This is a genomic window from Bradyrhizobium sp. CCBAU 051011 (assembly GCF_009930815.1).
GTDB lineage: Bacteria > Pseudomonadota > Alphaproteobacteria > Rhizobiales > Xanthobacteraceae > Bradyrhizobium.
Window position 1 is genome coordinate 8,574,857 of record NZ_CP022222.1, and the last position, 109,381, is coordinate 8,684,237.

At 63.1% G+C, this 109,381-nt stretch carries 118 protein-coding genes (1 of these 118 only partly in view); 53 read left to right on the forward strand and 65 right to left on the reverse strand.

What is annotated here, in order from left to right:
• From ACH79_RS40285 to ACH79_RS40295, 3 genes are all read right to left on the reverse strand, one after another.
• Positions 1-191 carry the 5' portion of a DUF4194 domain-containing protein gene (locus ACH79_RS40285; RefSeq protein WP_057856385.1) on the reverse strand. Its footprint begins 451 nt before the window's first position, so 191 of the gene's 642 nt are visible here — the first part of the coding sequence; the start codon lies at positions 189-191; its stop codon lies off the left edge, out of view.
• Entirely contained in the window at positions 181-1,452 is a 1,272-nt protein-coding gene (locus tag ACH79_RS40290; protein ID WP_210255651.1) for a Wadjet anti-phage system protein JetA family protein, read from the reverse strand. Before ACH79_RS40290 ends, ACH79_RS40285 begins: the two co-directional genes overlap by 11 nt.
• A 975-nt stretch (positions 1,453-2,427) precedes the next feature.
• Positions 2,428-2,712: a hypothetical protein gene (locus ACH79_RS40295; RefSeq protein WP_161855704.1), complete on the reverse strand. Its 285-nt coding sequence runs from the start codon at positions 2,710-2,712 to the stop codon at positions 2,428-2,430.
• Positions 2,713-3,016: 304 nt separating this feature from the next.
• Between ACH79_RS40295 and ACH79_RS40300 the strand changes: the two genes are divergently transcribed.
• Entirely contained in the window at positions 3,017-4,366 is a 1,350-nt protein-coding gene (locus ACH79_RS40300) for an IS5 family transposase (RefSeq protein ID WP_161853446.1), read from the forward strand.
• A gap of 646 nt (positions 4,367-5,012) precedes the next feature.
• On the opposite strand, the gene ACH79_RS40305 is transcribed toward ACH79_RS40300, so the two are convergent.
• Entirely contained in the window at positions 5,013-5,192 is a 180-nt protein-coding gene (locus ACH79_RS40305; RefSeq protein ID WP_161855705.1) for a hypothetical protein, read from the reverse strand.
• A 1,288-nt stretch (positions 5,193-6,480) separates the two neighbouring features.
• On the opposite strand from ACH79_RS40305, the gene ACH79_RS40310 reads away from it, so the two are divergent.
• The gene (locus ACH79_RS40310; RefSeq protein ID WP_161855706.1) at positions 6,481-6,690 is read left to right on the forward strand and encodes a helix-turn-helix domain-containing protein; all 210 of its coding nucleotides are present in this window, start codon (positions 6,481-6,483) and stop codon (positions 6,688-6,690) included.
• A gap of 11 nt (positions 6,691-6,701) precedes the next feature.
• Here ACH79_RS40310 and ACH79_RS40315 read toward each other — a convergent pair whose 3' ends face one another.
• Positions 6,702-7,670 (reverse strand): IS481 family transposase, encoded by a 969-nt coding sequence (locus ACH79_RS40315; protein ID WP_161855422.1) that lies wholly within the window; start codon positions 7,668-7,670, stop codon positions 6,702-6,704.
• A gap of 89 nt (positions 7,671-7,759) precedes the next feature.
• Positions 7,760-9,268, reverse strand: coding sequence for a site-specific integrase (locus ACH79_RS40320; protein ID WP_161855707.1), 1,509 nt, complete (start codon positions 9,266-9,268; stop codon positions 7,760-7,762).
• A gap of 157 nt (positions 9,269-9,425) precedes the next feature.
• Here ACH79_RS40320 and ACH79_RS40325 point away from each other — a divergent pair, with 157 nt between their 5' ends.
• Both ACH79_RS40325 and ACH79_RS40330 read left to right on the forward strand, forming a co-directional pair.
• A complete protein-coding gene (locus ACH79_RS40325; protein ID WP_161855708.1) occupies positions 9,426-9,647 on the forward strand; it encodes a hypothetical protein in 222 nt (73 codons plus the stop codon).
• A 40-nt stretch (positions 9,648-9,687) separates the two neighbouring features.
• A complete protein-coding gene (locus ACH79_RS40330) occupies positions 9,688-10,086 on the forward strand; it encodes a hypothetical protein (protein WP_161855709.1) in 399 nt (132 codons plus the stop codon).
• A 135-nt stretch (positions 10,087-10,221) separates the two neighbouring features.
• Here ACH79_RS40330 and ACH79_RS44925 read toward each other — a convergent pair whose 3' ends face one another.
• Positions 10,222-10,356, reverse strand: a complete 135-nt coding sequence (locus ACH79_RS44925; RefSeq protein WP_256380295.1) for a hypothetical protein — start codon at positions 10,354-10,356, stop codon at positions 10,222-10,224.
• Complete coding sequence (locus tag ACH79_RS40335; RefSeq protein WP_161855710.1) at positions 10,356-10,826, reverse strand: group III truncated hemoglobin; 471 nt, start codon at positions 10,824-10,826, stop codon at positions 10,356-10,358. The genes ACH79_RS44925 and ACH79_RS40335 overlap by 1 nt, the downstream gene beginning before the upstream one ends.
• A gap of 87 nt (positions 10,827-10,913) precedes the next feature.
• Here ACH79_RS40335 and ACH79_RS40340 point away from each other — a divergent pair, with 87 nt between their 5' ends.
• Positions 10,914-11,342: an Rrf2 family transcriptional regulator gene (locus ACH79_RS40340; protein ID WP_161855711.1), complete on the forward strand. Its 429-nt coding sequence runs from the start codon at positions 10,914-10,916 to the stop codon at positions 11,340-11,342.
• Positions 11,343-11,371: 29 nt separating this feature from the next.
• Complete coding sequence (locus tag ACH79_RS40345; RefSeq protein WP_161855712.1) at positions 11,372-11,662, forward strand: DUF6522 family protein; 291 nt, start codon at positions 11,372-11,374, stop codon at positions 11,660-11,662.
• Positions 11,663-11,665: 3 nt separating this feature from the next.
• On the opposite strand, the gene ACH79_RS40350 is transcribed toward ACH79_RS40345, so the two are convergent.
• Positions 11,666-12,355, reverse strand: coding sequence for an SET domain-containing protein (locus ACH79_RS40350; protein ID WP_161855713.1), 690 nt, complete (start codon positions 12,353-12,355; stop codon positions 11,666-11,668).
• Between the two features lie 154 nt (positions 12,356-12,509).
• Between ACH79_RS40350 and ACH79_RS40355 the strand changes: the two genes are divergently transcribed.
• Both ACH79_RS40355 and ACH79_RS40360 read left to right on the forward strand, forming a co-directional pair.
• Entirely contained in the window at positions 12,510-13,127 is a 618-nt protein-coding gene (locus ACH79_RS40355; protein WP_161855714.1) for a hypothetical protein, read from the forward strand.
• A gap of 112 nt (positions 13,128-13,239) precedes the next feature.
• Complete coding sequence (locus ACH79_RS40360; protein WP_161855715.1) at positions 13,240-13,587, forward strand: hypothetical protein; 348 nt, start codon at positions 13,240-13,242, stop codon at positions 13,585-13,587.
• 36 nt (positions 13,588-13,623) lie between these two features.
• Here ACH79_RS40360 and ACH79_RS40365 read toward each other — a convergent pair whose 3' ends face one another.
• Positions 13,624-14,112, reverse strand: coding sequence for a DUF4188 domain-containing protein (locus ACH79_RS40365; RefSeq protein WP_161855716.1), 489 nt, complete (start codon positions 14,110-14,112; stop codon positions 13,624-13,626).
• Between the two features lie 38 nt (positions 14,113-14,150).
• Positions 14,151-14,882 carry a TetR/AcrR family transcriptional regulator gene (locus tag ACH79_RS40370; RefSeq protein WP_161855717.1) on the reverse strand — a complete coding sequence of 244 codons (732 nt, stop codon included), beginning with the start codon at positions 14,880-14,882 and terminating at the stop codon, positions 14,151-14,153.
• A 112-nt stretch (positions 14,883-14,994) separates the two neighbouring features.
• On the opposite strand from ACH79_RS40370, the gene ACH79_RS40375 reads away from it, so the two are divergent.
• From ACH79_RS40375 to ACH79_RS40395, 5 genes are all read left to right on the forward strand, one after another.
• Positions 14,995-16,395 carry a carotenoid oxygenase family protein gene (locus ACH79_RS40375; protein WP_161855718.1) on the forward strand — a complete coding sequence of 467 codons (1,401 nt, stop codon included), beginning with the start codon at positions 14,995-14,997 and terminating at the stop codon, positions 16,393-16,395.
• Positions 16,396-16,559: 164 nt separating this feature from the next.
• Positions 16,560-16,967: an MAPEG family protein gene (locus tag ACH79_RS40380; protein ID WP_161855719.1), complete on the forward strand. Its 408-nt coding sequence runs from the start codon at positions 16,560-16,562 to the stop codon at positions 16,965-16,967.
• Between the two features lie 155 nt (positions 16,968-17,122).
• A complete protein-coding gene (locus ACH79_RS40385) occupies positions 17,123-17,701 on the forward strand; it encodes a hypothetical protein (protein ID WP_161855720.1) in 579 nt (192 codons plus the stop codon).
• A 43-nt stretch (positions 17,702-17,744) separates the two neighbouring features.
• Positions 17,745-18,302 carry an inner membrane-spanning protein YciB gene (locus ACH79_RS40390; protein WP_161855721.1) on the forward strand — a complete coding sequence of 186 codons (558 nt, stop codon included), beginning with the start codon at positions 17,745-17,747 and terminating at the stop codon, positions 18,300-18,302.
• A gap of 126 nt (positions 18,303-18,428) precedes the next feature.
• The gene (locus ACH79_RS40395; protein WP_025588796.1) at positions 18,429-18,725 is read left to right on the forward strand and encodes a hypothetical protein; all 297 of its coding nucleotides are present in this window, start codon (positions 18,429-18,431) and stop codon (positions 18,723-18,725) included.
• Positions 18,726-18,912: 187 nt separating this feature from the next.
• Here ACH79_RS40395 and ACH79_RS40400 read toward each other — a convergent pair whose 3' ends face one another.
• From ACH79_RS40400 to ACH79_RS40410, 3 genes are read right to left on the reverse strand one after another with little or no spacing between them, the layout of a single operon-like run.
• Positions 18,913-19,605 carry a DUF429 domain-containing protein gene (locus tag ACH79_RS40400; RefSeq protein ID WP_371419335.1) on the reverse strand — a complete coding sequence of 231 codons (693 nt, stop codon included), beginning with the start codon at positions 19,603-19,605 and terminating at the stop codon, positions 18,913-18,915.
• Positions 19,602-20,045, reverse strand: coding sequence for a MaoC family dehydratase (locus ACH79_RS40405; protein WP_161855722.1), 444 nt, complete (start codon positions 20,043-20,045; stop codon positions 19,602-19,604). The genes ACH79_RS40400 and ACH79_RS40405 overlap by 4 nt, the downstream gene beginning before the upstream one ends.
• Before the next feature lie 31 nt (positions 20,046-20,076).
• Positions 20,077-21,729, reverse strand: a complete 1,653-nt coding sequence (locus tag ACH79_RS40410) for a fumarate hydratase (protein WP_161855723.1) — start codon at positions 21,727-21,729, stop codon at positions 20,077-20,079.
• A gap of 215 nt (positions 21,730-21,944) precedes the next feature.
• Between ACH79_RS40410 and ACH79_RS40415 the strand changes: the two genes are divergently transcribed.
• The 5 genes from ACH79_RS40415 to ACH79_RS40435 all read left to right on the forward strand — a co-directional run bounded on the left by ACH79_RS40415 (position 21,945) and on the right by ACH79_RS40435 (position 24,673).
• A complete protein-coding gene (locus ACH79_RS40415; RefSeq protein ID WP_161855724.1) occupies positions 21,945-22,475 on the forward strand; it encodes a hypothetical protein in 531 nt (176 codons plus the stop codon).
• A 77-nt stretch (positions 22,476-22,552) separates the two neighbouring features.
• Complete coding sequence (locus ACH79_RS40420; RefSeq protein ID WP_161855725.1) at positions 22,553-23,029, forward strand: hypothetical protein; 477 nt, start codon at positions 22,553-22,555, stop codon at positions 23,027-23,029.
• A 153-nt stretch (positions 23,030-23,182) separates the two neighbouring features.
• Positions 23,183-23,368 carry a hypothetical protein gene (locus ACH79_RS40425; protein ID WP_161855726.1) on the forward strand — a complete coding sequence of 62 codons (186 nt, stop codon included), beginning with the start codon at positions 23,183-23,185 and terminating at the stop codon, positions 23,366-23,368.
• A gap of 233 nt (positions 23,369-23,601) precedes the next feature.
• Entirely contained in the window at positions 23,602-24,276 is a 675-nt protein-coding gene (locus tag ACH79_RS40430) for an isoprenylcysteine carboxylmethyltransferase family protein (RefSeq protein WP_161855727.1), read from the forward strand.
• A 37-nt stretch (positions 24,277-24,313) separates the two neighbouring features.
• Entirely contained in the window at positions 24,314-24,673 is a 360-nt protein-coding gene (locus tag ACH79_RS40435; RefSeq protein ID WP_161855728.1) for a GFA family protein, read from the forward strand.
• Between the two features lie 173 nt (positions 24,674-24,846).
• On the opposite strand, the gene ACH79_RS40440 is transcribed toward ACH79_RS40435, so the two are convergent.
• Positions 24,847-25,554 carry a glutathione S-transferase gene (locus tag ACH79_RS40440; RefSeq protein ID WP_161855729.1) on the reverse strand — a complete coding sequence of 236 codons (708 nt, stop codon included), beginning with the start codon at positions 25,552-25,554 and terminating at the stop codon, positions 24,847-24,849.
• A gap of 207 nt (positions 25,555-25,761) precedes the next feature.
• Here ACH79_RS40440 and ACH79_RS40445 point away from each other — a divergent pair, with 207 nt between their 5' ends.
• Positions 25,762-26,169: a DUF3606 domain-containing protein gene (locus tag ACH79_RS40445; protein WP_161855730.1), complete on the forward strand. Its 408-nt coding sequence runs from the start codon at positions 25,762-25,764 to the stop codon at positions 26,167-26,169.
• 12 nt (positions 26,170-26,181) lie between these two features.
• Here the strand turns inward: ACH79_RS40445 and ACH79_RS40450 are convergent, their stop codons facing one another.
• From ACH79_RS40450 to flgB, 10 genes are all read right to left on the reverse strand, one after another.
• Positions 26,182-26,550: a hypothetical protein gene (locus ACH79_RS40450; protein WP_161855731.1), complete on the reverse strand. Its 369-nt coding sequence runs from the start codon at positions 26,548-26,550 to the stop codon at positions 26,182-26,184.
• Between the two features lie 211 nt (positions 26,551-26,761).
• The gene (locus ACH79_RS40455; protein WP_161855732.1) at positions 26,762-27,445 is read right to left on the reverse strand and encodes a lectin; all 684 of its coding nucleotides are present in this window, start codon (positions 27,443-27,445) and stop codon (positions 26,762-26,764) included.
• A 143-nt stretch (positions 27,446-27,588) separates the two neighbouring features.
• Positions 27,589-28,578, reverse strand: coding sequence for a Tim44-like domain-containing protein (locus ACH79_RS40460; RefSeq protein WP_371419336.1), 990 nt, complete (start codon positions 28,576-28,578; stop codon positions 27,589-27,591).
• 168 nt (positions 28,579-28,746) lie between these two features.
• Positions 28,747-31,314 (reverse strand): cell cycle histidine kinase CckA, encoded by a 2,568-nt coding sequence (gene cckA / locus ACH79_RS40465; protein WP_161855734.1) that lies wholly within the window; start codon positions 31,312-31,314, stop codon positions 28,747-28,749.
• Positions 31,315-31,462: 148 nt separating this feature from the next.
• A complete protein-coding gene (gene flhB, locus ACH79_RS40470) occupies positions 31,463-32,536 on the reverse strand; it encodes a flagellar biosynthesis protein FlhB (protein ID WP_161855735.1) in 1,074 nt (357 codons plus the stop codon).
• 98 nt (positions 32,537-32,634) lie between these two features.
• On the reverse strand, positions 32,635-33,405 hold the full coding sequence (gene fliR, locus ACH79_RS40475; RefSeq protein WP_161855736.1) for a flagellar biosynthetic protein FliR: 771 nt from the start codon (positions 33,403-33,405) through the stop codon (positions 32,635-32,637).
• A gap of 14 nt (positions 33,406-33,419) precedes the next feature.
• The gene (gene fliQ / locus ACH79_RS40480; RefSeq protein WP_161855737.1) at positions 33,420-33,683 is read right to left on the reverse strand and encodes a flagellar biosynthesis protein FliQ; all 264 of its coding nucleotides are present in this window, start codon (positions 33,681-33,683) and stop codon (positions 33,420-33,422) included.
• A gap of 133 nt (positions 33,684-33,816) precedes the next feature.
• A complete protein-coding gene (gene fliE, locus ACH79_RS40485) occupies positions 33,817-34,128 on the reverse strand; it encodes a flagellar hook-basal body complex protein FliE (RefSeq protein ID WP_065754841.1) in 312 nt (103 codons plus the stop codon).
• A gap of 16 nt (positions 34,129-34,144) precedes the next feature.
• Complete coding sequence (gene flgC, locus ACH79_RS40490) at positions 34,145-34,570, reverse strand: flagellar basal body rod protein FlgC (protein WP_161855738.1); 426 nt, start codon at positions 34,568-34,570, stop codon at positions 34,145-34,147.
• A 26-nt stretch (positions 34,571-34,596) separates the two neighbouring features.
• Complete coding sequence (flgB, locus tag ACH79_RS40495) at positions 34,597-35,007, reverse strand: flagellar basal body rod protein FlgB (RefSeq protein ID WP_161855739.1); 411 nt, start codon at positions 35,005-35,007, stop codon at positions 34,597-34,599.
• 436 nt (positions 35,008-35,443) lie between these two features.
• On the opposite strand from flgB, the gene ACH79_RS40500 reads away from it, so the two are divergent.
• From ACH79_RS40500 to ACH79_RS40515, 4 genes are all read left to right on the forward strand, one after another.
• Positions 35,444-36,487, forward strand: coding sequence for a flagellar biosynthetic protein FliO (locus tag ACH79_RS40500; protein ID WP_161855740.1), 1,044 nt, complete (start codon positions 35,444-35,446; stop codon positions 36,485-36,487).
• Positions 36,484-37,239, forward strand: coding sequence for a flagellar type III secretion system pore protein FliP (fliP, locus tag ACH79_RS40505; protein ID WP_161855741.1), 756 nt, complete (start codon positions 36,484-36,486; stop codon positions 37,237-37,239). The genes ACH79_RS40500 and fliP overlap by 4 nt, the downstream gene beginning before the upstream one ends.
• 222 nt (positions 37,240-37,461) lie before the next feature.
• The gene (locus tag ACH79_RS40510) at positions 37,462-38,442 is read left to right on the forward strand and encodes a GGDEF domain-containing protein (RefSeq protein WP_161856819.1); all 981 of its coding nucleotides are present in this window, start codon (positions 37,462-37,464) and stop codon (positions 38,440-38,442) included.
• A gap of 124 nt (positions 38,443-38,566) precedes the next feature.
• The gene (locus ACH79_RS40515; protein WP_246738329.1) at positions 38,567-38,869 is read left to right on the forward strand and encodes a copper-binding protein; all 303 of its coding nucleotides are present in this window, start codon (positions 38,567-38,569) and stop codon (positions 38,867-38,869) included.
• Between the two features lie 130 nt (positions 38,870-38,999).
• Here ACH79_RS40515 and ACH79_RS40520 read toward each other — a convergent pair whose 3' ends face one another.
• Positions 39,000-39,200: a hypothetical protein gene (locus tag ACH79_RS40520; RefSeq protein WP_161855743.1), complete on the reverse strand. Its 201-nt coding sequence runs from the start codon at positions 39,198-39,200 to the stop codon at positions 39,000-39,002.
• Positions 39,201-39,821: 621 nt separating this feature from the next.
• Here ACH79_RS40520 and ACH79_RS40525 point away from each other — a divergent pair.
• Positions 39,822-41,216, forward strand: coding sequence for an FAD-binding oxidoreductase (locus ACH79_RS40525; protein WP_161855744.1), 1,395 nt, complete (start codon positions 39,822-39,824; stop codon positions 41,214-41,216).
• Between the two features lie 35 nt (positions 41,217-41,251).
• On the opposite strand, the gene ACH79_RS40530 is transcribed toward ACH79_RS40525, so the two are convergent.
• The 3 genes from ACH79_RS40530 to ACH79_RS40540 form a co-directional block, all read right to left on the reverse strand.
• The gene (locus ACH79_RS40530) at positions 41,252-41,488 is read right to left on the reverse strand and encodes a hypothetical protein (RefSeq protein ID WP_161855745.1); all 237 of its coding nucleotides are present in this window, start codon (positions 41,486-41,488) and stop codon (positions 41,252-41,254) included.
• Positions 41,489-41,630: 142 nt separating this feature from the next.
• Complete coding sequence (locus tag ACH79_RS40535; RefSeq protein ID WP_246738330.1) at positions 41,631-41,951, reverse strand: hypothetical protein; 321 nt, start codon at positions 41,949-41,951, stop codon at positions 41,631-41,633.
• 168 nt (positions 41,952-42,119) lie between these two features.
• Positions 42,120-45,917 carry a tetratricopeptide repeat protein gene (locus tag ACH79_RS40540; RefSeq protein ID WP_161855747.1) on the reverse strand — a complete coding sequence of 1,266 codons (3,798 nt, stop codon included), beginning with the start codon at positions 45,915-45,917 and terminating at the stop codon, positions 42,120-42,122.
• 361 nt (positions 45,918-46,278) lie between these two features.
• Here ACH79_RS40540 and ACH79_RS40545 point away from each other — a divergent pair, with 361 nt between their 5' ends.
• Together ACH79_RS40545 and ACH79_RS40550 are read left to right on the forward strand one after the other, a co-directional pair.
• Positions 46,279-46,500: a hypothetical protein gene (locus tag ACH79_RS40545; RefSeq protein WP_161855748.1), complete on the forward strand. Its 222-nt coding sequence runs from the start codon at positions 46,279-46,281 to the stop codon at positions 46,498-46,500.
• A 5-nt stretch (positions 46,501-46,505) separates the two neighbouring features.
• A complete protein-coding gene (locus tag ACH79_RS40550) occupies positions 46,506-46,949 on the forward strand; it encodes a hypothetical protein (protein WP_246738331.1) in 444 nt (147 codons plus the stop codon).
• Between the two features lie 45 nt (positions 46,950-46,994).
• On the opposite strand, the gene ACH79_RS40555 is transcribed toward ACH79_RS40550, so the two are convergent.
• From ACH79_RS40555 to fliL, 4 genes are read right to left on the reverse strand one after another with little or no spacing between them, the layout of a single operon-like run.
• Positions 46,995-47,777 (reverse strand): MotE family protein, encoded by a 783-nt coding sequence (locus tag ACH79_RS40555; protein ID WP_161855749.1) that lies wholly within the window; start codon positions 47,775-47,777, stop codon positions 46,995-46,997.
• The gene (locus ACH79_RS40560; RefSeq protein WP_161855750.1) at positions 47,774-48,214 is read right to left on the reverse strand and encodes a DUF6468 domain-containing protein; all 441 of its coding nucleotides are present in this window, start codon (positions 48,212-48,214) and stop codon (positions 47,774-47,776) included. Before ACH79_RS40560 ends, ACH79_RS40555 begins: the two co-directional genes overlap by 4 nt.
• Positions 48,211-49,413, reverse strand: coding sequence for a flagellar motor switch protein FliM (gene fliM, locus ACH79_RS40565; RefSeq protein WP_161855751.1), 1,203 nt, complete (start codon positions 49,411-49,413; stop codon positions 48,211-48,213). The genes ACH79_RS40560 and fliM overlap by 4 nt, the downstream gene beginning before the upstream one ends.
• 18 nt (positions 49,414-49,431) lie before the next feature.
• The gene (gene fliL / locus ACH79_RS40570; protein WP_161855752.1) at positions 49,432-49,923 is read right to left on the reverse strand and encodes a flagellar basal body-associated protein FliL; all 492 of its coding nucleotides are present in this window, start codon (positions 49,921-49,923) and stop codon (positions 49,432-49,434) included.
• A gap of 388 nt (positions 49,924-50,311) precedes the next feature.
• Here fliL and flgF point away from each other — a divergent pair, with 388 nt between their 5' ends.
• The 6 genes from flgF (at position 50,312) to ACH79_RS40600 (ending at position 54,728) form a co-directional block, all read left to right on the forward strand.
• Positions 50,312-51,076 carry a flagellar basal-body rod protein FlgF gene (gene flgF / locus ACH79_RS40575; RefSeq protein ID WP_161855753.1) on the forward strand — a complete coding sequence of 255 codons (765 nt, stop codon included), beginning with the start codon at positions 50,312-50,314 and terminating at the stop codon, positions 51,074-51,076.
• 18 nt (positions 51,077-51,094) lie between these two features.
• The gene (flgG, locus tag ACH79_RS40580; protein ID WP_161855754.1) at positions 51,095-51,883 is read left to right on the forward strand and encodes a flagellar basal-body rod protein FlgG; all 789 of its coding nucleotides are present in this window, start codon (positions 51,095-51,097) and stop codon (positions 51,881-51,883) included.
• 10 nt (positions 51,884-51,893) lie between these two features.
• Positions 51,894-52,973: a flagellar basal body P-ring formation chaperone FlgA gene (gene flgA / locus ACH79_RS40585; protein WP_161855755.1), complete on the forward strand. Its 1,080-nt coding sequence runs from the start codon at positions 51,894-51,896 to the stop codon at positions 52,971-52,973.
• Between the two features lie 5 nt (positions 52,974-52,978).
• Positions 52,979-53,731, forward strand: coding sequence for a flagellar basal body L-ring protein FlgH (gene flgH / locus ACH79_RS40590; RefSeq protein WP_161855756.1), 753 nt, complete (start codon positions 52,979-52,981; stop codon positions 53,729-53,731).
• 234 nt (positions 53,732-53,965) lie between these two features.
• The gene (locus ACH79_RS40595) at positions 53,966-54,421 is read left to right on the forward strand and encodes a YidB family protein (protein ID WP_161855757.1); all 456 of its coding nucleotides are present in this window, start codon (positions 53,966-53,968) and stop codon (positions 54,419-54,421) included.
• Between the two features lie 43 nt (positions 54,422-54,464).
• Positions 54,465-54,728, forward strand: a complete 264-nt coding sequence (locus ACH79_RS40600; protein ID WP_161855758.1) for a GlsB/YeaQ/YmgE family stress response membrane protein — start codon at positions 54,465-54,467, stop codon at positions 54,726-54,728.
• 158 nt (positions 54,729-54,886) lie between these two features.
• Here the strand turns inward: ACH79_RS40600 and ACH79_RS40605 are convergent, their stop codons facing one another.
• From ACH79_RS40605 to ACH79_RS40620, 4 genes are all read right to left on the reverse strand, one after another.
• Positions 54,887-56,410: a tripartite tricarboxylate transporter permease gene (locus ACH79_RS40605; RefSeq protein ID WP_161855759.1), complete on the reverse strand. Its 1,524-nt coding sequence runs from the start codon at positions 56,408-56,410 to the stop codon at positions 54,887-54,889.
• The gene (locus ACH79_RS40610; RefSeq protein WP_161855760.1) at positions 56,410-56,883 is read right to left on the reverse strand and encodes a tripartite tricarboxylate transporter TctB family protein; all 474 of its coding nucleotides are present in this window, start codon (positions 56,881-56,883) and stop codon (positions 56,410-56,412) included. The genes ACH79_RS40605 and ACH79_RS40610 overlap by 1 nt, the downstream gene beginning before the upstream one ends.
• Positions 56,880-57,845, reverse strand: a complete 966-nt coding sequence (locus tag ACH79_RS40615) for a tripartite tricarboxylate transporter substrate binding protein (protein ID WP_161855761.1) — start codon at positions 57,843-57,845, stop codon at positions 56,880-56,882. Before ACH79_RS40615 ends, ACH79_RS40610 begins: the two co-directional genes overlap by 4 nt.
• Positions 57,846-58,141: 296 nt before the next feature.
• Positions 58,142-58,399, reverse strand: a complete 258-nt coding sequence (locus ACH79_RS40620) for a DUF3551 domain-containing protein (protein WP_161855762.1) — start codon at positions 58,397-58,399, stop codon at positions 58,142-58,144.
• Between the two features lie 301 nt (positions 58,400-58,700).
• On the opposite strand from ACH79_RS40620, the gene ACH79_RS40625 reads away from it, so the two are divergent.
• The gene (locus tag ACH79_RS40625; protein WP_161855763.1) at positions 58,701-59,060 is read left to right on the forward strand and encodes a PRC-barrel domain-containing protein; all 360 of its coding nucleotides are present in this window, start codon (positions 58,701-58,703) and stop codon (positions 59,058-59,060) included.
• A gap of 104 nt (positions 59,061-59,164) precedes the next feature.
• On the opposite strand, the gene ACH79_RS40630 is transcribed toward ACH79_RS40625, so the two are convergent.
• Positions 59,165-59,509, reverse strand: a complete 345-nt coding sequence (locus ACH79_RS40630; RefSeq protein WP_161855764.1) for a hypothetical protein — start codon at positions 59,507-59,509, stop codon at positions 59,165-59,167.
• Between the two features lie 405 nt (positions 59,510-59,914).
• Here ACH79_RS40630 and ACH79_RS40635 point away from each other — a divergent pair, with 405 nt between their 5' ends.
• Positions 59,915-60,319: a ClpXP protease specificity-enhancing factor SspB gene (locus tag ACH79_RS40635; protein WP_161855765.1), complete on the forward strand. Its 405-nt coding sequence runs from the start codon at positions 59,915-59,917 to the stop codon at positions 60,317-60,319.
• A gap of 4 nt (positions 60,320-60,323) precedes the next feature.
• On the opposite strand, the gene ACH79_RS40640 is transcribed toward ACH79_RS40635, so the two are convergent.
• From ACH79_RS40640 to ACH79_RS40655, 4 genes are all read right to left on the reverse strand, one after another.
• Positions 60,324-61,136, reverse strand: a complete 813-nt coding sequence (locus ACH79_RS40640) for a hypothetical protein (RefSeq protein ID WP_161855766.1) — start codon at positions 61,134-61,136, stop codon at positions 60,324-60,326.
• Positions 61,137-61,143: 7 nt separating this feature from the next.
• Complete coding sequence (locus ACH79_RS40645) at positions 61,144-61,929, reverse strand: 2-keto-4-pentenoate hydratase (RefSeq protein WP_161855767.1); 786 nt, start codon at positions 61,927-61,929, stop codon at positions 61,144-61,146.
• Between the two features lie 63 nt (positions 61,930-61,992).
• Positions 61,993-62,358, reverse strand: a complete 366-nt coding sequence (dksA, locus tag ACH79_RS40650; RefSeq protein WP_092509290.1) for an RNA polymerase-binding protein DksA — start codon at positions 62,356-62,358, stop codon at positions 61,993-61,995.
• Between the two features lie 200 nt (positions 62,359-62,558).
• Positions 62,559-63,170 carry an NAD(P)-dependent oxidoreductase gene (locus tag ACH79_RS40655; protein ID WP_161855768.1) on the reverse strand — a complete coding sequence of 204 codons (612 nt, stop codon included), beginning with the start codon at positions 63,168-63,170 and terminating at the stop codon, positions 62,559-62,561.
• Positions 63,171-63,284: 114 nt separating this feature from the next.
• Here ACH79_RS40655 and ACH79_RS40660 point away from each other — a divergent pair, with 114 nt between their 5' ends.
• Entirely contained in the window at positions 63,285-63,674 is a 390-nt protein-coding gene (locus tag ACH79_RS40660) for a helix-turn-helix domain-containing protein (RefSeq protein WP_161855769.1), read from the forward strand.
• Between the two features lie 2 nt (positions 63,675-63,676).
• On the opposite strand, the gene ACH79_RS40665 is transcribed toward ACH79_RS40660, so the two are convergent.
• Positions 63,677-64,090: a flagellar assembly protein FliX gene (locus ACH79_RS40665; RefSeq protein ID WP_161855770.1), complete on the reverse strand. Its 414-nt coding sequence runs from the start codon at positions 64,088-64,090 to the stop codon at positions 63,677-63,679.
• 268 nt (positions 64,091-64,358) lie between these two features.
• Between ACH79_RS40665 and ACH79_RS40670 the strand changes: the two genes are divergently transcribed.
• The 4 genes from ACH79_RS40670 to ACH79_RS40685 all read left to right on the forward strand — a co-directional run bounded on the left by ACH79_RS40670 (position 64,359) and on the right by ACH79_RS40685 (position 66,898).
• Entirely contained in the window at positions 64,359-65,477 is a 1,119-nt protein-coding gene (locus ACH79_RS40670) for a flagellar basal body P-ring protein FlgI (protein ID WP_161855771.1), read from the forward strand.
• Positions 65,477-65,833, forward strand: coding sequence for a flagellar assembly peptidoglycan hydrolase FlgJ (gene flgJ, locus ACH79_RS40675; RefSeq protein WP_161855772.1), 357 nt, complete (start codon positions 65,477-65,479; stop codon positions 65,831-65,833). The genes ACH79_RS40670 and flgJ overlap by 1 nt, the downstream gene beginning before the upstream one ends.
• A gap of 18 nt (positions 65,834-65,851) precedes the next feature.
• Entirely contained in the window at positions 65,852-66,355 is a 504-nt protein-coding gene (locus ACH79_RS40680; protein WP_161855773.1) for a hypothetical protein, read from the forward strand.
• A 156-nt stretch (positions 66,356-66,511) separates the two neighbouring features.
• Positions 66,512-66,898, forward strand: a complete 387-nt coding sequence (locus ACH79_RS40685) for a hypothetical protein (RefSeq protein ID WP_161855774.1) — start codon at positions 66,512-66,514, stop codon at positions 66,896-66,898.
• An 18-nt stretch (positions 66,899-66,916) separates the two neighbouring features.
• On the opposite strand, the gene ACH79_RS40690 is transcribed toward ACH79_RS40685, so the two are convergent.
• Positions 66,917-67,282, reverse strand: coding sequence for a hypothetical protein (locus tag ACH79_RS40690; RefSeq protein ID WP_161855775.1), 366 nt, complete (start codon positions 67,280-67,282; stop codon positions 66,917-66,919).
• A gap of 12 nt (positions 67,283-67,294) precedes the next feature.
• Positions 67,295-67,660: a flagellar biosynthesis regulator FlaF gene (gene flaF / locus ACH79_RS40695; RefSeq protein ID WP_161855776.1), complete on the reverse strand. Its 366-nt coding sequence runs from the start codon at positions 67,658-67,660 to the stop codon at positions 67,295-67,297.
• A 109-nt stretch (positions 67,661-67,769) separates the two neighbouring features.
• Between flaF and ACH79_RS40700 the strand changes: the two genes are divergently transcribed.
• Positions 67,770-67,964, forward strand: a complete 195-nt coding sequence (locus ACH79_RS40700; protein ID WP_161855777.1) for a hypothetical protein — start codon at positions 67,770-67,772, stop codon at positions 67,962-67,964.
• Here the strand turns inward: ACH79_RS40700 and ACH79_RS40705 are convergent.
• Positions 67,961-69,955: a flagellin gene (locus ACH79_RS40705; protein WP_161855778.1), complete on the reverse strand. Its 1,995-nt coding sequence runs from the start codon at positions 69,953-69,955 to the stop codon at positions 67,961-67,963. The genes ACH79_RS40700 and ACH79_RS40705 overlap by 4 nt on opposite strands.
• A 312-nt stretch (positions 69,956-70,267) precedes the next feature.
• Here ACH79_RS40705 and flbT point away from each other — a divergent pair, with 312 nt between their 5' ends.
• Complete coding sequence (gene flbT, locus ACH79_RS40710; RefSeq protein ID WP_161855779.1) at positions 70,268-70,696, forward strand: flagellar biosynthesis repressor FlbT; 429 nt, start codon at positions 70,268-70,270, stop codon at positions 70,694-70,696.
• Between the two features lie 72 nt (positions 70,697-70,768).
• On the opposite strand, the gene ACH79_RS40715 is transcribed toward flbT, so the two are convergent.
• The 5 genes from ACH79_RS40715 to ACH79_RS40735 form a co-directional block, all read right to left on the reverse strand.
• Positions 70,769-72,646 carry a flagellar protein gene (locus ACH79_RS40715; protein WP_161855780.1) on the reverse strand — a complete coding sequence of 626 codons (1,878 nt, stop codon included), beginning with the start codon at positions 72,644-72,646 and terminating at the stop codon, positions 70,769-70,771.
• Positions 72,647-72,653: 7 nt separating this feature from the next.
• On the reverse strand, positions 72,654-74,534 hold the full coding sequence (gene flgK / locus ACH79_RS40720) for a flagellar hook-associated protein FlgK (RefSeq protein ID WP_161855781.1): 1,881 nt from the start codon (positions 74,532-74,534) through the stop codon (positions 72,654-72,656).
• A 47-nt stretch (positions 74,535-74,581) separates the two neighbouring features.
• Positions 74,582-76,393, reverse strand: coding sequence for a flagellar hook-basal body complex protein (locus tag ACH79_RS40725; protein ID WP_161855782.1), 1,812 nt, complete (start codon positions 76,391-76,393; stop codon positions 74,582-74,584).
• A gap of 177 nt (positions 76,394-76,570) precedes the next feature.
• Positions 76,571-77,071 (reverse strand): peptide-methionine (R)-S-oxide reductase MsrB, encoded by a 501-nt coding sequence (gene msrB, locus ACH79_RS40730; RefSeq protein ID WP_161855783.1) that lies wholly within the window; start codon positions 77,069-77,071, stop codon positions 76,571-76,573.
• Between the two features lie 63 nt (positions 77,072-77,134).
• Entirely contained in the window at positions 77,135-78,625 is a 1,491-nt protein-coding gene (locus ACH79_RS40735) for an FAD-binding oxidoreductase (RefSeq protein ID WP_161855784.1), read from the reverse strand.
• Between the two features lie 95 nt (positions 78,626-78,720).
• On the opposite strand from ACH79_RS40735, the gene ACH79_RS40740 reads away from it, so the two are divergent.
• Together ACH79_RS40740 and ACH79_RS40745 are read left to right on the forward strand one after the other, a co-directional pair.
• The gene (locus tag ACH79_RS40740) at positions 78,721-79,275 is read left to right on the forward strand and encodes a histidine phosphatase family protein (RefSeq protein ID WP_161855785.1); all 555 of its coding nucleotides are present in this window, start codon (positions 78,721-78,723) and stop codon (positions 79,273-79,275) included.
• Between the two features lie 157 nt (positions 79,276-79,432).
• The gene (locus ACH79_RS40745; protein WP_161855786.1) at positions 79,433-79,858 is read left to right on the forward strand and encodes a universal stress protein; all 426 of its coding nucleotides are present in this window, start codon (positions 79,433-79,435) and stop codon (positions 79,856-79,858) included.
• A gap of 36 nt (positions 79,859-79,894) precedes the next feature.
• On the opposite strand, the gene ACH79_RS40750 is transcribed toward ACH79_RS40745, so the two are convergent.
• Positions 79,895-80,131 carry a DUF1127 domain-containing protein gene (locus ACH79_RS40750; protein WP_161855787.1) on the reverse strand — a complete coding sequence of 79 codons (237 nt, stop codon included), beginning with the start codon at positions 80,129-80,131 and terminating at the stop codon, positions 79,895-79,897.
• A gap of 175 nt (positions 80,132-80,306) precedes the next feature.
• Between ACH79_RS40750 and ACH79_RS40755 the strand changes: the two genes are divergently transcribed.
• On the forward strand, positions 80,307-81,647 hold the full coding sequence (locus ACH79_RS40755) for a PLP-dependent aminotransferase family protein (RefSeq protein WP_161855788.1): 1,341 nt from the start codon (positions 80,307-80,309) through the stop codon (positions 81,645-81,647).
• A 2-nt stretch (positions 81,648-81,649) separates the two neighbouring features.
• On the opposite strand, the gene ACH79_RS40760 is transcribed toward ACH79_RS40755, so the two are convergent.
• Entirely contained in the window at positions 81,650-82,258 is a 609-nt protein-coding gene (locus tag ACH79_RS40760) for a YdcF family protein (RefSeq protein WP_161855789.1), read from the reverse strand.
• Between the two features lie 95 nt (positions 82,259-82,353).
• Positions 82,354-82,959, reverse strand: a complete 606-nt coding sequence (locus ACH79_RS40765; RefSeq protein ID WP_161855790.1) for a hypothetical protein — start codon at positions 82,957-82,959, stop codon at positions 82,354-82,356.
• A gap of 69 nt (positions 82,960-83,028) precedes the next feature.
• On the opposite strand from ACH79_RS40765, the gene ACH79_RS40770 reads away from it, so the two are divergent.
• Positions 83,029-83,463 (forward strand): hypothetical protein, encoded by a 435-nt coding sequence (locus ACH79_RS40770; RefSeq protein ID WP_057861867.1) that lies wholly within the window; start codon positions 83,029-83,031, stop codon positions 83,461-83,463.
• A gap of 20 nt (positions 83,464-83,483) precedes the next feature.
• Here ACH79_RS40770 and ACH79_RS40775 read toward each other — a convergent pair whose 3' ends face one another.
• Entirely contained in the window at positions 83,484-85,886 is a 2,403-nt protein-coding gene (locus ACH79_RS40775; protein WP_161855791.1) for an EAL domain-containing protein, read from the reverse strand.
• A 359-nt stretch (positions 85,887-86,245) separates the two neighbouring features.
• Entirely contained in the window at positions 86,246-86,752 is a 507-nt protein-coding gene (locus ACH79_RS40780; protein ID WP_161855792.1) for a ferritin-like domain-containing protein, read from the reverse strand.
• A gap of 398 nt (positions 86,753-87,150) precedes the next feature.
• Between ACH79_RS40780 and ACH79_RS40785 the strand changes: the two genes are divergently transcribed.
• Both ACH79_RS40785 and ACH79_RS40790 read left to right on the forward strand, forming a co-directional pair.
• A complete protein-coding gene (locus ACH79_RS40785; RefSeq protein ID WP_161855793.1) occupies positions 87,151-88,215 on the forward strand; it encodes a YbhN family protein in 1,065 nt (354 codons plus the stop codon).
• Positions 88,216-88,366: 151 nt separating this feature from the next.
• Positions 88,367-90,295 carry a hypothetical protein gene (locus ACH79_RS40790; protein ID WP_371419493.1) on the forward strand — a complete coding sequence of 643 codons (1,929 nt, stop codon included), beginning with the start codon at positions 88,367-88,369 and terminating at the stop codon, positions 90,293-90,295.
• A gap of 29 nt (positions 90,296-90,324) precedes the next feature.
• Here ACH79_RS40790 and ACH79_RS40795 read toward each other — a convergent pair whose 3' ends face one another.
• Positions 90,325-90,927 carry a DUF2147 domain-containing protein gene (locus ACH79_RS40795; protein ID WP_161855795.1) on the reverse strand — a complete coding sequence of 201 codons (603 nt, stop codon included), beginning with the start codon at positions 90,925-90,927 and terminating at the stop codon, positions 90,325-90,327.
• Between the two features lie 115 nt (positions 90,928-91,042).
• Positions 91,043-92,071: an NAD(P)/FAD-dependent oxidoreductase gene (locus ACH79_RS40800; RefSeq protein WP_161855796.1), complete on the reverse strand. Its 1,029-nt coding sequence runs from the start codon at positions 92,069-92,071 to the stop codon at positions 91,043-91,045.
• 157 nt (positions 92,072-92,228) lie between these two features.
• Here ACH79_RS40800 and ACH79_RS40805 point away from each other — a divergent pair, with 157 nt between their 5' ends.
• Positions 92,229-92,684, forward strand: a complete 456-nt coding sequence (locus tag ACH79_RS40805; RefSeq protein WP_161855797.1) for a thioesterase family protein — start codon at positions 92,229-92,231, stop codon at positions 92,682-92,684.
• Positions 92,681-93,817 (forward strand): S9 family peptidase, encoded by a 1,137-nt coding sequence (locus ACH79_RS40810; protein WP_161855798.1) that lies wholly within the window; start codon positions 92,681-92,683, stop codon positions 93,815-93,817. The genes ACH79_RS40805 and ACH79_RS40810 overlap by 4 nt, the downstream gene beginning before the upstream one ends.
• A gap of 14 nt (positions 93,818-93,831) precedes the next feature.
• Here ACH79_RS40810 and ACH79_RS40815 read toward each other — a convergent pair whose 3' ends face one another.
• Positions 93,832-94,152 (reverse strand): 2Fe-2S iron-sulfur cluster-binding protein, encoded by a 321-nt coding sequence (locus ACH79_RS40815; RefSeq protein ID WP_057835376.1) that lies wholly within the window; start codon positions 94,150-94,152, stop codon positions 93,832-93,834.
• Between the two features lie 131 nt (positions 94,153-94,283).
• On the reverse strand, positions 94,284-94,661 hold the full coding sequence (locus ACH79_RS40820; RefSeq protein WP_161855799.1) for an Hpt domain-containing protein: 378 nt from the start codon (positions 94,659-94,661) through the stop codon (positions 94,284-94,286).
• Positions 94,662-95,048: 387 nt separating this feature from the next.
• On the opposite strand from ACH79_RS40820, the gene ACH79_RS40825 reads away from it, so the two are divergent.
• Positions 95,049-100,385 (forward strand): negative regulator of septation ring formation, encoded by a 5,337-nt coding sequence (locus tag ACH79_RS40825; protein WP_161855800.1) that lies wholly within the window; start codon positions 95,049-95,051, stop codon positions 100,383-100,385.
• A 269-nt stretch (positions 100,386-100,654) separates the two neighbouring features.
• Here the strand turns inward: ACH79_RS40825 and ACH79_RS40830 are convergent, their stop codons facing one another.
• The 3 genes from ACH79_RS40830 to ACH79_RS40840 all read right to left on the reverse strand — a co-directional run bounded on the left by ACH79_RS40830 (position 100,655) and on the right by ACH79_RS40840 (position 103,561).
• Complete coding sequence (locus tag ACH79_RS40830) at positions 100,655-101,542, reverse strand: MlaD family protein (protein ID WP_161855801.1); 888 nt, start codon at positions 101,540-101,542, stop codon at positions 100,655-100,657.
• Between the two features lie 112 nt (positions 101,543-101,654).
• Positions 101,655-102,425: an ABC transporter ATP-binding protein gene (locus ACH79_RS40835; RefSeq protein WP_161855802.1), complete on the reverse strand. Its 771-nt coding sequence runs from the start codon at positions 102,423-102,425 to the stop codon at positions 101,655-101,657.
• A gap of 2 nt (positions 102,426-102,427) precedes the next feature.
• Entirely contained in the window at positions 102,428-103,561 is a 1,134-nt protein-coding gene (locus ACH79_RS40840) for an ABC transporter permease (RefSeq protein WP_161855803.1), read from the reverse strand.
• 144 nt (positions 103,562-103,705) lie between these two features.
• Between ACH79_RS40840 and dgcA the strand changes: the two genes are divergently transcribed.
• Positions 103,706-104,701 (forward strand): N-acetyl-D-Glu racemase DgcA, encoded by a 996-nt coding sequence (dgcA, locus tag ACH79_RS40845; RefSeq protein ID WP_161855804.1) that lies wholly within the window; start codon positions 103,706-103,708, stop codon positions 104,699-104,701.
• Here dgcA and ACH79_RS40850 read toward each other — a convergent pair.
• Positions 104,671-105,870, reverse strand: a complete 1,200-nt coding sequence (locus tag ACH79_RS40850) for an MFS transporter (protein WP_161855805.1) — start codon at positions 105,868-105,870, stop codon at positions 104,671-104,673. The two genes, dgcA and ACH79_RS40850, sit on opposite strands and share 31 nt — an antisense overlap.
• A 76-nt stretch (positions 105,871-105,946) precedes the next feature.
• Between ACH79_RS40850 and ACH79_RS40855 the strand changes: the two genes are divergently transcribed.
• Together ACH79_RS40855 and ACH79_RS40860 are read left to right on the forward strand one after the other, a co-directional pair.
• Complete coding sequence (locus ACH79_RS40855) at positions 105,947-107,326, forward strand: hypothetical protein (protein WP_161855806.1); 1,380 nt, start codon at positions 105,947-105,949, stop codon at positions 107,324-107,326.
• 140 nt (positions 107,327-107,466) lie between these two features.
• Complete coding sequence (locus ACH79_RS40860; RefSeq protein ID WP_161855807.1) at positions 107,467-108,405, forward strand: diacylglycerol kinase family protein; 939 nt, start codon at positions 107,467-107,469, stop codon at positions 108,403-108,405.
• A gap of 184 nt (positions 108,406-108,589) precedes the next feature.
• On the opposite strand, the gene ACH79_RS40865 is transcribed toward ACH79_RS40860, so the two are convergent.
• On the reverse strand, positions 108,590-109,153 hold the full coding sequence (locus ACH79_RS40865; protein WP_161855808.1) for an HdeD family acid-resistance protein: 564 nt from the start codon (positions 109,151-109,153) through the stop codon (positions 108,590-108,592).
• Positions 109,154-109,381: the final 228 nt, after the last annotated feature.

The window sequence follows — 109,381 nt, forward strand, 5'->3', positions numbered from 1 at the left end:
AACAGGTTCTCGAAGTAGCCCGTGTAGCGGCGGAGCAGCTCGTAGGAGGTCTTCACGCCCCAATCGTTCTCGTAGATGAACTGGGCGCGCCAGAGCGTCTGGGCGGCCTGACGCAGTTCCTTCTGCAACTGGTCGCCGTACTGCCCTTCGGAGTCCGCGTCGTCGATGATTTTGGAAAGATCACGCAGCATCGGCCGTGGTCCTCGTTCTATCGATCCGGAAGGCGGTCACGTCGATCCAGTCGTTGGTGGTGCGCCCCTCCTCGAGCGTGATCGTGAATTCGCCCAGCCGCACAGAGCGACCGACCGCAGCCAGATTCGGGATGGCCCGATAGGCGAAGAGATCGGGAATGCTCTCGATCTCGATCTCAGATGATGACACGGCGTCGCGGCCTTGCATGTGCCGGCGAGCGAACTCGAGCAGCTTCTGGTCGGACACGCGCACCATCCGGTCGAACTCGGTAGTGGCCTGGACGTAGGCGCGCAGATAAGGATCCTGTTTCGGGACCTTGAAGCGCGTCCGCTCGGGCGGCGCCTTCGGAGGAGGCGGCGTGTACAGCGCGAGCGACGTGATCGGCAGACCCACATCCGGCGACCTCAGGCGGATCTCCACCTCGTCGGTGCCGATTTTCGAGAGTTGCTCGATCAACCGGACGATCCGCTCGGCCGACCCCTCTCCCATGACATCCATGTAGTGGACGGTGGTGCGGATGCGGCGTTCGAGGCGATCGCGGAAGTCCTCGATCTTGTCCATGAAGGGACCGACGTCCTCGAACACGCTCTTGATCTTCTCGAGCTCCGCGATGACGCGTTCTTCGGCCGTCGCGACCGTGGCGCCCGGGGCCATGACGCCCTGCTCGATGTAGGCGCGCGCGATCTTGCCGATGCGCTCGGCGTCCGCGAGCATATCGCCCGCAAGCGATGCGATCGTGCGGCGATGACGGTAGGGGTTGTTAGACGTCTTGAGCTGCTTGTAGTCGGCGATCAGCAGCCCGTCGACAAAGTCCTGGAAGAAAGTGCGGAGGATGGCCGCTGCGTTCGGATTGCCCAGAATGCGGTCCTCAATCTCGCGCATGCCGGCGAGGATCCGGCGCATGCTGCGGGCGAACCGCAAGGCGGTGTCGTGCGCGTTGGCCAGACCTTGGGCCATGGTTTCCGGCTCGCGGTTCGCGGCCTCAAGGTTGTTTTTGACGTCGACAACGGCGCCGGCGACGCGCACCCGGCTGTTGCCGAAATCGGTGATCGCGCCCAGGACCATGAACGCGTCCGGATTCATGTCGACGTAGGTGCGCCACTTCTCGGTCTCTTCCGTGAGCCAACCGGTATCGCGCAGCCGATAATAGGCGAGGTAATGAGCTTGGCTCGTGGTCTGATCTTCTTCAGGGTCGCCCTCGGAAAGCTCGCCCGTCGATCTTATGGCAAACTCCGAGAGACCGATTTCGATCTGCTTCACGACCTCTTCCCTAAGCGGCGTCTCGAGGATCCGTGCCGAATAGAGCCTCTCGTAGAGACGCATCAGCAGGCGCGCGTAGACGTGCTTCTTCGGCCCCGACAGAGGCTTGAAGAGGGTCTCCGGAAGATAACCAAACAGCTTCATTTATCGGTCCTTCAGCCGATAGATTGAACCGTTACGCACCTCCAACCGCAAGGAAAAACATTAGAGTTTCAGGGCGTTCTCCTTGCTTTCCTCCGATTCAGAAACTCCCTCGCAGCCTGCTCCATGATATCCCAGGCTGCCCGATGCTCGTAGTTGGCCGCCTGCTTGATGTCTGCGATGACGTCCTTGCAATAAACGTAACCCGATCCCTGATGGGGGTTCGTTTGCCCCTTTTCGGCGCCCTCTTCCTTCCCACCATTGACCCATCCGCTGCGAGAAACCTTTCGTTAACCAGAAGGGGCCGCGCTGGCGCTCGCGCCCCTTCTTATTTCCTTTTATATAAGAAGGACGCGCTAAGCGCCTGACCGAGCTGACTTTCCTGATTTTAATGTTTTTGTTTCGTTCTCACGTTATCAAGTCGTATTCGAGGTCGGTCACATGTCGGGCGTCGTTGGAAATTGGAGGGTCGAGCTCATCGAACGCCACCGCGACCTCTTCCAGCCGCCGGCGCCCCTGAGCAAGGCTCGCGCGAGTGCGGGCCCGGGTGGCAGGATCTCATCGACCGTGCTGCGTCGAGATCCGGACGGCGGTCGAAGCCGACGGAGGCACCTTCCAGTTGACGCAGATCAAAGAGAAATACGGCTCGATCCGCGCTGCGACCGGCACGCCGAGGGCCGGCCCCTGCCGAGGTCCGTCCCGGCTTCGAGAACATCCACATCGTCCGGTACGGCATCGGCGATTAGCGACGGATCACCTGCCGCCGCTACGACCGGGAGAACGACGCGTTCGTGGACGTCGATCCCGCCTCCCCCTGAATCGAGGCGATTTCGTCTACGACCCGAAGCGGCACGAGTGCCCGCGCTGCGGCTCGCGCGAGGTGCAGTTCGCGCTCGGCGTCGAAGAAATGCCGGACCAGCTCGCCGATGAGATCATCGAAAGCCCGGCAATCACCAAGCCTACTGCACCGACCTGGGAAGAACGCTTGAGAAGGCCAGGGCTGCGGCTGCCGGAATGCACGTGCACGTTTTGGAGAACGAGACCGTCCGCGTCGGCGATGTCACGTTCGCGGGTAAGACGCTCTGGGCGGACGTCGGCCTCAACGGCGACGACGCGCATCGCGCGATGATGACCACCGGCGTCGGACGAACGACTTCAAGAAGATCCGGATTTCGAACTATGCGCCGCGCTTCCTGCCACGTCACGCCCTCACGAGGCGTTTCAAGTCTGGGGCGTTTCTGGAGGCCGTAATGCGTCGTGCGTGAAGAACTTCCAAGCCATTGAGCGGGAGTCGAATTTTCTGGCGAGAGGCGTTTTGAGATTGCAAGCTTTCGGGCTTTGGGGGCCCAAAAGCTTGCAATTTTGCTTTTGAGGATTCCGTCGAATCGCGGGTCATGATTCCTTCGGTGGACCGGAGGGAACGATGAAGCCAAAGGAACGACGCGACGGCGGCCAAGCCGATCTTCTGCGCTCGCGGCTGGACGCGATCATCGACTTGAACCATGCCCTGGTAAAGCTGGCGCGGACGATCGACTGGTCGTTCCTCGAAGAGCGGTTCGGCGCGGTCTACGAGGACAAGCCGGGCCGGCCGCCGCTGCCGACACGGCTGATGGCGGGCCTGGCCATCCTCAAGCACACCTACGACCTCTCCGACGAGGTGCTATGCGAGCGCTGGGTGGAGAATCCCTATTACCAGTTCTTCTGCGGCGAGGAGTTCTTCCAGCACCGCCTGGTGTTCGACCGCTCCTCGTTGACGCGCTGGCGCCAGCGTATGGGCGAGGAGAAGCTGCAAGCCCTGCTGCAGGAGAGCCTTGCGGTCGCCACCAAGACCGAGGCGATCAAGCCGTCCGACCTCAATCGGGTCATCGTCGACACCACGGTGCAGCCCAAGAACGTGATGTTCCCAACCGATGCGCGGCTCTTGAACCGGGCCCGCGAGATCCTGGTTCGGCTAGCCAAGGGCGCCGGCATCAAGCTGCGTCAGTCCTATGGGCGAGTCGGCAAGTTTGCCCTGATCAAGCACCAGCGCTATGCCCATGCCAAGCAGTTCAAGCGCGCCAATCGGGCCTTGAGGACGCTGCGAACCTATCTCGGCCGCGTCATCCGCGACATCGCCCGCAAGCTCGACGGCAACGTCGGCTTGTTCGATGGGGTCGCGCTCGACCGCATGCTGGCGCTGGCGCGATGCGTGCTCGACCAGAAGCAGCGCCAGCGGGGCCCCAAGGTCTACTCGCTGCACGCGCCGGAGGTGGAGTGCATCGGCAAGGGCAAGGCTCACCGGCCTTACGAGTTCGGGGTCAAGGTCTCCGTCGCCACCACGCTATCGCACGCCAAAGGCGGCCAGTTCGTCACCCATGTGAAGGCGCTGCCCGGCAACCCCTATGATGGTCACACGCTCAAGATCGTGATCCCGGAAATGGAGGTGCTGATCGGCAACATCATCGAGCGCCTCGTTCTCGACAAAGGCTATCGCGGCCACAATGCGCCACCCGACTACAAGTTCAGGGTGTTCATCTCAGGCCAGAAGCGGCGGGTGACGCCAAAGATCAAACGCGAGCTGCGCCGGCGTTCCGCCGTCGAGCCGGTCATCGGCCATCTCAAATCCGAGCATCGCATGGGGCGTAACTACCTGTGGCACCGCCAGGGCGATGCCGCCAATGCCGTTCTCGCCGCAGCGGGCTACAACTTCCGGCGTCTCATCCGCTGGCTCGAGCTCTTGTTGCGCCAGTTCCTCGCCCAGCTCACGGTCCGACTTCAATTCGTCCCGAGTTGAAATCCGGCGTTCTTCACGGCCGACTAATGCGCAAGCCGCGCGGCGGGACCGCTTGGTCGTCATCACGCACCAAGCGCCGGTGCGCCAGATGCCGCCCGCAGCGCGGCGTCCGGAGAGCGACCTCACCTTCGACCCCGCCTACCGCAGCGATCTAAGCCGACTGATAGTCTCTGCGCCTGACGACGGACGGGGCGCTCTGGCTCTACGGCCACACGCACGAGTCCTTCGACGCCACGATCGGCGAAACCCGGGTGGTGTCCAACGCGAAGGAATATGGGCTGTGGGCACCCTCCGAGCGCACCTGGACGCCCCCCTCAACGAACGCCTCACAAGGACGGCGAGATTCCGAATGCTCGGTAGTTTATCCATCTGATCCTGGCGGCGATCTAGAATGTCTATGGGGACCCGTGGCATTCCGAACCCAAGTCCAAGCCCATTCAAAGAAGCGATTCGCAATCGTTGGTTTCAAGGCTTGAATCGACACATATTTTTTTGGTTTTCAGACTCACGATTTTTTGGACTAGACCAAAAATCAAGATCTTAGCCGGCTCGCATTGATTGGTCCCGACATGACCGCCACCAATCGCTAAGACTCGGCGATGCGGGAAATGGGCGACAGGCCGCACACCGGCCCGTCGCCTATAGGTTAAGCGCGCGTTGATAATGAAACGCCTAGCTTTGCTGCCATCACAGTGGTGGCACCTGGAGTCCGCCTTAGCGCCTTTGCGATCCTGGCGACGCCTAACTTTGCTTTGGCCATCGTCTTCATTTTTCGAACATCGTCTTTTGTCCACGCGCGGCAAACTACTTTCTTTGCTTTTGCCATTCTTTCTCCGAATCGGATTGGGACAGAGCCGGGCTTCTATCATGACAGTCTGCGTAGACGACAATGAACAAGCTTCTATTGCGAGAATGTGAATGCGACTTCGCTGCCTGAGATCTGAATTACTGTTGTCGGGCGCAAAAACGAGCATGTACCTCTCATGTCAAGGGGGGACCTGCATGGGGCGAGCGATTATATATGGATAGAGCGCGCCTCGTTCGGGCGCTTGCGGAAGAGACAGACCCTTTGTTAAGAAACGGCTTCTGGGCCTTACGAACAATGACGACGGCATGCGAGCGCAGACACCGAGCGGTCACGTGAAAAAGAAGCCCGCGCAAAGTTCTAAATTCGAAAGCCGGGTCGCAAATTGGCCGACCCTTTTGCTCTGTAGCGTTTTTTTTCGGGGCATCGAGCGGCGGGTCGAATATTCCTACCCGCAAAATGGGCGACTCGACCTGCCTCAACAAAAGGCAAGACTTCCGGCGGCATGTATCCAGATTCTCGATTTTCAGCGCTGCGCTCCCAGTCACCGTTCATGTCGATCGTTAAATAAGCCAATTTGCGACGCGGCATAGTTTGTTCTTACCTGCACTCTCTTGCCGTCTAGCCCGAACGCGTCATAACCGTTAGTGCTGCGCCCGGCGGGCCATCTGGTCCCTTACGATCAGCCTTACATGTGACCAATCCAAATAGCACTCGGCGGGACAATTACGGCACCTCTAGCAACTTGGAGCACTGGCTTCCCAAACACGACCGTTGACGAATTCTGCCCATTAATCACAACGCGCAATTTTTGACCATCTCTCCGCATCACATCGTCACTTCACGTGATCCGATAGCAGCCAGCTAGGGCAACCGTCGGCCTGTCCAGTCCATCATGGCCAAAATTGCGCGAGCTAAAGCAACGAAGGCGACGGCTTGATGCGCGTTCAGCAAACTTGGCCACACCCAAAAATGAAGTCACCGGAAAATGATCGCTGTGTTCTTCTCCCGATCTCACCGGCTCTCAATGATCCTCGGCTCTTTCAGATGTCCCGTAATACTCGAAACTTTCTTAGCTTTCACTGGAGAGAGGAGCGAACGCCGTGATTGAATGGATCGACGCCGAGCTTTCTTCCCTGCCACTCGTTTTATAGTGCGGTGACCAACCTGGTCTCGAGAACCATACTTACAAAGGCGGACGTCAGGCGCGCGCTGTTCCGAACGTGCGGACGTTAGCAGCACCAGACCGCCGATGTTGATTCAATTGCGGGCGGGGAGAAGAATGAACAACCGAGCACGGGAGCGATCGATGGCGATTACGGATGAGCCCCGTCAAAAAAGGAACCTGATTCCGTTGAAAAAGGCGTTGGAGCGGGGTGGTTTTGGCCGGACCAAGGCTTACGAGCTCATCAGGAAGGGAAAGATCATCGCCTACAAGATGGAGGGCCAGACCATGGTCGATGCCGATTCCATCGACGCCTATCATATGACCCTCCCTCGCATTCAGCCGAGGACGTGAAGAAAGGCGCTCTAGCTGTGGAGCCTCAACAGGTTGTTCCTGGTCAGAGCGAGTCTGCTGATCGGCGGCATCGAACCGATACTGCCATGCGGCCGGTGCCAATTGTAGCGGTGAAGCCATTTGGGCAGCTCGGCGGCTCGTTCTTTTGAGGTGTTGTACGCGCGGGCATAGGCCCACTCGCGCAGGCTGGTCTGAATGAAGCGCTCGGCCTTGCCGTTGGTCTTCGGCGTATATGGCTTGGTGCGGATGTGCTTGAGGCCGAGCCGCTTGCAGACTTTGCGGAAGGCAACGGATTTGTAGCAAGATCCGTTGTCGGTCATCACCCGCTCGACCTTGACGCCCAGGCTTGCGTAGTAGGCGATTGCGGCCCTGAGGAAGGCGACGGCGCAGCCCTGTCGCTCGCTCTTCATGACCTTGCTAAAGGCGATCCGGGAAGCATCATCGATACAGACGTGGACATATTCCCAGCCCGGCCCTTCGCCGCGGGCACGCTGGCTGCTCTGACCGGTGCGATCGCCGGTAATGCGATGGCCTACCCGGTTGAACTTGCCGAGCTTTTTGATGTCGAGGTGGATCAGCTCACCGGGATGTTCACGTTCATAGCGCCGCACCGGTTCGGCCGGTTCCAAGTTGCGCAATCGGTTCAACCCCAATCGTCGCAGGATGCGACTGACCGTCGCCGGAGAGATGCCGACCTCGGCCGCGATCTGCTTGCCGACGTAACGTTGACGGCGCAGCGCCTCGACTAAAGCGCATGTGGCAGGCAGGGTCTGGCTTGGCAATGAATGGGGGCGTGAGGAGCGATCACGCAACCCATCAACACCTCCCGCGCGGAAGCGCTTGACCCATTTGGCGACCGTCTTCGCTGTGACGTTGAACTGGAGCGCGGCTGCGGCCTTCGTCAGCCCGCCCTCGATCACGCTCCGTACCATCGCCTCTCGACCTTTCGGCGTCAGAGGCGCATTCTTATGGGTGTCCATTCGGTTCTCCGGGGATTGGCTAAAGCTTCGACAACTTCAGCTTCCTCGTTCAGGACCGGATGGACAACCTCCTGAGAGCTCACATCTAGCTAGTTGGCGCAGCTTTCAAGGATTGCCTTGATCGGCACAATCTTTTTTGGATAGGCAAAGCTATCGATCCGGTCAGCCCAATGCTGCATCAGCTTGGTGCGCGAGCCGATCAGGGCCAGCGGTCCATGCCGTTTGTAGATCGCCTTTACCGAGTCACTTTCGAGATGCGCAAGTTGCAACTCGATGACGTCGCCATCCCATGCCTTGGCTTCCTTGATCTCCTCATGGTGACAAAGGGTCGAGAACGTAGTGCGGAAGCCATGGGCGCAATGTTCGGTTTTGGTGTCGATGCCGAGCGCGCGCAGCCGAGAACAGAGCGTTCTACCGGACAAGGGTGCATCTTCGGCACAAGCGAACACGTATCGCCGATTGCCGGTGATTTTCCGCACGCGTCGCAGGATAGCGACGGCTTGTCGCGACAGGGGCACGACATGATCCCAGCCGGTCTTCATCTTAGCAGCAGGGATAGTCCATCGTTCGCTATCCCAGTCGACTTCTGACCACTCCATGTTGTTGATCATGCCGGGGCGCGGGATCGTAAGTGCATCGAGCCGAAGGGCATCACCGACGACATCGCTAAATCTGGCCTTCGCCCATGTCGGCATGATCAGCCTGAACAGGCGAATGACATCCTGCGGATCAGTGACGCCGGGCCGCGGCGTCGAGACGTTGACAATAAGCTGCTTCTTGCAGGCACGAAACGGATTGTAGCCATCCCCTTCGAGGTCAGCGTAGTCACAAACTTGCGAACCGATACTGTGAACTCGGTCACGAGTCTCTAGTCTGCCTTCAGCCTGCATCGTCCGAAAGAAAGCGAGGACGTCGGGGCGCTTGATGTCTTTTCGATAGAGCTTGCCGAAACGACCCTTCAAATAACCAGCCCACCTTTCGAGCAGCGCGATGGTTTCAGGACTGCGAACTGTGACAAGTCTGCCGCGTTTGATCTTCTCGATCTTCTTCTCTGCGAGCCATTCATCGATCCACACGCCGAGAGGGCGTTCGGTCGCCTGACGATGTCTTTCGAATTGCTTTTCGACGGAGGGATCGACTGGTGGGTTTTTGGCGAGCAGCGCCTTTGCCGCGTCGCGCTTCTGACGTGCAGTGGCGAGTGAGAAGGTGCCGTCGTTGCCATCGCCGTAAGCCCCAATGGAGTAGGTCTTCTGTCGGCCGTGAAAGCGATAGGCCATCTGCCAGAGCTTGGAGGCGGCTTTGCCCGGCCTGTTCAGGTCCGGCTTGATGAAGAGATAGAGACCGCCGCCTGTCACGTCAGAAATCTTGGTGGCCGTCCAAGCGCCGTTCTCGAGTTTCGGTTTGGCGGCGCGACAGTCGACGTCGGTCCTGATCTGCTCGGGGTTCGCGTGCTCGCCAACCTGACTGCGTGCCACCTGCTTCGATTCCCGCGTGTTGGAAGACCGGAAGTGTGCCGCGACGTCTGTTCTTCCGATACCAACAAAAATACCAACAAAGTCGGCGGCTGGGCGCGAATGAGAACAAACAGTGACGAACATGAATGTACGCAGAACCCCCTATTTTTCAAGCGTTTCTGAGCGTGTGCGAACACCATCGAACATCTTAGGACGTCTCCGAACAGTCAGCGTTCTTACGTCCGAGGTAATCGAAACGGGTCACGGGCTGGATCATCTTAGGCGGCACAGGAGATGACCCATGCTGATGCTTTCGCTGTTCCGCCTCGCCACCGCCGCGATCCCCTGGGTGGTCAATCTGGCCACCTGGCTCGTGGCGCGCTCGCTCAACATGCCGCAACCGGTCGTGCACGACGCCGGCGTGTTCATGTTCGTGCGGGTGCAGACGATCGAGAACAGGGTCGGCAAGGCGCTCTGCCCTGGCAGGCTGATGCGTCAATTCCGGTCGCTGCTGCGGCGCTGATCCTGTTTCGCCCAAAGTCCCCAAGCAAAGGAGAATTGTCATGATCCATCCGTCCAACTTCCTGAGCCGTGCCCTCCTCGCCGACGCCATTTTCAGCGGCGTCGCCGCGGTCGCGCTGACGCTCGGCGCCGGCGCGCTCGCGCCGTTCCTCAATCTGCCGGAAATCCTGTTACGCGAGACCGGCCTGTTCCTGATCGCCTACACGGCGCTGGTCGGCTGGCTGGCCTCACGGTCAACGGTGATGAAGGCGCTGGTGCTGTTCGTGATCGTAGGTAACGCTGCGTGGACGCTGGGCAGCATCGCGCTGCTGTTCTCCGGCGCGGTCTCGCCGAACCTGCTCGGTCAGGTCTTCATCGTTGCGCAGGCGATTGCCACCGGCGTGTTCGCCGAGTTGCAGTATATCGGACTGCGCAAGAGTGATGAGACGGTGGCCGCATAAGCCTTAGCCCGTCATTGCGAGCGAAGCGAAGCAATCCATGTCACGGCATAGCGGACAGATGGATTGCTTCGTCGCTTCAGCGCAAAATTGCTCTGCAATTTTGTCGCGAGCCCCTCGCAATGACGAGGACAGACCTCAGCTCAATACCAACGCCGCAATCATTCCCGCAAACGTCAGCACCAGCCCGATCACCAGCATCGGCACCAGGCTGCTGCCCGAATATGGGTCGGCCTGCTCCTTGTTGGTCACGACATGTGCACGATAAGCCATCACACTGCTCCTGCCTGGTTACGCCGAAATCTTTCCCCGTTGCCGAGCATGACGCCCTGGGCCCCGGCGATGCCGAGTTCGAGGCTCGCCGCAATCCGCCGCGCGCGTTCCACGAAATGCGCTTCCGCCGCGGGCGGACAGATCTCGCGGGCGGTGGCCTCGAACAGGCCGAGCCAGCGGTCGAAATGCGCCGCGTCGACCGGCAGCGGCAGATGCTTGGCCATCGGCGTGCCGTGATAGCGCCCCGTCATCAGCGCGACCGACGACCAGAACGCGCACATCTGGGCCAGATGCGGCTCCCAATCCCGGATGCGGGCCTCGAAGATCGGCCCGAGCACCGCGTCCTCGCGGACCTTGGCGTAAAAGCCGCGCACCAGCCGCTCGATCATCGCCTCGTCGATGCCCGTCCGCTCCATGATTTCGGCCGTCAGCCGCTCACGCCGCTCCGGCCTCGCCACGATCGCTTCCATTTCCGCGCCCGCCCTTAAATAGGTATTTCAAATGCCTATTTAGACGGGTATAGATGATTTGCAAGCAGATCTTTCGAGAGGGCTCCCATGCGCCTGACGTCGTTCACGGATTTTGCGTTGCGCGCCCTGATGCGGCTGGCGGGCGAACCCGGCCGCTCCTTTGCCACCAACGAGATCGCGGCCGAGTTCGGCATCTCCCGCAATCATCTGGCCAAGGTGGTGCGCGACCTCGCCGACAGCGGTTTCATCTCGACCCAGCGCGGCGTCGGTGGCGGCTTCATGCTGGCCCGCCCGGCGCAAACGATCACGATCGGCGAAGTAGTGCGGGCCCTCGAAGGGCCGCCGCTGGTCGAATGTTTTCGCGAGGATGGCGGCAATTGCGCATTGAAACCGCGCTGCCGGCTGAAGGCGAAGCTGGCGGCTGCCCGCGAGGCCTTCATGCGCGAACTCGACTCCACGACATTGGCGGAATGCGCCTACCCCGCGGCGGCCAAGCGGAGCCCGGTCCACGCATGACGGCTGCCACCAAGAGTCAGGTGTAACAGATGAAACCGATCGCGTTCGAAAATGGCACTATCCAGATCGACGCCGCCATCGTCGCCGAAGGCCTGGGCCTGGCGCCATCCCTGCTGCAGGAAGAGATGCGCGCGGGCAGGATCACGAGCCTTGCCGAGCGCGGGGTCGATGCCGATCTCGGCCGGCACCGCCTGACCTTCTTCGCCGAGCACCGCCGCTTTCGCGTCGTGGTCGACGAAACAGGCGCGATCGTTCAACGCTCGGCGGTCGACTTCGGCAATGCGTCGCTGCCGAAAGCGGTGCGCAAGCGCGGCGGATGAGGTCTAGGCCTGGAGGGCCGACGCCGGTGCGGAGACCGGTTGTTTCCGGCCGGCCGGTTTCCTGCCGGCGACCCTGGCGCGGCCGGTGCCGTTCAGATGCTTCCCGTTCAGTGACTTGCCATTCAGCGAGTGGCCATTGAGCTTCTTGCTCGCCTTCGCCTTCAATTTTTCCTTCAGCTTGGCTTGTTCCTTCACCAGCTTCTCGGCCTTCTTCAGCGCCTTGCGCTCCGCCTTGGCCTTCAGGCGGGCTTTCTCGGCTCGTGCCTCGGCACGCTTTTTCGCGCGCTTCTTTTCGCAAGCCGCGCATTTGCAGCCGATCGGCTTCAGGTAGGCTTTGAAATAATCGGTGCCGTAGTCGTAGTTGATTTCCTCGCCCGGCTCGATGTTCTTGATGGCGCGGATGAACACCTTGCGCTTGCGCGGCTTGACGTCGGATTCGGCGTTCGGCCGGCAGGAATGGTTGATATAGCGGGCGATGTTCTTGCGCACGGAGCCATCGATGGTCCAGCGGTCGTTCAGCTCGAACAGATATTTGTTCTCGATCGCGTCTTCGTCTTTCTTCTTCGAATCCAGAAGCGGCCCGAAATAGCGGATGATCTTGCTGCCCTTCTTGATCGGCTTGGTGGCGAAAAGGCCAAGACCAGTGCGGGAGCGGCCGACGCGATAGGGCTTATGCGATGGTATGGAAGGCATGACGACTGAGTGACGGTACGCTCGGAAAAGCAGGAAATGCGAAGCCGACCTTCTAGGACGATTCCGCGGCAAAGTCAGGTGTTTCGTACCTTTGCCATGAACCGTCCCCAGATTGCGCACGTCTGATCACGGAAGTTCCATGCGAGAAGTGCAGATGAAACGCGTTTCCCCCCGGCAGCTCATCGTGCCGGTCGCCGCCGTCCTATTCACATTCTGGCTGATTTCACCGGCCAACGCCCAAACATTCAGCAGCAGCTACACGTCGACCGCGCCAAACGACTGCCGCACGATCGGCAAACCCGGCAAATCTGACGACAGCACGACGCAGGTGTGCCCCGGCCAATCGGGGCTGGTGGTGCTGATCAGCGAGGGCGACCTGCGCCAAACCGTCTCGGTTGGGCCGACCCGCGAGGCCGCTGCCAAGGAACCCGCCGCGGAGACCTGGTTCGGTCCGTTCAATTCCACCGCCCACACCGTCGAATGGCGGGCCCTCGATGGCAAGCCTTTCGCCATCATCCAGCGCTGGCTGATCGCCGACATCGACAACCCCGACAAGACCGGCAACCCGACCAGCAAGCCGATGCTCGCCGTAACCCGGCTGCCGCCGGGGCCGGTCTGCCATGTCGCCTATATCGACGGCCAGGCCAACCGCAATGCCAACGAGCTCGCCCGCCAGGCCGCGGACGAATTCGCCCGCGATTTCAAATGCGGCAAGGACGAGGTGAAAGTAGTCGGCGAAAAAGGCGCGGCCGTGGGCCTTGCGAAGCGCTGATCAAGCCGGCTACCCGGCCTGTTTTCGCCGCATTAACGTCAAAGCTTAAGGTTTGAGTGCTTATTGCTTATCAAACCATATTTTTCACGGCGCACCTGGGGCAGCGATGCACATGAAACTCCTGGCTCTCCTCCTCCTTGGCTCCGCCCTCTCGGGCTGCTGCGCTTCCGGCACCGGCTGCTCGACGCCGACGGCCACCGGCGCGCCAATCGCCTGGGACGGCTTGGGTGAAGCGCCGACCGCAGATGGCGAACAAGCCGGAGCAGCCAAGCCGAAGCGCAGAACAGCAGCGCGCAATCGCGAAATCATCCTCGGCCCGCTGAACGAAAGCCCGCAGAGAGAAACCTCAGCCAGGCCGGGTGTCAAAGCGGCCTACGAAGAGTGGACCCGCCTGCCCAACGAAGACCCCGAAGCCGACGCGAAGTTGAAGCGGCAGATCAAGATCTGCCAAAACTGCTGAGCGGCATGTTGCGCTAGCGGCCACCGCCTTCGGAATTCACCCGGCAATTTCCGGCTGACCTAGCCGGCCTCTTGCGGATTTCATCCGGCCCTGCGCCGGCTGCAGCGAGCCCGCGACACCAAGGCCGTAAGGCGGCATGTTGTTGTAGACGTTCTCATAGGCGCCGTCTTTCACGAGATAGCTTTCGTGCCAGATCCCGACATCTCCGTTGCTGCCGACGGCACGGTTGAACGCCTGCCAGGCCGGAAGATGCAAGGCATTCGCGCCGGTCGCATAATTGTGCAAATGCTCGAAGCTGCGCCAATACTGCACCACCAGAATATTGGGCAGGCCGAAATGCGTCCTCGCATGAAGCAGCCCAAGCTCGGGCTGCTCGGCCAATTCAGCGAGCATCTTCGGCATCTGCCGGGCCACGGGCGCCCATTTCCATACTTTCCAGGGCCTGTTGATGCGCATGCCGATCAGGAAGACGACAAAATCTCCCTCGATCCGAGCCGTCATGCGTTGCGGGATCACGTTGCTCATGGCTGTCCCCGTTCTCGCGTAAAGCTCCCACGCCTGCGCTAGACTGTCGGCGGTCGCGGCACCGTCGAGCGCAGCATGGCGTCGAGGAGCTGGTCGACGCCGGTGCCCTCGGGCAGCCGGTGCAGGATGTCCTTGAGCCGGCCGTCGAGCAGCAGCGTGGTGAAGCCGTGCACCAGCGACCATGCCCGCGCAATTGCCGCGGCTTGGTCCAGCGACAACGCCTCCAACGCCTCGCCGGTGAGTTTCTCGTTGCGGCTGAGGCTCACCGCCGTCGCCAGTCCTCTGAACGAGGCCGTCGCCGCCTCGTGCAGCGAGGGCCGTGTCATATCGAGCCGTTCGGTACGGAACATCAGCCCGTACATGCCGGGACGCGCCTGCGCATAGGCGACGTAAGCCTTGGCGCGCGCCATCGCCTTCATGAGCGGGAGCGTTTCGGTGTTGCCAGCCGCGACCATGGCCTCATTGAACCTGCGGAAGCCGATGGCGGCAAGTTCGCTCAGGAGCCCGGTAAGATCGCCGAAATGATGGGTTGGCGCCGCATGCGACACGCCGGCCTCGCGCGCCACGGCCCGCAGCGTAAGCCCCGGCAAGCCATCGCGCTCCAGCACCCGCTCTGCCGCGGCCAGCAGTGCGTCATGCAGGTCGCCGTGATGATAAGGGGTTTCGCCTGCCGGCCGACGCCGGCGACCGGCTGGCCTTTCGGCTGCTCTTGCGGGCCTGCGCTTGGCGACGGGACGGTTCGTTCGGGTCTCTCGCGATGTTCTTGCCATGCGAATCCTTATAACCGCAATTTTTACACTGTAAAGATTTTGCTTGACGGCGTCTCGCAACATCCCTACTGGTATCTTTACGATGTAAAGATCAGAACCGGAGGAGACGTGAATGCTCGACCAGGTGACGACCGAGATGACCCGGCCCAATCTCGCGCCGATTCCCATGGAATGCGACGCGCCGCATCTCAAGGTATCAGGCGAATTGCCGCGCGAGCTCAACGGCACGCTCTATCGCAACGGCCCCAATCCGCAGTTCGATGCGCCCGGCGCGCACTGGTTCGTCGGCGACGGCATGCTGCACGCCTTTCATCTGGAGAATGGCCGCGCCAGCTATCGCAACCGCTGGGTTCGCACCCCGAAATGGCTGGCCGAGCACGATGCCGGCCGCGCGCTGTTTGGCGGCTTCGGCCGCAAGCTGCCGGGTGCCCCGGCCGGGGTCACCGACGATGGCGGCGTCGCCAACACCAACATCATCTTCCATGGCGGAAAACTGCTGGCGCTGGAGGAAGGCCATCTGCCGACCGAGATCGAGCCCGGCACGCTCGATCGTCTCGGCTATTGTGACTACAACGGCGCCATCAAGGGTCCCTTCACCGCGCATCCCAAGATCGATCCCGTCACCGGCGAGATGGTGTTCTTCGGCTACAACGCGATGGGTCCGCTCACCCCCGCCCTCTCCTTCGGATCCGTCAACGCCTCAGGCGTGGTGACGCGGTTCGATCGCTTCGATGCGCCCTATGCCAGCATGGTGCACGACTTCATCGTCACCAAAAATCATCTGCTGTTTCCGATCCTGCCCATCACCGGCAGCATGGAGCGGGCGATGCGCGGCAAGCCGCCCTACGCCTGGGAGCCGGAGAAAGGCGCTTACGTCGGTGTCATGAAGCGCAACGGCTCGAAGGACCTCGCCTGGTTCCGCGCCGAGAGCTGCTACGTTTTCCACGTCATGAACGCCTGGGAGGAAGGCAACCGCATCATTGCCGACGTGATGCAGTTCGAGGAAGCGCCGCTGTTCCCGCATCCCGACGGTTCGAAAACGGATCCGCAGAAATCGCGCGCCCGCTACTGCCGCTGGACCTTCGACCTCGCAGGCAATACCGACCGCTTCACGCAAACCTATCTCGACGATCTCACCGGCGAATTCCCGCGCATCGACGATCGCCGCGCGGGCTACGCAAATAGCCACGGCTGGTACGCCTGCGCCAACCCCGACCTGCCGATGTTCGGCGCACTGTCGGGCATCGTCCATGTCGACGGCAAGGGCAAACGTCTCGGCCATTATCTGCTGCCCGCCGGCGACACCATCTCCGAGCCGGTGTTCGTGGAGCGCGGGCCTGACGCCGCCGAAGGCGACGGCTGGCTGCTTGCCGTCGTCTGGCGCGCGCGGGAAAACCGCAGCGATCTGGCGGTGTTCAATGCGCAGGACGTCGAAGGAGGTCCCGTCGCGCTGGTGCATCTCGGCCACCGCGTGCCCGACGGGTTTCACGGCAACTGGGTGAGCGCGGAGTAAGTCAGTCGCTTTACGGGGCCTCCGTCATTCCGGGGCATCGCGCAGCGATGAACTACGATGTGCAAGTGCACATCGGAGAATCCAGAGGTCACTCATCTCGAGATTCCGGGTTCGCGACTGCGTCGCGCCCCGGAATGACGAATTCAAAACGGGGAGTGACGCACATGCACTTGCCCTCGATCACTGCGACCTATCTCGCCATTCTCGCCCTGCTCTACACCGTCCTCGCCGTTCAGGTCGGGCGGCTGCGCCAGCGCGACCGCGCCGCATTCGGCGACAATGGCAGCCTGCAACTGCGCAGCGCAATCCGCGCGCACGCCAACTTCATCGAATATGTCCCGATCATCACGCTGATGGTGGCGATGCTGGAAATGTCCGGCCTGGCGGCGGTGTGGGTGCATCTATTGATGGGCGCGCTGCTGGTCTCACGGCTCTTGCACCCACTCGGCATGTACGCCGCGCCCAATACGCTGCAATTCCGCATCGGCCGCGTCGGCGGCATCACGATCACGCTGGTCCTACTGCTGGCCTGTGCCCTGACGATCATGGCGCGCGCCTTGCTCGGTGCATAGTCCGCCGCAGAGCCCCCACGTACCTCGTTGTAACACGGATCATTTTTCGGACGAAAAAGTCTTATTTTGACACTGTAAAGATTTTTCTTGACGAATCCACTACACAGCCCTACGGTATCTTTACGATGTAAAGATTAGTCCCCCGAGAGGCTGCCATGACCATCTTCCTGATCCTCGCCCCTTTCGGGTCGTTCGCCCTGCTGATGCTGGTGACTTCGGCCGAGATCAGCCTGTTCACGTCGGCCGCGATCTGTCTCGCCGTCATCGGCATCGACGTTTATCGCGGCCGCTCGATCAAGATGCTCGGCGCGGGCTCAGTGGTCGTGTTCGCTACGCTCGGCGCCTATGTCGCGCTGGTCGATCCGAACCTCAGCCATTCGGCCGTCAAACTGACTGTCGATGTCGGCATGCTCGCGATTTCGCTGGTCTCGCTGATCATCCGCAAGCCGTTCATTCTGCAATATGCGCTTGAGGAGACCGATGCCGAGACGGCCAGGCAGCCCGGTTTTCTGAAGGCGGTGTATCTCATCACCTGGGCCTGGAACGGCGCGATCGTGCTGATGATGATCGGCAACGCTCTCGCGATCTACGTGCCGGGCCTGCCGATCTGGTCCAGCCTCGTGATCGCCTTTGCCGCCCGCAACAGCGCTGCCTTCTTCACGACATGGTATCCGCAATATCGCAAGGCGAAGTATGGTGCGCCGCCTGCGAACGCCCTGACCGGCACCCACTAAGCCCCGACCTCAAACCGTAACACGATCAGCAGAGAGCAAGCCGATGAAGGACGTATTCGCCAGACTGGGCGCCGATTTTTTCTCCACCATCGTGTTCATCGCGATCTATCTCGCGACCGACAACGTCTTGCTGGCAACAGGCGTGGCGATCGCAGGCGCCATCGCCCAGGTGATCTACTCGCGCATCAAGGGCAAGGAGCTTGGCTACATGACCTGGGCGAGCCTGGCGCTGGTCATCGTGCTCGGCAGCGCGACACTGTTGACCCACGATCCCCGCTTCGTGCTGGCGAAACCCGCGATCGGACATTTTGCGATCGGCGCCATCATGCTCAAGCGCGGCTGGATGCTGCGCTACGTGCCGCCGATCGTGAGCCAGACCATTCCCGAATACGTCACCTTCGCGGGCTATGCCTGGGCCGCACTGTGCTTCGTGCTCGCTGCCGGCACCATCGGTGTCGCTGTCACCGGCGACATGAAGCTGTGGACGTTCTATGTGACGGTCGTACTTGTCGGCGCCAAGATTGCCGCCTTCGCAATTCAATACATCGCGTTTCGTATTTTGGTCGGCAGCCGGATTCGCGCTGCCGCCCAGCGCGCCTGAAAAATGCGTGTCAAAAGGACGCTTGAGACGGTTGGGCTTGTGTGGCGAGATAGGCTATACCGCCGATCGAGTTTAGCGGATCTCGCAAGCCATTCCGGCTTGCCGGGAAAATGTCGGGAGACAGCAATGGCCGTGGACGGAAACTGGAATCTCACCATGAGCACGCCGATGGGCGAGCGCAAGGCAACACTGACCCTGTTGGCCTCCGGCGGTACGCTGACGGGCACGCAGGGCGCCGACGGCAATTCTACCGAAATCTTCGACGGCGCTATCAGCGGCGACGCCGTCAACTGGAAGGTCTCGATCACCAACCCGATGCCGTTGACCCTCGAGTTCATCGGAAAGGTCTCCGGCGACAGCATGAGCGGCGAGATGGGTATCGGCCCAATGGGCAGCTTCCCCTTCACCGGGACGCGGGCCTGATTGATGAGGAGGCCGCAGCGCCTCCTCGCTCTCTCGGTCATGCACAAGATGATTCTGTTATCGATCGCCGCCCTCGATCCGAAATCGCCGGGAAACGTATTCGCGCCGCGGCAGGTGCTGTGCTCCAATCAGGTAACGAACTGCAGTTAAACCGATCTTCGTTTCGGTTCGCTGGCGATCGATCGGATCATGACCAGATCTGCATCTGCAGGCCGTACGCATCGCGTGGCGGTATCCCGTCCGGAAGGCAGCCAGCGGCGGCGCGCGCGGCGATCGCGACAGCGCAGGCGTCAAGCACGTCGTCGCATTTGGCTCCGGTACCGATGCGTTCGTCGGCCAACCACCTGTCTATAGCCCTGATCCCTTCCCGCTTTAGCAGCAGACGGCGAAGGCGGATTCCAGCCTCCGACTTCTTCGACGGCAGCGGCTTGCAATCGTTCAGGCGTAAGAAAACCAGTTCCGGATGCGCCTCGCGAATGTCGTGCGAACGATTGGCCAGTACGAATCTGTCCACCTCCATGATCTTCGGCCCGAGGTGCCAGAGTTGACGTGACACCCGCTTCTGGCTGCGCTGCAATGCAGCTCGATTGGCTTGGTCGGGATCGGAGAACTCCCTCCAGAGCCAACGCCGCGCACCGGTGAACACGCGTGAAGAATGCGGCCGTAACCTCTCGCGGGCGAGGAGGTCGCAGGCCCGCTCGCCGTCATCGGTCATACCAATGGGAATGTCGATCGCAGCGCGATCAAAGCCAACGGATAGCGCGCCCGCCACGTCGTGACAAAATCTGATCGCGTGAAGGTCGCCGTCGAGGAGAACCGCAACCCAGCCATGGCGGAACCCGTCGAGGCCAATCGCCCTGCAGCCGGACACCGCGCTCACTTCGGACGCGTCGGCACGATCGCGATCGGAATGAAGGTATAGACCGCCTCGCCGTGCTGGTCATAAAGGGTCCATCTGACACGGGCGACGCCTTGAGGCTTCGACCGCGAAGGCGCCAGTTCGACCACTTCTCCTTCAAGGTGCAGCGTGTCGCCGGGCCGCACCGGCTTCAGCCAGCGCAGATCGTCAACACCGGCGCCCAAGAGCGGATGCGGCCCGAACGGCCGGCACTCGGTGGCAAGCCGCATGGCGATCGCCGCCGTATGCCAGCCAGATGCGGCGAGTCCCTTGAAGACCGTCTTCTTGGCGGCCTCCTCGTCGAGGTGAAACGGCTGCGGGTCGTATTCCCTGGCGAAGCGAAGGATGTCTTCCTTTGACACCATCACTTCGCCGCCCTTGAAGCGCATGCCGACTTTCAGGTCGTCGAACCACTCGACCATGTTGTTGTTGCTTCCTGCTAGGGATTGCCCCTCACCCCAGATTCAATTCCTTGAAGAAGTCGTTACCCTTGTCGTCGATGATGATGAAGGCCGGAAAATCCACCACCTCGATGCGCCAGATCGCTTCCATGCCGAGCTCGGGATATTCCACCACCTCGACCTTCTTGATGCAGTGCTCGGCGAGGTTCGCCGCAGCACCGCCGATCGAGCCGAGATAGAAGCCGCCGTGCTTCTTGCAGGCCTCGCGCACCGCGACCGCGCGGTTGCCCTTGGCGACCATCACCATCGAGCCGCCCGCCGCCTGGAACTGGTCGACGAAGGAGTCCATGCGGCCTGCGGTGGTCGGGCCGAATGCGCCGGAAGCATAGCCGTCCGGTGTCTTGGCCGGACCGGCGTAATACACCGGATGGTTCTTGAAGTAATCCGGCAGCGGCTCGCCCTTCTCCAGCCGCTCGCGCAGTTTGGCGTGGGCGGAATCGCGCGCGACGATCATGGTGCCGGTCATCGAGACGCGCGTCTTGATCGGATAGTTCGACAGCGTCGCCAGAATTTCCTTCATCGGCTTGTTGAGGTCGATCTTCACGACTTCGCCGCCGAGCGACTGTTCGACCGCCGGCAGATACTGCGCCGGGTTATGCTCCAGCTCTTCGAGATAGACGCCGTCCCTGGTGATCTTGCCGAGCACCTGGCGGTCCGCCGAGCAGGAGACGCCGAGCCCGATCGGCAGCGAGGCACCATGGCGCGGCATCCGGATTACGCGCACGTCATGGCAGAAATACTTGCCGCCGAACTGCGCGCCGACGCCGAGCGACTGCGTCATCTTGAGGATTTCCTGCTCCATCTCCAGATCGCGGAACGCGTTACCGTCCGCCGAGCCGTGGGTGGGCAGCGCATCGAGATAGCGGGCCGACGCCAGCTTCACCGTCTTCATGCAAAGCTCGGCGGACGTGCCGCCGATGACGATGGCGAGGTGATATGGCGGACACGCCGCGGTGCCGAGGGTGAGCACCTTCTCCTTCAGGAACGCCAGCAGGCGGTCTTTGGTGAGAACGGATGGCGTCGCCTGGAACAGAAAGCTCTTGTTGGCGCTTCCGCCACCCTTGGCCATGAACATGAACTTGTAGGCGTCGTCACCCTCGGCATAGATCTCGCACTGCGCCGGCATGTTGTTGGCCGTGTTCTTTTCCTCGTACATCGACAAGGGAGCGACCTGCGAATAGCGCAGGTTACGACGCAGGTACGCATCGCGCGCGCCTTCGCTCAACGCCGCCTCGTCGTCGCCGTCGGTGATGACGTTGCAGCCCTTCTTGCCCATGATGATCGCGGTACCGGTATCCTGGCACATCGGCAGCACCCCGCCGGCGGCGATGTTGGCGTTCTTCAGGAAGTCGAAGGCGACGAACTTGTCGTTGTCGCTGGCTTCCTTGTCTTCCAGGATCGAGCGCAACTGCTTCAGGTGGCCCGGCCGCAGATAGTGATTGATGTCGCCGAAGGCAGCCTCCGACAACGCCCGCAGCGCCTCGCGCGACACCACCAGCATGTCCTTGCCGAGCACCTTCTCGACCCGCACGCCCTCAGCCGTGACCTTCTTGTAGGGGGTGGTATCCGGCCCCAGCGGAAACAGCGGCGTATGCTTGTAGGGCGGAACGGGTTTTTGGTCAGGAAAAGCGGTCGGAGCGTTCATGTCGAAATCTCGGGTTGGAGCCGGCGGCGGCCAGAACGGCGCCGCAGCAATAGACCCGTTCTAAGCATTTTTCGACCAAAAGGAAGGTTTTGCTGGCGTGCCGGATGCGGCCGAATCCGGGCATTGCGGCCGCCCATCGGCGATTGAACCGTTCCGGGTCCATTTCAGACAAACCCGAGATTTCCGATGGTCCCCGCACAGACTTGCGATTACAAATGAACTCCGCAACCACAGTATCCGATGCAGCGTCCATCCCGGCGCGCCCGCCGCGGCTGCTCGGGCTTTATCTGCTTCTTATCATCATGGCCGCGATCGAAGCCTTCGAAGGGCTGTCGCACGCACCGATGTTGTTCGGCGACATGTCGGAGATTCCCGGGCCCGGCCTCGGCGGCGCGATCATCAAGGCATGTATCGCCAGCCATCCGGTGCTGGCGCTGGCGGCGTTGGCGTTCGCCACCGTCGGCCGCCTGCGTTACGCGATCATGGCGCTCGGCGCGCTCGTGCTGATGAACTGGCTGAACGAGATGCCCTCGGTGGTACGGCACGGGCTGGAGTTTCGTGGTGTCTCCGCCTTCGAGACGCCTGTCCGGATCATCGCGTTTCCGCTGATGGCCGCCTGCGCCATCGCGCTTGCCGCACGCGGCCAGCGGCTGGGATTCGCCACCATGCTGGTCAGCGTTCCCACGCTGTACGGCGTCTTTGCCGTGATCGCCTTCGGGATCGGCGTCATCCTCTACGGTTTCTGAGAAGCAAGTTGACTTCCGCACGCGGCCCTTGCAGGAAATCCGCACGCGGGATTCAATGGCGCAAAGGGGCATTCACAATGGCTTTGGGACCACAATTTCGCCGACCGACCTTGCTTGCCGCCACGCTGGCGCTGGTTGCGACGGTCGGCGCATCGCCGGCACGGGCCGACCGCTGCGAGGACACCGCCAAGGAACTGAAGAACCAGATCGACGGCCTCAAGATCAGCATGAACACCGGCAACATGATTTATCTGGCGCATCCGGCGGCCAAGGAATTGTCGCTCGGCTGCCGCGGCCGCAATTATTCCGTCGAGCTCTACGCCAAGACCGACCGCAAGCCGAAACCCGAATTCTTCGCCCTCGTCGCGTCCGCCGGCGCCATCATCTTCACGATCCCGAAGCCCGACGTGGTGACCGGCTCCTCGCGCTGCATCAAGCGCATGGGCTTACTCCGCGGCGACAAGGTTTCCATGCGCTTTCGCCGCCTCAACATGGAATGCACGCGCACCAAGACCGAGGCCTCGATCGTGGTGACCCGTGGCAAGGACGAGTAGCCACTCCCGATCGGTCGCATTCTAACGATTCCGCGAGCCGTCCGTTCACCATCGGACGGGATTGACGGGGTCGGCGCGGGATTGCCGCGCGGGATTCACCAATCTTTCGTTTCATGCCGGCCAGTGTCGGAGGCAACCAAGAGGATGCTTCCGATGGATGTCTCTGCTGTTCCCGCAACGGTCGTGGTCAAGGCGCCTGAAGTTCCCGTGTTCAAGGCTCCCGACAAGACCCCCGACGTGCAGAACGGCGCCGCCGCCGACGGCACCCGCACGTCGCAGCCGACGCTGGTTGCCCCCCTGCCGCCCGGACAGGGAACGCGGATCGATCGGTTGGCTTGATCTTACAGCGCGCACGCTGTCGTCGCCCACCTTGTGCCAATTGCGCACTGGAACGGGCGATCCAGTATTCCAGAGGCGTGAGCGATTCGATCGATAGGCCGCGGCGTACTGGATACCCGCTTTGAGCGGGATGGCAGTTGCGCGAAAACGTGGTGCTTAACTTCCTCCCAACGCCGCAAGTTTGCCGAAGAATCGCGCGATCACGTTGACCGTGGGGCGGCCGGAACCCGCGCATGATCGCAAGACTTCTGCTGCAAAACACCATCACTGGCGTCGTGCTCGGCGCACTGCTGTTCGCCTCGGCCGGGACGCTGGATTGGCCGGCGGCGTGGGCGTTCCTGGCCGTCAGCGCAATCATCGGCCCGGCCTGCGGATTATGGCTGGCAAAGACCGATCCCGCCCTGCTCGCCGAGCGGATGCGGCCGACGTTTCAGGCCGACCAGCCGGCCGCCGACAAGAAATTCATGCTTGTCTTCGTCCTGGTAGCGCTCATCTGGCTAATCGCCATCGGACTGGACCGGCGTGCGCATGCCTCCGACATTCCACTGGCGCTGCAAATGGTGGGGCTTGCGATGTACCTGCTCTCGACCGCCTTCATCATGTGGGTGTTCCGCGCAAATTCCTTTGCCGCGCCCGTCGTGAAGGTGCAGGCCGCGCGCCAGCATCACGTCGTCTCGAGCGGCCCCTATGCCTTCGTCCGCCATCCCATGTACAGCGGCATCATGTTGTTCTTCGTAGGCGTCCCGCTATTGCTGGGATCATGGTGGGGCGTGGCGATCGCGCCGGTATTCGCCGTGCTGTTCGCTATTCGCGCCCGCATCGAGGAGCGCGCCTTGGTCGAGGGGCTGCCCGGCTATGCTGACTATGCCGCGCGCGTGCGCTATCGTCTGGTGCCAGGCGTTTGGTGAGAGAAGGCTTTGGTGAGAGACCAGGAGGTGGACTCGGATGCCCGATAGCAAGACCTACACCGGCGGCTGCCATTGCGGCCAGGTGCGCTTCGAATGCACCAGTGACCTTGCGATGGTCACCGCGTGCAATTGCTCGATCTGCACCAAGAAGGGCCTGCACTTCACCTTCCTCGATCCGAAAAGCTTTCATCTTCGCGCCGGCGAAGAAAATCTGAAGGAATACCTCTTCAACAAGCACGCCATCCACCACCAGCTCTGCGTCGATTGCGGCGTCGACGTCTTCGCGCGTGGCAAGAAGCCCGACGGCAGCGACGTGGTGGCGCTCAATGTGAGCTGCATCGACGGCATCGAACTGTCGAAGCTGGAGATGACGCCGGTGGATGGCAGGAGCTTGTGACTACTACTCGTCATGCCCGGGCTTGACCCGGGCATCCACGTCTTGACGACATCAGCAAGCAAAGCGTGGATGGCCGGGTCCCGTCTCCGCCAAGGCCATGAGTGTGATCTGCTCGCTGAAGCCTTAGCGAAGGCGGTAAGCCCGGGCATGACGAACGAGAGAGCTAGGACGCCTCACCCATCCAGCGCCTTGTACCTGCGGAAAATCCCCTCCTCGTTGAACGCAATCCGCCGGTCGCTCGCCAGATACGCCTTGATGTTCGGCCGCGCCGCGACGCGGTCGCGTAGATCGACCAGCCCGGGAATTTTCCGTTCGAACGCCTTCATGCGTTTCGGAAAGGCGTAGCGAAGTCCCTCGACGATCTGGAACAGCGACAGGTCGACGTAAGTGAGGCGGCGGCCGGTGATGTAGGTGCCGCCATTGGCCGCCAGCAGGTCCTCGAAATAGCCGAGATATTTCGGCACGCGCTCCTTCCAGAACTCCTCGGTACGTTTCTTCGCCGGCGCTTTCTGGTCCTCGTAGTACAGCGAGGGCCCGAGCGGATGATGCGTGTCGTGCACTTCCAGCACCAGATCGGCGATCGTGAGCTGCAATTGATGTACCCAGAGTTTGCCGGCCTCCGACTTCGGCGCCAACCCGTGCCGTGATCCCAGATAGAGCAGGATGTTGGCGGTCTGCCCGATCACGAGCTTTCCGTCTTTGAGGAACGGCGGCGCGAAGGGCGGCGCTCCCTTCCGCGTTTCCATCATTCGCATCATTGCGGCCATGCCGTTGCCACGGCGCGCGACATCGGCGTAGCGGGCGCCCGCCTCCTCCAACGCGAGGCGAACATATTCGCCGCGGCCTTGAATCATCGGCCAGTAATAGAGCTCGTAACGCATCGATGGCACCTCCGCTGCCGGCTTTGACCGATATAACAAATCATCCCGCGGTTCGTTCGTCACGCTAAACGGTGTGCCCGTGCAACCGTCGCAGCATGAACGCGGCGCGTCGATCTCCACAGATCCGAATCTGTCCGAATGCGAGCGGGCGTGTTAGGTTGCTTCGTGTTTCAAGCGTCGATTTTCTCAACACGACAGGAGAATGGGATGGCGGACAACAAGAAGAAGCGCGGCGGGACGGATCGTGGGCTGATCGCATTGAGCGAGCCTCACGAGGTCGCTTATTGGTCGAAGAAGTTCAAGATCACGCCGGCCAAACTGAAGTCCGCCGTCAAGAAAGCGGGACGCTCCGCGAAGAACGTCGAAGCCTACATCAAGCTGCAGAAGCACAAGGCCTCCGACAGGGCACGGATCGCGGTGAGCCAGCCCTATGAAGTCAGCTACTGGTCGAAGAAGTTCAAGGTCACGCCCGCCAAACTAAAAGCCGCAGTCGCCGTTGTCGGGCATTCATCGAAAGCAGTCGGCGCCCATCTCGCCAAGGGTAAGGCTGCGAAGAAGTCGAAGAAGAGCGCCAGTAAAACGACAAGGAAGCGCGCAAAGAAAAAGGCCGCCTAGAGGCGGCCTTTATCACGAGACCTTCGCATCGGCATCAGCGCCGATCGCCGGGTACGTCGTCGACCTGGGCGATGCGTGAGGATCGCTCAGTAGCCGCAGGTCGGCCTTAATCGTCGTCATCGTGCCAGCGGCGCATCGTGCGATGGCCGTGCGTTCGCGGACAATGCTCCGCATGTATGGTCGTCCGCGATCAGCGTCGATGCGGACGCTGCGCCGCTCGTAAATTGTCCGCCTACGGCCATCGTCGGTCGTGATCGTATCGACGCGGGTGTGAACGCCGTTCGACGAGTTGGAGCTGGAATTCGACGACGTGTTGCCGGCCAGCGCCACCGTCGTCGGCGCCAAGACGGTCAAAATTGACGCGACAAGCAGTCGTTTCATGGCAAAGCCTCCGATTCCGATCAAAACTCGCCAGACAATCAGGAGTTCCGCAATCGATTGCCGGGATTGCCCGAATTAGAAAGTAGCCCGCATGAGTTCCGCGACCGCCCAAATCCTTGCGCGGCTTATTGGAGGGCAAACCGGCCGTTACCCCATCTATGTCAAATCTCCCTCTCCCGGGGAGAGGTGATCTTGGCGAACCTGCCGCCTGTCAATTCGCCGCGAAGCAATACATCAGCCCGTCGCCGCCGGTGCTCTTCAGGTCGGCCTGTGAGCAGCCGCCATCCGGGCCGCGCGAGGGGTGCGACGTGTTCCAGGACTTTGACGGCTCATCGTCGCGCAGACCCTTGCGGTCGAAATGGCCGACCATCGCGGCGCCTTGCGTGCTGCTCGTCCAGTTTTTGCAGGTGCGGTCCTCGCCGGCCGCAAACGCGGTGCCGTCCGCCTGCGATCCCGTCAGCACATCGTGGCGGTTCGGCGAGTCGCCGGCACCGCTGATGACCTCGCCCTTTTCGGAGAGCGCGGTCTGCTTGGTGAGGTTGTTGCTGGCGCTGTGGAGATCGGCGACGTCCTTGGCGACCACGACGCCCTTGGCATTCTTCCACGGCCCCTTGCCAATGCGATCGCGCGCATTGACGGCAGGCTGACCGTCGGCGGCCTGCGTCGAGAGATAGGCGCGCCAGGTCTTGCCGCCCGCGCCAGCTGCCTGCGCTAACGTCTGGCAATGATTGTCGGCGCCGGCGAGCCCGCCGAGATTGCCACCATTGCCGATGCCGTTGCTGGTCAGGAAGAAGCTGGTATCGGCCGATTGCGCCTGCGCGGGCGCGCTGGCGAGAGCCGATATGGCGGCAAGCGCAAAGCATGCCGGCGAGATGACTCTGACGAAGCTCTTCATCTGGTTTCTCCCTTTTGTTTTTGGTTCGTTGTCATCAACACGTCGTGGCAGGCATTATTCCGGCCTGAGATCAAGCTGGCATCCCGCAAAGAAAAAGGCGCCGCGGAACGAACCGCAGCGCCTTCGTCATGATGTTCGGGCGATTAGCTGGTCTGTTGGATCGCCGAGAGTTCCCAATCGCTGCCGCGACGACGGGCGAAGGTCCAGACCTCGGTGGCTTCGGTCGGGGTTTCGCTGCCCGCAACCAGACGGCCGGTGGTGCGCTCCAGGGTCTTGTCGACCAGCGAGAACCGCATCGCCACGCTGGCGTAGTCGGTTTCGCCTTCGCGCCAAGCTTCCGCGAGGTCGCCCTGCAACAGCTTGACGTCGGACACCTTGTTGACGTCGTTGTTGGCCTTGTTCGCTTCGAGATCCTTGGAGAAGTAGGACACCATCTCCGGCGTCGCCAACGTATGAAGCTTTGCGACGTCCTCGTTCGACCACGCGGCCTGGACTTCGCCGAGCAGACGCTCGAAGGCCTCATAATCGGCCGGCTGGATTTCCAGCGCCGGCTGGCTCGATCCCAGCCCAAAGCCGCCCAGTCCGGAGCGGAAGCTGCTCTGAGCACCGGGGCCTTCGGCAGGCCCACCGGGGGCCGGCCCGTTCGCGTAGGCGGACGCCGGCGTATGGCGACGCTGCCACCACGACATTGCCAGCCGCACCACGATCACGATCAGGGCGATCTGCAGCAGGAGGCCGATAATCGACGATAGGCCGCCGAGGCCGGAGAACAATCCACCGCCGAACAGCATGCCAAGCAGGCCGGCGCCAAGGAAGCCCGCGGCGAGACCGCCAAGCATGCCCATGCCGGGCCGGTTGAAGAAGCCGCCCTTATTGGCCGCGCCGGCAGCCGCCGGTGCGCCCACTCCGGGCGTGCCCGGCTGGGTAAAGGTACGGTTCATGGGTTGCGCCGTGCCCGGAGCGGTGGTCGTGCTCGGTGGCGCAGAATAGGTCTTCGATCCCCGCGAACCCGAGCTGCTGCCGCCGCCAACGCGGGCGTCAGCCGCCGAGATCGTGATCGCCAGGGGAACCGCCACCGACAGGACAATGGCGAAAGCCCTTACAATTCCGCGCGCAGTCTGCGTGAAATTCATATCTTTTTCCTCATTCCCCTCCATGGGGAAGTGCACCTAAGATGGGCAGAGCCACCCAAAAGTGAAGCAAATATCAGGAACTACGGCTGCGGCCCTCAGTCGCGGGGATGTGACGATTTGGCCGTGAACTCCGCATTCACCATGCGCAAGCAGGCTTTCGCTAGGCTTTTACGTGGCCGTCATCGTCTCCTTGACCTTTTCCACCAGCGCGCTAAGCGCGAACGGTTTTGGCAGGAAGGCGAACTGCTCGTTTTCCGGCAGGCTCTTGTCGAAGGCCTCTTCGGCGTAGCCGGAGACGAAGATGATCTTGAGGTTCGGGTTGCGCTTGCGCATTTCGCGCAACAGCGTCGGGCCGTCCATTTCCGGCATCACGACATCGGAGACAACGAGATCGACGGCGCCGTCCTTTTCGTCGAGCGCCTCCATTGCCTCGATGCCGTTGGAGGCTTCGATCACGCTGTAGCCGCGCGAACGCAGGCCGCGCGCGTTCAGCGAGCGCAGGCCGTCCTCGTCCTCCACCAGCAGGATGGTGCCCTGCCCGGTCAGATCGGGCCGCGGCTTCGGCGGCTCGGCCGCGCCTTCCCTGGCCGCGCCATTAGTGGCCGCCGCCTCCGGCTGCGCTTCCAGTTCGGGCCGGTGACGCGGCAGGAAGATGCGGAACGTGGTGCCTTCGCCGGGCGTGGAGTCGACATAGACGAAGCCGCCGGTCTGCTTGACGATGCCGTAGACCGTCGAGAGACCGAGCCCGGTGCCCTTGCCGACTTCCTTGGTCGAGAAGAACGGCTCGAAAATCTTGTCGACGATGTCGGGTGGGATTCCGGTGCCGGTGTCGGAGATGTCGATCCGCACGTAATCGGCGTCCGGCATGCCCTTGTGCGAGAGCTGCGCGGCTTCGTCCGCCGTCACATTGGCGGTCCGCACCGTCAGCTTGCCGCCATCGGGCATCGCGTCGCGCGCGTTGACCGCGAGATTGACGACGACCTGCTCGAACTGCGAGACGTCGACCTTGACCGGCCAGAGGTCGCGGCCATGCACGAGGTCGAGCTTGACCTTTTCGCCGATCAGCCGCCGCAGCAGCATGGTGAGATCGGAAAGCGCGTCGCCGAGGTCGAGCACCTGCGGCCGCAGCGTCTGGCGGCGCGAGAACGCGAGCAGTTGCCGCACCAGCGTCGCGGCGCGGGTCGCGTTCTGCTTGATCTGCATGATGTCCTGGAACGACGGATCGGTCGGCTTGTGCGCATTCAACAGGAAGTCGTTCGCCATCATGATGGCGGAGAGCACGTTGTTGAAATCGTGCGCGATGCCGCCGGCGAGCTGGCCGACCATGTCCATCTTTTGCGACTGGTTGATCTGGTTTTCCAGCGTGCGCCGCTCGGTGGTCTCCAACAGGTAGACGATCGCGGCCTCGGTGTCGCGCTCGTCCTCCTCGACCGCGGTGACGAAGAACTGCCCCCAGCGCTCCTTGGCGCCGTCGAGCATGGCCTCGACGGGCGCGATGTCGCCCTGCCCTTCGGCGGCCTGGTTGATCGCCGCGATCAAAAGGCCGCGGTCGCGCGCATTCACGGTGCGGAAGATCGACTTGTTGGCCGCACCATCAGGGCTGAGATTCTGGGCCAGCTTGGCGAAGCGGGCATTGGCGCGGACGACAGCGCCGCCGCGGTCCACCGTCGCAATCGCCATCGGCGTATGGTCGAAGAACCGCATGAAGCGGACTTCGGCGGCGCGCTCGGGGTCGGAATGTTCGTCGCGCGCGCGGCTGATCACCAGCGTGCGCGACGAGCCCGGTGAGCCGTCGGCGCCGAAGGCGAGCTTGTGATAGAGCCGCACCGGCATGGTCTTGCCGCCGCGCATGCGCAGGTCGATGTCGAACACTTCGGTTTTGACTTCGCCCGGCACCGCCACGATCGAGGTCAGAAGCGACGCGCCGTCGCCGGAGACGATATCGGAGAGCTTCAGCCCGCCGGACCCGATCTCGGCGAGATCGTAATCCAGCCAGTTCGCCAGCGTGGCGTTGACATAGATGACGTCGCCGGCCGGATTGACCGAGAAGAAGCCGCATGGCGCGTGGTCGAGATATTCGATCGCATGCTGCAGCTCCCGGAACACATCCTCCTGGCGCTCGCGGTCCCGCGTGATGTCGGCGATCGACCACACCGCATATTTGGCTTCGCGCTTGTTCTGGCCGAGCGGCCGCACCCGCATCCGCAGCCAGCGGCCCTGCGCACCGTCGGAGCCGGCGATGCGGACCTCCTCCTGCTGCCGCTTGCCTTCGCGGGCGGCCTTGAGCAGGCGGAATACGGCCTCCGAGACGTCGGGATTGCCGATGAAGACACGCTCGACCGGCCGCACGTCCTGCCGGCTCGCGGCCCCGGTCAGCGCCAGATAGGCGGCGTTGGAATAGACCACGTGGCCCTTGGGGTCGGTTACCGCCAGCCCGTCATGGGCGTGATCGGCGATACGGCTCATTACGGGGTCGTCGGAGGTGCGGTCCATGAAACGGACGATGCCGGCGGCAAAGGCGAACAGGTTGAACAGGCCGACCATGGCGAGCAACGCCAGCACACCCAGGATATAGGGCTGGGCCTGGGCTCGGCCGATGGTCATCAGCGCGACCGCCACCGCCACAATGCCGGCGGCCACCAGCAGCACCAGCATGATGCTACCTCCCCGCCGCGCCGGTTCGTGGGCCGCGAAGGGCTCGGTAGGCGGACGGCGGCTGTCGGTTTCGGCGGTCATCTGAAGAGGCGCTGCCCTTCGGCAAAGAGGAGACGGGCGGATTCGCACGCCCCTCCTGAGTGCCTGAATCGGACCTGCAAGTGCAAGTCCATCAGGCGGTTATTTGACAGGTTGAAGGCATTTCAAGGCGTTTTTCCAGCGGTTCCCATCACATTCTCCGGGTGCCAAGCCCGTTCTTGAGGCGCATGACGTAGCCGATGATCTCGGCGACCGCATGATAGTGCTCGACCGGAATCTCCTCGTCGATGTCGACGGTGGCATGGAGCGCGCGCGCCAGCGGCACGTTCTCCACGATAGGAATGTCGTGTTTCTTGGCGATTTCCCGGATCTTGAACGCGACGTTGTCGACGCCCTTGGCGACGCAGACCGGCGCCGACATGCCGCGCTCGTAGGACAGCGCCACCGAATAGTGGGTCGGGTTGGTGATGACGACGCTGGCGTTGGGAACAGCGGCCATCATGCGCTTCTTCATGCGCTGCTGGCGCAACTGCCGGATCTTGCCCTTGATGTGGGGGTCGCCTTCGGACTGCTTGAACTCGTCCTTGATCTCCTGCAGGGACATCTTCTGGCGCTCGAACCACTGCCGGTACTGGAAAAAGTAATCGGCGATCGCGACCGCGGCCAGCATCGCCACCACTGCGCCCATCAACTGCAGCGTCAGGTTGGTCGTGACGCCGAGGATCGCCGAAGGATCGAACCGCAGGAACGATTCGAGCCGAAGACGCTCGGGCCACAGCACCGCCATCATGACAGCGCCGAGCGCGATCAGCTTGAACAGGCCCTTTAAGAAATTCGCCAGCGCCTGCTTGCCGAAGATGCGCTTCAGACCGGCGCCTGGAGATACCTTGCTGAACTTCGGCTTGAGCGATTCCGACGACCACACCAGCCGGTGCTGGATCATGTTGCCGGCGATCGCGGCAAGCGCCAGCATCAACAGCGGCACGCCGATCGCGCCGAGCACGGCATAGCCCAGCGTATTGCCCAGCGCGAGCAGCGCCGCGCCATCGGTGCGGAGCTGGCCCGCATTGGCGATCAGGTTGCGCAGTGGCATCAGGATGCCGCCGCCGATCGCCCCCGAGAACGTCGACAATATCAGCGTGGCGCCCGCGATGATGAACCAGGTGTTGACCTCCTGGCTCTTGGCGACGTCGCCCTTCTCCAGCGCATCGTCGAGACGTTTTTGCGTAGGGTCTTCTGTTTTGTCGTCGGAATCGTCGGCCATCTCGGCGCTCTAGCTTCTTGTTTGAGCATGGTTTCCGCGCAAACGCGATCCGCGTTTGTCGCGAGGGAAAACCAGTACCCACGTTTTCGGATCAAGCTTTACTTCAGCGGCGTCAGCTCGTGCATCACGCCGATGAAGTAGTTGAGATAGGTTCCCATCATCGCCGACAGGACGAGGCCGAAGATCAGGAATCCGATCATGATCGACAGCGGAACGCCGACGAAATAGACCTGCATCGCCGGCATCAGCCGCGCCAGCACGCCAAGGCCGATGTTGAAGACGAGACCAAACACCAGGAATGGCGCGGAGAGCTGCATGCCGATCTTGAAGGCGGTGGCGAAGGCGCGCGTGGCAAGCGCCGCCACATCGCCGCTCGACATCAATTCGCCCGGCGCGAAGATCCGGTAGCTCTCGTTCAGCGCCGCGATGACGAGGTGATGGGTGTCGGTGGCAAACAGCACCGTCATGCCGAGAATGGAGAGGAAGTTGCCGATCAGAACGCCCTGCTGTCCCTGCGTCGGATCGACGGCGGTGACGAAGCCGAGGCCGAGCTGCTGGGCGATCACCGAGCCCGCCACCGCAAGCGCAGCCAGCGTCACCCGCGCGGTGGCGCCGAGCACGATGCCGATGACGATCTCGTGCACCATCAGCACGCCCAGCGAACTCATCGAGGTCAGGTCGACCTGATAGGCGGCGCGGTGCAGCGGCAGGATGATCAGCGTCAGGAGAAGCGCGATCCCAAGCTTGATGCGCACCGGGATGTTGCTTTCGCCGAACCCCGGCAACAGCATAACCATCGCGCCCACGCGGGCGAACACCAGCATAAAGGTGGCGGCAAGGGCCGGCAGCAGGGATATGTCGACGCGCATTCATCGACAATGCATCAACCGCCTATGATTCGCGACGATATCCGCATCATGTAGCCGTGCAGCGAATCCGCCATGAACGGCAACGCCAGCAATAGCGTGACGAAGATCGCGAGGATCTTCGGCACGAAGATCAGCGTCTGTTCCTGGATCTGGGTCAGCGCCTGGAAGAGCGACACCACGACGCCGACCACGAGGCCGATCACCATCAAGGGTGAAGACACCACCACGATGGTCCAGATCGCATCGCGCGCCACGTCGAGGGTTTCGGCACCGGTCATTGCAAACCTTCCTTGTTCGAGCTCCCCACCGTCATTGCGAGGAGCGAAGCGACGAAGCAATCCATCTTTCTGCGACACGATGGATTGCTTCGCTTCGCTCGCAATGACGAATCTCATGATGTCCCAGCAGAGGTCAGATCGGCATCTTCATGATGTCTTCATACGACTGGATCACGCGGTCGCGCACCGACACCAGCGTCGAGACCGCGACGTCGGTTTCCGCCACCGCCGTCACCACGTCCATGACATTGGCCTTGCCGGAGGTCATCGCCATGGCCTGCGAGTCGGATTTCTTGCCGGCTTCCAGCACGCTTCCGACGGCGTCCTTGAGCAGCGCGCTGAAGGACGGGCCGCCGGTGGACTGGTTGCCCTTCTCGGCGCCGCCGGTCTCCACGATGCGCGAAAGCGCGGCATAGGCATTTGCTGCAACGGTTGGTGAAGCCATTTTCTATGGTTCCTGTTCAAGCCTTGAGGATGTCGAGCGTGCGTTGAATCATCCGGCGCGTGGCGCTGATGATGTTTAGGTTGGCCTCGTAGGACCGCTGCGCCTCGCGCATATCGGTCATTTCGACCAGCGGATTGACGTTCGGATATTTGACGTGACCGGCCGCATCCGCCGCCGGATTGCTTGGCTCGTGCTTGACGCGAAACGCGGACTGGTCGGTCCTGACCTTGCCGAGCGTCACCACCCTTGCGTCCAGCGTGCGATCGAGCGCGGAGGAAAAGGTCGGCACCTTGCGGCGATAGGGATCGCCGCCGGCCGTCGGCGACGTCGAGTCCGCATTGGCGATGTTTTCCGAGATCACCCGCATCCGTCCCGCCTGCGCGCGCAGGCCGGAGGTCGCGATACTCATCGAGCGGGCGAAATCGCTTGCCTCATCTGCCATGATCCGGTTCTCCTAGTCGGGCTGCGTCAGCGTTTACCGATGGCGGTTTTGAGCAGGCCGAGGCTGCGGGTGTAGAGCGACGTGGCGGCGGCATAGTCCATCTGGTTGGCCGAGACCTTCAGCATCTGGTCTTCGAGGTTGACCGCATTGCCGGCAGGCTTGGTCAGAAAGCCGCTCTTGCCGCCGTCCCCCCTGAAACTCTGTCCGCCGCCGGAGACGGCCATATGGGTCGCGCTGGTGCGCATCATGGCGAGCGAACCCATCGCGCCGCCGAGATTCGCGCCCTTGTTGTCGAACTTCGGTTCGACCAGGTCGCTCGGCCTGAAATTCGGGGTGTTGGCGTTGGAGACGTTTTCGGCGAGCACGCGCTGGCGCTCCTGGTGCCACTGCATCTTGGTTCGCAGCGCCGACAGGATCGGAAGATCGTTGATGGCCATCGAGCTGTTCCCCGTTAACCTCTGGCCGCCGCCGCGAGGTAGGCAGAATTTGCCCGGTGTATGGTTAACGGCTGGTTAAAATCGCCCGCGGAGGACCTCGGACAGCAGCGAATGCCGGCTGTGGCGACCAAACGAGCGCATTTTCGCCACGAAAACTGCGTTAACCAGCAGCTACCAACGCGACTTGGGGCGCTCAGAAGTCGTTTTGGCTCAAGCGATTCTTGGTCTATTAATTAACCGGACGGCGGCGCTCGCCGCGGGGAATTAAGGATTAGGGCTGATCTCGGGCGTGATTCGCCGACTGCGGCGGATCGCTTCGGGGCATGGTCAGGATGGCGGGAATCGTGTTCCCGGGGAACATGCTCGGACGGGAAGACCGAAGACCGCACTCGTCGAAGCCAGCATCAGAGAACGGCTCGTGGCCGGGGACTAAAGAATGCAGACACTGACATTCCTCTTCGCATTCATCGCCGTTCTGGCGCTGATCGGCGTGGCCGCATGGCTGGTTCGTCGCTTCGCCAACAACCGCCTCGGCGCCAACACCCAGCGCGGACGGATGCCGCGGCTTGCCGTGATCGACGCCGCCGCCGTGGACGGCCGCCGGCGCCTTGTGCTGGTTCGGCGCGACAATGTCGAGCACCTCCTGATGATCGGCGGTCCCAGCGACATCGTGGTCGAGCCCAACATCGTGCGCGCGATGCCCAACCGCGAGCAGATGGCGCCGCGTCCGGCGGTCACCGAGCAGCCGCCGCGGATTGCGCCGCTGCCCGATGCGGCCTGGAGCGAAGAGGCGGCAAGGTCCGATGTGCGATCGACCGACGGCTTCGATCATCCCGCCGAACCGCAGATGCCGGAGCCGCCGCCGCGCCCCGCGCGTCCCTCCTTCGCCGACGAACTCCGCCGCCCCGCCCCGCCGCCGATGCCGGAGCGTCGCGGCGATCCATTGACGGGCTTTGCGCCGGAATCGATCAGCGGCCGGCCCGAATCCGGTCCGCCGCGCCTGACCCGGTCTGAACCGCTGATGCCCCGGCCGCAGCGCGAGTTGGCCAAGGCACCGCCGGTCCGCGAGGCACCGCCAGTTCGTGAAGCACCGCCGGCCCGCGACCCAGCGTCAGTCCGCGAGGCACCGATAGCCCGCGAAGCACCGCCTATTCGTGAGGTGCTGCCCGTCCGCGAGGCACCGGCCCGCGCGCCGGAACGCGCAGCCGCGCAGCCGCCACCGCCACCTCCACCGCCGGCCCCCCCGCCTTCCAGTGCCGACCAGAATCTCGCCGAGATGGCGCAGCGGCTGGAAGCCGCCCTGCGCCGGCCGGCCGAACCTGTGGCGCCGCCGGTTGCGCCGGAAACGCCGCCGGCCCGTACCGCCCGGAGCGAGCCTGCCGCTCCCGCTCCGCCCACCCCCGCTCCGCAGAAGAGCGGCTTCGAAAATCTCGAAGACGAGATGGCGTCCCTGCTAGGCCGGCCGAAGAACCCTTCGTGAGGCCGGCGACTTCTCCGCGTAGAGTTTTATTTTTCTTAATCCTGACCGCCGCCGGATCGCTCGCCGATCCGGCGCTGGCGCAGGATATCAGCATCAATCTCGGCCAGGGCGGCGGCGGCGTCACCGAGCGCGCGATCCAGTTGATCGCGCTGTTGACGGTGCTGTCGATCGCGCCATCGATCCTGATCATGATGACGTCGTTCACGCGGATCGTCGTCGTGCTGTCGCTGCTGCGCACCGCGCTTGGTACTGCGACGGCCCCACCCAACTCCGTGATCATTGCGCTCGCAATGTTCCTGACCGCGTTCGTGATGGGCCCCGTCCTGCAGAGGTCCTATGACGACGGCATCAAGCCTCTGGTCGCCAACCAGATCGGCGTCGAGGAAGCACTGCAAAAGGCTTCGGTGCCGCTGCGCGGCTTCATGCAGAAGAACGTCCGCGAAAAGGATCTGAAGCTGTTTGTGGACCTCTCGGGTGAGCCGCCGCCGGCCACACCGGAAGATCTCTCGCTGCGGATTCTGGTCCCGGCCTTCATGATCTCCGAACTGAAGCGCGCCTTCGAGATCGGCTTCCTGCTGTTCCTTCCCTTCCTGATTATCGACCTCGTGGTTGCATCCGTCCTGATGTCAATGGGTATGATGATGCTGCCGCCGGTCGTCGTGTCTTTGCCGTTTAAGTTAATCTTTTTCGTACTGGTGGACGGCTGGACGCTGGTCGCGGGCAGCTTGGTACAGAGCTACGGCGCTAGTTAGCGGCGAATTCCGCTGGTTTCACAACCGAATAGGTCAATATTCATTACGTATTTGCAGCGGAGTTTCCGAGCGAATTTAAGCTGAGATTAGTTCCTTCGTGCACAATGGCTGCCAGGGAACAGACATACAAACGCATCACCGGGTCAGACGATGGCAGGCCAGCCGATCGGCGAGATGGACGTCGAATACGCCACGACGATTGCGGACCGGGCTATTCGGTTGATGTCGCAGCAGTCCGTTCCTGCCACCCCGTCCAATTTTGCCGTCTGGTTCGAGTATTCGCTCGGCAGCTCGCTGGCGCTGCGAAAGACCATCGACATCCTGATCGCGGGCAAGCGCAAGTTCGACGCTGCGACCAACCACGAGCTCTATATTACCTATGTGGCGCCGCAGTCCGCAGCCGACCCGCTGGGTGACCTGCCCGAGCAGCTGAGCGGCCTGATCGCCACCGCCCAGCAATTCCTCAACACCGCCGTCACCGACAACCAGACCCACATCAAGGCGCTCGGCGAGGTGTCTTCCGAAGCCGCCACCAGCGATCCCCGGACGATCATTTCAAAGCTGGTTGACGAATTGTCAAAGGCGACGGCGCGGGCCGCGACGCTGGAGGCGAACTTCGCCGCCACGTCCGAGGAGCTCGACAGCATCCGCGACTCCCTGAAGGCGGCCGAGCAGCGCTCCAACACCGATGCGCTGACCGGACTGGCCAACCGGCACTCGATGGATGAATTTCTCCGCCTCGCCCAGATCGCTGCGATGGAAAAGGACGAGGCGCTCAGCGTCTTCCTGATCGACATCGATCACTTCAAGAAATTCAACGACGATTACGGCCATCAGGTCGGCGATCAGGTGCTTCGGCTTGTGGCCAAGGTGCTGCAGGAAGGCGTTCGCGAAGTCGATCTGGCAGCCCGCTACGGCGGCGAGGAATTGATCGCGGTGCTGCCGGGCGCCGATCTCGAGGCTTGTACGTCGGTCGCCGAGCGCATTCGCCGCCGCATTGCCGAAGCGAAGCTGACCCGCCGCGCAACCGGCAAGGAAATCGGAAGCATCACGGTTTCGATCGGGGTGTCGCAATTCCGTCTCGCCGAATCGGCCGAGGCCATGATCGAGCGTTGCGACCGCGGGCTGTATCAAGCCAAGCGGCTCGGCCGCAACCGCACGGTAACGGAAACCGAACTCGAGCCCGAGGCCGGCGCGGCCTAGAGCTTCAATCGCCAGCGGAAGAAAGGCCGCAATGCCTCTCGGGCGCGGAACTAATGCCGCAATTCCGGCTTATCGTAGACGCCCTACAGCCGGGAGTGTTTCCATGAAATTCGCAGGGATGATTATGGCCGCCACCGCGGCCCTTAGCATCGCCAGTACGTCGGTTCTTGCCCAGCAAACGCGGACCGGAATGGTGACCCGAATAGACCGTATCAGCGGCACGATCACGATCAAGGATATGCCTGATGGCACCACCGGCGCGAATGCCGGCGCCGCGAGCGAAGAATTCAAGATCCAGGATGGCGCGCGGCTGAATGTGCTGCACGCCGGCGACAGGGTCACTTTCGCTATTAGCGATACGGCGGGCACCAAGACCATCACCAAGATCGATAAGGCGGACGCCGTCACCAAGATCGACAAGAAGTGAGGCGATCACGAAGCGGCATCCCGCTTCGTGAGTGTCGCTTCGATTGGAGAACAGCGAGGCCCGGAGTGCCCTTAGCAAGCTGCCGTTTCTTCGAAACGTCAATCTTGCTGGGGGAGTCCGGGCCTCGTAACTAGCGCGGCGACGTGCGCTCGAGCGAAGCGCGGATTTCGGCAACCGTCTCGTCGCAATATTCGTTCAATTTCTGGAAGCGCTGCTGCAGCGCCCGCAGTTTCCCGGCGCGTTTGGCCGGCCCTTCCCGATCAATATTGAATCTGTCGGCCGGCGATGGGCGGGAGGCCGCAGCGTCTACGGCGGCAAGCGCCGATCGCATCGATGTGTCGTGACCGTTGCTGGAAGACATTGCACGCCTTACAAACTGAAGTCCGGCCGGATTGGGTCCGGTCGAATTTTCCGTGTGGTCGCGCGCTGGTGCTCCGACTTTGCACCCTGCAGTGTGTTGTTTGGATGCCCGGTCGGGGTCGATTTGGTGGCAAAAGATGGACGCCCCGCCGCGAACGTGCCGCCATCCTCGTATTCTTACGGACTCCGATTTCCACGATTAAGATGCAATCAGAAGCCAGCTTCACCGATGCATTCATTTATTGCTCAGCGATTCGTTCATATGTCCGTACCGCATTCAGAAACCGGTCTGCCGCCGCGCTGCGAAGCTTGCGGGATAGGCACGGTCCGGATCGGAAAGCTGCCCAGGATCGGACTGCGCCCGCTCGTGTACGTATACAAGTGCGATGCCTGCAACCAGATCACATCGGTCGAGCCGGAGCGGAAGGAAGAAGCGCTACGCAGCCGCTCGGGCTCGACGCGGCGGCCTCGGCGCTAGTCAAGATAGATAGCCCGCAAAAACACGGCTTCCCCACGCGCCGGACAGGGTTTCTTCCCGGCCATGCCGCATGTAAAGCTTCGGCCAAACTTCGCGTAAAGAAGAGGCAGGGGCATGTCCGAGGGTTTCATTGACGAACTGCACAACGCGCTCGGCAAGGGCGCAGTGCTGTCAGGCACCGACATCGACGCGCGCTATCATCACGACATCGCTGGCAATCCGGTTCCGAAACCGCGCGCGGTGGTGCGCCCGAAAACGACGGAAGATGTCTCCGTGTTGCTGCGGCTCTGTCATCGCGACGGCGTGCCCGTGACGACGCAGGGCGGCATGACCGGGCTGGTGCGCGGCGCGCTGCCGAATGCGGACGAAATCGTGCTGTCGATGGAGCGCATGAACAGCGTCGAAGAGGTCGATGCTTCTGCCGGCGTCGCCATCGCGCAAGCCGGCACGCCGCTGCAAAAGCTGCAGGAACGGGTCGAGCAGGACGGGTTGATGTTTCCGCTCGATCTCGGCGCGCGCGGCAGTTGCACCATCGGCGGCAACATCTCGACCAATGCGGGCGGCAACCGCGTCATACGCTACGGCATGACGCGTGAATTGATCCTCGGCCTCGAAGTCGTCACCGCCGACGGCACCGTGCTCAAGGGCCTGCGCAAATACATCAAGAACAACACCGGCATCGACTTGAAGCAGCTTTTCATCGGCAGCGAAGGCATCCTCGGCGTCGTGACGCGCGCCGCGCTGCGCGTCTTTCCCGCGCCGGCGGAGCGGCAGGTTGCGCTGTGTGCCCTGCCCTCGTTCGGACAAGTCACGGCTTTCCTGAGGATGGCGAGGCAAAGTCTCGGCGGCGAATTGACCGCCTTCGAGGTGATGTGGAATGCCTACTACCGCCTCACCGTCGAGCGCGTGAAGGGCGTGGCCGGGCCGCTGCCAACGCATCACCCGTTCTACGTTCTGCTGGAGGCTTCCGGCAGCGACGCGGAACGTATCCATGCCGATCTCGAAAAGCTGCTCGAGATGGCGATGGGTGACAATCTGATCCTCGACGCCACGCTCTCGACCTCGAATGCATCCGCTGCCGCGATCTGGCGCATCCGCGATTCCAGCGTGGAGCTTGGCCGCAGCTTCCCTTACGCCGCGAGGATGGGGTTCGATGTCAGTCTCGCCATCGACAGGATGGAAGAATATGCGGATACGCTTGATGCACGAGTCAAAGCGATCGATCCGCTCGCCTTCACCGTCGTGATGGGACACGTCGGCGACGGCAATTTGCATCCCAGCGTGTATCACGAACATACGCCTGACAAGCACGATGAGTTCGAGAAGTTGGTCTACGACCTCACGGGCGAATTCGGCGGCTCGATCTCGGCCGAACATGGCATCGGCATTCTGAAGCGGCCCTACCTGAAAATGAGCCGCACCGAAGAGGAAATCGAAACCATGCGCACGCTCAAGCGCGCGCTCGACCCGAAGAACATCCTGAACCCCGGGCGAATTTTTACGGTGTGAGGGGCCAGGTTGAACTGGACGTTCGCGACCGCCCCTCACTCCCTAAAATCGTACTGCTTGCAGAGGTGGTCGCCGATCTGAACCAGCATGGCGACGCATTCGGGATAGCCGGGCTTGGCGATCGTGGCGTCGTCAGCCTTGGCGCGGAATTCCCAGCTATCGCCGTCGCGGATCACCAATATCTCGATGCCGTCGGGACAATCGACATGGACCTTCAATTCGGCTCGCGCCATCGCAATGAGTTCGGCTTCGGTTTTGGCGGGCTTGCTCATCGTGAAGGCGTCCTCCAGCAGATTGTTTGCCCGCAGGGTGCCGCTTTGACGCGCATCTGTCGAGGGGTGACACGAGGAGGCGATAGGACACACGGACGCAGTCGCGGCTGTGCGGCCGTCGTCGAGTCCAACGAAGCCCGCGTTATTGCGCCGCGCTAGCCGGCCGAGCTTCGGCGATAACCCGCAGCGAAGCGGCCTGGTCCACGGCCAGCCCCGAGCCGGTCGTGACCGGGTCCATGAGCGGTGGCTGCAATTTCTGGACGTGCTTGGTGAAGATCCTGACGACCTGTCCCTTCACGCAGGGTCCTTTGTCGAAAATATCGGATGCGATTCCCTCGACAGCATCCCGCAGGGCCAAAAATTGCGCCTGCCGCGCCATGCTCTCAGTCCCCTTGACACCACCGAGCACGTCCATCGCGGCGTCGCTGATCTGGCACTCGACCGTATCGGCGTCATTCAGCATGGTGAACCTGAACGCCAGGCGTTCGTTGTCGTGTCCTATGATTCGGTCCCGGGTCAGTGGCATCGGACGGCTAGCTAGAGACGATTGCATGGAGCGCCGGAGCGGCGCTGACGTCTTCCCTAATGCGTCAACTGGTCAAAAATTGGCCGAACCTGCGGCCAAATCCGCCTACTTCGACTGCTTCGTCAGATCGATCCGCCTCACGCCGGCGATCGCCGGCAAGGCGCCGGTATGGACCGGCTCATTCCCCGACATACCCGGCGACAGCGGCGCGCGGGCGGTTGCGTCCGGGAAGCGGTTCTTCATTTCGCGGATGAAGCCGTCGAGCGTATCTACGCTGGCGGCCATCTTGGCGATCAGCGAGAATTCGGCACTGTTGGAGGCGGCCGGCTTGCTCGCGGTATCGAACGCGAACCGGTCGGCCTCGCCGGTCATCAGGGGCGCGTATTTCTCGCGGAAACGGGCCAGGCCGATCGCGTCCTCGGCCAGCGCATAGCCGACCACGGCGCGGACGATGTCGCTCTTCTCGGCGGCGTTCAGCGGTCTGAAATCGCGCCAGCGGTCGGCAAAATACAGTTCGATCTGTTCGGAAGCTTCCCGCCACTGCCGCGACGCCCAATAGATGTCCGAGCGCAGGCGGATCGCTTCGCGTCCGCTGATGTTGGAGATGATGTCGAGCGCGAGGTCGTGGCGCCCGACATCGCTTTGCGCGCGGGCCTCGAGGAGCAGGCGCTGCTGCCGCAATTCGCCTGAGAGATCGGAGATCCGCGTCAGGCGCAGCGTCGTGATCGCCCGGTCGGGCTTGCGGTTCATCAGGTAGACCATGGCCAGGCGCGCCGCCACCTGCGCGCGCGCGGCGCCCTCCAGGCGCTTGTCGACCTGATACTGCAGCAGTTCCGCGGCCTGGTCGAGCAGATCGATGGAGGCGAGCCGGTCCGCCAGCCGCCGGATCATTTCGTCGCCGCGCCGGCCGATCGGGGTCAATTCGCGATACTCATAGAACATCGCGAGCGCATCGACCGGCTTCATGTCGTCGCCCTTCTGGCCGAGATAGATTTCGGTGAACAGCGCGGACGCGGCATCCTGGCCCTGCCGCGACAATTCGGAGTTGGGCTGCAGCTTGGTTGCGGTCTTGGCGGCGGCGAGCGCCTCGGCATAACGTCCGTTTTCCGAGTAGAGCTGGGTCAGCTTGTTCAACGCCTTCAACTCGATCGCGTCGCCGCGCCAGGTGACCGACAATATTTCCAGTTCGCGCGTCAGCTCGGCCTGGCCGAGTTCGCCGCGCCGGTGCCGCAGGAGGGCCTGCAGCAGCCTCGCCTCAGCCGACGCCTGCCGGTCGCTGGACTGCGCCGCAAACCTGTAGGCGTCGAGCGCGTCCTTGTCGTGCCCCAGCGCCTCCGCCAGACGCCCGCGCAGCACTGCGATCTCGGGCTTCATCTCGGTGGGAATTCCGATCACCTCAAGTTCGCTGCGCCGCCGCGAGGCCCCGCCATAATCCTTCACCTCGAGCGAGGCCCGCATCGCATCCGCAGTGACGATGCGCTGCAGTTCCAGCGGCAGCGCGGCAATCGAGAATTCGGCGTTCTTGAACTTTTCACGCGCGTCGGCCCATTTTTCCTGGCGGGCGAACGCGAACCCTTTCCACAATTGGGAATCGTAGCCGTTGCCGATCGCCGGACTGGCAAGATCCTTGAGCGCGCGCTCGGGATGGCCGATCAGGATGCTGGCGACCGCATGCACCATTATCACGGCGGCATCTTCATTGCCCTGATTGGTGTCGGAAAGGATGAGGTTGGTAACCCCTCTCGCTTCCTGATACATGCCGCGCGACATGTAGAAATTGGCAAGCTCGAGCCGGGCTTGGTTCTTTTGCTCAGGCCCCGCTGCGCCCGCGGCCTTGATCAGCGCATCCAGCCGCGGCAGAAATTTCTCTTCCCGGTTCTTGCGCCATTCATTGGCGTCGAACAGCGGCCTCACCGCCGCGGTGGCGCGTTCGGCCGCGACGTCGGCGGACGACAGCGTCAATCCGCCGGGCCGGCCGAGCATCACCTTGTCGGCGCCGACCTCGGCGCTGATATCGTCGGAATTCGGATGCACCACCACGCCATGCACGGATTCCAGGAGCGACAGCTCGACGAAATCCTGCCGCTTGATCAGGCCGCGGGTCGGCGGCGGCGCGGTCACGACCAGTAGCGTATCGCCGGCGTCGGGATCGACCAGCCGATGCATCGCGCCGGGATTGGCCAGCGGCACGGTGACGCTGGCGAGCGCTGGATCGGTGATGTTGCGCAGCACCGTCAGCGGCAGCGGCGGCGTCTGGCCGCGGTCGGCGAAGATCAGCGTCCACTCGGCGCCGTTGGCGCGGCCTTCGCTTTCAAGCGAAGGAATCTGCGGCCGGTTGAGGCGGATACGGATCGCCTGCCCCTTGTCCAGCGGCAGCCGAACCACGTCGCCGATGATGGCGCCGCCTTTGGCGCGGATCGGTTCGATATCGACCGGTTTGGTCTGGTCGAACACCAGCCACACCGTATCGGCACGGCGGAACAGCGCCGCCGGGGTCGGCGCGGCAAAGGAGAACGTCACGCGCAGGCCGTCGCTGTCACGCCTCGCCTCGACGGTGGGGGTCTTGTCCTTGGCACTGCTTTCCGGCGGAGGACCGGACGCCGGCGTTGTCGCTGCCTTCGGCGGCTCCGCAAAAGGTGGCGCCTGCCCGGGTGCGACGGGTTTCGGCGCTTCCGCGACGGCGGCCTGGACCTGATCTGGCTGCGCCACTCTCGCAGTTTCCACCGCTGCCTGCGGCTTTTCCGGTGCGGCCGCCATTTTCTCGGGCGCGGGAATAGCGTTGCCATTGGCCGGCGGCGCCTTTTCGACGGCAGGCATTGCCGCCTCCGTCGGTGGCGGCGCGTCGCGCACCTGCGCGGGCTTGATCTCGATTTTGGCCTGTTCGGCAATCATCTCCGACGTGGCCGGTGGAATCTCCGCCGGCTGCGGCGGGGGCAAATCCTTCAGAGCCTTGTCGCGTGACATCCGCGAGGCAGGCCTGGGCTTGGCCGGCGGCGCGACCGGCTTGGCCACAGCCTGCGGCTCGGCCAAAGCGGACTTTTCCGGCTGCTGGAAGCCGACATCGATCACATAGTTCTTCTCCTCGCGGAACGAATGCACGTCGACCTCGCCGATCAGCACGATGTCGACTGCGGAAGAGTCGACATCGGCCCGCTGATTGATCGAGGCGATGTTCGGCGGCGCCGCCACCTTCGCATCCGCCAGATCGAAATTGAGCACGCTGTTGAACTGCAGCGTCAGCTTCTGCTCGTTCAGCACCGACGAGACGTTGACGCCATCCGGCATCTCGAACACGAAGCGGACGAAGGTCGGCTGCACCGAGGCGCGGACACGCACCGGCGGCCTCTTCTTCGCGGCTGCCACCGCCATCTGCGCGCGCAGCGCCCGCTCGGCAGCCCGCGCCCGCTCCGCCAGTTCGCGCACGACCGCGGCAGGAAGCGCGGGCGGTGGACCGGTCCAGCTATCGGGCAGGAAGTCGACGAAAATCCGCTCCCCCGCCGTCATCGTATTGACGGTTGCCCGCCGCGCCAGTGACAGCCGGATCGCCGTACCGTCGGGATCGCGCCGCGCCGAGCCGACAAAATCGGGCACTGCGTCCGACAATTTGTCGACGGGAATGTCCACCGGGCGCTTGAAGCGGATGATGATGATCGAACCGGCGGTCGAAACGTCGGATTCGACGTCTTCCGCCAGCCTCAACACCAGCCGCGCGAAGCCGCCTGCGGAGGTGAACGTCGCCTCCCCCCGGACGGGGTCGTCGGCCCGGCAGGCTTGCGAGAACGTCAGACCGGCGAATAACAAAGCAACAGCAAGGGGCTGGCCGAGATAATTAAGGCAACGCTGCGCCGCCCGCGCCAATGCGCGGCCCGGCGATCCAGTTTCAGCGGCAGCCCTTCGCCCCATCCAAAAGATCTCATGCCTCAATGAATTCAGCGGCGAAGCGCTCTCGCCCGCACGTTTGAATCTTGGATTGGGCGGCTTAAGGCTTTGTTAACGTCAACTTATTGATTTCGTTGAAGGGGCGGTCGGACGCTGGGTTGAGCCCTTCTGAGGTACCCAGTAAGCGCCACAGGCCCTAGGCCAACCGGCTATTGCCATGGCGTCGTCCCGCGCCATGATCTGGATCATTAATCTTACGACGGATGGAACTAACATCAGCCATCCCGTCTTAGGGAAACAATGGACCCGGGACGCGGGGCCGGCAGTCAACCAACGCCCCCGGGTCGCCAAACCTGCCTCAGGCAGTCAATTCGGAGTGCGTGAAATGGCAACCCAGATCGTGATGGATCGTACTGGCGACACCCGGCATACATTCGACATCCATGATCGTGCGGAGGTCGAAAAGGCCGAGCGGCGGTTCAGGGATTTGACCGGCGCAGGATTCACGGCAGCGGTACGATCCGGGCCCGGCGAGCCACGGGTGATCCGCTCCTTCGATCCGACGGCGGAGGAAACGCTGTTTTATCCGCGTCTCGTTGGCGGCTGACGGCTGTGACCCAGCAGATCGCGCTTGCGATATGCTCGTTCGTCCTCGCTTTGCTCGGCACGGCGCTGCTTTCGGCGCTTTCGCTGGTGGTGGCGCGATCCGGTTCCGGCAGCAAGACGTTCCGCTTCGAAACCGAGGCGAGAGCCCTCACGCTCTTGAAGGAGTGGCTCTCGCCGAAGCAGCGCGCCTCTTACGAGCGATTCCGATATTTCGACGTCATCGGCAGCCAAACCGGGACGCGGTATCGGATTCATCATGGCACGCAGACGAACATAGAAGAACTCAGCGACACCGGTCACCACGTCTGCAAATGGTGCTTTGTTCCGGATGGCGATCTCGTCGCGGGCGATGTCATGCTGGCGCAGAAGATCGCCCTTGAAACCAACGAGCGTGGCGCTCTTTCGGTGGCCCACCGCTCATTCGTTTCATCGGGGCCGCGCAGGTTCTGACCGGGTTAGCGCCGATGCGCTTTGCCGATCTGTCGGCATCCCGCATCAATTGGGCTTTTGCGGCAGGATCTTGCCTTCGATCTTCGGCAGTTCGGCCGTGGAGGTGGATTTATCGGTGCCGGCGCGGCGGGCCAGTTCGACCGTCAGCCGCTCGGCCGCTTCCGGCTGCATCAAGCCCAGAATGTCCGACATCTTCCGTGGCGCGATCTGGGAAGCGATTTCGTAGAGTACGGACATCTCCAGCCGGTCGAACACCTTGGCGGCGTCCTTCGGCTTCATGCCCTCATACATGGTGATGATGCCCTTGAAGCGGGCGGCGTCCTGTTCGGACTTCTGCCCGCTCGCGGTTGAGATCCGCGCCTCGGTGGCTTTCATTTCATCGACGCGGCCCTCGATGCGCTTCTCGGCGGATTTCAACAGGCTCTCGCGAATTTCGATTTCACGCGCCCGCTGCTCCAGTTCCTGGCGCCGCGCCTGCAGCCGTTCAAGGATGGCGCGCTCCGACGCCGACACCGATTGCGGGTTCTGGTCGGGAAACACAACGACGCCGTCGTGCTTCGGCGCCTCGGTAGCGGGCGCGGCCGGCTTTGGCGCCTCTTCTTTTTTCTCTTCCTTCTTGACCGAACCAGTGATGTCGGCGGTGTCTGCCCTCGAGCCGCCGGGGAAGCCTAGATTGTCCTGCGCCCAGGAGCGCTTGGCAGGCTGGCTGATCTGATAATCGAACACGTATCCGCCATCGATCACGAGGCCGGCAACCTTCAGCACTGCAAGGCCGAAGATCGCGACCAGCACGACCGGAATGACACGGATATCGCGAAACGACTTCATGCGGCGAGGCCACTCGCCCTTCGGCGCTCGGAGAATGCTTCCGCTGCTGCGGCAACCGCCTTGGCGCTGGAGACCTTGGGCGGCGCTGCGGGTTCGGCCTCCTGCGAGGGCCGCGCCGCGATCGCGATCTTGGACAGCCGGCGAATGACGCCGTCGCCCTCGGCGAGCATGTTCTTCAGATGCCCCGCCATCTGCGTCGCCGCGGTGAGCTGACTGCCGAGATTTTCGTTGACGTCGCGCACGGTGTGCTTGAGGCCGCCGATCGCCCGCTCGGCGATTTCGGTCGCGGTGATCAGTTCGGCGATCGTGGCCTTTAGCGAGTGCTCGTCCGCCTTCAGCCGCTTCAACCGCTTGTTGAGCAGCATGCAGTAACCGATCGTGAGCACCAGCAGCACCGCCACCAGACTCTCGATTACAATGCCAAGGGAATGACTCATTGTGCCTCCATCAACTTGGTTTGCTCGTCGGCCTTCTCGAACATCGCGAAGGTGGTATTGGGTTTGCGCAATTGCTTGGTGACGCGGATGGCGACGCGGTCGCCGACCCGGCCCATTCGCCCCTCGGTCAGCGTGACGTTGCCGCAGCGGACCGACACCAGTGCGTCGGGACGCATCTCCAGCGGCAAGGTATCGCCGACCTTCAGCTTCATCAGGTGCTTGAGCGGAATGTCGGCTTCATAGAGCACGGCATCGACCGATATCTCGGCCTGCGCCACCTCAGTCGCGAAGTGTCCTTCCCAGATCGGATCACGGCCGAACTTTTCGCCCATGAACATCTGCAGCAGAACCGGGCGGATCGGCTCGATGGTCGCATAGGGCAGCAGCAGTTCGATATTGCCGCCGCGGTCTTCCATGTCGATCCGCAACCGCACCAGGATCGCGGCATTGGCGGGCCTCGAGATCGCGGCGAAGCGCGGATTGGTTTCCAGCCGGTCGATCGAGAACGTCACCGGCGACAGCGGCCGGAACGCCTGTTCGGCATCCGCGAGCACCACCTCGACCAGCCGCTTGACCAGATTGGTTTCGATCGTGGTGTAGGGCCGGCCTTCGATGCGCAGCGAGGTCTGGCCGCGCCGGCCGCCGAGCAGCACGTCGATGATCGAATAGATCAGGCTGGAATCGACCGTCGCCAGGCCGAAATTTTCCCACTCCTCGGCCTTGAACACGCTGAGCACGGCCGGCAGCGGAATTGAATTCATGTAGTCGCCGAAGCGGACCGAGGTGATGCGGTCGAGCGAGACTTCGACATTGTCGGAGGTGAAGTTGCGCAAGCTCGTGGTCATCAGCCGCACCAGGCGGTCGAACACGATTTCGAGCATCGGCAGACGCTCGTAGGACACCATCGCGGAATCGATGATGGCGCGAATGCCGGAATGGTCGTCGAGATTAACGTCGCCGACAGTGAAGCCGAGCAGATTGTCGATTTCTTCCTGCGACAGAACCCGCTCGCCGGAATTCTTGTTGCCGAACTCACGGCCGCCATCCTCGACCATGGCCGCCCATTGCAGCGCCATGCTCTCGGAGAGTTCGTTGGCGGCAGCTTCTTCCGCCGCCGCCGCGGGGTCCTCGGAATCCAGCGACGCTTCCCATTGCGCGGCAATGGCGTCCTGGTCCATCTGGTCTTGATTGACGGCCATGATGCTAGATCCGCCCCATCACTGCACGACGATTTCCTTGAACAGCACGGCGCTCACCTGCTGCGGCGCCACCGCGCTGTTGACCCGCTTGGTCAGTTCTTCCTTGAGGCGGAATAGCCCGGCCGAACCGTTGATGTCGGAGGGACGCAATTCGCGCAGGTAGGTCTGGAACAGGTCTGTCACCCGGGGCAGGCTCGGCTTGATCGCCTCGACCTGCTTCTCTTCCTTGATCTCGAGCACGACCTTGACGCGGAGATATTGCACCCGCTCGCCGGGGGCGCCGACCAGGTTGACCATCATGTCGGGTACTTCGACGAAGGAAGGTGGCTTCGGCGGCGGCGCTTCGGCGTGCTTCTCCTCGCCATGGCCGCGCATCAGGAAGAACCAGCCCGCGCCGACGCCGAGGATGGCGACGAATCCGGCGACCGCAATGATCAGCTTGAGCTTGCCCTTTTTCGCCGATGCGGCTTCTGCGCCGTCTGCGCCTTCCGCCTGCTCGTTGTCAGCCATTGCCCCGCCCGCTTCGATTCCGACAAACGAACGCGGTTGCCACCAGCCTGGGTAACGATGCCCCCACAACGCGAAACAAAAGCCGCCAGCGCACACGCGCTCTCCATACCTGCAACGCTAGGGTAATAATGGTTAACGGAACCTTTCCATTCGCGTCCAAGTAGGAAAAATCTGCCGGGCAAACATGGTCAACAAGACCTTTCTGCCGCCCCCGCCGCGCTCCGAAAATATCCTAACCCATTAACAATTCAGCACTTCCCGACTTGGCACGGCTTTCGCTGAGTAACTGGCGTGACCTGCCGGCTTGGGAGAGCCCAAAGGTTACGACGGATCCGGACCACGGGCTTGGGAGAGCCAGTCTTCGGATCAATCAAGGGGAGAACCACCGATGGAGAATATGCTTCTCGTCGGACTATCGCGGAAGATGACGCTGGAACGACAGTTGGACGTCGTTGCCAACAACGTCGCCAATATCAACACGACGGGTTTCAAGGCAGACCGGTCGCTGTTCGAGGAATATCTGCGCTCACCGGCGCATGAAGATAATTTCATGCGTGCCGACCGCCGCGTTTCGTTCGTCCATGACCGCGCCACCTTCCACGATTTTGCCGCCGGCCCCTCCGAGCACACCAAGAACCCGCTCGACATTGCGATCGACGGCAAGGCCTTCCTGGTGGTGCAGACGGCCGCCGGCGAGCGCTACACCCGCGACGGCGGCCTGCACATCAACAACCAGGGCCAGCTTGTGACCGCCAGCGGCGATCCGGTGCTGGGCAATTCCGGCCCGATCGTGTTTCAGCCGACCGACAAGCAGATCAACATCGCAGCCGACGGCAACATCACCGTGCTCGAGGGCACCGGCACCACCGACTCGATTCGCGGCAAGCTGCGGCTAGTCTCCTTTGCCGACCCGCAAAAGCTCGTGAAGGAAGGCGGCAACCTCTATTCCGCGGGCCAGGGCATCGCGCCCCAACCCGACACCACCTCGCGGGTGAACCAGGGCTACATCGAGAAGTCGAACGTCAATTCGGTCCACGAAATGAGCCGGCTCATCGAGATCACGCGCACCTACACGCAGATCTCGGCGATGCTGCAACAGCAGCACGACTTGCACCGGACCGCCGTCGAGAAACTCGCCGACGTTCCGGCATAACGCTCAAGGAATAGATCGATGCGCGCACTCTACACAGCAGCGACCGGCATGGCGGCACAGGAACTCAACGTTCAGGTGATCTCCAACAACATCGCCAATATGCGCACCACCGGCTACAAGAAGCAGCGGGCTGCGTTTCAGGATTTGATCTACGACCATGTACGCCGCGTCGGCGCGCAGGCCTCCGACCAGGGCACCATCCTGCCCGTCGGTGTCGACATCGGCGGCGGCGTCAAGACCGTCGGCACGCCGCGCCTGATGGGCCAGGGCACGCTGTCGCCGACCGGCAACGATCTCGACATTGCGATCCGCGGCGAAGGTTTCTTCAAGATCCAGGTGCCCGACGGCACCTATGCCTATACCCGCGACGGCTCGTTCATGATGGATGCGCAAGGCCGCGTCGTCACCGCCCAAGGCAACCCGGTCCAGCCGACAATCAACATCCCGCAGAATTCCTCGGCGATCACCATCAACGCGCAGGGTCAGGTCACCGTGATGCTGCCCGGCTCGACCACGCCGACGCTGGTCGGCCAGATCGGCCTGACGCGCTTCATCAACAAAGCCGGTCTCAACCCGATCGGCGACAATCTGTTCACGGACACCCCGGCCTCCGGCACGCCGCAGGACGGCGTCGCCAACACCGACGGCTTTGGCGACATGCAGCAGGGCAACCTCGAACAGGCCAACGTCGAGGTAGTGACCGAAATCTCCGACCTGATCGCCGCCCAGCGTGCCTATGAGATGAATGCGAAGGTCGTCAGCGCAGCCGACCAGATGCTGCAGTCCACCTCCAACATGTTCCGCTAAAGGACTGGTCATGATCGCTCGCGCCCTCCTCCTGGCCACAGCGCTGATCGCCGCATCGAGCGCGCCCGCGGTCGCACAGACCCAAGACGCTTTCGCGAACCGCAACGTGATCGTCGCGCCCGTGCTGCGCGCCAATGTGCAGGTGTCGGGAGATCTGGTGCGGATCGGCGACGTCATCGACAATGCCGGCAGCGCTGCGCAGATCGCGATCTACCGCGCGCCGGATCTGGGCACCACCGGCTCGCTGCCGGTGGCGCAGGTGCTCAACACCCTTCGCGCCCATCATGTGATCGGCGTCGACACCCGTGATCTCAGGGAAATCTCGGTGACGCGGCTGGCCCGCACGCTCGAACGCAAGGACATCGAGCTGCAGGTCGCGCGCGCGCTGGAGCGCCGCAATGGCCTCGGCGACGCGGCCAACCTGGCGCTGACCTTCGACCGCGATCCCGGCGACGTCCGGCTGGATTCCGGCTTCAGCGGCAGCCCGCAGGCGACGATCGTGCGTTACGACAACCGCAACGGCCGATTCGACGTCACGCTTGAAATCACCAATGAGAATGGCACGGCGCCGGTCAAGCTGCGTTTCACCGGCACGGCGATCGAGACCGTCGAAGCCGCGGTGCTGACGCGTAATATCGAGCGCAATGAAATCCTGAAATCATCCGACGTGGTGGTCGAGCGCCGCCCGAAGGCGGAAGTCGGCACGGATGCCGCCACGCGCGATCGCGCCGTGGGCATGCAGGCGCGCCGCCAGCTCCGCGCCGCCCAGGCGATCAAGACCGCCGATCTCGCCAAGCCTGATCTGGTGCAGCGCGACCAGAACGTCACGCTGATCTACGAGACGACCGGAATCTATCTCACCATGCGCGGCAAGGCGCTGGACAACGGCACCGAGGGCGACGTCGTCAGCGTCATGAACCTGCAGTCGAAGCGCACGGTGTCCGGCACCGTGATCGGCCGCGGCCAGGTTTCGATTACGCCGGTGGCGGCCCGTCCGGCGCAAACCAGCGACGCCGCCTCCTCGCTCAGCCCTGCCGCTCCCGTCGCGGTCGCCACCGTCAGTTCGCCAGTCGCTCCAAAAGCCGAGTAATGTAAATGTCAGTTCCCCGTCTCAACCGCATCATCCTCACCGGCGCCATGCTGTCGCTGGCCGCCGCCGCGAGCGGTTGTTCCTCGATCGACCGTCTCTCCCAGATCGGCGAGAAGCCGAAGCTGACGGAGATCGAAAACCCGACCACGCAGCCCGGCTACAAGCCGGTGCAGATGCCGATGCCCAAGCCGGAGCAGGCCTCCTACAATGCCAACTCGCTGTGGCGGAACGGCTCACGCGCATTCTTCAAGGATCAGCGCGCGGCACGGATCGGCGATTTGCTGACGGTGACCGTCAACATCACCGACAAGGCCAACCTGTCCAACGAGACCCAGCGCAGCCGCTCCGCCAAGGAAGACTCCGGTATCACCGACTTCATCGGATCCCAGACGATCACGCAGGCAAACAAGATCCTGCCCGGCAAGATTCTGACCACGGATTCGACGTCATCGAGCGACGGCAAGGGATCGGTCAATCGCCAGGAGTCGCTGACCACCAACGTCGCCGCCGTGGTAACGCAGGTGCTGCCGAACGGCAATCTCGTGGTCGAAGGCAAGCAGGAGATCCGCGTCAACTTCGAAATCCGCGAGCTGATTGTCGCCGGCATCGTCCGCCCCGAAGATATCCAGAGCGACAACACCATCGATTCCACCAAGATCGCGCAGGCCCGCATCGCTTATGGCGGCCGCGGCCAGATCACCGACGTGCAGCAACCCCGCTACGGCCAGCAGGTGATGGACGTGCTGCTGCCGTTCTAGTTTTCAATTCCGAGCTCCCACATCTCGTCGCGAACCTAGGCGCGACGGAGATGTTCAACGCGGCCCTCGCCAGCTCCCCTGGCGAGGGCCGCGGTCGTTTCGCCGGAGCCATCAACTCAAGCTCGCCACCGCCGGGCGACACGCGTTCGTCGTCCTCGTGCGACGCCCGCCCGCATAGGAACTGAAGCTTCCGCCCCGCGTTCCTCAGAGCACCAACCTCCGAGGGAGCCGACCATGAGCCGCGGAATGCCATCGATGACTGCCCTTCTCGGGCTGCTCGCCATTGCCGGATATCAGAACCGCGACAAACTGGCAGAACTTCTCAAGGGCGTTGGCAGCGGCCAACCGAATGCAGGCGCCGGACAGCAGCCGCTGGGCGGCTTGCTGGGCAATCTGAGCGGGATATTGGGCGGCGCCGGGGTTGGCGGCCTCCTCAGCGGCGGGATCGGCGAACTACTCGACAGGTTCCAGCAAAACGGCCAGGGCGACAAAGCTGAATCCTGGATCAATCAGGGCCCGAACAAGGATGTCTCGCCGCCGGAATTGAAGCAGGCGATCGGCTCCGACGTTCTGGCACAACTCGAACAGCAGACCGGACTGTCGCAGGAGGAGATCCTGGCAAGATTGTCGCGCGAGCTTCCGGCAGCCGTCGACAAATACACGCCGGACGGCCGTTTGCCCGCAGCATGAATTGATAACGGGATGTCGGGGCAATCAGGAAGGGAGCATCGAGATGGGCATACTTTGGACAATCATCATTGGTTTCATTGCCGGCGTGATTGCCAAGTTCATGATGCCTGGAGACAACGAGCCCTCAGGCTTCATTCTCACCACCATACTGGGCATCGTCGGCGCCTTCGTGGCGACTTATCTCGGCCAAGCGCTCGGATGGTACAGCCCCGGAGAAGGCGCGGGTCTGATCGGTGCGGTAGTCGGCGCCATCATTGTGCTCTTTGTCTACGGTCTCTTCGCCGGCCGGCAACGGCGATCGATCTAAAGAGCTGGACTTATGGTCTGCGTCGGGCCTGGATCGGTGGCGGCGAGATTCTTCGTCCCCTTGCCAAGCTGGACGCCACGCGATGCTCGGAGCGGAGTTAAGCGCCGCTCGCCACTACAGGCGCGCCAACGCAGGTTGCCGAACGGCACATCGCTCGTTCAAAAATCCGGCGCTTCCTCAGCGATCCGCTTCTGGTGGCGCCAATGCTGCCATATGGCCAGCCCGACCGAGGTCGCCGCCGCCAGCAATAGCAGGCCGGAAATCGGCCGCGTCAGGAAGAGCCAGGGATTCGCGTCGGTCATGATCGCACGCACAAGGTTGATCTCGATCTGGTCGCCGAGAATCAGGCCGAGGATCAGGGGCGCTAGCGGAAAGCCGAGCTTGACCAGCACGTAACCGACGACGCCGAACAGTAGCAGCACGTAGACGCTCTGCATGGTGTTGTTAAGCGCGTAGGCGCCGACGACGCAGAGTACGAGCACGACCGGCGCCAGCACCGCCATCGGCACCGACGTCACGCGCAGCATCAGCGGCATCAGCGCGAGGCAGATCAGCAGCATGCAGGGGTGCGCCAGGATGTAGGCGGCATAGATGCCATAGGCGATATCAGGGTTTTGCGAGATGAACAGCGGTCCCGACTGAATGCCGTGGATCGTCATCGCGCCCAGCATCACGGCGGTGACGGCGTCACCGGGGATGCCGAACGCCATGATGGTCATCAGCGAACCGCTGACATTGGCGTTGTTCGAGGCTTCCGAAGCGATGATGCCCTCGGGATGGCCCTTGCCAAAACGATCCGGCGTTTTCGAGAATTTTTTGGCCTGGTCATAGGCCATGACGCTCGATGCGCTGCCGCCGATGGCAGGCAGGATTCCGATGATCAGTCCGACGATCGTTGCCCACGCGAGCAGGAACGGTTGCTTGAAGATTTCCAGGTTCACCTTGAGATGCGAGAAGCGTTCGAGCTTGACCCCGACCAGCGATTCCGCCGCTTGGCCGCGGGGCGAATTCAGCTTCTCCAGATCGGTCATGATCTGCGCGAAAGCGAAAATGCCGATCAGCACGGGGAGGAACGGAAAGCCGCCGCCGATGAACGCCGAGCCGAATGTAAAGCGCGGCACGCTGCCGATCGGATCGTGGCCGACCACTGTTATCAACAACCCGATGGCAGTCGAGATCAGTCCCTTGAGGAGCGAGGATTCGCTGAGACCCGCTACCATCGCCATGGCGAGCACGAACAGCGAGAAGTATTCCCATGGTCCGAATTCCAGCGCGATCGCCGCAAGCGGCCCGGTGAGGAACACCAGGAACAAGGCGCCGAGCAGGCCGCCCCAGACCGAAGCCCAGACGCCGAGCCAGATGGCGCGGCCCGGCTCGCCGTTGCGCGCCATTGGAAAGCCGTCGAACGTGGTGGCGATCGAAGAAGGCGAGCCGGGGATACCAAGCAGACAGCAGGCGATGAGGCCGCCGGTCGATCCGCCGACATAGACGCCGGTCATCGCCGCCAGGCCCGCCAGCGGATCGAGCCCGTAGGTGAACGGCAGCACCACGATGACCGTCATGGTGATGGTGACGCCCGGCAGAGAGCCGCCGATCACGCCGATGAATGTGCCGGCAAACAGCGGCAATAGATATTTCCACTGGGCAATGTTGATGAGGCCGTTCCAGAGTAAATCGAGCATCAGAAGCCCGTCCAGGCGCCGCGTGGCAGCAGCACCAGCAGGTATCGTTCGAAAACGAAGTAGCTCACCATGGCGGTGCCGAGCGCGATCGCGGCGAGTACACCCCATTGCCGCGCCGTTTGCGGCCTGCCCAATGCGGCCTGCAGCGCGCCGACGAACAAGACCGTGGCGACGCGAAATCCCACGAGCGGCAGCAGCACCACATAGGCACCGACGATCGCGAATGCGATCACGACCAGGCGATAACTTCGTCGCGGCGCGTCGCCCGCGCAGGCCGGCGCGCAGCGCTTCAGGAGGTCCTGCAGGACCAGAAGCGCGCTCGCGGCTGCCAGCAACGACAGCACGATGGCGGGGTAAAAGCCCGGTCCGACCGGAACGATAGGAAGGGACGGAAGCTGGAACGACTTGACGAGGAGGAACAGGCTGACCGCGAACAGGATCAGACCGGTAATTCCATCGCGGCCGATACTCATTTTTTGATCAGGCCGAGATCGGTCATGATAACCTTGTTCTCATTGTCGATCTTGGCGAGGAACTGCGCATAGTCGTTGGCATTGAGGAACGCCACGCGGGTGCCCTGCAGCTTCATCGCCTGGGCGAAGCTCGGCTCCCTGGTCGCCTTGGTGCAGGCGTCCTCGAGCTTGGCGCGCAACGGCGCCGGCGTTCCCTTAGGGACGAAGATGCCGCGCGCCACTTCGTACACGATGTTCATGCCGAGTTCCTTGAGCGTCGGCACGTCGGGCGCTTCCGGGTCGCGCTTCTCGCTTGCGATCGCGATGTAGCGCAGCACGCCGGCTTCGACCTTACCCTTCTGCGTCAGGTTGGAGTCTGTGAGGTTGACGTGGCCACCGAGCAGCGCGTTCATCCGCGGAGCCAGGCCGTCATATGACACGAACTTGAATTTCACGCCGGCCGCCTTCTCGATCATTGCCGGGAAGATATGGCTGGTCGAGCCGAGCGTGGCGCCGACCGTGATCTCGCCCGGCCGCCTCTTGGCGTCGTCGGCGAGCTCCTGCCAGTTCTTCCAGGGCGTTTTGGCGCTCGCGGTCAGCACCGAGGGCGTCGCTGAGACCAAGCAGATCGGCTCGAAGTCGCTGTATTTGACGTCACTGATGCCCGCGTAGAACGTCAGATGAATATAGTCGTGCACCGCGTAGACGGTGTAGCCATCGGGCGCCGCAGCCTTGGCCTCGCGCGCGCCGGTGGTGCCGGATACGCCGCTGACATTGGCGACGACCACGGGTTGGCCGATGTGCTTCTGAAGTTCGGCGGCGAACGGCCGAAAGATATTGTCGGTATCGCCGCCCGCGGCCCATGGCACGATCATCTTGATGGGGCGGTCGGGATATTGCGCCATCGCCGGCGCCGCCGATAAAGCAGCCAGCACCCCGGTCAGCGCGGCAGCGCCGGCCATCGTCACCAACGTCCTTGCCATCCGTCGTCTCCCGGTGTCGTCTCTCGTGGGCCTTTCAGGCTCTTTAGAGGATAATAACAGCCGAGCCCCGCAGGGGAAAGCCCTGCGGCGGCTCGCAACCCCGCTACGGCCAGCAGGTGAGGACGTGCTGCTGCCGTTCTAGTTTTCAATTCCGAGCTCCCACATCTCGTTACGACCCGACCCTAGGCGCGACGGAGATGTTCAACGCAGCCTCCGTCAGCTCCCCGGGCGGAGGCCGCGGTCGTTTTTTGACCGGTCACCGCTAAGCCAACGAATGCCTGTCGCGCCGTCCGACTTCAGCGCGGACGACGACGCAAGCGGTTCTTGTCGATGAGCTCGGCGCTGGCGCCGAAATTGCCGTTTTCTGTACAAGAAGCTGTTCGGCCCGAAGCCGCGGCCTGGCATTGTGCGTTGGTCGAGTAGATGCACTCGCCAGTCCCGCCGGCGAAATCGTCACCCTGAATGCAATAACGGTAATCCTTCGCCGAGGCCGCGTTTATGCCCGCTAGGAAGACAATTGCCGATGTCACGAAGGCAACAAATAAGATACGCATGTTTCCCTCCTAAAGCTAACGCGACATTCGTTGCGCCCGATCTCGGAAGCGCCGCGTGAGCTATTTCACACCGACCGTGTCACTGTTGGGTGATGGCGCGATGTAGCTGCGCCTCAGATCTCGTCGCTCCGCGAGCAATTGCCGGAATACTCGACTGGCAGGTGCGCTTGTTCAAAACGTAACGCAGGAACTCCGCTGCTCGCGAGACTCGCATCGCTCATGCGACGATGCGTAGCCTTCCCGTCAGGAACGTTTCCACACGCCCTTCGTTTGCCGTCCATCAATCCCCTGGAGGATAACCATGGCTTTGGAAGCAAACGAAACCGGCAACCTGATCGGCAGCGACAAGGTAGAGGGAACTGCGGTCTATGGCGCCGATCGCAACAAGATCGGCTCGATCGAACGTGTCATGATCGACAAGAAGAGCGGCAGAGTTTCCTACGCCGTGCTGTCTTTCGGCGGCTTTCTCGGCATCGGCGACGATCACTATCCGTTGCCCTGGCAGTCGCTGAAATACGATACCTCGCTCGGCGGCTACGTCACCGGCGTAACGGAAGCCCAGCTCAAGGGCGCGCCGCATTACGGCAACGACAACACGTGGAACTGGAGCGATCCGGTCAGAACGCGCGCTGTCAACGACTATTACGGCGTCGCGATCTGATCGCTGTCACCCCTGCCCTTCAAAAGGCCCGCCTGGATGGGCGGGCCTTTTTGCTGGCAGGCGTGACAGCGAACGCCGGCTCGCATCTTCCTGCGGGTAGAGAACTATTCCGGCTGCTTCGCGTTGGGATCATTCGAAAGGGCAGAACGATGGGAAAATTCTTCTTGATCATTGTCGCTGTAAGCGTCGCAATTTTGCTGGCGACGAGCGCCTATGTCATCAGCCTGTAACCGCGATGCAGTCTGCCGGCAGGCGATCGGAAAGCAACGGCGCGTTTCCCCACCATCGCTCGCGCGCGTCTCGATGGATGCGGCAATCGTCCTCGCCTGGTGGTTCGAGACGGCGCTCACGTCCCCTGACCTCCCCTGACCATGGCAGTTAATGAATTTCATCTTCACGGTCGTTCCCGTCTGGCGCGCACCCCACCAGTCAACGGCGGCTGCCTGCATTACGTTCCTGCACATGGCCGGCCGATACGATTGGTTAACGGACGCTGCCGGCGGCGAGACCGCGTGGTCTGATGCATGCCAATGCATCGAGCGCGATCAGGCTTTCGATTAACCATTAGTTCGCGGGCGATGGCGGCACGACGGGTTTAGTCGCCAAGTGAAGACGACATAAACCGTCAGACCATTGCGTAGAATGCACCGACCGATCCCGGCGGGCCCGTCATGATTACCGTGTGCTTACCGCCGATACACACGGGCTGCGGGTGCTACGAAAGCCGTGCGCTCCTGTGCCCTCTTTCTTTTTTGAGGGAACCGGTTAGCATGCCGCTCGGGAAAAGTGAGCGAACACACACCCAGGTTGTCGTTCGCTCGCGAAGGCAGGGCGCTATTCCGGTGACAGCAGTGATGGAAACGACAGGTCGCGGCGTGCTGGACGCACCGCAAGCGGCGATACTGCTTCTCCTCCTGGCGATCCTTATTCACGCCTCGCCTGCGTTCGCCGAGCCGTGCAGCAGGCCGACGGCGCGCTCCAAGATCGCCGAGACGCTCAAGCTCGCCTCGGATAAGCGGCCGGTCAATCTCACCTTCCGTACCCATGCTGATGGCGTGAAACTGTCGCCCAGTCTCAAGTCGAAATATCCCGACGATATGACCATCATCCTGCAGAATGAATTCGACCAGTTGAACGTCAAGGACGACCGCTTCGAAGTCTTGATGCGGTTCATGGGAAATCCGGAACGGCTCACCGTCCCCTTCAGTGCGATCAAGGCCTTCTGGGACAAGGCCGAGCTGAAGTGTTCCGACAGCTGACGCCTCACTGCGGCGTCGCGCGCCGAATCAGGGCGCAAAGCCCGCTCATCCGCGCGATCGGATGCTCGACAAACAGGCGACAGGATGCGAGCGCGCCCATCAGCGTAGCAGGCGGCGCGGCAGGTTTCAGTTGTGACGCGAGCGTAGCGCCATGCGCATGCCCAAGCGCGCGAGCCGAAAGCGTGAGCGCGTTCAGTCGCCCATCCTGCTGCAGCGGCACGAGCATGGTTCGGACCAGCGCCAGATAAGCTGGCCAGTAGGCGAGATGCCGGTACATGCTCGCAATCAATTGCGGCTTGGTGTCTTCGCCGAATGTATTTAACTCCTCGACCAGCGCGGCCACTTCGGGATCGAGCGCATCCATCGGCGGCAGTTCCGGGATCTTGGTGCCGGATGGTTTTGGCGCGGTCTCGGCGGCCCTCACCGTATCGGCCGGGCGCGGCTCGTAACGCGCCAGCAGCGCCGAGAGCACGACGAGCGCGAGCGCATTGGTATATTGATAGCTGTCGAGCACGTCACGAATCAGCGCGCGTTCGGTCTCGTCGACGCCGGCGGCGAGCAAGGTGTCGGTGGAAAAGCCGGGCCAATCCGGCAGCGCGATCGTTCGCCTGACGGCTTCGGCATGCAACGGCGCATCGCCGAGATAGAGCGGCCGCACCGTGGACCATGTCCATTCCAGCGCGCCCGGCATGGTCGCGAGGTTGCGCCAGATCAGATTGACCACGCTGGTGCCAAGCACTTTGCGGATGTCGGCATAGATCTCGGCGATCTCGCCTCTGGCATCTGATTCGAGAACTGACGGAACGCTTTCAGTCATTACGGATCTATTTAAACGACGCTTTCACCGTGCCCAAACCGTCGAGTTCCATCTCTACGGTATCACCTGCATTGAGCCACACGGTTTTCACGAGGCTCCCGGTCAGCACGATCTGCCCGGCGTGCAATCCCTTGCCCTCCTCGGCGAGATGATTGGCAAGCCAGGCCAGCGCGTTGTGGGGATGGCCGAGCACGTCGGCGCCGCTGCCGCGCCCGGCCTCCTTGCCGTTGACGACGGCGCGGCCTTCGACCTTGAGCAGATCGGGCGCTTTGATACGCGCCACCGCCTTGCCGAGCACGCAGCCGGCGGCGAAGAAATCATCGGCAACAAGCGTCGGCGCGCCCATCGTCTCCCATTTGACGTAGCGGTCGTCGACGATTTCGATCGCGGGGAAATAGGCCTCGATCGCCTCCATCATCCACTCTGCGGTGAACGGAGCTTCCGATGGCGCAAGATTGCGCGCGAGCCGCACTGCGATCTCGCATTCGACACCGACACGGACGTAGTCGCCGTAGCGCAGCCGGGCGCCGCTGTCGTGAACGCCCTTGGCAAACACGCCGCCGGCGCAGGGATGGAGGATGTCGAGATATTCCTGCATCACCGCGCTGGTGCAGCCGATCTTGTAGCCGACCAGGTCGCCTGCCTGCGGCAGCAGCAGGTCGTGGACCGCGCGCTGAATGCGATAGCCTTCCGCCTCGTCGCCGGGCGCAAGCTCAGCGGAAAGCGAGGCCAGCGGCGCGCGGTTGCGACGGGCAGTAGCGATGGTCTGTGCGGCCGCAAGAATGTTGTCCATCAGCGGCGGCTTTCTCTTTTGCAACCCGCAGCGCCAACCGCACCCGGTCAGACGTCAGGTCCCCTACTCGTCGCGATAAACCTTCTCGCGCTTCTCGTGACGTTCCTGCGCTTCCACCGACAGCGTTGCAATGGGGCGAGCCTCCAGCCGCTTGAGCGAGATCGGCTCGCCGGTCTCCTCGCAATAGCCGTAGGTGTTGTCCTCGATGCGTTGCAGCGCGGCGTCGATCTTGGAGATCAATTTGCGCTGGCGGTCGCGGGCGCGCAGTTCGATGGCGCGATCGGTTTCGGAAGAGGCGCGATCAGCGAGATCGGGATGATTGACGTTCTCTTCCTGAAGGGTCTGCAGAGTGATCTTCGATTCCCTCAGGATCTCGTCCTTCCACGCCAGCAGCTTCGCGCGAAAATAATCGCGCTGGCGGTCGTTCATGAAAGGCTCTTTTTCGGAGGGTCGATAATTCTTCAACTTTTCCAAGGCCAGCCCATCTTCACGTGCAAGGCGGGGCGGAAAATTGTCCGTCCGCGCGGGCCTTATATAGCGGCGGGTTGTGACAGACAATATCGTACGTCCCCGTGGGAGTACCGCCCCCAAGGCCTTGCACAGGCAAAGCTATCGGGACGGCCTGCCCTTTAGTAGCCGACCGTGAAGCGCTGGCGGATATGGGCCGGGCGCTCGATTTCGTCGGCGAGTGCAACTGCGAAGTCCTCGAAGGAAATCGAGCTTTTGCCGTCGGCAGCGGTCAAAAGCTGGTCGGTCCCGAGACGGAACTTGCCGGTTCGCTCGCCTGCCACAAACAGGGCCGAGGGCGACAGGAAGGTCCAGTTGAGTTCCTTCTCGGCCCGGAGCCGGTCGAGGAAGGCGGCGCCCTTCTCGGCTTCCGCCTTGTATGCCACGGGAAAACCCGGGGTGGTGACCAGCCGGACGCCCGGGGCCACCTCAAGGCTGCCGGCGCCGCCCACGACGAGGTAGCGACCGACCTTCGATTCCTTCGCGGCGGCGATCAACTTGGCCGGATCGCTGGCCAGAAAGTGGACCGAGCTGATCGCCGCGTCGTGGCCTGCCATCAAACGGGCAAGCCCGGCCTGGTCCATGACGTCGCCCCTGGTCGGCGTGACGCCGGCCTGGGCAGCGACCTTTTCGGGATGGCGGACGATGGCGGTCACGCTATGGCCGCGGCGGGCGAGTTCGGCGGTGATGCGCGAACCGGCGTTGCCGGACGCGCCGATGACGGCGATTTTCATGGAGGTCTCCCTTGCGATACGCGAATTTGGTATCCAATGGTGACTAGATAGCGAAAAGAATGTAGGTGTTAAGAGAGCACTTTTGGGTCACCTGATTACGCCGGAGTAACCGCCGTGAAAGCTGCCAATTCGAAAACCCCGAACGCCTATTCGGCCGAGTGCCCGACGCGCCAGATTCTCGATCGCGTCGGCGACAAATGGGCGGTGTTAATCCTGCTTCTCGTGCGCGACGAGCCGATGCGTTTCAATGCGTTACGCCGCACCATTGAAGGCATCTCGCAGAAGATGCTGAGCCAGGTTCTCAAATCGCTTGAACGCGACGGATTGATCAGACGCCGCGCGATCGCGACCGTGCCGGTGACCGTCGAGTATTCGATCACGCCGCTCGGCGCGACGCTGGCCGACGCGGTCGATCCGTTGCGGGAGTGGGCAGAGAAGAATCTGAAGGAGGTATTGAACGCGCAGCGCCGTTACGACGCGGCGCGCAAGGATATCGCGGCGTAAACTTAGGACCGCCCGGCCTTGGCGAGTTCGACTTCAACCCGCAATTCGATCTCGGCCAATACCGCGTCGAGGCCGGGATCGCCGGAGGAGGACTTCAGATTGGCCGCAGCGTCACGCAACCGGTTCACCGTGGAAGCGTCGAGGTTGCCGGAGAGCAATCCGAGCTTAAGTTCGTCGAGCACGTCGAGCGCGCCCCTGCCCTTCGCCACCGACCGCTTGCGGCGCTCGGTCGGATCTTCGACGCCCTGCAGCGCGAGCAGCGCATCGATGTTGCCGGCGGCCTTGGGTGCTGTGGCCGAGCGCGGCTCTTCGGGCGTAGCCGGCGTTTCCGGCAGCGAGAAGCCGGTCGAACTGGTTCGTCGCGTGTGGCTCGCGGGCGATCCAAGCGTGGTGCCGTTCGGTCCGTAGATGCGCATCGTGGTGATCTCGCCGTGAGAGTCGGAAGGACCTTCGCCTTCCTATGGTTAATGACGCGTAAACGGCCCGGCAAAATCTGCCGACATGCGGCAGTTTCGCCCATCGTGGTGAAGCCGCCGTGGCCTCGCGCTTCCAGCGAACATTCAGCGATATCAAGGCATTGCTTCGAAAACGCGACATGGCACGGCGCTCGCATAGTTAATGGTGGGACCGCCGTCATGGGAGTGGCGCCTGCGGTCCAGTGGAAGTTCTCGAGGGGAGCACAGGATGCCCGGCATCCGTTCGGCAAGACTGATTTGGATGGCCTGCGCCGCGCTGCTGGCGCTATCGCCCTCGTCCGCGGGCGCGACGTCGCGGATCAAGGACCTCGCCAACATCGAAGGCGTGCGGCAGAACCAGTTGATCGGCTACGGCCTCGTCGTCGGTCTCAACGGCACCGGCGACACGCTGAACAACATTCCCTTCACCAAGCAGTCGCTGCAGGCAATGCTGGAGCGCATGGGCGTCAACATCCGCGGCGCCACCATCCGCACCGGCAACGTCGCCGCCGTCATGGTCACCGGCAATTTGCCGGCCTTCGGCACCCAGGGCACGCGGATGGACGTCACCGTCTCCGCCCTCGGCGATGCCAAGAACCTGCAGGGCGGCACCCTGCTCGTCACTCCCCTGCTCGGCGCCGACGGCAACGTCTATGCGGTCGCCCAGGGCTCGCTGGCAATTTCCGGCTTCCAGGCCGAAGGCGAAGCCGCCAAAATCACGCGCGGCGTGCCGACCAACGGCCGGATCCCCAACGGCGCCATCATCGAGCGCGAGATCGAGTTCGCGCTCAATCGCCTGCCCAATGTGCGGCTAGCGCTGCGCAACGCCGATTTCACCACCGCCAAGCGCATTGCCGCCGCAGTCAACGATTTCCTCGGCGTCAAGACTGCCGAACCGATCGATCCTTCCACCGTGCAGCTTTCGATCCCCGCCGAGTTCAAGGGCAACGTCGTCGCCTTCCTAACCGAGATCGAGCAATTGCAGGTCGATCCGGATCTCGCCGCCAAGATCGTGATCGACGAGCGTTCGGGCATCATCGTGATGGGCCGCGACGTTCGCGTCGCCACCGTCGCAGTGGCGCAGGGCAATCTCACCGTCTCGATTTCGGAGAGCCCGCAAGTCAGCCAGCCCAATCCGCTGTCGCGCGGCCGAACCGTGGTGACTCCCCGCACCGGCGTCAGCGTTTCCGAAGACGGCAAGAAGTTTGCGGTCGTGAAAGACGGCGTCTCGCTGCAGCAGTTGGTCGACGGTCTCAACGGCCTCGGCATCGGCCCGCGCGACCTCATCAGCATCCTGCAGGCGATCAAGGCCGCCGGCGCGATCCAGGCCGACATCGAGGTGATGTGATGGACGCGAGCCTTATCAATGGCATCGGCGCATACTCGAAGAAAAAGACTTCGCTGATCAACGGCCGCAACGACCCGCAGCTCGCCGACGCGCTCAAGAAAATTTCGCCCGAAGCGCAGAAAAAGACGCGCGCCAAGGCCGAAGAGTTCGAGTCGATGTTCCTCAATTCGATGTTTTCCCAGATGACCACCGGCGTCAAAGGCAAAGGGCCGTTCGGTGACACGCCCGGCACCGGCGTCTGGCGTTCGATGCTGACGGACGAATACTCGAAGTCCTTCGCCAAGTCCGGCGGCATCGGCATTTCCAACGACGTCTTCCGCACCTTGATCCTGCAGCAAGCCAATCGCGCCGGCTGATCCAAAAGGAAATTCGACATGAATCAGCGTCCTCAGGCTAGGCCCGCACAGTCACCAGCACCGGCACCGGCACGATCGATCTCGACGCCGGCCGAGGCGCGCAAGCTCGCCGAAGAACTGATGGAGGTGATGAGCGCTTTGCTCGGCATCATCGAACGTGAGACCGAACTGGTGCGCGCCGGGAACGTGCGCGAGGCGATGCAGTTGGAAGAGCAGAAAGGCGAGCTGTCGCGCCGCTACATGGTCGCGGTCGAAAACCTGAAGAACGCGCAAAGATATCTGGCGCAGGTATCGCCGGAATTGCTGACCACCCTGCGCCGCCATCACGACACTTTCCGCGCGATGCTGCAGATCAATCTCACCGTGCTGGCGACCGCGCACGCGGTGTCCGAAGGCATCGTGCGCGGCGTCAACACCGAAATCCAGCGCAAGAACATTCCGAGCACCTATACGGCTTCGGGACAACGTGCTGCGCCCGGACCACGCAATATCACGCCGCTCTCGGTCAGCCGTTCGCTATAAGAGAATCCCTTTTGGTTCTCTACAATTTTCATTAAATTTGCGCGGCCGCATCAGAGCGGGATTCAGCGTATTCCCTAACGCCGTGTTGAGGGGTGCCCGGCTATATTGCAACCGATGAGGGGTTGGATTTGACTCGCAGCAAGCCCGGAGGCTGCCATGAGTACAGATTTCAACATCAAACCGGTGGGGGCACCGGTTGCCGCGCCGATCGTTCAGCATGTGAGCGAGGCGGCACAACGTGCGGTCGCGACCGAATTGCCGGCGAGCCAGAGCGTCTCGGCAGTCGATTCAAGCGCGCGCGCCGGCACCGATTCCGCGGCGGTCCGCGTCTCGATTTCGAATGCCAATCCTTCGGTGTCGAACAATGTGGTGATCGATCGCGACGCCCGCGCTGTCGTCTATCAGGTCATCGACGTCAGGACGAGCCAGGTGGTGAAGCAGTTTCCGGAGGAAGCGGTGCTGCGCCGCCGCGCCTATTTCCACACCCTCGACCTGACCAAGGATGCGCCGCAGCGCCTTCGCGCCACCGACCGCAAGGCTTAGGACGAGTAGCGGCTGAGCTTAGCTCGAGCGTGATGCGTAGGCTTGGTCGAGATAAGTCTGGCCGCTCGATGGATCGGTGACGACGTTCTTGATCTGCGCTTTCCCAAGGGCGGTCAGCGTGAACTTGGTGTCGCCGATCCGAAACGAATTGTCCTTGATCAGCACTTCCTGGAATTTGTTGGTGCCGCCGCTCTGGTACTGCACCTTGGCGCGGAAGCCCGTGACGTTAGAGACCGAGATCTTGAACGTCTTCTGGTCCGCATATTTTCCCGTCCAACTACCTTCATAGAGATTGGGATCGACCGCCACGTACGGAGTCTTGGACGGGACGGTCATTCCCACCGTCTTGTAATTGGCTGAGATGATATTCCAGAGGTCAGCCATCTTGCGAACCGGTTAGCCGCGACCGGCCAGGCCAGCGGCGAGATTGCAGTTGATATCGATCAGCGACTTCAGCTTGGCTGGGTCCGGATTCAACTGCATGTCTACCGTCTGCTTCATGACGAACACGCCGATGTTGGCGATGTTCTGACGCACCTCGATCGACTGCGGGTTTTCGTCGGCCTGCGCCGCGCTCATGAAGATCGACCAGAGCCGGCGATTGAACAGCAGCGCGTTCTCCATGGCCTTGCCTGGACCCGCCCAGTTGGTCTGGACCTCCTGGAGCTGTCGTGCGGCCTTCAGCAGCGCCTGCGCCTCGATTTCACGGGGGGACGACGTAGTTTGCGACGTGCGAGCGTAGGCTTGGGCTGCATTAGACATTCACTAACCTCTGTGAGAGCGGTTCGCAGGACGACCGCGGAGAATTCAGGAAAACTGCCCAACTTTCATACAGGTAGCGCGTTTAAATATGGTTAGCGAAGGTTACCGATTGTGTCAGAAGCCCGACGAAATCCATATTTTCACCACCATGCCCGCCATCGGTTCTGATGGAATTAAGATCGCAAACCAAATTTTCCTGAAGAAGCTTTTTCTTTGTGCGGCCGATTCTCGCCGCTCGCTCGCGAAAGAAAAACGGCGGGGTTTCCCCCGCCGTTTTGAAGTTCTGCGTCGCTGCCGTGATTAGCGCAGGAGCTGCAGCACGCTCTGCTGGCTCTGGTTGGCCAGCGCCAGCGCGGACACCGCGATCGACTGACGGGTCGACAGCGCCTGGCTGTTCGCCGCTTCCTCGTTGGTGTCGGCCAGCGTCAGGTTCGACGAGCCGGTCTGCAGCACGTTGATCAGGTTCTTCGAGAAGTCCTGACGGATCTGCACGATCGACAGGTTCGAACCGAAGGCCGAAGCCTGCGAGCGAAGCGTAGTCGATGCGCCGTTCAGCGCCGTCACGATGTCGTTGATCGCAGCGTTGTCCTTGAAGGCGCCCGAACTCAGGACGTCGAGGCCGAGGCCGGCCGGGTTGAAGTTCACACCCTGGATGCTCAGCGTGGACTTGCCGGTTTCGTTGAACGTCAGCTTGAGAGTGTCACCCCCGAGCAGGTTGATGCCGTTGAAGGACGCATCCTGCGCGGTGGTGGTGATCTGATTGATGATGTTGTTGTACTGGATGACCAGGTTGTCACGGGTCAGTTTGGCATCTGGATCAACAACCGGAGCCGGAGCCGTGGTGCCGGCGGCGAACGCCTGGCCGGCGCCAACCGCGGAACCGGTGATCGCACCGATCGTGGCCGAAGCCGCTTCGTTCGTCGTGGTGATCGTCAGCTTGCCGGACACGAAAGTGGCCTGCAGGTTGTTGGCGGCGAGAGCCTCGTTCAGCTCGTTTAGCGAGGAGACACGGCCGGGAGCCTCGCCGAACACGATGTCGGTGGCAACACCGCCGCCGGTCGCAGCGATCCTCAGGGTCTTGCCTTCTAGCACGCCCGGGACTTCCGTGCGAGCCTGCGTCACGCCGCCTGGCAGACCGAGCGCGGTGAGAGCTGCAGCGTTGCTGCTGGTCAGCGTCAGGTCGCTCAGCGTACCGGTGTTCAGCGTGATCTGGCCGCCGGTGATCGTCGAGGCCGTCGACGAGCCGGTCAGACCGTCGATCTTCGCCAGCAGGCCGGTGACGTCGCTGTCGATCTTGATTTGGTTCGGATCGTTGCCGATCGTGTTCGCGGCCACGAAGGTCAGCGTCCTGCCGTTGACGGTGATGGTGTCACCGACCGCGAAGGCGTTCGACAGCGAAGGAGCCGTGCCGTCGCCGACGCTCAGCTTGGTGGTACCGGCCAGAGCACCGGCCGTCAGGGCGCCACCGCCACGAGTGGCGGTGCTTTGAGCGACAGTGTTGATTTCGAGCGCGACGGCCGCGGTACCGGTCACGACGAGGTCGGCGGCCGTACCGGACCTCAGGGTGATGATGCCGCCCGTTGCTGTCGAGGCGTTGGCCGGGGTCGTGTTGCCCGACAGGGAGTCGATCGCTGTCATCAAATCGCTCAGCGAGGTATCGACACCCATCGTATAGGCGTTGCCCGAACCGACGAGGCCATTCGCGCCCGCCTGGAACGTGATCGTCTTGCCGTTGACGACCAGCGTGTCGTTAGCAGCAACCGCAACGGTGAGTTGGGACAGCAGCGACGAGGGGGTCGCGTTGACCGGGCCGGCCGTCTGGAGCTGGCCGCCCGGGGTAGTTACCGTGGTGCTGGTATACGCACCGCGCTGCGGAGCTGAAGCACCGGTGAACGTGGCGTTGGTCGGTGCCTGATCGGCGACCAGATTGTCGGCCGTTGCGCCGTCGATCACGACGGATGTGAACGACGACTTGGTCGAGTAACCGACCGTCGTCTGCAGCGCCTGATTGGCGACAGATTTGGCGGAGTCAACGAGCTTCTGCAGCGAGGTGATGCCGGTGTTGGCGGCCTGCAGGACCTGCACGCCGTTGCCGATGCCGTCGAGCAGATTGTTGATGTCGCCGGCGCGCGCATCGAGCGAAGCCGCGGTGAAGTAGTTGGTGGGGTTATCGAGGGCCGTGTTGACCTTCTTGCCGGTGGCAAGGCGATTCTGCGTGGTGGCGAGCAGATCGGCGGTCGACTGCAGCGAGAGGAGGTTCTGGCGAACCGAAGCCGAGAGAACAATACCGGACATCTTTCATACCTTTCTGGTGTGAAATAAAGAACGAGCCATGATTCCCAACCTCTCGATTGGGCGACGGCTCACTCTGAAACCAAGTCTCTAAGAAAAAATGAATTTGGTCGGATAAGGAGCGCCGGAAGACGTCGAAATTGAAATTAGTTCGGCGCGCGAACGGGCTTCCGTATTCTTACTGGTGAGACGCGGAAAAGCCCCGTCAAATGGGCACAACTCGCATCTTCACCATTGGTTAACCATCATCGGGAAGGATGCCGAATCAGCCGGCGGGCACGACAACGCGCGAAAAGCGCCAATGGGAGAACAGGCATGGCCTTGAAAGTCGAGCTCAAACCGCACGAGCGAATCATCATCGGCGCCTGCGTGGTCACCAACACCGATCAGCGCGCCAGGCTGTTGATCGACGGTGACAGGATTCCAATCCTGCGCGAGAAGGACATTCTCACCCCGGAGACCGCCGATACGCCGGCCAAGCTGGTCTATCTTGCGGTGCAGCTCATGTACCTGTCGCCGGACCCGATGGCCCACCACCCGACCTATTTCAGCCTGGTCCGCGACATCCTCACGACAATGCCGAGTGCATGGCCTTTCATCGAGGGCATCAACAACTTCACCCTAAACGGCGATCTCTATCATGCGCTCAAGGAAGCGAAGAAATTGATCGGCCATGAGGAGCAGATCCTGGAAAACGCCCGGAAAATGCAATCGCTCGACCAGCCCGATCGCAAGTCAGCATAATCGTCACTCGCATCTCAAAAGAAAAAGGCCTCCGTAAGGAGGCTTTTGTCGTTGGAGTGAACCGGCGCGCGATCAGATCGGCAGGAACTTGGTCAACGTGGTCTGGTAGAGCATCGACGTGGTTTGATACGAGGCCTGCAGACTGGTCTGCAGTGCCAGGATCTTGGTCGCCACCTCGTCCTGGTTGATGCCTTCGATCTGGTCGAGCATGGTCTGCGCCATGCCCTTGAGCTGGGTCTGGCGGTCGGTCGAAGCCTTGATGGCGTTCTGCGCGCCGGCGAACTCCGCCTGCATGTCCTGAATCGATTGCTGACCGTTCTGCGGCGCCAGGTTCGCCGAAATCCGCTGCTGCAGCGCGTTCACCTGCGCCTTCGAGTTCGGATTGGCGGCATTGGTCGTGACCGCGGAATACACCGCGATGTTCTGCAACTGATAGCGCAGCGCCTGCTCGTTGGCGCGCGCGCCATACTGCACCGTGATCGACTGGTCGATGCGCGCGATCGCGGTGCCGCGTGCCGGATCATTACCGACTTCGCCCGTGTACCAAGAGACGGTGTTGGCGGATGTGCCGCCGATCAGATTGGTGGCCGTGGCAAAAGGAGGGCCGTTGACACGCAGCGGCGCCGGATTTGCGCTCGCAGCGGCGCTGAAGCCCAGTGCTGCGAACGCGGCCGCGTTCGAACTTGAAACCGTCAGGCTCGCGCCGTCAGCGCCGTGCAGCGCAATCACGCCGCCAGTGACGGTCGACGGCGTCGTGGCGCCGGAGATCGAATCGATCTTGGCCAGCAAGGCCTGAACATTGTCGGTGATGTTGAGCTGGTTGCCGGTCGCGCCCGACGCGACGAAGGTGATGGGTGTACCGTTGACCGTGATGGTGTCGCCGGCCGCAAAGCTCGCAGCCAGCGAATCCGTTCCCGCCGCGCCGGACAGCAGCGTGGCGCCGGTGATCGGCGCCGGCACCGCGGCCTGATTGTTGACCGCACTTCCCGTAACCGTCGCGGACGGATTGAAGAAATTGTCTGATGCCGCAATGGCGGACGCGGCAACCAGCGAGGTGTCGCTCAACGTCTGGATCGAAGACGTCAATGCAGCCTGCAGGTTCGCGGTGGTTGCGACCGTATCAGCGCCGATCAGGAACGAACCCGCAGGCGGCGGATTGGTGGTCGTCGCGGTCAGCGCGATCGACTCGGTGGTGCCATCGGGCAGATTGAAGCTGAACGTGATCTTGTCGCCATTGTTCGGATTGACGGCGCCGAGATCGACGGTGACGGCCGGCGGCACGCCGGTCGGCTGCGTCACGGTCGCTCCCGTCAGCGATGAGCTGATCGGACCAAGCTTCAGCCCGAATGACGAACCATCCTCGGCCAGGCTGGTCACCGTGGTCGTCAACGGCGGCGAGGCGACCGTCAGATGCGCCATGTTGCTGACGCCCTGATCGGCCTGGCGGCGTTCGTTGATCAATTGCTTCAACCCGGCCTGGGTTCCCACGCCGTCGAGCATGACGTCCGCCGGCACCGTCGCTGATGTGTCGGTGGTGCGTCCGGAAAACAGATAGCGGTCACCGGTCTGGCTGTTGAGCAGCGACACCGCATTCGAGAACGCCGCCTGCGCCGTGATCTGACCGGAGGTCTGACCGTTGTCGTTGAGCACGATGGTCGACGTACTGGCCGCTTTCTTTACCGACGTGCCGATGTCGGTCAATCCCTGCAGCGCAAGGTTGACGACGTTGAGCCTGGTATTGACGTTGGTCGCGGTATCCTTGAACGCATCGATGCTGCTGACTTGTGCGCGCAAACTAAGCGCAAAGCCGCGATTGGCGCCCTGCCCCGCATAGGTCGTCGAGACCCGGCCGCTGGCGAGCTGCTGCGTCAGGTCATCGAGTTGCTTGCGGATATTGAGGATCGAGGTCCCGATATAGGATGTTCTGCCGTTAACGCCATCGATCGACATGAAACCCTCACATGGCCTGGATCAGCGTGTCGTACATCTGCTTGATGGACGACATGACGCGCGCATTGGCGGAATAGGCGTTCTGCAGCGCGAGCAGATGCGCCATCTCGTCGTCGATATTGACGCCCGAGGCATCGGTCACCTTCTTCTGCAGGGTATTCAACACCACGGACTGACCATCGGCGAGTTGCTTGGCGGCGGTTGCGGCCTCGCCCTGCTGGCTGATGAACTGCTTGGCGAAGTTGGTCAGCGTGCCGGTGAAGGGAGCGCCGGTGGTCCCGATGCCGGTCTGCGGCGAATAGCGATAGTTCCCCGACTGCAGTTGCGTGAGAACGAAGTCGGCGCGCGTGGTGTCGCCCGAAGGCGTCAACGGGCTGGTGGAAAACACGACGGTGCGCGAGGGATCGCCGAGCAGCCCTAGATTGACGCTGATACGGCCGGCGAGACCTGTCTGCTGCGAACCATTGGCGGTGATCGCACCGGAAAAGAGACCACCATTATCCGTGAACAGTGGAAGCTGTGGGTTGCCGCTGGTGAGCGACGACATGGTCGTGGTGACCGACGCCGCCAGCACGTCCGAGCGATTTGGCGCGCCATCATCGAGCACGCGCAGGGTCGATCCCGACGGGTTTGAGAACTGCAGATCGCTCGCCCCTAGCGCGGCGTTGAGCTGGGAGACTACCGATGCCATGCCGCCGGAAAAATCGATGCCGAGCACCTCATCGTTCGGATCGAGCGTCGCGGTATTGCTCAGCGGCAGCACGCTCGGATCGTCGACGCGCACGATCGAGAGATTGCGCGTGACGCCGGTGGTGTTGTCCTTGTAGCTGACGTGGATGACGTTGCCGGATTGCAGGCCCGTGAGGTCGAGATCGTAGCCGGCCTGCGGCAACGCGGACGCCGGAGTAGCCGTGCCGGCCGTCGTCTTGTCCGACAGTGCGCTCGCCATCGACGCCGCAAACTGGTCGATCTGCGCCTGCGCCTTCACCAGCGTGTTGTCGCGCAGTTCGAGATAGGCAGCGATCTTGCCGGAACGGATCGAGTTGGTCGACACCAGATCGTAGCTGCCGCCGTGCGGGAAATTGATCGTGATGGTGCCGACGTTGTTCTTGGTCGGATCGGAATTGTACAGCGTGTTGGGCGTCATCGTGCCCTGAGGATTGAAGCTTAGCTGCGCAGCCTCGGTCCCCACCAGTTGCACGCCGGAGTTCGTGAATACCGTCACCTGATTGAGGTCGTTGACGACCGTCCTGATGTCCATCAGGCTCGATAATTGCGTGATGTATTGATCGCGCTGATCCAGCAGCGAGGCCGTCGCCGCGTCGGTCTTGCCGTTGTTCTGGAGCTGATTGTTGATGAACGCGATCTGGGCCATCGCGTTGTTTGCCGTAACAATGGAGTCGTTGATGCCCATCTCGGCATTGGCGCGCAGGCTCTGAATCCCCTGCGTCGCCGCATTGAGCGTCTGCGCCATCGTCTGCGCGGCGCTGACGGCGCCGATCCGCGCCGACTGCGAGTCCGGGCTGGTCGACAGGCCCTGAAACGCGGTCAGCAGCTTGTTGAACGAGTCCTCGATGGTGCCGGTTTCGGCCGGATTTCCGTAAACGTTCTGCAAATTTTGGAGAAAGGTCGAACGGATATCGGCGTAGGCCGCGCCCGAAGTTTCCGTGCGCAATTGGGCCTGCAGATATTGATCGAGCTGCCGGTCGACGCCGTGGAGCAGAACGCTCGAGCCGTAGTCGCCGGTCACGCCGGCGGACTGGATGATCGACTTCCTGACGTAACCAGGCGTTTCCGCGTTGGCGACGTTCGATCCGACCAGCGAGATCGCGGCTTGCGTCGCGCGCAGGCCGGACATTGCGGTGGAGAGAGCTTGACTCAAACCCATGACTAATTGCCCATCTCAAATCGCATCGCGAACGGCTCGTCGCGCGATCAGCGCAGCACGTTCAGGAGATCCTGCACCATCGTGTTGGAAGTCGTGATCACCTTGGTGTTGGCCGAGTAAGCCTGCTGGGTGACGATCAGCTTGGTGAACTCGTCGGCGATATCGGTGTTGGATCCCTCTAGCGACGAGCCGACGATGGTTCCGGCCTTGCCGAACAGCGCCTGTCCGGATCCGTCGGTGACCTCGAACGCACCGCCGTTGACGCGCTTGAGGAAGTTGGTGCCGTTGAAGGTAGCGACCGAGATTTCGGCGAGGTCGAGGTTGCGGCCGTTGGAATAGTTGCCGACGATTCGGCCGTTGGTGCCGACGCCGACGGACTGCAACTGGCCGGCCGGGAAGCCGTCCTGCTGGATCTGGTTGACCTGCACGTTGCCATTGGCGTCCGCGAATTGGGTGACGCCGCCGGTGCCGAAGTTGATGACGGGGCTGCCCAGCGAGACGCCGTTGACGACGGCATTGGTGAGCTCCACGGAGGGAATCGCCGGCGTCATCTGGCCCGAGGCGGAGAAGGTAAAATTGGTGTTGACGTTTTGCCACGCGACCTGGGTACCGGTTGCGTTGGGGTTGACCTGGTAGAACAGGTTCCAGGTATCGGTATGGCCCGCGCCGAGCGTGGCGCTGTCGACCTTGGCCCAGCGGAACTGCAGGTTCACCGGCGCGCCCGAGACGTCGTAGGTCGTGACCGCACCTCCCGCTATCGACTCGGCGAGGAACGTCGAATTGTCGTTGCCGACGACCTGGCCGGTGCCGACGCCGCCGCCGCCGCCGCGCGTCGCCGTCACGGTGCCGGTAAAGCCGAGCGCAGCCCAAGCTGAGGTGTTCGAACTGGAGACCGAGAGATTGGCTGTGGTGCCGGAATGCAGCGTGATCGAGCCCGAGGCGATCGTGGACGCGACTGACGTTCCCTGGAGCGCGTCGATCTTGCCCAGCAAGGTTCCGATGTTGTCGTCGACGTTGATCTGGTTGGCGCCGACGGCGGTGCCCGACGCCATGAAGGTGAGGGTTTGGCCGTTGACCGTGATGGTGTCGCCCGCGAGGAAATTGGTGGAGATCGAGTTGGTGCCGGCCGCGCCGTTGAGCAGGGTTGCGGCGGTGTTCGCAACCGACGGCGTCGCTTTGTTGTTCTGAGTGGTGCCGCTTCTGGAGGCGTCGGTAAAGGGCGCCGCAGGCGTGCCGAGCGCCAGCGGATTACGTCCGGCACTGTATGATCCGGGCACGATCAATTCCGATCCGGGAACGGAAACGTCGTGCTTGGTCGTCAGCGGATAGCTGGCGAGGTTGGCGCGATAGTCGATCCTGGTGGTTTGCTGCGCCGGCAAGAAGTCGTTCTGGAATCGGAGGACCTGTGGCGAACTGCCTGATGGGTTGCCGGTGGTCGGGTCGATCGGAACGCCCTGCAGATAATAGCCGGCGCCGTTGACGAGATAGCCGCTCTTGTCGAGCTGGAAGTCGCCGCGGCGGGTGTAGCGGTCGACGCCGTCGAACACCGGCGTGCCGTCGGTGAAGTTGCCCGGCTTTTGCACCGCGAAGAAGCCGTTGCCGTTGATCGCCATGAAGGTCGCGACCGAAGCCGTCTGCACGTCGCCCTGCACCGAGTTGGTGGAGCGGGATTGCGTGGTGACGCCACCCGCGAGCTGCGCGGTCGCTGAGGTCTGCGGAATCAGATCGAGGAAGGAGGTGTCGACGCGCTTGAACGCCGTGGTCTGCGAGTTGGCGATGTTACCCGAGACGTTTTCCAGCGCGTAGGAGTTGGCGCGGAGGCCGCCGACCGCGGTGGTGAGAGCGCCGAAGATACCCATGACATTTTCTCCAAATTCGATCCGGGCGGCTCGCCGGTGCAGGCCGCGTCGGGAGAAGATGTCGCAAGCGTCGTGCCAAACAGGAAAACTACGATAAATCAACGCCTTAAATAAAAAGCCCCGGTCCAGAGACCGGGGCACATTTGCCGGGCGGGCAACAATTGCCGGGCACAAGCCTTACGAGGCCGAGGGCCCCGCCGGGTGAAACACCATGCCAAATCCATCGATGCAATAGCGTAGTCCGGTCGGCTTCGGCCCGTCGTCGAAGACATGACCGAGGTGGCCGCCGCAGCGGCGGCAATGCACTTCGGTGCGCAGCATGCCGAAGGTGCGGTCCTCGGTCTTGCCCAGAGCGTTGTCGAGCGGCTGCCAGAAACTCGGCCAGCCGGTGCCGCTGTCGTATTTTGTGTCCGAGGAGAACAGCGGCAGATCGCAGCCGGCGCAGGCAAAAATGCCCTTGCGTTTTTCCTTCAGGAGCGGGCTCGAGCCCGGCCGCTCGGTGCCGTGCTTGCGCAGGATTTCATATTGCTGCGGCGTGAGCTGTGCGCGCCATTCGGCGTCGGTCTTTTCCACCTCGAATTTCTCCGCGGCTTGCGCCGGCGTGGTACGCAGCCAGCGGAAAGCAGCCAGGCCAAACAGGCCGGCTACGGATGCGAGCAGGATACGGCGGTCGAACATGGCAATCTCCGTGCGTAGCGGACGTAACGGTTCGCCATCAAATACGGACCCGGTCCGCCGACGTTACATTGATCCGTCCCGAATTTTCTCACTTTCCTGCGAGGAGACGACGGGCATCCCGCCGTCCTGCGGGTCCGCCGGCCGCGGCGGCTGCGGCCGCACCGGGCGTGGCGCGCCTGGCGACGGACGGTGCGGTGGCCTGGTTCCGGCCTGCCGGTTGGCCTCCGCCAGCCGCGCCTCACGTACGCGTTCCCGGACACGGGCGCCCTCGCGGTAACGGGCCAGCGCGCCCGCCGCGGCGGCTTGGCCCCGCCCCCACAGGCCGATCAGATGGCCGGCGGCACGACCGGTGGCACCGCCCGCCCAGACCAGTTCGAACGGCGAGAACAATCTCCAGCGGTCCTCACCCCACAGGATGCTGCGCGCGATCACCTGCCCTGCCATCGCCGAAGTGTTCAGTCCCTGCCGACCGAAGCCGCTGGCGACCCACAGTCCTTTGCGGAGTTGGCCGATCTGCGGCATGCCGTGCACGGTCACTCCGACCGCACCGCCGAACACGTCCGATATCGGGACTTTGCCGAGCTTGGGGAAAACAGTCGCAATGCGGCGCTGGATGGCCGGGCCAAAGCGGTGCGGCCGCGCGTCCCACGTGGTTTCCGGGCTGGCCCACATCAGCCGATCGCCGTCGACGATCCGGAAATGATCGATGCCGTCGCTATCGGTCACCGATCCCCTGAATGCGATCACTTCGCCAAGCCGCTCGCCGAGCGGCTCCGTCACCGCGGCATAGCGCCAGACCGGCAGCAACGTCTCCGACAAGCGGCGCAAGGGAGCGCCGAGGTGAACGTTGCCGGCCAGCACGATATGCGAGGCGCGCAGCCGTGCCGAGGGCGTCACGATGCGCTTGCGAATGCCGGACGGATCGATGCTGACCACGGGCGTATCCTCGAAGATGCGCGCGCCCGCCCGCCTCGCCTGCGCGGCGAGGCCGTGGATGTATTTGCGGCCGTCGATCTGGAACGCGCGCGGATAGTAAATACCGTGGAAATAACGCCTGGTCCCGAGTTGATCGCGAACGCGATCGACCTGCCACCCCTCGACCTCGGTCTCGAAATCCTCACTCAGCATCTGCAGCCGGCTGATCAGCGTTTCGCCGGCGTCGACATTGGAGACCTCCAGCGCACCCTCGCTCAGCGCAATGCCCGGCATCGCCTCTTCAGTCGCGGCAGCGCGAACGTAATCAGCGCCCTCCTTCGACATCGCCCACAATTCGCGCGCGTCCTCGAGGCCGATGCGCTCGATCAGGTCGCCGATCGGAAGACTGTAGCCCGGCATCACCGTGCCGAGCTGATGACCGGACGCATTCCAGCCGACATGCCGTCCCTCGAGCACGGCGACGCTGGCGCCGAGCCGTGCGGCCTCCAGCGCTACGGTGAGACCGGCAAGGCCGGCTCCCACCACGCAAATGTCAACATCGAGGTCGAAGGAGAGGCGCGAGCGAAAAGGCGCGTCGTCGTCGGGGCCGTTGGTCGCACTTGTGAAAGTCTCGGGCATAGCGTTTCTTAACGGACCGCTGCGGCGCTTGTCACCTTATCCGAGACATGAGCTTGTAGATTAGTCCAGACTAAGACCGAATCGAGATTGCGCCCATGCGCCGTTTGATGCTGCTGCGTCACGCCAAGACCGAACATGACGCGCCTTCGGGCCATGACCAGGACCGCCGTCTCGACGAGCGCGGGCGGCTGGATGCCGCCGCCATTGGAACCTGGATCGGCCAACATCCGCCGCTCCCCGATGCCATTCTGGTTTCCACCGCAGTGCGGGCGCGGCAGACCTGGGAGATCGCACGCGATGCGATCAAGGATGCAGTGCGGGAACGGCATCGGCAGCCGCAGGTCGAACTGCTCGACGAACTGTACGGCGCCGAGCCGGCACAGCTTCTGCAGATCATCCGCATGGCGGAGGTCACCGACCCCGCGCGGCTGATGCTGATCGGTCACAATCCCGGCATGCATGAGCTGGCGCTGATGCTCACCGGCACCGGCGACAAGGCGGCGAAGAAAGCGCTTGAAGACAATCTGCCTACCGCCGGCCTTGCCATCCTGGATTTCGCGACCGACGACTGGTGCGAGGTGGCGTTCCGCCGCGGCACGCTCGTTCGCTTCACCAGCCCGAAACTGCTGAAGCAGGCGCTGGACGATTGAGCCCCGCGGACATCCAGGCCCGTCCGTGCTAGGCTGGCGATGACCTGTTTTCGAGCGAATTAGCAACAAGTTCGCGTAAAAGAAAACGCGTCAAAACAATGGGCTGGCGTCGGGCTCTGACAAATCGGAACCGGACCGGCCGCAGCGGGAGGGGCAGATGTTCAAGTCGATTCTCGTGCCGATCGATCTGGCCGATACCGATCTGGCCAAGCCCGCGATTGCGACCGCCGCAACGCTGTCACAGACCTGGAACGGCTCGGTGCGCCTGCTCAATGTGTTGCCGATGACGCCGGTGATGCTGGCGGAATATGTGCCGGCCGATTTCGATGCCCAGCAGCAGGCGACCTCGGAGGAAGCGCTCGCGATCGTGGCTGCAGAATCCGGCATCGCCGCGCCGCGCATTTCTACTGCGGTGCGAAAAGGCGGCATCTATCATGAAATCCTCGAAGAGGCGGCCGCGATCAAGGCCGACCTGATCGTGATGACCTCGCACCGGCCGGCGATGCGGACCTATTTCCTCGGCTCCAATGCCGGCCATGTGGTGCGCTATGCCAAATGTTCGGTGCTGGTGGTCCGGCACTGAGGGTAGCGCCGCCGCAGCACGGCGGCGCCGTTAATCTCACATCGTCCGCCCGAACGTCGGATCAATCAGGCCGCGCACGGCCGTCTCGATCTGGCTGCGCTCCACCCCGATATCGCGAAGCGCGCGGTCGTCCAACTCGCTCAGCGTTTTGACGGCTTCGCGGTGCGCAAAATGGGTGATGATGCCGTTCACCCAGCCCTCGAGCAGGCGGAAAAATCCGGTCCGCGCATTTCGGGACGCAGGCTGACCTGCCGTCTGGGATACCGTCGTCATCGTTCTTCTCCTTGCTTTTGCGCGGCAAACCGCTGCCGCCGACGCAAACGCCCAATGCGCTTGCGCCTATTGATCCGATTGCTTGCACCCCTCTCAGTGCAATCTCTGGCTTGATGGGTTCAAAATGATCCGATACATTTCTCGGTGCAAGGAAAACATTGCTCTCGGTGCAATTATGTCAAAGTTCGAGTACCTGAAGCTTGCCGATACCGTCGCTGCCGAGATCGCCAATGGCGCGCTCAAGCCCGGCGACCGCCTGCCGCCGCAGCGCAGCTTCGCCTACGAGCGCAAGATCGCAGTCTCGACCGCGAGCCGCGTCTACACCGAGCTGTTGCGCCGTGGCCTCGTGGTCGGCGAAGTCGGGCGCGGCACGTTCGTTTCAGGTGAGACGCGCCGTGGTGTCGCGATGCCGGTCGAACCGCGCGGCGCGCGCATCGACCTGGAAGTGAATTATCCGATACTGCCGACGCAATCGGTGATGATCGCAAGAAGCCTTGCGGGACTGGAACGCCCCGAAGTGCTCGATCTCGCGTTGCGGCACTCGACCACGACAGGCACGCTGGCGGCGCGGACCATTTCCGCCGAATTTCTCTCCCGCGAGGACTGGACCCCGGCCCCCGATCAGCTCGTCTTCACCGCAAACGGCAGGCAATGCATCGCCGCCGCCCTTGCGGCGATGGTGCCAAGCGGCGGCCGCTGCGGCGTCGAGGCCTTGACCTATCCCTTCATCAAGGACATCGCCGTCAGGCTCGGCGTGACGCTGGTGCCGCTCGCGATGGACGAGCACGGCGTTCGCCCGGACGCAGTGCAGAAGGCTCACCGCGAAGCGCATTTGTCGGCGCTCTACCTTCAGCCGACGATTCAAAACCCGCTCGGCATGACCATGCCGCCGGCGCGCCGGGCCGATTTGCTGCGCGTGGTCGAGAAACTCGGCCTCACCATCATCGAGGATACGGTCTACGGCTTTCTCGACGAAGAAACGCCGATGGCCGCGCTCGCGCCGGATAGCTGCATCACCCTCGACAGCCTGTCGAAGAAGGTGGCGCCCGGCCTTGCGCTCGGCTTCATCGTTTCGCCGCCGCGCCTTCGCGAACGCGTCATGGCCGCGGTTCGATCGGGCGGATGGACGGCTTCCGGATTTGCGTTTGCTGCCGGGCAGCGGCTGATGGCTGATGGCACGGTCGCCGAACTGTCACGCCTGAAACGGATCGACGCGGCGCGGCGCCAGCAGATGGCGGCCAAATACCTCGCCGGCTTCGAGGTTCAGGCCAACGTCAAATCCTACCATCTTTGGCTGACCTTGCCGCAGCATTGGCGCTCGCAGACATTCGTCGCGGCCGCGGCCCGCCGCGACATCGCGCTGACGCCCTCGACCACCTTTGCGGTAACTCCCGGTCATGCCCCCAATGCCGTTCGCTTGGCGCTCGGCGCCCCTACCACCGAACAGCTCGATCTGGCGCTGCGCACCCTGTCGGGGATGCTGACGGCGAAGGAAGACGTCGACACGACCGAATAGCGCTATCGGTCGCAGGTTTCGCCCGCCGGCCACTCCGCGATAAAGCCCCTCGCCTTGTAGGGCTCGATCTTGTCCCATTCACCGAGCATGCGGCGGCTGAATTCGGCGTCGGTGTGCCAAAGCGCCCGCGGCGTCTTGAAGCTGTCGACCATGACCAGCATCTTCTCCACTTCCGGCCAGTGCCGGTGCAACGTCATCGGATAGCGGCGCGCCGTCCAGGTATTGCCGAGGCAGATCACGCTGCGGATGTTGCCGAGCCCCAGCGCGGCGTCGATGATGGGCAGCGAATAGATCACGTTCTCGCCGGTGTTCATTGCGCGATCCTCTCTCAGGATGATGTTGGCCGGAACGCCGCGCGCCATCATTGCATCGGCAATGATCGCGCATTCCGAGCGGTCCGATCCCGGCGTCACTCCGCCGCTCACGATGGCCCAGCGGAAATATCCCGCCCGCCACAGCCGGCAGGCTTCGTCGACGCGTCCGTCGACATCCTGGCGCGTACCGAATACGAACAGCAGGTCGGCCGGCCGCAGCGGCGTCTCGACCAGATGCCGCGCATTGATCGCGGCGATCTCGGCTTCCGTTGGCAATCGCGTCGTCGGAATTGTCACGGCCACTCGCTTCGTATCAGGGAATGCCGCACAAAGTGCCGCGCCTTGCGGCGCTTCGCGAAATCACATTTCGTGTCGCTTGATTGCGAATCAGACTACGGCAGCAGTGTCTCGGGAAGCGCGTCGAACGAATATCTGCGCGGCCGATTGCGCTTGATGAAGCCGCCGACGGTCCAGGCAAACCAGATCGCCATGCCGACCAGAAACAACGCGCCGATGAATTCGGAAGTCGCGAGCGCCCGCACAAGAAGTCCGACCATGGCGATGGCCAGCAGTGCCAGCATTGCAACTGCCACGGCATAGGTCACCGTCCCGATGCCGCCGTTCAGGGAAGCCGTACTGCCCGCCGCCTTCATCCTGCGATGCAGCTCGGTGATGAAGGCGCGGTAGCCCTGGTCCTGCGGCGTCATCAATGCAACCGTCTGCCAGCTCGTCGAAAGGATGGCGATCCGTCCGCCGCCGGTCCTTGCGATATCGGCGCGAAAGCGGCGGGATTGCATCGTCATCGGCCGATATGACAGGCGGATCGAAGCAATCTCGGCATAGGGCCATACGCCGGACCGGCTGCCGATCCGCCACGACAATCCGGCGTCCGTCAGTTCGAATTGCTGCGCCGACGAGATCAGCGACGCCTTGTAGGCGTAGCTGACCGTGCGCGCGCGCTCGCCTTCCGTTGCCTGGTTCGGTAGTGATGTCGGCAATTCAAAATATCCGTGACGTTTGAGCCCGCCTGCTTGCGCGGCGCGCCGGCTTTACCTTACAAGCGGGCCATGGCCCAGACGACTTATTTTCCGCGCCGCCTGATCCTGGCCGGCGCGATAGTTTCCGGAGTGCTGCTGGCGCTTGCCGTGCACATGCTGGGCGCGCGCTACGGGCTCGATCTCGGCGGCCTGTGGCGGTCCAATACCGGCGAGTTCATGCCCGCGGGCGCGGCGATCGCGTGGTGGCTGATTGCGACCGTGGGCTTTTCCGGCGGCTATTTCACCGCCAATTTGATGCATGGCGCGGCCTCGGGCCAGATTCCGCAACGGATGCGGCAGTTCCTGATCGTGGTCGGTGTGCTGATCCTTGCCGGAGCCGGACAGGCCGCCTCGGCGCCGAGCCCGGTCCCGACCGTATCGGGCGTGCTCGCCGGTCTCGCCGCCCTGTGCCTCGGTGCCGTGATGGCGTTTTGCGGCGCGCATTTCGCGCTGCGCAAGGCCTGAGGAAAGCAGGCTTAAAACAATCAGGCGACGACCTTCGCGCGGGCCTTCGACAGCATCGTTTCCACCTCGGCCACGGGACGCGGCGGGCTGAACAAATAGCCTTGCGCCTGTGTGCAACCTTCCTGGCGCAACAGGTCGAACTGCTCGACGGTCTCGACGCCTTCCGCCGTGGTGACGATGCCCAGACTCTTGCCGAGGCCGGTCACGGCGCGGACGATCGCCATCGAATCATCGCGCGTCGCCAGTTCAGTGATGAACGAGCGGTCGATCTTGATCTTGTCGAACGGGAAGCTGCGCAGGTAGCTGAGCGAAGAGTATCCGGTTCCGAAGTCATCGAGCGAAATCCGCACCCCGAAGGCGCGAAGCTCGTGCAGAACGGAAAGCGTGGCCTCACTGTTCTGCAGCAATACCGATTCCGTGATCTCGAGCTCAAGCCGGTCCGCCGGAAGACCGGAGGCTTTCAGCGCCTCCTTCACCGTCAACACCAGATTGGGATTCTTGAACTGCACCGGCGAGAGATTGACGGCGACACCGACATCCCGCGACCACCGGGCGGCGTCCATGCAGGCCTGGCACAACACCCACTCGCCGATCGGCACGATCAGGCCGGTTTCCTCCGCCAGCGGAATGAAGTTGACCGGAGAGATCATGCCGCGCAGCGAATGATTCCACCGCACCAGGGCTTCGAAGCCAACGACGACGTCTTTGGCGACGTCGCGGATCGGCTGGTAATAGACTTCGAACTCCTTGCGCTGTAGCGCCGCGCGCAAGTCGAGTTCCAGGAGCCGCCGCGCCTGCGCGCGGGCGTCCATCCCGGTCTCGAAGAAACGATAGGTGCCGCGGCCGTCTTCCTTGGCGCGATAGAGCGCGAGATCGGCCTTCTTGAGCAGCTCGTCGGGATTCTTGCCGTCTTCCGGCGCCAGCGAAATGCCGATGCTGACGCCGATGACGAGCTGGTGGCCGGCGATCTCGTAAGGCGCGGAAACCTGCTCGACGACGTGGCTGGCGAGCAAGGCGACGGCGGACGGATCGCAATCGTTGCAGAACTGCACAATGGCGAATTCGTCTCCGCCGAGCCGCGCCACTGTGTCGTTCTCACCGATGCATGCGCCGAGACGGCGGGCGACTTCCTTCAATAGCGCGTCGCCAACGGGATGACCGAGCGAATCGTTGATGTCCTTGAAGTGGTCGAGGTCAAGACAGAGCACCGCGAGCTGATCGCTGCGCTTGGCGAGCCGCAACGCCTTTTCGAGCTGCTCGCGGAATAGTATCCGGTTCGGCAGATTGGTCAGCGCGTCATGGCGCGCCATGTGGGAAATCTGTTCCTGGGCCTGCTGCCATTCGGTGATGTCTTCGAAGGTAGCGACCCATCCGCCGCCGTTCTTGGGCTGATCGACCACGCGGATCGACCGTCCATTGCGGGTCAACGTCCTGGTCACGCTGTCGCCGGCCCTGGCGGCGGCAATCACGCTGGCGACGAACTGATCGGGATCACCGTCCCAGCGATTGAGCGCCTTCTGCTGCCGAAGCACGTCGAGCAGCAAACGGCCTTGAAGAGCCATGCCGGTGCGCCCCATCATTTCGGCATAGCGTTGATTGTTGAGCAGGATGCGGCCATCCGCATCGAACATGCAAAGTCCCTGCGACATGTTGTCGAGCGCGGTATCGAGCAGGACTTTCTGACTATGGAGTTCGCCCTTGGCGCGGCGGTCGATCATCGCCGCCAGCAGCGACAGGCCGAGGATGGCGAATGCCGCGACCGCCGTCAGGAACGATAGCGCGGTCGGGGAAATCGACATCGTGTCGGAGCCGAGAGTCGGATCCGGAATCAACGTGACCGCGCCCATCGCCGTGAAATGATGCGAGACGATGGCAACCGTCAGCAGCCCGGTGGCGGCCATGGTATGGACCGGATTGTCACGGCGTATCGCGACAAGAAGCGCGATGGCCGCGAACAGGCTGCCAAACACGATCGAGGCCAGCACGAGGCCGTGCGACCATACAATGAACGCCGGCAGCTCGAGCGCTGCCATGCCGGTATAGTGCATCGCTGCGACACCGCCGCCGATGACGGCGCCGCCAAGGCCAACCACCCACCGACGTGAACTGGATAACGCAATGCAAAGACCGGTGGCCACGATGGCTATCGCGAAGACCAGCGACAACAAGGTGACGGGTATGCTGTATCCGGCACCCGCGCCCGGATCGTAAGCCAGCATCGCGACGAAATGAGTGGCCCAGATTCCGCAGCCTCCGACAGCCGCGTCGAGACCGATCCAGACTGCGCGCGTCCGGCCGCGCGATGCCCTGGCGCGATGAAACAGGCTTATGGCGACAGCGCTGGCGAGCCAGCAGATGGTGCCTGCCAATACGACCAGGCGCCAATCATGTTCAGTGGTGAGGCAAGTTAAGACGCGGTACATTACAGACTCCCCCAGCGGTCTGTAACAACGGTCCCATTCGTATATTTGGAGTAACCACCTCAATCCGGAGTGGGCGGATGGTGAACAAACGTTTTGGAACTCAACCGGCCGCAGCCTGCCGATGGTTAACGGGCGTTAGCAAGCACCACTGCTGCAGCGGGGCCCGAAAAGCGGCCCGGATCTGAGGTGAGCGTTGCGCATGGGTCACCCTTCAGGGCGCCCATGCCGCTCAAACAGGTCCGTTTCGATATAACACTTCAACGGATATCGAAGTATGGATGCTGTCAGCCGCCTGCGCGAGAAAAACGCCGCGCGAGATATTCTTCCCGCGCGGCGATTTGCCTCAACCAGGGCGACGATCAGCTTGCGGCGCGCAGGTTGACCTTGCCTTCCGCCAGCGAGGTCAGCTTCTTGTCGGTCGTCTTTTCCTCGTCGAGCGTCTGCTGCAGGATGCTGGCGCAATCGTTGCGCCCAAGCTGCCGCGCCCACGCAATCAGGCTGCCGTAGCGGGTAATTTCATAGTGCTCGGCGGCCTGCGCGGCGTTGATCAGCGCTGCATCCAGCACAGCCTTGTCTTCGACCTCGGCCGCAACTTCATCGGCTTCCTCGATGATGCCGTCGATGGCCGGGCAATCGACCGCCTTCACCTCGGCGCCGTGCATGCGGAACACCTCTTCCAGGCGCTGTACATGCGTCCTGGTTTCGTCGAGATGTGTCAAAAAGCCCTGCTTTAGCTGCTTGTCGGTGGCCTTTTCGGCCATTTTTGGCAGCGCCTTCACGAGTTGTTTCTCGGCGTAATAGATGTCCTGCAATTGGTGGATGAACAGGTCGTTCATGGTCTTGATGTCTTTGGTGAAGAGTCCCATTGCCGTCGTCCTCCGTTTGGAACACGCGGGTGCACGGCCTGGTTTTTGGCCCCGTCGCGCGCTTCGTGTTCGATGCTGATGGAGGCTAACCGGCTCGCGAATGCGATGTTCCTAATCGCCCCGAAAACGTCGCGATGGAACGCTGGAAACGCTGGAACGCCGCGGACAAAAACAGCACCGCGGAAACGGACCTCATTGCGACTCAAAATCGTTAACGCGGCGACATATGTAGGGCGTATGACAAAGACGGCGAGCGAAGCCAAAAGGCATGCTTGTCAAGGGCTGCACAACGGTCCGGTTTTGGCTTATGGGTTGCGCGCACGGTGCCCTCTGCCCGTCGACTGTCACGTGCCGTGACAGGCCCACCTTTACCTATTGCCGCCCCGCCGGGAGGATGAATGCATCGGCTGCTGACCGCGCTCGGGCGCGGCTTCAAGGAGAAGATCGGCTGGAAACGGCTAGGAATCGCTGCGAGTCTTCTCATCATAGCTCTTGCGATCACCCATCTGGTTCGCACCCTCAAGGGTGTCGATACCGGGGTGATTCTGACTGCGCTGACCGAAATCGCGCCGCATCGCATCGCGCTGGCGGCGCTGTGCGTGGTCGGTGCGTTCTGCACGCTCACTTTCTATGATTTCTTCGCATTGCGAACCATTGGCAAGAATCACGTCCCTTACCGCATCGCCGCGCTGTCGAGCTTCACCAGCTACACCATCGGCCACAATATCGGCGCCACCGTCTTTACCGGCGGCGCGATCAGGTTCCGGATTTATTCCGACTACGGCCTGACGGCGATCGATGTCGCAAAAATCTGCTTTCTCTCGGGCCTCACCTTCTGGCTCGGCAATCTGTTCGTGCTCGGCTGCGGCATGGCCTGGCATCCCGAAGCGGCATCGGCGATGGACCTGCTGCCGCCGGCGATGAACCGGCTGATCGCGATCGGCTGCCTGGCCGGCATCGCGGCGTATTTCGTCTGGTTGCTGATGGGCAAGGGCCGCCGCGAGCTCGGGCAGAATGGCTGGAAAGTCGTATTGCCCTCGGCGCGACTGACGCTGCTGCAGGTCCTGATCGGCGTCGTCGATCTCGGCTTCTGTGCGCTGGCGATGTATCTGTTGATGCCGATGTCGCCGCATATCGATTTCGTTTCGCTGGCGGTGGTGTTCATCCTGGCGACGCTGCTCGGCTTTGCCAGTCACGCGCCCGGCAGCATTGGCGTGTTCGACGCGGCGATGCTGGTGGCGCTGCCGCAGTTCGGCAAGGAACAATTGCTCGCGACGCTGGTGGTGTTCCGAATTCTATATTTCCTGATCCCGTTCGGCATCTCGATCTGGATCATGGGGACGCGCGAGCTCTGGCTCAGCGTGGTGCAGCCTTGGCTGGAACGCCGCCGGCTCAGCGAAGCCTGCACCGCCAAGGCCAGGGTGCGGCAACGTGTCGAGAGAGGCCAATCCCGCGGCCAGTAACGCCGTCGTTATCTGCGCCGTCTGGTCTTTTGGGCCGAAGCTGGCTCATTCTCTTATTTCCGCCTTACCGCTAACGTCAAACGACGCCATGGCTGGAATTCTCATACGTTCGATGATGTCGGTCGCGCTGATTGCCGCTGGGCTGGTCGGCATGTCCGCATCCGCTGCGCAGGCCCAGACCGCCGGCGGCTATGGGCCGCTGCAGATTTCCTGGGAAGTGCGCAACCGCTTCCGCCTGTTCCGCGAGGAGCGGGACTTCCTGCTGCACGCAGAAGCCGGGCGCGGCCGCAGCGTGCTGGCGTCGGAGCAGGTGCTGGCAATCCAGAGCGACGGTCGCGGCTGGGCGCGCAACACCGTGAACCGACTCTGTATCGATCTCGCCGGCCGCGTCAACGAACCCTGCAACCGCGACAACGTCAAGGAAAGCTATCTGACGCCGATCGATCATCCGGTCGTGATCCGTCTGACGGGCCCGGTGCCGGTCGGCGCCACCTGCGCCTGGACGGTGGACGACGGCGACGGCCCGCAGACTTCGACCTTTGACTGCGCCGAACCGGTCAATCTGCGGGTCCGCTATGGCCGCACCACAGTCGTGACCGCCGACATATCCAGTTCGGAAGGCACTCAGCGCGCTTTCACCGAGATCGCGGTGCGCGACATCTTCATCGCAGGCATCGGCGACAGCATCGCTTCCGGCGAAGGAAATCCGGACCGCCCGATTGCGCTCGCCGATGAAGGCTTTTGCTTCCGCTCCTATCTCGGAACGGCGGCTGCGCAATATTACCGGCCGAGCCGCGCCAGCTATAAAGGCGGGCGCGCCTGCGAGGCGCCTGATTCCCTCGCCGTCTGGCAGCGGCAGAGCGCGCTGTGGTTCAACCCTGCCTGCCACCGTTCGCTCTACAGCTATCAGACCCGGACCGCACTGGCGCTCGCCATCAGATATCCGCACATCGCGGTGACTTATCTGCCGCTGGCCTGCACCGGCGCCACTATCGCCGATGGACTGTTCGGCTCGCAGCGCGCCCGCGATTGCCTGCCGTCGAAAGCGGGCGGCGCATGTCAGGGCACCGTGAACGGACAACTGGCCGAGTTGCGCGAAGCCGTCACCGCCGCAAAGCGCCGGCAGTCGGACCGTCAGCTCGACCTGGTGCTGTTGTCGATCGGCGCCAACGACATCTATTTCTCCGGCCTCGTCGCCGACGTCATCGTGGACACCGCGACCGAACGCGCGCTGTTTCGGCGCAGCGGCGTGATGGCTTCGGTCGACGATGCACGCAGCGCCATGGCGCGGGATCTGCCGCAGGGCTTTGCCAAGCTGCGCGAGGCGCTCAAGCCCCTTGTCGGTGGCGACCTGTCGCGGGTCGTCTACACCTCCTACGCCAATCCGACGCTTGTGAATGGCGGTGCTCCCTGCCCCGGCGGACGCGGCGGCTTCGACATTCATCCCTCCTTCAATGCCCAGCCGCAGCGGCTGACCGCCGTGTCAAACTTCGTCGAAAACGAATTCCTGCCGCAGCTACGAGGGCTGGCGCTCTGCGAGGGCGGCATCTTGTGCCGCAATCCGCGCACCGACCGCATGACCTTCGTCGACAGCCATCAGGCCGCTTTTGCCAGCCACGGCTTCTGCGCGCGCGCCGAAAGCGATCCCGAATTCGACCGGCAGTGCTTTTCGGCGAAGGGCGACAGCTTCGATCCCGATATCGTCACGGCCGCCAACCAGCCGATGCTGTGCGGCCGCAGCGCCGGCGAGTACCGCGCCTATCTGCCGCGCGCGCGCTGGATCCGCGATGCCAATGACAGCTACTTCGCCGCGATGACCTATCCGCAAGGCCTGCCGACGTCGCAGCAGCCGTCCGATATCCATGACGCAACTTGGGGCGTGTTGTCGGCGGTCTATGGCGGCGCGGTGCATCCGAGCGCCGAGGGCCATGCTGCAATGGCGGATGCAGCCGTGCCGGCCGCCGCCGCCGTGCTGCAGCTCGATGCGGCGGTGCCTGAAGTCACTTCGCAGCCGATCGCGCCACCGGCACAGATGCAAAATGCGCCGCGGCCGCCGGGCCGCAGCGGCGGGCTGTACTAGCAAGGCGACATCGCTTCGCAGCGCGTTTGCTATTTGGCAGGCGCGGGTGCCGCAGGCACCGGAGTGGTGGCCTTCTTGACGGCCGGAGCCTTCGCCGGTGGTTGTTTCATCGCCGCGGCGTGCGCCGGCAGATATTTGGCGATGATCGCAGGATCGACTTGCGCCAGCGTCGTGTCCGGCAAGCGGTTCCAGACCTCATCCTTGCCCAGCAGCGAGATGCCGAGATAACCGCGCATCGTCAGCGTCTGCCCGTCGGGACTGAGCGTCATCTTGGCTTTGTAGATCTTGCCATCGCGCGGATCGAGCACGTTGCCGTTCTCGTATTTCAGGCCCTCCCGCTTCATGTCGCGGATGAAGGAGAGCCCGAGCCACGGCGCATCCTTGCGATCGTCGGTGCATTTCGCGCAGGTCGGATTGGGCGGATCGCCGGGCTGGAGAAAGAGCTTGGCGAACACGCCTTCGAACAGGCCGTTGCGATCGACCACCAGGAACCATCCGACCGGCTTGCCCTTCTCGACCTTCTCCCACAGCCCCGCCGCGGAAGGCTCCGCCGGCTGCGCGGCGAGCTCGCCGGTGAAGGCGAGACCGATCACGATCGAGAGCACCAGTTGAAATCCGGTCAGCTTGCGCATCGTCATCACCTGATCAATTCCCTAAATGAATGGCCGCAGACTAAGGCCATTTCGCGGAGGGTTCCAGTCGCGATCGTCGCCCCAACCAAGCACCGCGCCTAACATTTTTGGGAACTCAGGTGACCCCGAGCTTTTTCTGCAGGCTCGACGACGAGGTGGTGTACTGGAACACCAGCCGCTTGTCCGGATAGACGTAGCGGTGCGCCTTCTGCGCCATCAGCGCGCCCTCGTGGAATCCGGACAGGATCAACTTGAGCTTGCCGGGATAGGTGTTGATGTCGCCGATCGCGAAGATGCCGGGAACGTTGGTCTCGAACGCCGCGGTGTCGACCGGCACCAGATTGTTCTCCAGCGCGACGCCCCAGTTCGCGACGGGACCGAGCTTCATGGTCAGCCCGAAGAACGGCAGCATCGTATCGCACTCGATTTTCGAGATCGCGTTGTCGTTGCCCTTCATCACGGCGCCAGACAGCTTGCCGCCCTCGCCTTCGAGCGACGTCACCTGACCGATCTTCAAATCCATCTTGCCGCTCGCGACCAGCGCGCGCATCTGCTCGACGCTGTGGGGCGCAGCACGGAAATCGTCGCGCCGGTGCAAGAGCGTCACGCGCTTTGCGATCGGATGCAGATTGAGAGTCCAGTCGAGCGCGGAATCGCCGCCGCCGACGATCAGGATACTCTTGTCGCGAAACTGCTCCATCTTGCGCACGGCATAGAACACCGAAGAGCCTTCATAGGCCTCGATGCCCGGCACCGGGGGACGCTTCGGCTGGAACGAACCGCCGCCTGCGGAAATCACCACCACCTTGCACTCGAATATCTTGCCGGCATCGGTCGTCACGCGGAACAGCGGATCGCCGATCTTGTCGATCGTCTCGACCATCTCGTTGAGATGGAAGGTCGGGCCGAACGGCTTGACCTGTTCGAGCAGCGCCTCGGTGAGGCCCTGCCCGGTGACGAAGGGGATGCCGGGAATGTCGTAGATCGGCTTTTCCGGGTAGAGCTCGGCGCACTGGCCGCCGATCTTGTCGAGGATGTCGACCAGATGCGCCTTCATGTCCAACAGGCCCAGTTCGAAGACGGCGAACAGTCCGCACGGACCCGCGCCAATAATCAGCACATCTGTTTTGATCGCTTCGCTCATATCAGCTTCTTTTCGGTTAAACTGTCGGGAAGGCCGCATCTGTCTAGCCAAGGCGGCGGCAACAGGAAAGCCAAATATCGCGTTCCCGGTCGCCGCAACCCCTTGCCGCCATTCGACAAGTGGGCTGTAAGGAGGCGAGATTTTCGGAGATGGCCCCGTGAACGCCCCCTTGCGTCCCGACGCGACCCCGCGTCTGGAAGATTTTCCCTATCGCCTGTCGGACAATGTGCGCTTTGCCGACCTCGATCCCAACCAGCATGTCAACAATGCGGTCTACGCGACCTATTTCGAAACCGGCCGCGTCACGCTGATGAAGGATCGCAGCTACGGGCTGATCCCGGAGGGCCTCGGCTGGATCATGGTGCGGATCGACATCCATTTCCGCGCCGAGTTGCACTGGCCGGGCAAGATCGAATTGGGGCTCGGCGTCGCCAAGTTCGGCCGCACCTCGGTGAGCTTCGATCAGGTGGTGTTTTCCGAAGGCAAATGCGTAGCTTCAGCGCGTGCGATCACGGTTCTGATAGATGAAGTCACGCGCAAGCCGGTGCCGTTGACACCTGAGCTGAAGGCAAAATTTGCGCCGTGGATCCGCCACGGCGTCGACCCCGGATGAGGTGGGCCGCCCTGCTCCTGCTTGTGGTCGCGAGCATCACGCCACGATCTGCCGCGGCGGCGGAATATCATCGCGAGGAGTTGCGCATTCCGATGGAGGCTGCGGGTCCGCGCGGACTTGAAGCGATGCTGCTCAGGCCCTCGGGCACGCGGCGCTATCCACTCGCCCTGATCAGCCACGGCACGCCGCGCGAGGGGCTTTCGCGGGCGCCGATGTCGCCGTACGGATCTTATCGCCAAGCGCTCGAATTCGCCCGGCGGGGCTTTGCGGCGCTGGTCTTCATGCGCAGGGGCTACGGCGATTCCGGCGGCCAATATGCCGAGAGCAGCGGCCCATGTGAGCGGCGCGACTACATGCGGGCGGCGCGCGAGTCGGCGAGCGATTTGCGGGCGGCGATCGAGGCCATGAGGAGCCGGACCGACGTTTCGACCGATGGCATGATCGCCGTCGGCGTCTCCGCCGGCGGTTTCGCATCGCTGGCGCTGACCGCCGATCCACCGCCGGGCCTCGTCGCCGCGATCAACTTCGCCGGCGGCCGCGGTTCGCGCGCCAACAACGAGGTCTGCGACGAGGATGCCCTCGTCCGCGCCTTCACCACGCTCGGCAAGACATCGCGGATTCCGACGCTGTGGATCTATGCGCAGAACGACAGGTTCTTCGGACCCGAGCTGGTGCGCAGAATGCACGCTGGCTTTACCGGCGCCGGCGGGCGGGCTCAATTCGTCGACTTCCCGCCACATGGCGAAGATGGGCATTTTCCGCCACATGGCGAAGATGGGCATTTTCTATTTTCGCGTGGCATCCCGCTCTGGACGTCAGCGGTCGATGGCTTCCTGCGCGATCAAAATCTCGGAACGCGCGACATCGCCGCGATGCCGGCACCCTCGTCAATTCCACCGCCGCCGCAACTGCGCGACAAGGGGCGCGCGGGATTTGCCGATTATCTTTCCGCGAGCCCGCACAGGGCGTTTGCTGTCTCGCCAAAGGGCGCTTTTGCTTTCCGCAGCGCGCGCCGGTCGGCGCGCGAAGCGGCGGAAACAGCGCTTGCCGCCTGCGCAGAGTATGCGCCCGATTGCGCGCTATATGCGGTCGACGACCATCTCGCCGAAACCGCCAACGCCGGATCGCGCTGAACGTCCTCCGGACTTCAGGCCTGCCGCTCCGGCGTCGACACCACGAGACCGTCGAGGTCGTCGCTCACCTTGATCTGGCATGACAGGCGCGAGTTCGGCCGCACGTCAAAACCGAAATCCAGCATGTCTTCTTCCATCGGGGTCGGCGCGCCGACCTTCTCGCGCCAGGCTTCCTCGACATAGACGTGACACGTCGCGCAGGCGCAGGCGCCGCCGCATTCGGCCTCGATGCCCGGGATGGCGTTGCGAATCGCGGCTTCCATCACGGTCGCGCCGTTCTCGACTTCAATGGTTCGTTTTTCGCCCGTGTGGTCGACAAAGTGGATTTTGGCCATGATCGCTCGTGCTGCCGGAATCTGTGAGGAAGGTCCCGGCAGTCCTATAACGGGTCGATCCGTACAGCGCCAGCGGTCGGGACGAAAACCTTAAACGAGGCATTATACGAAGGTTTTGGCCGGTTTTCCGCTCAGGAACGGCGCAGAACCGCCTCGATCGCTTCCCGGGCCTGCGCAACCGCCTCGCCGAGTTCGGCGAGCGCCGCGGCGGCGTCGGAGCCGCTCGCGATGGCCGCCTCCAGCCGGGCTGCAGCCTCGGCGACGGCAAAGGCGCCGATCGCGCGGGCCGACCCCTTGAGCGTGTGCGCCAGCGCAGTGGCATCCGCAGGTGCGGCAGCGAGCGTGAGCACGAGTTTTAACGACTGGGCCGAGAACATCGTCAACACCTCCTGCTCGATACCGGCGTCGCCGAGCGTCATGCGCTGGAGGTGGTCGAAATCGATCGGCCCGCCGCCGGGAGCCAGCGGTGGCGATGGCATCCATTCAATCCGTTCGAGAGGAAGCGGCATGGCCTTGGAGATCCCGCCCCCGCCACTGATTCTCGGAGGAGCGCTCTTGGGTGAGCCAACCACGACAGTAGTTAACGGAACGTTCTCCGTATTCGCCGTAATTTCTCCTTATTTTTGACAAAAATCTGTCTTGATCCGGAATCCGGTTCCAGAAATTTGTGTATCCGTAAGGCTTTAAGGAACAAAACTGTTAACGATGATTAAGAATGTCTTAATCGCGGCCATTTCATTCGTATCGCTCTACCAATAGGATGTTTGCGGATGTGTGCGGACAAGCTGCCGGCGGGCACGCTTGCGGTCCGCTGGGGGTTATGAATCCGGCTTCGAGCTTGCGGGGGTTTTTGCAAGAACGGCTGGGCGCGTACGTTTAAGAGGGCTCGGACTGACATGGCGAACAATCCGAAGAAGGTCAAAGATCCCACCGAAGTCGCGCTCTCCGCCATTCAGGAAGCGCTCAACATCAGCGATACGTCCGTCGACCCCAACCGAAATTCGATCGGCGGTGAACTCGCGCCGCCGTCCATGCCCTCCGCCGCCCCCTCCTATTCGGAAGCGCCGTTCGACACGCGCGGAAGCGCCGAGCGTCCCGTGTTCGATTCGATCGACGAGCCGCGCAGCCCCCGTCGCGCCGCCAATGACGATCGCGAAACCATCGGACAGATTCTGCAGGCGATCCAGAAGAACCACCCCGCCCGCAGCGTCTACACGCTTGCCACCGCCTTTGGCGGCGTCTGGGTGCTCGGTTGCGCCCTTCTGACCATCAGCTTCCTGCCCTCGCTGCAGGCGGCGATCGGACAGAGCGGTGGCGTGCTGGTGCTCGCCGGCCTTGCGGCGTTGTTCTTTGCGCCGGTGCTGCTGTTCTACTTCCTCGCCAGCCTTGCCTGGCGTGGCCAGGAAATGCGGATGATCGCGCAGTCGATGGCGCAGGTCGCGATCCGCTTCTCCGAGCCCGAGGGCGCCGCCGCCGATTCCATGGTGACCGTCGGCCAGGCGATCCGCCGCGAAGTCGCCGCGATGGGCGATGGCGTCGAGCGCGCGATCGCGCGCGCTGGCGAGCTGGAAACGCTCGTCGCCAACGAAGTCGCCGCGCTCGAGCGCGCCTATACCGACAACGAAGTGCGCATTCGCGCGCTGCTGCAGGACATCGCCCATCAGCGCGACAATCTGGTCGGCCAGGCCGAGCAGGTTCGCAGCGCCATTTCCGGCGTTCAGATCGATCTGCGCCACGACATCGCGCTGATCTCGGATGCGATCGCCTCGCGCGTCGACGAGGTCGCAAAAAGCATCACCGGCGCGCTGGAAGAGCGCGGCCAGCACATCACGAGCGCGCTCAGCCATGCCGGCGACAACATGATCCTCGCACTCGGCGAGCGCGGCGGCGACCTGCTCGACCGCCTGGAAGAAGCCAGCGCCGAGACCACGCGCGCCGTGCTCGACGCCTCCGAGCGGCTGACCACCAGCCTCAACTTCAAGACCGGCCACGTCCACGACGAGTTCGTCGATCTCGCCGACCGCGTCCACGAGATGCTGAACGAACGCATCGACCGCATCACCGGCGAGTTCGAACAGCGCTCATCGACCATCGTCGACGGCATCTCCGACCGCACCGAACAGGTCCACGACTCCCTGAAGAACTCCTCCGACTCGCTGCTGCTCGAGCTCGAACTGCGTTCGGGCGATCTCGTCAGCAAGATCGACGATGCCGGCAACCGGTTGGCGAGCCGCATCCTCACCTCCGGCGACAAGGCCAGCGACGCGCTCGACGTGACCGTGAACACCTTGGTTGCCAAGGTGATCAGCCAGACCGAGAACGCACACGACAGCCTCGCGCTGCAGATGAGCGCGTACGACGAGCTGGTGAAGAACCAGGGCGCTGAGCTTGCGGAAAAGTTCGCCCGCGACAGCGGCACGCTCGGCGCGCTGATCACGCGGCACATCTCGGAGTTCGACCGCACCGTCAAGACCTTCGGCGGCGAGATCGTCGAGCGCATGGGCCAGCGGACCCAGGAGATATCGGACAGCCTGAAGAACTACGTCGACACCTTCGATACGCGCCTGGTCTCGAACAGCGGCGAGATCACCGCTTCCCTCGATCAGCGGCTACTGCAATTCGAAACCCAGCTCGGCACCCGCGTCAGCAACCTCGACACCTCGCTCGACAGCAAGATCAAATGGTTCGACGAGGCCGTCGACGGTCGCCTGAAATCGCTGGAAACGACGTTCGATAGCCGCGCCAAATCCGTCACCGAAACCATCGACAACCGCCTCAGCACGCTGTCGGTCTCACTGACCGACGGCGCGGCGCAGGCGATCCAGTCGATCGACCAGCGGCTCAGCCTGCTCACCTCCTCGCTGACCGAGGGCACCGCGCAAGCGATTGCAGCGGTCGACCATCGCATTACCAACGTCACCGAAACCATCGATGGCCGCAGCGCCCATCTTACCGACACCATCCAGGCGCGGTTCCAGGAAATTCACCAGGGCATGGAGACGCGGGTCGGCGAAATCGCTGCCGGCATTGAGACGCGGGTCGGCAACCTCACCAGCGGCATCGAGACCCGCGTCGGCGATCTGGCCAGCGGTATCGAAACCCGGGTCGGCGCCATCGCCGGCGACATCGACACCCGCGTTGCGCAGTTCGAGGATCTGCTCGGTTCGCGCATCGAGGCCGTTGCAGGCCGGATCGAAAGCAGCGGCCGCCAGGCCAGCGAAGACCTGATGTCGCGCGCCGAAATGCTGTCCTCCGGCATCAAGTCGCACGTCGAGGACGCCGAGCGTTCGCTGACCAACCTCGTGGTCAATACCGCCGAGACCATCCAGACCGGCGCGCGCACCGCGCAGCAGGCGCTGCTGACGGTTTCCTCCGATGTCGGCGCGCAGCTCAAACTGACCTCCGCCGAGGTCGAAGCCGCCCTCACCGCCGTCGGCACCGGCGCCGCCACTTCGATCCTGACCAGCGCCAAGGATGCCCAGACCACGCTGGTGTCGGCCTCCTCCGAGGCCGCCACGCAGATCAAGTCGCTCGCCGCCGACGTCGAGCGCACGCTCTCGGCCGCAGGCGACGCCACCGCCGCATCGGTTCTATCAGGCGCGCGCGAGGCGCAGAGCGCGCTGGTGACCGCGTCGGCCGACGCCGCCAGCCACGTCAAGTCGCTCGCCATCGATGTCGAGCGTTCGCTATCGATCGCCGGTACGGCGACCGCCGAGGCTGTCACCGCGGGCGCCCGCGAGGCACAGAGCACACTGGTTGCTGCTTCCACCGAGGCCGCCAATCAGGTCAAGTCGCTCGCCGCCGACGTACAGCGCTCGCTGTCGCTTGCCGGCACCGCCACCGCCGAATCGATCACGGCCGGCGCCCGCGAGGCCCAGAATACCCTTATGAGCGCGTCCGCCGAAGCGTCGACCCAGGTCAAGTCGCTCGCCGCCGACATGGAGCGTTCGCTCTCGATGGCTGGCAATGCCACCGCCGAGTCGATCACGACGGGCGCGCGCGAAGCCCAGAACACGCTGATGACGGCGTCTTCGGAAGCCACCAACCACGTCAAGTCGCTGGCGATCGACGTCGAACGCACGCTGGCCGCGGTCGGCGCCGCCGCCGCCACCTCCCTCCTCGGCAGTGCGCGCGAGGCCCAGAGCTCGCTGTCCACGACCTCGGCTGAGGCTGCGAACCAGATCAAGGCGATCGCCGCCGACATGGAGCGTTCGCTCGGTGCCGTCACCGCCTCTACGACCGATACCATCCAGACATCAGCGCAGAACGCGCAGAGCGCGCTGGTTGCCGCGACCAACGAGGTCAGCTCCAAGGTCAAATCGACCTCGGCCGATATCGAGCGTTCGGTGCTCGCCGCGAGCAGCAATTTCGGTTCGACGATGACCGGCAAGACCGACGAAATCGTCACCTATGTTCAGCAGCAGACCGACCGTCTGGCGCAGATCGTGGACAGCCGCCGCGGTTCGCTGGTCGAGGCGCTCGGCGCCCGGGCCACGCAACTCACGACCGACATCGACCGCGTCACCGCCGACGCACTCAAATCGATCGAAACCCGCGGCCAGGCGTTCTCGCAATCGATGTCGACCCACGGCTCGGACGTCGCGCGCACGATTACCACCGCCGGCGATCTCGCCACCGGCGCGGTGGCCAAGTCGCTGAAGGACCTCGAACAGGCGTCGCGTTCGGCCATCGACCAGTCGCGACAGGTGTCGATCGCCGCCGTCACCGAGATGCAGGAGACCAGCAAGATCCTGCGCACCGACACGGTCGCACTGTTCGAGCGGCTGCGCGAAGGCAACATCCTGCTGCAGGAGGTGCTGACCGGCGCCCACGACAACCTCAACTCGCTGGAACGCGCGCTGGTGACCCGCGTGGCCGACTTCGTGTCCGCCATGAACGACGTCACCGCCCGCAATGGAGTCGCCACGCAGACCCTGGAAGACCAGCTCACCGTCTTCAACGGCAAGACCACCAAGGCGCTGGAAGACCTCGCCTCGCTCTCCAGCGAGTTCGAGAAGCACGGCAAGGCGCTGGTCGAGGCGGCCAGCGTGGTAGAAAAAGCCAACCTCTCCACCACGACGTCGGTCGCCGACCGCAAGTCGCAGCTTGAGTCTCTGGTGACCACCATCGACCTGCGCACCACCGACCTCGACCAGCGGCTGTCGCGCTTCACCGGCCTGCTCGACGAATCGCTCGCCGCGGCCGAAGAGCGCGCCCGCGACATCGCGCGCGTGGTCGCGGAGACCGCGGGCGCCGGATCGGCCGCGATCAGCCGCCAGTTCGAGGCGGTGCGCACTGCGGCCGAGAACGAGCGGCAGCAGACCCTCCATGCGATGAACGATCTCTACCAGCAGAGCACGCATGAAACCGATGCGATGTTCAAGCAATCGACCGAGAAGTTCGCTGCGATGGTGCAGACCATGAAGCAGATGGCGGCCGAGATGCATCAGGAGCTGGAGGCGACGCGCAACGAGCTGCGCCGCGGCGTGCTCGAGATGCCGCAGGAGGCCGCCGACAACACCGCGCAGATGCGCAAGGTGATCGTCGACCAGATCGAGGCGCTCGCCGAGCTCAACCGGATCGTCGCGCATCATGGCCGCGGCCTCGACGTCGTGACCTCCGGCCGCGCCAGTGTGCAACGCCAGGAGGAGCCGGTGATGGCCGCCGCGGTCAGCGGCCGCAACGAGGTACGCATGCGCGACGCCGGCAGCGCTTCCACCCTGCCCCCGCCCGATCTCGGCATGCCGATGCCGATGCCCGCCCAGCGCCGCACCGAAGCCCCGCCGGTCTCGCCGGCTGCTCAGGACGCGGGACGCGACGGATGGCTGTCCGATCTGTTGAGCCGCACCGATGCCGGCGGACGCGAAACGCCGCGGGGCCGGCAGCAGGGCGCGGCCAACCCGCTGGAATCGCTGTCGCTCGACATCGGCCGGCTGATGGATCGCAACCTTGCCGCCGAAATGTGGGATCGCTACCAGCGCGGCGAGAGCAAGGCGTTCACCAAGCGCCTCTACACGCCCGCCGGCCAGAAGGCGTTCGACGAGGTCGCCCGCAAGTACCGCGCCGATCGCAGCTTCAAGCAGACGGTCGACCGCTACATCGCCGAATTCGAACGGCTGCTGGACGAGGTCGCACGCGAGGATCGCGGACCGCAGGCGCTGCGCGGCCACCTCACCTCGGAGACCGGGATGGTCTACACCCTGCTCGCGCACGCGGCGGGCCGGCTGGGGTAAGCGCTAATAGCGAGTGGCGAATAGCGAATGGAAAACGGAGGCCTCGCGGCCTCCGTTTTGTTTTTAGTCCTTGAAGCCTGAATGCACTATCTGCCCGTCGTCATTGCGAGGAGCGCAGCGACGAAGCAATCCATTCTTTCTTGATGCGGCACGATGGATTGCTTCGCTGAGCCTGTCATCGGGCGCGCATTCGCGCGACCCGTTGGCTCGCAATGACGGCTGGTTGCCGGAATTCCATTCGCTGCTTGCCACTCGCTATTCGCAAATCACTACCGCTTCTGCCCGCTCGGCGCCCTCGGAGCCGCTGCCGGCGCTGGCGGCGGCGGTGCTGCCGCCTGGCTGTTGCTGCTGCTGCCGCCGCCGAAGATCACGCGGGTCGGGTTGCGGTCGAAATTGTTCACGGCGCGGCTGATGTCGGAGAGCGTGCGGCGGCCATCGGCCATCAGCGCGCCCGACCGCTTGTCGAAATCCTCGGCCAGATCCTTGATCGCCTTCACCATCAGATTCAATTCGCCGCCGCCGGCGCCGCCCGCGATCGTGTTCAGCCCGAGCATCAGGCTGTCGGCCTTGCCCATCACGCCGTCGACCCTGAGCATGACGTTGTCGATCTTCTCGGAGTTGCGTGCCAGCGCAGCAGTGAAAGTCTCCAGATTCCGCAGCGAGTTCTTCACCGACTCCTGATTGTCGGCGACGAGCCGGTTGACGTTCTGCAGCGTGGCGCGGATCGACTCGGTGACATCCTGCAGCGCGCTCGGATCGGCGGTCAGCATCGGCACGCCGTCCTCGTCGAGCGGCACGGCAGCCGCATTTTCCTCGCCGCCCTTCAGTGAAATCGCAGCGACGCCGGTCAGTCCCTGGAATTCGAGACCCACAAGCGTGTCTTTCCGGATCGGAGCGTTGTTCTCAACCATCGCCAGTGCGACCACGCGCCGCGGGTTGTCGAGTTTGACCGACACAACCTCCCCTATCCGGATACCGTTAAAGTTGACGCTACCACCATTGCGCAACCCTGACGCCGGGCCTTCGAAGACAATACGAATCGGGCTGCGCTGCTTGGTGGTATGCAGGCTCTGAAACCACAGCACGAAGCCGAATGCGGCGGCGATCACCGCCAGCGTGAAGGCCCCGATCAGGACGTAATTCGCCCGCGTTTCCATAACTCAAGGTACTCCGAAACCAGGATCTATCCAGCGTAGCCGATAGACCGTCATTATCTCATGTTTGAGCACGATCTGATCCGAAAACCGATCACACTTTTGGGGTCATGCCCTAGCCCATCACCGCGCGGGCGCGTTTGCCGTGAAAATATTGCCTCAGCCAGGGATGCTGCGAGGCCTGCATGTCAGCAATTGTGCCTGCAGCAATGATCTTACCGTTCCCTAAAACCGCGATGCGGTCGCAGGCCGTGTATAGGCTGTCGAGATCATGGGTTACCATGAAAACCGTCAAGCCCAAAGTACGCTGCAGGGTGCGCACCAGTTCGTCAAAATCTCCGGCGCCGATCGGATCCAGCCCCGAGGTCGGCTCGTCCAGGAACACCAGTTCAGGGTCCAGCGCCAACGCCCGCGCCAGCGCCACGCGCTTGATCATGCCGCCGGACAATTCGGACGGATAGCGGTCGGCGACTTCGGGCCGCAGGCCCACCATGCCGAGCTTGGCCACCATGATCTCGTCGAGCAGCCGCTGCGAGACCTTGAGATATTCGCGCACCGGAAACTGGATGTTCTGCCGCACGGTGAGCGAGGAGAACAGCGCCCCCTGCTGGAACAGGATGCCCCAGCGGCGTTCGACGCCGCGCCGCTCCGCGGCACTCGCCGCATCGAGATCGACGCCGAACACCTCGATGCTTCCGGCGATCTTTGGCACGAGACCGATAATGGTGCGCGTCAGCACCGATTTCCCGGCGCCCGACGGGCCGACGAAGCCGAGGATCTCGCCGCGCTTGACGTCGAGATTGAGTCCGTCCAGCACCCGCGTCTTGCCAAACTGCACGGTGATGTCGCGCACCCGGATGATGGCGTCGGTAATCTCACCCGCCATGGTCACATTCCGATCGATGCAAAGAAGATGGCGAATACGCCGTCCATCACGATCACGAAGAAGATTCCCTTCACCACCGAAGACGTCGTGTGCTGCCCGAGCGATTCAGCGCTGCCCTGCACGGCGAGCCCCTCGACGCAGGCGACGATGCCGATGACGGCCGCCATCACCGGCGCCTTGATGAGGCCGACGATGAAATGGTCGATCGAGATGGCGTCGCGCAGCCGCAACAGAAACGCCTCGGGCTCGACGCCGCCATAGAGCCACGCCACCAGCCCGCCGCCGTAGAGCGCCGCCATCGCCCCGAGAAACGCCAGGATCGGCAGCGCCAAAACCAGCGCCAGCATCCGCGGCAGGATCAGGACCTCGATCGGATCGAAGCCCATGGTGCGCAGCGCGTCGATCTCCTCGCGCATCTTCATCGAGCCGAGTTCGGCGGTGTAGGCCGAGCCCGAGCGGCCCGCCACCATGATCGCGACCAGCAGCACACCGATCTCGCGCAGCACCAGCACGCCCAGCATGTCGACCACGAAGATGTCGGCGCCGAACTTGCGGAAATGAAAGATGCCCTGCTGCGAGATGATGCAGCCGATCAGGAACGTGATCAGCACCACGATCGGCACCGCGCGCCAGCACACCTGCTCCAGGTGATGGATGGTCGAAGTCAGGCGGAAGCCGCGCGGACGAATGATGACGTGGGCGGTTGCGGCGAGCACCGCGCCCAGCATGTCGATCAGCCCGATCAGGGTGCCGCCGATACCGGCCACGGCGCGGCCGATCTGCTCCAGCATGCCCGTGATCGTCACCCGGTCGGTGTCGGCGACCGGCTCGGCGTTCACCCGGCGCACTTCGTCGACCAGGCTCGAATAATTGTCCGACAGCCCGGCAATCTGGGCCTCGACGCCACCGTGGGTCAGGCTGCGGCGCAGCCGCTCGATCAGCCAGGCGCCGAACGTGTCGAGCTTCGACACCTGCGAGACGTCGATGAAGATGTTGGGCCGGGTGCCGCTGAGCTTCTCGGCATCGGCGACCATTCGCTCCAGCATCGGCGCAAAGCGGGCCGTCCACGAGCCCGCCGCGCACAGCGCCAGCGCGTTGCCCCTGGCTATCCGCTCCAATGTCGGGCTGCCGCTCACAATACCCACCCCTCGACCGGTACATCAGCGGTGCAAAACGCTGAAGGTTCCGCACGTCGTACCGCCTTGTCGAATCTGCCCCTAACCAGCCATAGTTGGTAGCGGCGGGCAAGCTTACGGTTCAGAAAATTGCCAGATTTTAAAATGACTTCCAGCGTATCTCGAAACCTTGCCGTCAGCATCGAACGCTGGCCGATTGCGGGCGCTTTCACCATCAGCCGCGGCGCCAAAACCGAGGCTGTCACCGTCGTCGCCACCGTGAGCCAGGGCAACCAGACCGGCCGCGGCGAATGCGTGCCCTACCCGCGATATGGCGAGACGGCGGAAGCGACGCTGGAAGCGCTTCAAGCGATGCATGAAGCGCTCGCCGGGGGATTGGACCGCGCGGCCCTGCAGGCAGCAATGCCCGCAGGCGCCGCCCGCAACGCGCTGGATTGCGCGCTGCTTGACCTCGAAGCCAAGACCGCCGGCCAGCGGGTCTGGACCCTGCTCGGCCGGAAGGCGCCGCGCCCCTGCACCACCGCGTTCACGATTTCACTCGGCACGCCGGAAGCGATGGCGTCGGCAACCGCGAAGGCCGCGCACCGGCCGTTGCTGAAGATCAAGCTCGGCGGCGATGGCGATGAGATGCGGATTGCCGCGGTCCGCCAGGCGGCACCCGAGTCCGAACTGATCGTCGATGCCAACGAAGCCTGGACGCCGGACAATCTCGAATACAACCTCGCCGCCTGCGCCAATGCCGGCGTCACGCTGGTCGAGCAGCCGCTGCCGGCCGGGCGCGACGAGGCGCTGGCGCGCATCGAGCGCCCGATCGCGGTCTGCGCCGACGAAAGCGTGCATGACCGCGCCTCGCTCGAAGGACTTCGCGCGCGCTACGACGCGGTCAACATCAAGCTCGACAAGACCGGTGGGCTGACGGAGGCGCTCGCGATGGCGGATGCCGCCGAGGCGCTAGGCTTCGAGATCATGATCGGCTGCATGGTCGCGACCTCGCTAGCCATGGCGCCGGCCATGCTGCTCGCGCAACAGGCCAAATTCGTCGACCTTGATGGTCCGCTGCTGCTGGCGCGCGACCGCGACGGCGGCCTGCGCTACGACGGCAGCCTGGTCTATCCGCCTGAGGCCGTCTTGTGGGGCTGATGCGATAGCCGGTCCCGCGCCAGCCAGATCACCAGTCCGCCCAAGGCGGCCATCGCCGCCATCCCGTAATAGATGCCCTGTCCCCAAATCTCGTAGATCGTGCCTGACGCGACCGAGGCGAGGCCGGCGACGATGCCGCCGCAGGCGGTGAGATAGCCCTGCGCCCTCGCCATCACATGGCCGGGTACATGGCGCAGCATCAGCCCCATGATTCCGACCTGCGTCAGCCCGAAGCTCAGCGCATGCGCGAGCTGGACGATCGCAAGAACCGCCAGCGGCAGGTCCTGCGCCGTCAACACCCAGCGCACGGCCGCGCTCAGCGCCGCGATCACCACCAGCATCGACGGCTGCAGCGTGAATCGCGGCGACAGGGCGAACAGCACGATCTCGGCGATCACGCCGAGCACCCACAAAACTGCAATCGTCAGCCCGTCATACCCTGCTTGTTGCCAGACGATCGACGCGAAAATGTAATAGGCGGCATGGCTGCCCTGGATCAGCGCCGAGGCCACGATAACAGCGAGAAAGCCGCCGTCACGCAGCAGCGCGTCCGCGCCGCCGGTGACCGGGCGAGCGGCCTTGGCATCGTCCAGCGGCGCCAGCGAAAGGCTCGCCACCGCCCCGAGCGCGGCCGATCCGGCGATGATCCAGATCAGATTTTTGGCGGCGATCAGGTCCAGCAGCATGCCGCAGACCAGCGCGCCGAGGACAAAGGCGGCGGAACCCCACAGCCGCAACGGTCCGTAGTTGAGGCCGTAGCGCTTCACCCCTCGCAACGCATAGGCGTCCGTCAGCGGCACCATGGGTGTCCACAGGCAGCAGGTCAGGGCGTAGATCAGGAACACCAGCACCGGCAAATGCTGGGTGCCGAGGACGAAAAAGCCCAAAGCGGTGGCAAAGGCGGTCAGGATGATGACGCCGCGCAAGGCCTGACGCCGTTCCGCAAAGCCGGTCACCAGCGGAAGCGCGGTAAATCGGGTCACCGGGGGTACGGCCGTGATCAAGCCTATCCAAAATGCATCGATCCCGACCGCCTTCAACCATACCGTGAAAAACGGCAGGTGGGTGCCGGTCATGCCGAACAGCGTGCCGTAAAATAACGCCACCCGGGTCGCGAATCGCTTCGATGCGTCTTGAGAAGCGATGGGGATTTGTGATTCGCTTGGCATCAATTCAATTGCGATTCGGTCAGTATCGTGTTGTTTCGATATCGCAATGCGCGCCGATTTGCGCGAAGAGTTTGACATGGCCGACGAAGCATTCGCCCTTTCGCCGATCTCAGCCCGCGCCGCGCTGCCGAGCGAGGAGGACTATGCTGCGATCGCCGAAGCCTTCATGGAGACCTCGCGGGGCCGCTGGTTCCTGACCGAATACGCCAAGCGCAACCGCAATGCCGACACCCGCATGGTGCTCGACGCGGTGTCACGGATCGAGCAAAGCCTCACCGCCCAGAAGGAAGAAAGCCGTCAGCGGGAAGAAAGCCTTCGCCGGGAAGACGGCCTTTCGGCGCAGCAGGCCGCGGAAGCCGTCGCTGCGGCGGCCGCAGCGCAGGAGCGGCTGACGGAGGCGCTCGCCGCCATCCGCGGCGCGGTCGAGGCGGCCGAGGAATCGGCGGTCGAGGCGCTCGACAGCCTCGCGCTGGACCAGCGGCTGGCGCCGGTCCGCAAGGGCGCGCGGGTGCTGCGCGAAATCGCCTGGCGGTTGCGGGAAATCGGCAATGACGGGCGGATCTGCGACCTGATCGATTCGCAGGTTACCGTCATCGAAAGGGGCACCGAACAGTTTTCGTCCGAGGATGCGAGAGCGGCCCTCCGTGCGGCCTTTGCCGCCCTGCAGGGCCGGCTTGTGGAAGTCGAGGACGAGGACGCTTCGCCAGTGCCTCTTGCCGAGACCGACGCTATGGCCCCCTTCTCTGCCGCGCAGGACATGCCCGCGACGGGGACAGCCGAAACCTTCGTCGCGCCGGAAGCTGAGAAAGCTGCCGAGACGCCGTTCACTTCCGAGACGCCGTTCACCGCACTGGCCAGGTCTGCCGAAGCGGCGCTTGCGGCGGCGGAAGCCGGGCTGAAGGCTGCGGAAGCGCGGCAGGCTGCCGAAGCCGCCGCGGCTCAGGACAGCTCGGCCCAGGATACTTCGGTCCAAGATACTTCGGTCCAAGATACCTCGGTGCAGGACGCCGCAGCCCTGCAGGCGACCACGCAAGACAACGCCACTCAAGACAACTCTATCCCGAATGTCGACGTCGAGGACCCCGATGCACAGGACGAGGCCCTCCTCGACATCATCGCGATGGAGATGGGCGCGCCGGATCCGATCAGCGACGCAGAGATCGCCGAGGCGATAGAAGAGCAGATCCGTTCTGCGGAGCCTACGCCGGTCGCTCCCAAGGCGGTCGCCGAAGCGCCCCAGCCGACCGCCACGCCGGCGCCGCCGCCGGTTCAACAAGTGGTTCAACCTCCCCCACCGCCCGCTGCCGCGCCTGCGCCTGCGCCTGCGATGGAAGTGTCGCTCGGGTCGACCCTCATTGCGAGCGGTATGCTGCGAAAGCCGGTCAGTGCAGCCAACGATCCGCTGGCGCCGATCCGGCGCATGAGCCAGGCCGAGAAGATCGCGTTCTTCTCATAAGAACTGCGCTGTCGCGTGAAGCGCGCCGGCCTCCACGACGCATCCGCAGCATTTGTTGCACCTGCGAATAGTTCGCTTTCCGGTTGATTCACTTCTCCGCCGAGATCAAGCTGGCCCGATTGCCTTCTTGGGAGACAGTCGTGCGAACCAAGATCATCGTCAATCCGATGGCGAACAAAGGAAACTGCGGCAAGCGTTGGCCGCAGATTTGCGCTGAACTCGAAAAACATCTTGGCCCACTCGCGTCCTCGGACGTTGCGATCACGCGCGAGCGCAATCACGCCACCCATCTGGCGCGGGAAGCGGTCGATGCCGGCTATCGCCGCCTGGTCTCGGTCGGCGGCGACGGCACCTTCAGCGAGATGATGAACGGCATGATCGCGGATGATCGCCCGATTGTGCCCGGCCTGGTGCTGGCGCAACTGCCCGGCGGCACCTCGAACGAACTCTCCCGCTCCTTCGGCCAGCTTTCGCTCGCCGAGGCCAGCAAGGCCATCGCCATGGGGCATACGCGCGAAATCGATGTGTTCCGCGCCGACGCCAAGGGCTACGCGGGCGGCCACGTCACACGCTATGGCTTCGTGCTTGCCATCGTCGGCGCCGCCGCCACGATTTCCTGGCGTGCGCAACGCGTGCCGCTGCTGAAGCGATTGGGCCCGATCAGCTATGTGCTGATGACCGCGTTCACGTCGCTGACCTACAGCCCCCGCCCCTATCGTATCCAGATCGACGACGAAGCCGAACAGCGCCTGCCGATGTGGTCATTGATGCTGTGCAGTTTCGACGGCGCGGGCGAAGGCCTGATGCTCGCGCCGGGCGCCGATCCGGCCGACTGCAAGCTCGACCTGATCATGGTCGGCGACATGGGGCGCTGGGAAAGCCTCACCAAGATCGTCCCGAACCTTGCCGATGGCAGCTATCTGGAACATCCGAAAGTCTCGCGGCGCCACGCGACGCGGATCACCATTGACAGCGATGACATGGTCCGCGCCGATGTCGACGGCGAAAGCATCGGGCAGTTGCCGATGTCGGTGACGATGTTGCCGTTCCACCTGAAGGTGGCGGCCAATCGGCCGTAGCCGCGCGCGTAAGGCTCATCGAGACGTCCGCTCCAGGAAGCCAGCCGGGCTTGGCCTTGTCGCCCGTGACGACCAGCAAGAGCCAAAACATCCACCGCGAGGAGCGATTTCACGGGGGTTGCCTGCTCAAACAGAAAGAAGGAGCGAGATGACGATGCCATCTCGCTCCAGTGGCAGGGAGGAACTATGCGCTGCGTGCGGTAGGCTGCCACGCGTAAGCCAGCCAGCCGATCCCGTGGGAGATCAGGTCGACGCCGAGCAGAAATCCGAGCACCCACAACCCGGTCGCGGGAAATCCGGTCAGAATGATGATGCCGGCCACGATGCCAAACACGCCGGACAGCAGCATGATCCACCCCGCTTCCCGCCAATGGCTGATGCCGATCAGGATGCGGACGAAACCGGAAACCGCCAACACCAGACCGAGGACGTAGGTGAGGATCAGGGCGCTGGCGATCGGCTGCCCCACCAGCACGACGCCGAAGGCGACGTACAGGATGCCGAGCAGCACCTGCCATACGAACCCTCCCCACCCCTTGGTCCAGAACGCATGGACGACCTCGAATGCGCCCGCAATGATGGAGACCCATCCGATGAAGATGGTGCTGATGACGGTGACGAGCATGACGTCGCCGAGCACAAAGAATCCCGCCACGATCAACGCGAGCCCGAGCAGGATACAGATCCAGAACGGCGGCGCAGGCAGGTTGGTGACGCCCATCGGCGAGCTGTTGTCATATGTCGTCATGTCATTTCCTCGCTTTGGGTCTCACCGACCTCGAGTTTATGTCCATCGCCAGCCGCACCGGCGACGGCCGCGATGCCACCAGCAGACCCAACGTCGACGTCGACGGCGATGCCTGTGAGGGGGAGGACGCGACGGCCGCGGGGGCGGCCGTCCTCCAGGCGGTCGTCCCGGTGGCCGTCCAGCCGGCGATCCAGGCGGCCCCATGCCGGGACCTTGAGCCTCCAGCTT

Coding starts and splice junctions, on each gene's coding strand:
- ACH79_RS40295 (WP_161855704.1), bottom strand. CDS start 2,712: ATGCGCGTCGTCGCCGTTGAGGCCGACGTCCGCCCAGAGCGTCTTACC.
- ACH79_RS40300 (WP_161853446.1), top strand. CDS start 3,017: ATGAAGCCAAAGGAACGACGCGACGGCGGCCAAGCCGATCTTCTGCGC.
- ACH79_RS40305 (WP_161855705.1), bottom strand. CDS start 5,192: ATGGCAAAAGCAAAGAAAGTAGTTTGCCGCGCGTGGACAAAAGACGAT.
- ACH79_RS40310 (WP_161855706.1), top strand. CDS start 6,481: ATGGCGATTACGGATGAGCCCCGTCAAAAAAGGAACCTGATTCCGTTG.
- ACH79_RS40315 (WP_161855422.1), bottom strand. CDS start 7,670: ATGGACACCCATAAGAATGCGCCTCTGACGCCGAAAGGTCGAGAGGCG.
- ACH79_RS40320 (WP_161855707.1), bottom strand. CDS start 9,268: ATGTTCGTCACTGTTTGTTCTCATTCGCGCCCAGCCGCCGACTTTGTT.
- ACH79_RS40325 (WP_161855708.1), top strand. CDS start 9,426: ATGCTGATGCTTTCGCTGTTCCGCCTCGCCACCGCCGCGATCCCCTGG.
- ACH79_RS40330 (WP_161855709.1), top strand. CDS start 9,688: ATGATCCATCCGTCCAACTTCCTGAGCCGTGCCCTCCTCGCCGACGCC.
- ACH79_RS44925 (WP_256380295.1), bottom strand. CDS start 10,356: ATGGCTTATCGTGCACATGTCGTGACCAACAAGGAGCAGGCCGACCCA.
- ACH79_RS40335 (WP_161855710.1), bottom strand. CDS start 10,826: ATGGAAGCGATCGTGGCGAGGCCGGAGCGGCGTGAGCGGCTGACGGCC.
- ACH79_RS40340 (WP_161855711.1), top strand. CDS start 10,914: ATGCGCCTGACGTCGTTCACGGATTTTGCGTTGCGCGCCCTGATGCGG.
- ACH79_RS40345 (WP_161855712.1), top strand. CDS start 11,372: ATGAAACCGATCGCGTTCGAAAATGGCACTATCCAGATCGACGCCGCC.
- ACH79_RS40350 (WP_161855713.1), bottom strand. CDS start 12,355: ATGCCTTCCATACCATCGCATAAGCCCTATCGCGTCGGCCGCTCCCGC.
- ACH79_RS40355 (WP_161855714.1), top strand. CDS start 12,510: ATGAAACGCGTTTCCCCCCGGCAGCTCATCGTGCCGGTCGCCGCCGTC.
- ACH79_RS40360 (WP_161855715.1), top strand. CDS start 13,240: ATGAAACTCCTGGCTCTCCTCCTCCTTGGCTCCGCCCTCTCGGGCTGC.
- ACH79_RS40365 (WP_161855716.1), bottom strand. CDS start 14,112: ATGAGCAACGTGATCCCGCAACGCATGACGGCTCGGATCGAGGGAGAT.
- ACH79_RS40370 (WP_161855717.1), bottom strand. CDS start 14,882: ATGGCAAGAACATCGCGAGAGACCCGAACGAACCGTCCCGTCGCCAAG.
- ACH79_RS40375 (WP_161855718.1), top strand. CDS start 14,995: ATGCTCGACCAGGTGACGACCGAGATGACCCGGCCCAATCTCGCGCCG.
- ACH79_RS40380 (WP_161855719.1), top strand. CDS start 16,560: ATGCACTTGCCCTCGATCACTGCGACCTATCTCGCCATTCTCGCCCTG.
- ACH79_RS40385 (WP_161855720.1), top strand. CDS start 17,123: ATGACCATCTTCCTGATCCTCGCCCCTTTCGGGTCGTTCGCCCTGCTG.
- ACH79_RS40390 (WP_161855721.1), top strand. CDS start 17,745: ATGAAGGACGTATTCGCCAGACTGGGCGCCGATTTTTTCTCCACCATC.
- ACH79_RS40395 (WP_025588796.1), top strand. CDS start 18,429: ATGGCCGTGGACGGAAACTGGAATCTCACCATGAGCACGCCGATGGGC.
- ACH79_RS40405 (WP_161855722.1), bottom strand. CDS start 20,045: ATGGTCGAGTGGTTCGACGACCTGAAAGTCGGCATGCGCTTCAAGGGC.
- ACH79_RS40410 (WP_161855723.1), bottom strand. CDS start 21,729: ATGAACGCTCCGACCGCTTTTCCTGACCAAAAACCCGTTCCGCCCTAC.
- ACH79_RS40415 (WP_161855724.1), top strand. CDS start 21,945: ATGAACTCCGCAACCACAGTATCCGATGCAGCGTCCATCCCGGCGCGC.
- ACH79_RS40420 (WP_161855725.1), top strand. CDS start 22,553: ATGGCTTTGGGACCACAATTTCGCCGACCGACCTTGCTTGCCGCCACG.
- ACH79_RS40425 (WP_161855726.1), top strand. CDS start 23,183: ATGGATGTCTCTGCTGTTCCCGCAACGGTCGTGGTCAAGGCGCCTGAA.
- ACH79_RS40430 (WP_161855727.1), top strand. CDS start 23,602: ATGATCGCAAGACTTCTGCTGCAAAACACCATCACTGGCGTCGTGCTC.
- ACH79_RS40435 (WP_161855728.1), top strand. CDS start 24,314: ATGCCCGATAGCAAGACCTACACCGGCGGCTGCCATTGCGGCCAGGTG.
- ACH79_RS40440 (WP_161855729.1), bottom strand. CDS start 25,554: ATGCGTTACGAGCTCTATTACTGGCCGATGATTCAAGGCCGCGGCGAA.
- ACH79_RS40445 (WP_161855730.1), top strand. CDS start 25,762: ATGGCGGACAACAAGAAGAAGCGCGGCGGGACGGATCGTGGGCTGATC.
- ACH79_RS40450 (WP_161855731.1), bottom strand. CDS start 26,550: ATGAAACGACTGCTTGTCGCGTCAATTTTGACCGTCTTGGCGCCGACG.
- ACH79_RS40455 (WP_161855732.1), bottom strand. CDS start 27,445: ATGAAGAGCTTCGTCAGAGTCATCTCGCCGGCATGCTTTGCGCTTGCC.
- ACH79_RS40460 (WP_371419336.1), bottom strand. CDS start 28,578: ATGAATTTCACGCAGACTGCGCGCGGAATTGTAAGGGCTTTCGCCATT.
- cckA (WP_161855734.1), bottom strand. CDS start 31,314: ATGACCGCCGAAACCGACAGCCGCCGTCCGCCTACCGAGCCCTTCGCG.
- flhB (WP_161855735.1), bottom strand. CDS start 32,536: ATGGCCGACGATTCCGACGACAAAACAGAAGACCCTACGCAAAAACGT.
- fliR (WP_161855736.1), bottom strand. CDS start 33,405: ATGCGCGTCGACATATCCCTGCTGCCGGCCCTTGCCGCCACCTTTATG.
- fliQ (WP_161855737.1), bottom strand. CDS start 33,683: ATGACCGGTGCCGAAACCCTCGACGTGGCGCGCGATGCGATCTGGACC.
- fliE (WP_065754841.1), bottom strand. CDS start 34,128: ATGGCTTCACCAACCGTTGCAGCAAATGCCTATGCCGCGCTTTCGCGC.
- flgC (WP_161855738.1), bottom strand. CDS start 34,570: ATGGCAGATGAGGCAAGCGATTTCGCCCGCTCGATGAGTATCGCGACC.
- flgB (WP_161855739.1), bottom strand. CDS start 35,007: ATGGCCATCAACGATCTTCCGATCCTGTCGGCGCTGCGAACCAAGATG.
- ACH79_RS40500 (WP_161855740.1), top strand. CDS start 35,444: ATGCAGACACTGACATTCCTCTTCGCATTCATCGCCGTTCTGGCGCTG.
- ACH79_RS40510 (WP_161856819.1), top strand. CDS start 37,462: ATGTCGCAGCAGTCCGTTCCTGCCACCCCGTCCAATTTTGCCGTCTGG.
- ACH79_RS40515 (WP_246738329.1), top strand. CDS start 38,567: ATGGCCGCCACCGCGGCCCTTAGCATCGCCAGTACGTCGGTTCTTGCC.
- ACH79_RS40520 (WP_161855743.1), bottom strand. CDS start 39,200: ATGCGATCGGCGCTTGCCGCCGTAGACGCTGCGGCCTCCCGCCCATCG.
- ACH79_RS40525 (WP_161855744.1), top strand. CDS start 39,822: ATGTCCGAGGGTTTCATTGACGAACTGCACAACGCGCTCGGCAAGGGC.
- ACH79_RS40530 (WP_161855745.1), bottom strand. CDS start 41,488: ATGAGCAAGCCCGCCAAAACCGAAGCCGAACTCATTGCGATGGCGCGA.
- ACH79_RS40535 (WP_246738330.1), bottom strand. CDS start 41,951: ATGCTGAATGACGCCGATACGGTCGAGTGCCAGATCAGCGACGCCGCG.
- ACH79_RS40540 (WP_161855747.1), bottom strand. CDS start 45,917: ATGGGGCGAAGGGCTGCCGCTGAAACTGGATCGCCGGGCCGCGCATTG.
- ACH79_RS40545 (WP_161855748.1), top strand. CDS start 46,279: ATGGCAACCCAGATCGTGATGGATCGTACTGGCGACACCCGGCATACA.
- ACH79_RS40555 (WP_161855749.1), bottom strand. CDS start 47,777: ATGAAGTCGTTTCGCGATATCCGTGTCATTCCGGTCGTGCTGGTCGCG.
- ACH79_RS40560 (WP_161855750.1), bottom strand. CDS start 48,214: ATGAGTCATTCCCTTGGCATTGTAATCGAGAGTCTGGTGGCGGTGCTG.
- fliM (WP_161855751.1), bottom strand. CDS start 49,413: ATGGCCGTCAATCAAGACCAGATGGACCAGGACGCCATTGCCGCGCAA.
- fliL (WP_161855752.1), bottom strand. CDS start 49,923: ATGGCTGACAACGAGCAGGCGGAAGGCGCAGACGGCGCAGAAGCCGCA.
- flgF (WP_161855753.1), top strand. CDS start 50,312: ATGGAGAATATGCTTCTCGTCGGACTATCGCGGAAGATGACGCTGGAA.
- flgG (WP_161855754.1), top strand. CDS start 51,095: ATGCGCGCACTCTACACAGCAGCGACCGGCATGGCGGCACAGGAACTC.
- flgA (WP_161855755.1), top strand. CDS start 51,894: ATGATCGCTCGCGCCCTCCTCCTGGCCACAGCGCTGATCGCCGCATCG.
- flgH (WP_161855756.1), top strand. CDS start 52,979: ATGTCAGTTCCCCGTCTCAACCGCATCATCCTCACCGGCGCCATGCTG.
- ACH79_RS40595 (WP_161855757.1), top strand. CDS start 53,966: ATGAGCCGCGGAATGCCATCGATGACTGCCCTTCTCGGGCTGCTCGCC.
- ACH79_RS40600 (WP_161855758.1), top strand. CDS start 54,465: ATGGGCATACTTTGGACAATCATCATTGGTTTCATTGCCGGCGTGATT.
- ACH79_RS40605 (WP_161855759.1), bottom strand. CDS start 56,410: ATGCTCGATTTACTCTGGAACGGCCTCATCAACATTGCCCAGTGGAAA.
- ACH79_RS40610 (WP_161855760.1), bottom strand. CDS start 56,883: ATGAGTATCGGCCGCGATGGAATTACCGGTCTGATCCTGTTCGCGGTC.
- ACH79_RS40615 (WP_161855761.1), bottom strand. CDS start 57,845: ATGGCAAGGACGTTGGTGACGATGGCCGGCGCTGCCGCGCTGACCGGG.
- ACH79_RS40620 (WP_161855762.1), bottom strand. CDS start 58,399: ATGCGTATCTTATTTGTTGCCTTCGTGACATCGGCAATTGTCTTCCTA.
- ACH79_RS40625 (WP_161855763.1), top strand. CDS start 58,701: ATGGCTTTGGAAGCAAACGAAACCGGCAACCTGATCGGCAGCGACAAG.
- ACH79_RS40630 (WP_161855764.1), bottom strand. CDS start 59,509: ATGCAGGCAGCCGCCGTTGACTGGTGGGGTGCGCGCCAGACGGGAACG.
- ACH79_RS40635 (WP_161855765.1), top strand. CDS start 59,915: ATGGAAACGACAGGTCGCGGCGTGCTGGACGCACCGCAAGCGGCGATA.
- ACH79_RS40640 (WP_161855766.1), bottom strand. CDS start 61,136: ATGACTGAAAGCGTTCCGTCAGTTCTCGAATCAGATGCCAGAGGCGAG.
- ACH79_RS40645 (WP_161855767.1), bottom strand. CDS start 61,929: ATGGACAACATTCTTGCGGCCGCACAGACCATCGCTACTGCCCGTCGC.
- dksA (WP_092509290.1), bottom strand. CDS start 62,358: ATGAACGACCGCCAGCGCGATTATTTTCGCGCGAAGCTGCTGGCGTGG.
- ACH79_RS40655 (WP_161855768.1), bottom strand. CDS start 63,170: ATGAAAATCGCCGTCATCGGCGCGTCCGGCAACGCCGGTTCGCGCATC.
- ACH79_RS40665 (WP_161855770.1), bottom strand. CDS start 64,090: ATGCGCATCTACGGACCGAACGGCACCACGCTTGGATCGCCCGCGAGC.
- ACH79_RS40670 (WP_161855771.1), top strand. CDS start 64,359: ATGCCCGGCATCCGTTCGGCAAGACTGATTTGGATGGCCTGCGCCGCG.
- flgJ (WP_161855772.1), top strand. CDS start 65,477: ATGGACGCGAGCCTTATCAATGGCATCGGCGCATACTCGAAGAAAAAG.
- ACH79_RS40680 (WP_161855773.1), top strand. CDS start 65,852: ATGAATCAGCGTCCTCAGGCTAGGCCCGCACAGTCACCAGCACCGGCA.
- ACH79_RS40685 (WP_161855774.1), top strand. CDS start 66,512: ATGAGTACAGATTTCAACATCAAACCGGTGGGGGCACCGGTTGCCGCG.
- ACH79_RS40690 (WP_161855775.1), bottom strand. CDS start 67,282: ATGGCTGACCTCTGGAATATCATCTCAGCCAATTACAAGACGGTGGGA.
- flaF (WP_161855776.1), bottom strand. CDS start 67,660: ATGTCTAATGCAGCCCAAGCCTACGCTCGCACGTCGCAAACTACGTCG.
- ACH79_RS40705 (WP_161855778.1), bottom strand. CDS start 69,955: ATGTCCGGTATTGTTCTCTCGGCTTCGGTTCGCCAGAACCTCCTCTCG.
- flbT (WP_161855779.1), top strand. CDS start 70,268: ATGGCCTTGAAAGTCGAGCTCAAACCGCACGAGCGAATCATCATCGGC.
- ACH79_RS40715 (WP_161855780.1), bottom strand. CDS start 72,646: ATGTCGATCGATGGCGTTAACGGCAGAACATCCTATATCGGGACCTCG.
- flgK (WP_161855781.1), bottom strand. CDS start 74,534: ATGGGTTTGAGTCAAGCTCTCTCCACCGCAATGTCCGGCCTGCGCGCG.
- ACH79_RS40725 (WP_161855782.1), bottom strand. CDS start 76,393: ATGGGTATCTTCGGCGCTCTCACCACCGCGGTCGGCGGCCTCCGCGCC.
- msrB (WP_161855783.1), bottom strand. CDS start 77,071: ATGTTCGACCGCCGTATCCTGCTCGCATCCGTAGCCGGCCTGTTTGGC.
- ACH79_RS40735 (WP_161855784.1), bottom strand. CDS start 78,625: ATGCCCGAGACTTTCACAAGTGCGACCAACGGCCCCGACGACGACGCG.
- ACH79_RS40740 (WP_161855785.1), top strand. CDS start 78,721: ATGCGCCGTTTGATGCTGCTGCGTCACGCCAAGACCGAACATGACGCG.
- ACH79_RS40745 (WP_161855786.1), top strand. CDS start 79,433: ATGTTCAAGTCGATTCTCGTGCCGATCGATCTGGCCGATACCGATCTG.
- ACH79_RS40750 (WP_161855787.1), bottom strand. CDS start 80,131: ATGACGACGGTATCCCAGACGGCAGGTCAGCCTGCGTCCCGAAATGCG.
- ACH79_RS40755 (WP_161855788.1), top strand. CDS start 80,307: ATGTCAAAGTTCGAGTACCTGAAGCTTGCCGATACCGTCGCTGCCGAG.
- ACH79_RS40770 (WP_057861867.1), top strand. CDS start 83,029: ATGGCCCAGACGACTTATTTTCCGCGCCGCCTGATCCTGGCCGGCGCG.
- ACH79_RS40775 (WP_161855791.1), bottom strand. CDS start 85,886: ATGTACCGCGTCTTAACTTGCCTCACCACTGAACATGATTGGCGCCTG.
- ACH79_RS40780 (WP_161855792.1), bottom strand. CDS start 86,752: ATGGGACTCTTCACCAAAGACATCAAGACCATGAACGACCTGTTCATC.
- ACH79_RS40785 (WP_161855793.1), top strand. CDS start 87,151: ATGCATCGGCTGCTGACCGCGCTCGGGCGCGGCTTCAAGGAGAAGATC.
- ACH79_RS40790 (WP_371419493.1), top strand. CDS start 88,367: ATGTCCGCATCCGCTGCGCAGGCCCAGACCGCCGGCGGCTATGGGCCG.
- ACH79_RS40795 (WP_161855795.1), bottom strand. CDS start 90,927: ATGCGCAAGCTGACCGGATTTCAACTGGTGCTCTCGATCGTGATCGGT.
- ACH79_RS40800 (WP_161855796.1), bottom strand. CDS start 92,071: ATGAGCGAAGCGATCAAAACAGATGTGCTGATTATTGGCGCGGGTCCG.
- ACH79_RS40810 (WP_161855798.1), top strand. CDS start 92,681: ATGAGGTGGGCCGCCCTGCTCCTGCTTGTGGTCGCGAGCATCACGCCA.
- ACH79_RS40815 (WP_057835376.1), bottom strand. CDS start 94,152: ATGGCCAAAATCCACTTTGTCGACCACACGGGCGAAAAACGAACCATT.
- ACH79_RS40820 (WP_161855799.1), bottom strand. CDS start 94,661: ATGCCGCTTCCTCTCGAACGGATTGAATGGATGCCATCGCCACCGCTG.
- ACH79_RS40825 (WP_161855800.1), top strand. CDS start 95,049: ATGGCGAACAATCCGAAGAAGGTCAAAGATCCCACCGAAGTCGCGCTC.
- ACH79_RS40830 (WP_161855801.1), bottom strand. CDS start 101,542: ATGGAAACGCGGGCGAATTACGTCCTGATCGGGGCCTTCACGCTGGCG.
- ACH79_RS40835 (WP_161855802.1), bottom strand. CDS start 102,425: ATGGCGGGTGAGATTACCGACGCCATCATCCGGGTGCGCGACATCACC.
- dgcA (WP_161855804.1), top strand. CDS start 103,706: ATGACTTCCAGCGTATCTCGAAACCTTGCCGTCAGCATCGAACGCTGG.
- ACH79_RS40850 (WP_161855805.1), bottom strand. CDS start 105,870: ATGCCAAGCGAATCACAAATCCCCATCGCTTCTCAAGACGCATCGAAG.
- ACH79_RS40855 (WP_161855806.1), top strand. CDS start 105,947: ATGGCCGACGAAGCATTCGCCCTTTCGCCGATCTCAGCCCGCGCCGCG.
- ACH79_RS40865 (WP_161855808.1), bottom strand. CDS start 109,153: ATGACGACATATGACAACAGCTCGCCGATGGGCGTCACCAACCTGCCT.